The organism is Streptomyces sp. MP131-18, assembly GCF_001984575.1.
Lineage (GTDB): Bacteria > Actinomycetota > Actinomycetes > Streptomycetales > Streptomycetaceae > Streptomyces > Streptomyces johnsoniae.
Map to the genome: position 1 here is coordinate 2,493,187 of NZ_LZNS01000001.1, position 111,412 is coordinate 2,604,598.

The window sequence follows — 111,412 nt, forward strand, 5'->3', positions numbered from 1 at the left end:
GGCAGCCGCCGGGCGGGGCCGAACGCGTGGAGATGGATCAGCGCGTCGTGCCCCGCGGCGAGGATGAACGGCCGGTACGGGTCGCCGGGCGGCCCGATGTCGCGCGTGGGCCGCTCCTCGCTCAGCCAGGCGCGGGCCGCGGCCGGGGCCGTCCGCACGTCCAGCAGGAAGTCCCGGTGGCCCGCCAGCCGCCCCGCCCGTTCGAGGATCTCCTCGGAGCTGCCCGCGCGCGGCGGGCCCTCGGGCGTGGTCTGCCACTCCCCGCTGCCGTCCGGCTCGGTCCAGCTGCCGCGGCCGAAGGTCGTGCCCACCGCGAGGTAGGACGCGCCGAGCAGGTCCCGCAGGTAGGCCCCCTGCGTGACGGGGTAGTGCACGGGGTCGTACGTCTCGTACGCCGTGTGCCCGTTGTGCGCCGACAGCAGTACCTTGTCTCCCGTCTGCCGGTGCCACCAGGCGGTGTTGACCGCCATCAGCTCGTCCCGGTAGCGCATGGCCGCCGGCTGTTCCGCCGGATCGTTCAGGCGGAACGCGAGCAGTGTCGCGGTCTGCGCCAGCACCCGCGCGTGCTGCGCCGCCCAGGCGTGCGCGGCGCCGCCGGGCGCCGGGTCGAGGGCCGCGACCCGGTCGGCGGCCTGCCGGGCGAGCCCCGCGATCCGCTGGCGTTCCGCGTCGGGCAGAGCCTGGAAGTCGGCCGCGGCGGCGTGTTCGCGCAACTCCAGGTAGCAGGCGTCCAGTTCGGGCCGCAGGCCCGGCGCGTACCGGTCGGCCCAGCCGGTGACGCCGTCGAAGATCGTGTCGGCGATGCGCGGGAACGCCAGGTCGTTGCCCATGAACCGCAGCGAGGCGCCGCGGTGGCGGGCGTTGTGCGCGCGCATCCACGCGATCAGGTTCAGGTACTCCTCGACGTGCCACGGCCAGGCACCGTTGCCGAACTCCTCGTCCAGGATCGTGCGCAGGTCGCCGGAGCCGTTCCTGACGTAGGAGTCGATCCGGAGCCCGGCGCCCCAGCTCACCTCCAGGGCGAAGGTGCGGAAGCCTTTCTCGGCCACCAGATAGCGGAAGACGCGGTGCTTGAGCGTGTACAGCTCGTGGGCCCCGTGCACGACCTCGCCGAGGCCGACGACCGGCACCTCGCCGATCGCCGCCCCGAGCGGCGCCAGGTCGTCGTGGGGGCCGTGCGGCTCGGTGGTGCGCAGCGGCCTGGCGGCGCGGGCCAGCGCGGCGACGGCGTCGCCGCGCCGCTCACCGGGGCGGGCCGCGGCGGCGGGCCCGGCCGCCGCGGCGAGCCCCGCGGCGGTGACGGGCAGCGCGCCGAGCAGCGCACGGCGGGAAACGGGTGGCATGTGGTGATCCCTCCCCTGGAACGAGACAGCGGCCCGGTGCCGGTGTCTGTCCGCTCAAGGCTCCGCCGGAACGCGGGGGCGGCGATATCCCGCCATCCCCCGTTCCGTTCCTGGGGCGGCCCCCACCCCGGCCGCCGGCCCTCGGCCCTCGGCCGCCTCAGCCGAACGTGCCGTCGGGCGGCGGCGGGGACGGTACGGCGGTGGCGTCCGTCACGACGGGCGCGCCCGCGGTGAAATCGGCCAGTTCGCGGCCGGCGAGCAGCCGGGCGGGCGCCGGGTCGCGGGCGCAGCGGCCGGCCAGTTCAACGGTGGGCAGCGGGCCGTCGGCGGCGCAGACGATGCCGTTGCCGAAGCGGCGGCCGCGGAGCACGGGCGGCTCGGCGGCCAGGCAGACCTCGGCGAAGCGGCCGACGGCGGTGGCCACCTGGGCGCGCAGGTGGGCCAGCGGCGGGCCGTCGGTGACGTTGGCCGCGTACCAGCCGCCGGGGCGCAGGACGCGGCGCACCTCGTCGAGGAACTCGGCGCTGGTGCAGTGCGCGGGGGTGCGCGCGTCGGCGAACACGTCCGTGATGACGAGGTCGGCCCAGCCGTCCGGCAGCCGCCCGAGCAGGTCCCTGGCGTCGGCCGGGCGGACGCGGATGCGGGCGCCGTCGGGCAGCGGGAGCTCGCGGCGGACGAAGGCGGTGAGGCCGCTGTCGGGCTCGGCCACCTGCTGGACGGAACGGGGGCGGGTGACGGCGATGTAGCGGGCCACGGTCAGGGCGCCGCCGCCGAGGTGCAGGACGGCGAGCGGGCGGCCGGGCGGCGCGGCGAGGTCGGCGACGTGGCCGAGTCTGCGCTGGTATTCGAAGCGGAGGCGCGTGGGGTCGGCGAGATCCACGTGGGACTGCGGGGCGCCGTCGATCAGCAGCTCCCAGCTGCCGGTCCGGTCGGGATCGGGCATCAGCCGGGCCAGGCCGCCGCCCACCGCTTCGGTCAGGGCCTTGCCGGCGTCACCGCGCCGCAGTCGTCTTTTCGCCACATCATCCAGTGTGACCTTCCGCGGCAGGTCACGTGGACCGGTCCACCACTCGGAGCATCGACACCGCCTCGTTCAGCGCGGCGCGCAGCCGCTCCGGCTCGGTGGCCTTGATGACGGCGCCCTCCGGTGGGACGAGCCAGCCGCTGCCGGTGACCGGCGGCTGTGCGCCGCAGCGGCTCCCGCCGTAGGTCTGGGTGCAGGCGCTGCCGGGCAGGTCCCAGCGCTCGGCGGTGCCGGGCGGCACGATGAACCCCAGGGTGTCGCACTCCCTGTCGTGCAGCACGGGGCCCACGCCGTGCCGCAGGCGCAGGATGTCGACGGCTTCCAGTCCTTCCCTGGCCGGCACGGTGACCAGATCGCAGGGCTCCGTTTCGCCGGTGTCCGCCATGGGGGCCTCCTCCACGCTGTCGGATGTGTTGTTCAACGCGCGACCATCGTCAACGGCTACGGCCCGGTTCCGCCGCAATGGGTGGCAGTTCATGGCAGATCACAGGGGCAATGCACCTTTTGCCCGCAAACGCATGGTAGTTGGAACGCCACAGCCGGTACCGTCCGCCCATGGCGACGTCACCCCCCGCCCCCCGCTCCGGCGGCCCCAATTCCGTCTTCCGCACGCTGCGGGGCACCCAGTCGCAAGGGGAGTTCGCCGCGGCGGTGCGGCGGGCCGCGCGGGAGATCGGCGAACGGGTCTCCTGCGACGCGCGGTACATCGGCCGCGTCGAGGCAGGCGAGATTCGTTGCCCTAACTACGCGTACGAGCGGGTATTCCTTCATATGTTCCCGGGGCGTTCCCTCACGGAGTTGGGATTCGAGCCCCGGCAGGTCGTCCGCCGGCGCGCTCCGCGGTCCGGCGCCGACACGTCTCCGCCGACCGCGCACCCCCCGACCCCTCCCCCCCTTCCGAACCGCTCGGCGGCGGAGAGCACAGACATCGACAACACGGAGGAGGGCGACGTGCTGCGTCGCGTGTTCATGACCGGCGGACCCGCCGCCGTTGCGTCCCTGACTGCCCTGGGCGCGTCCCCGGCCGCCGCCGAGTCCCGCGGGGCGCCCGGCGCCGGGCGCCCGGGCGCGGCGGACGCCGCGGCCGTGCGGCAGACGGTCCGCGACATCCGCCTGCTCGACGACCGGCACGGCGCGGAACGCCTGTACCGGCCGGCCGGGGAGGCGCTGCGGTCCGCCCACGAGCTGCTCGACAGGGGCGCAGGGCGCCAGTCGGTCGACGAGGAACTGCACGCGGGCGCGGGCGAGCTGGCGATCTCCGTCGGCTGGCTCGCCCACGACTCCGGGCGGCTGTCCGACGCCAGGTCCTACTACGCCGAGGCGCTGGCGACCGCGCGCGTGCACGGGAACGATGCGCTGGAGGCGCACGCCTTCTGCAACACCGCCTCCCTCGCCGGGGCCACCGGGCGCCCCCGGGAGGCCGTGCGCGCCGCCCAGGCCGGCCAGCACGCGGCGCGGCAGCTCGGGTCCGACCGGCTGCTGTCCCTGCTGTCGCTGCGCGAGGCCGGCGGCTGGGCGCGGCTGGCCGACCGCGGCGGCACGGAGGCGTCGCTCGCGCGGGCGCTCGCGCGGCACGAGCGCGGCCCGGCCCCCGCGGACCCGGAGTGGATGACGTTCTACGGCGAGGCGGAGTTCGCCTGCCTGGAGGCCAAGTGCTGGGCGGCGCTCGGAGACTGGGCGCGCGCCGGCGACTGCGGCAGGCGCGCGGTGAGCGCCGCGCTCCAGGACCCGCACTTCGCCCGGAACCTCGCGCTCTACTCGGCGCAGTTGGCCGGTTACCTGGCGGAAGGCGGCGAGCCGGAGGAGGCAGCGGCCTTCGGCCACAGATCGCTCGACCTGCTGACCGACGTGCGTTCCACGCGGATCAACCGGTCACTGGCGCGGACCGCGGACCGGCTGGCGCCCGCACGCGGGGACAGTACGGTCGCCACGTTCCTCGACCGCGTCGCCTAACCGACGGGGTCCAGGTGAGCGGTATCGTTCCAGCGCTCGACCGCGGGGCTGCCGTAGGCCAGGCCGAGGACGCAGACCGCCGCGGCGTCCAGCCGCAGGCGGGCCGCGAAGGAGACGTCCTGGCCGAGCCAACGGGCGGCCACCGCACGCAGGATGTGCCCGTGCGCGAAGAGGACGACGTCGCGACCGCCGCCGAGCGCGGCACGGGCCCCCGCCACCACCTCGTCGGCGCGAGCCGACAGTTGGACCAGGCTTTCGCCGCCGACCACGCCGTCGCGCCAGATGACCCAGTCGCCGCCGTGACGCCCCGCGATCTGCTCGGTGGTCAGGCCCTCCGCCTGTCCGTAGTCCCACTCCTGCAGCACGTCCCAGCCGGTGGCGCGCTCGCCGAAGCCGGCCAACTCGCACGTCTCCCGCGCCCGGGACAGCGGGCTGGTGCGGACCTCGGCGTCCGGCAACCCCTCCCACGGCGCCTGCCGCAGCCGCTCACCGAGGGCCGCGGCCTGCGCTCTGCCTTCGTCGAGAAGCGGCACATCCGTGCGCCCGGTGTGACGCCCGGTGACCGACCAGGCAGTCCGTCCGTGCCGGATCAGCAGGATGCGCGCAGCCATGAAGGTCCCTTCTTCCGTCCCATGCGTCACTCATCATCCCTGACGCAACCGAATGGGGCTCCCCGGGCGTCTGTTCTCCTGCACTTCGCCGTACGGTGGAACGACCACTTGCCGGCTCCCAGCCGATGACGACGCGAATATGGAGTCTTGTCCGATGTCCAGAGACCGGCCACGCTGGTGGACCGAGCTGCTGCTGATCGTGGTCGTCTACGGGGCCTATTCGGGCGCCCGGCTCCTGGCGCGCGGCGACGTGGGCACGGCGGTGGACAACGGGCTGGCCATCCTGCGGCTCGAAAGCTCGCTGTGGCTGCACGCGGAGGACCCGCTCAACGAGCTGTTCACGCAGGAGAAGTGGCTCGGGGTGCCCTCGTCGTTCGCGTACGCCTCGCTGCACTACGTGGTGACGCCCGTGGTGCTGGTGTGGCTGTTCCGGCGGCGTCCGCTGCACTACCGGTTGATGCGCACCTGGCTGCTGACCTCGACCGTGCTCGGCCTGATCGGCTTCACGCTGATGCCGACGAGCCCGCCCCGGCTGCTGCCGGTCGACTACGGCTTCGTCGACAGCCTCGCGCAGTACGCCGACTACGGCTGGTGGACCGACGACGCGTCCGCGCCCAGCGGCATGGGCGACTTCACCAACCAGTACGCGGCGATGCCGAGCCTGCACGTCGGCTGGTCGATCTGGTGCGGGGTCGCGCTGTGGCACTACGGGTCGCGCACGCCGCTGATCCGCGCCCTGGCCGTGGGGTATCCGCTCATAACCATCATCGTCGTGATGGGCACGGGCAACCACTACTTCCTCGACGCGCTCGCCGGCGCCGCCGTCATGGTGGCCGGCCTGCTCGCGGCCCGTCCACTGCTGCGCCTCGCGGGGCGCATGAAGGAGCGGATGGGCGTGGGCGGTCCCGTACCGGGTACCGAGCACGACAGCATCACGCCGGACGAGGCGGCGCCGCGGCGCTTCCGCCCGCGGCAGCGCCGGGCCGTGGAGGACGACCCGGCGGGGCAGGCGGCCCGGCACAATGGAGCGGCGGCGCAGCACGAGCAGCTGGCACCGCCGTCGTGACGCGAACCGCCGACCAGGGAGGCTGATCACCCGATGGCTGATGCCGGCCAGGCACCCGAGCCGCCCCGCGGCGGGCCGCCGCGCCACCGCAGGCCGGCGGCGCTGTTCTTCGAGCCGCCCGCCGGTCAGCAGGAGCAGGAGCACTTCTTCGCGCTTGAGACCATCACCGACCCGCGGGAGCTGCTCGACCGCGCCACTGAGCTGGCGGTGGCGTTCCAGGCGGCGGCGGACCGTTCCATGGAATTCCAGGCGCTCGCGGCGGCGCAGCTGGCCGATCCGAAGCGCTTCGACGCACTGCCCGCCGCGGCGGTCGCCGAGCGGGCGGGATGGACCGAGGACTACGCGGTCAAGATGATCGAGTACGGCCGTGAGCTGCTGCGGGGCCCCTCCTAACCGATTTTTGCTCCCTCCCCGAAGGGTGCTAATGTCTACGACGTCAGCAGGCGCCGCTAGCTCAGTTGGTTAGAGCAGCTGACTCTTAATCAGCGGGTCCGGGGTTCGAGTCCCTGGCGGCGCACCGACAGGGGAAGCCCCCATCAGCCGGTTCCGGCGGGTGGGGGCTTCTTCATGATCCGCTGCCGATCCGCTCGCGGCGTGCGTCAGGTGTCTTTCCGGTCGTACTCTTCGCGCGCCCTGTCCACCTCGGCCATGTGGGCCTCGGCCCACTCCTTGAGGTGGCGGATCGTCTCCAGCAGGGACAGGCCCAGCGGCGTGAGCTCGTAGTCGACGCGGACGGGTACCGACGGGGTCACCGTGCGGGTCAGCAGCCCGTCCCGTTCGAGACTCCGCACGGTCTGGGTCAGCATCTTCTGGCTCACCCCGGCGATCCGCCCGGCAAGCTCGGAATAGCGCATCCGGCCTGCCACGCCCAGTGCCACGATCACCAGGCTCGCCCACTTGTTGCCGATCGTGTCGAGCAGCTGACGGCTGGGGCAGGAGGCGTCGAACGCGTCGAACCGGGCCGTCGGTGCGTCGTCAGTGGTCACGTCCATGGCTTACCTCCGGGTGCCTACACCACTTCAAAGTGCCTACTTCCCAAAGGAGAGTAAGTCACGGATGGTTGTGCAGACCATCCACCGAAAGGAAACTGACCATGACCCTCGCGCTCGTGTCCAGGCCCGACGCCGCCGCGCCCGCCCTCGAAGAGGTGACGCTGCCCCCGCTGGGGCCCGGCGACCTGCGGGTCCGCGTCACGGCGGCATCGGTCGACCCGGTCGACACCCTCTACGCCGGCGGACCGGCCCGGGCGATCTTCGGGCTCACCGGCACGGTCGGCCTCGGCTGGTCCCTCACCGGCGTCGTCACCGGGACCGGTGCCGAGGTCACCGGCTTCTCGGTCGGCGACCCGGTCGCGGCCGTGCTCCCCGACGTCACGGCCCCGGTCCGCGCGCACGCCGAGGAGACCGTCGTGCCAGCGTCGGCCGCCGTGCCGCTGCCGGACGGACTCGATCCGGTCGACGCGGCCTCCCTTCCGCTCAACGCCCTGACGGCAGCGAAGATGGTCGACCGGCTCGGCCCTGCGGACGGGCGGACTCTGCTGGTCACCGGCGCCGCCGGCGCCGTCGGCGGGTACGCCGTCGCGCTGGCTGCCCACGCCGGCTGGACCGTCACCGGACTGGCGCGCGCGTCCGACCGCGACTTCGTGCTGCGGGCCGGGGCCGTCGGGCTGCTCACGGAACTGCCGGGGCCGTCGTTCGACGCCGTCGTCGACGGCGCCGTCCTGCACGCGGCGGCCCTCGTCGCGATCCGCGACGGCGGCACGTTCGTCGGCGTGACCTCGGCGTCGCCCGCGACGTCCGAGCGGGGCATCGAGGTCGGCATCGTGAATGTGGCGCCCGACGGCACGAGGCTCGCCGAACTGCTCGACCTCGCCGTCTCCGGCGTCCTTCAGCTCCGGGTCGCAGGCCGGGTACCGCTGGCCGAGTCCGCAACGGCGTACGCCAGGGTCGCCGGCGGCGGACAGCGGGGGCGGTGGCTGCTGGTGCCGTGAGGGCTGCCGGGTGGGCAGGGGCTTCCCGGGCGCTCAGCGGGGCGCGTCCGCGTTCCGGCAGATGTCGGCGAAGTCGAGCGCCGCCCGTTCCCAGGCACCGTCCTCGGCGGCCGTGGCGTCCAGCAGCCCGGCCGCGGCCTCGCGGAACGGCGCGCTGGCGGAACGGCTGGCCGCCTCGTTGACCGCCCCCGCCAGCGCCGTGCGCTCCGGCGCGGTGGCCGGTCCCGCGCCGGTCATGCCGGCGGCGAAATCGGCGCACGCCCCGCGCTCCGGGTCCGCCGCGTCGTCGCCCAGGACAATCACCATGATCACGGCCACGGCGGCGACCAGGGCCACGACCCCGGCCAGGGCCCAGGCGGGCGGGCCAGGACGCGGGCGGCCCTCGCCCGCCTCGTGGGGCGGCTCGGCGGTCCTCATACCGATCATCGTCCCGGCCGGTGGCGGACGGAGGCCAGCGGCTTGATCGTTCCGTGACCGGCGGAACCGCCCACCGCGGGCCGGTGTGGCCGGCGCGGTCATCGTGGGCGCGAGGGCGCACGCGGGGCGCGGTCGCGTGCCCGGGTCACTCGCGGACGATCTTCACGTTCCAGCCGCCGGTGACGGTCCGTTCGCCGACCTCGACCCGTACGCCCGCGGTGGCGTCGTAGTAGCTCTCGCCGGTTTCGAGCGGCGCGTCGGCCAGCCGCGGGTGGACGGACGCGGCGTGGCAGGCGCTGGTGTCGGGGTGGCCGTCGAGCACCTGAACCGGCCCTTCGGCCGAGGCGACGTCGCTGCGCACCCGGTAGAGCAGTACGCCCCGCGTGCACGTGGTGGTGTCGTTGCCCACGGGGGCGCGCGCCTCGGCCACGAGCGCCTCCTGCGGTCCGGTGCGGACCACGGCGAGCCGGGTGTCCGATTCGGGGTTGCCCTTCTCCAGGGGCGCACCGAGGGGCTGGAGGGTGTGCAGCGTGGTGCCGGCCCCGCGCACGCAGTCGACGTGCCCCGGGCCGAGCCACCCGAGTTTCCACTTGTGCCAGCCGAAGAGTTCGGGGGCCAGGCCGAACTGGCTGCCCATGAGATCCCAGTCGCCGACGTGGGTGTCCCAGTCGCCGAAACCGTTCTCCGGCCGGTTGTAGAGGTCGGGCAGGTCGAAGACGTGCCCGGTCTCGTGGGCGAGGACATTGCGGTCCGGGCGGCGCTGCTCGAACACCGTGACGAGACGGCGGACCTCCGCGTCGCCGACGGTGACCGGCTTGTCGAAGTTGACGACCTTGGTGGCGTCCGGGTCCACGCCGGGCGCGTCCGGATCGGCGACCAGGTAGACGATGTCGTAGGCGGCGAGGTCGACGCGCCCGGAGACCACCTCGATCGCGTCCTCGATGTACGCGGAGCGCCCGGCGGGCGCCCAGTCGCGCTGTATGCCGTAGTCCGCCGAGGCGTCGGGCATCGGCAGCCAGTCGTCCACCACTTCGGTCTCCAGGTCCAGCTTCCCGTAGGAGGCGGTGCGGAAGTAGTCGCTGGTGGCCGGGAAGTAGTCCTCGGCGATGCGGTCGGGGCGCAGCCGCGGGGTGGCGTCGGGGAACGCGAGGAAGAGCATGACGGCCTTCAGCGTGCCCAGGGGGCGGGGGTAGGCGTCGTTCCAGGTGTCGACGCCCTCGGAGTGGTGGATGGCCGAACGCGGCAGGCTGCACGGCTCGTCGGCCATGGCCGCGGTGCCGGGACCCGCGGTCAGCGTCGTCCCCAGGAGGGCGGTCAGCGCGGCGAGCACGGCCGCGGGACGTCGGTGAGCACGGCGCACGACGACCTCCGATCGGGCCTTATGGGAACACCGCCACCACTCTGTTCAGATTTCCCATGTTTTGCCCTGTTTCGATAGCCCGCCCGGGTCACGGAGATACGATTACCCTGCGTGCACTTCAGTCGGGAACGATCCGGAGGGCACACCCGTCGAGCAGAAACGATCAGCTAGTCGAAAGCTTGTCGGAAGCACAGGTTTCGGGTTGCGAAACAGCCGCTGCGGGCACTGGCTCCATCCGCGCCCCAGCCTCTATGATCGCCACATTTCCAGCGCGGATACGCCAAGCGGGCAGCCGGGGAGCGCCCGACAGCACCATCGGGAGCGATCGGTGAACGGACCCCACACAGCACCGGGCCACGACCCCGGAAGGCCCCACGAAGCGAGCCCATCAGCCCTTACGGAAAGTGACATCCTGCGGGACTACCGGGCCGCTTTCCAGATCGCCCAGTTCCCCATGGCGCTGGTCGGCGCCGCCGGCCAGATCCTCGCCGCCAACGCCGCGTTGGGACTGCTGCTCGGCGTCGAGCCGGAGCGCCTGGCGGGCGTCCGCGCCGACGCCGTCGCCGGCCTCGGCCTCGACGGGCGCACCCGCGGCTCCTACCACGCGGTGCTGCGCGGCCACAGCGACCGCCTGCGCTGCACCCGGCGCCTGAAGCACGCCGACGGGCACAGCCTGTGGGCCGAGGTCACCGTCCTGCCCACGCCCACCGAGGACTCCGCCGCGCTGCTGACCGTGCTCGACATCAGCGAACGCCGCGATCTACAGGAGCGGCTGCGGCACATTCAGATGCACGACCCCGTCACCCTCCTGCCGAACCGTGCCCTTTTCTTCGAACGGCTGGCCACCGCCGTGTCCGACTCCGCGACCGGCCGGATCGGGCTGTGCTTCCTGGACCTCGACGGCTTCAAGGCCGTCAACGACACGCTCGGGTACCGCGTCGGGGACGAGCTGCTCGGCGCCGCCGCCCAGCGCCTCGCCGAATGCGCCACCGGCGCCGGCGGCCACCTGGTGGCGCGGCTCGGCGGCGACGAGTTCGCCGTCCTGGTCGAGGGGTCGAGCGGCACGAAGCAGCTGACGGACCTGGCCGAGACCATGCTCACCGCGCTCCAGCGCCCGTTCGACCTGGCCGGGCAGCGGCTCGCCGTCTCGGCCAGCATCGGCGTCGTCGAGCGGGAGTCGGCGACCACGACGGCCACGGGGCTGATGCAGGCCGCGAGCACCACGCTGTACTGGGCCAAGGCCGACGGCAAGGCCCGCTGGACGCTGTTCGACCCCGAGCGCAACGCGCACCGCATGACCCGCCAGTCGCTGTCCTCCACCCTGCGGCGGGGGGTGGACCGCGGCGAGTTCACCCTGGAGTACCAGCCGATCGTCGGGCTGGCCGACGACATCGTGCGCGGCGCGGAGGCGCTGGTGCGCTGGCGCCACCCGCAGTTCGGCACGCTCGGCCCCGACCGGTTCATCGGCCTCGCCGAGGAGAACGGGGCGATCGTGCCGCTCGGCCGCTGGGTGCTCGGCGAGGCGTGCCGCCAGGCCCGCCGCTGGCAGGTCGAGCACCAGGGCCCGCCGCTGTTCGTCAGCGTCAATGTGGCGGTCCGCCAGGTCTGGGACTCCGACCTGGTCAGCGATGTCGCGGAGGCGCTGCGCGTATCGGGCCTGCCGTCCGGGCTGCTCCAGCTGGAGCTGACCGAGTCCGCCGTCATGGGCTCCGCGGGCCGCCCCCTACAGGCTTTGCAGGCGCTGTCCGACATGGGCGTGCGCATCGCGATCGACGACTTCGGCACCGGCTACTCCAACCTGGCCTACCTCAGCCGCCTCCCGGTGCGCGCCCTGAAGCTGGACGGCATGTTCGTCCGCGGCTTCCGCACCGCCCGCCACCTCAACCCGGCCGACGAGACCATCGTCAGCTCCCTGGTCCAGCTCGCCCACAAGCTCGGCCTGACCGTCACCGCCGAGTGCGTCGAAGGGCCCGCCCAGGCCGAGCGGCTGCGCCGCATCGGCTGTGACACCGGCCAGGGCTGGCACTACGCGCGGCCCATGCCACCCGACCACCTCGCCACGCTGCTCGCGGGCCGCGACTGAGGCGGAGCACACCGCGGTCGGCGTGCCGCGGACCTGTACGGGGGGAGGCGGCGGAGGAATACTCCCGAGCCATGGCGATCATGGCTGAATTCATCCCCCTCGACCGCTTCCTGCGGCTCCTCGCCGACGAGTCCGTTCCCGTGGTGCACCGCGCCCTGTGGGCGCTGCTGTGGGAAAGCGACGTGCGGGTGCTCGATCTGCTCGCGCTCGACGTATCGGCGGAGCCCCGCATAAGACCCCCGGCCGACGGCGACCTCGGCGGGCTGGCCGCCGCGCTGCTGGGCCGGCTGGCCGGGGACCGCACCTCGGGGCCGCTGTTCGCGGTGGGCCCGAGGGCCCTTTCCTGGGACGAGGCGGTGCGCACGGCGCAGGCCGGCGGCGTGGCCATCCATGCCATCCGCACCAGCGGCAGGCAGCACCGCGGCCGGCGCTGACCCCGTCGGCCGGGGGCGCGGGGCCGGGTCCGCGCGCCGCGGGCCCCGGCCGGAGAGCCGGGGCCCGCGGGGTGTGCGCGGTGGTGCGCGGGTACGCAGGGGCGCGCAGGAACGAGCTACGCGGCGCGCGTGAAGAGGCTGCCGAGCGCCGGGCAGGCCGCGGTGCGGCCCAGCAGGCGCAGCCCCTCCCAGGCGGTCACCTGGTTGGCCGTCAGCACCGGCTTGCCCGCCGCGGCCTCCAGGTCGGGCAGCCAGGCCGCCGTGTGGAGCGCCGTGTCCGGCAGCAGCACCGCGTCCGCCGCCGGGTCGTCGCCCTCGCGCAGCAGCCGCAGCACCTCCTCCCGGCCCCACGTGCCCACCTCGGCGGCCGTGATGATGCCGCTGCCCCGCACGCCGACGACCTCGATGCCCGCGGCCTTCAGGAAGTCCGCGAACAGCGCCGCCACATCGTCCGGATAGGTCGCCGCGACGGCCACCCGTTCCACGCCGATGGCCTGCGCCGCTCGGGCGAAGGCGAACGACGTGCTGGACGCCGGCCGCCCGGCGTGCGCCGCCAGGCGGCGCACCTGCTCCGCAGCGCCGTCGGGTCCGAAGACGAAACTGGCGCTGGTGCAGGCCCACACCACGGCCTCGGCGCCGTGCGCGGCGATCTCGTCCAGCTTTGCCGTCAGCCGGTCGACCGAGCCCATCTCGAGCAGCGCGTCCACCCGGTGGGCGTCCGTGCCGATATCGGTGTGTACGAGCGGGAGCCGGACGTCCGCCCCCGCGTCGTTCAGCAGCGCCTCCATGCGGGGGAAGTCGTCCTCCGCGGAGAAGCCCGGGTAAAGGAAACCAACCGTCGCGGCCATACGGATCTCACACTTCCTCGTCGGGGAACACCGGCGGCGGCTCGGCGGCGAGCGCCACCTCTGGGCTGCCCGCGTCCGGTGCCATGGACGCGGGGCCGCGTCTGGCCACCGGGTCGAGCAGGGCCTGGTACGGGCCGACGGCCGCCTTGCCTATGGACCGTAGCGCGGACCACATGGTGACCTGGTTCGCCGAGACGACGGGCATCCGCAGTTCCGCCTCCAGCTGCGGGATGACGTCGTAGGTGGGCAGGTTGGTACAGCTGATGAACAGGGCGTCCGGTGCGTCCGCCACGGCGTCCCGCGCCATGTCGACCACGTCCCGGTACGGCACCCGCCAGATCTCCCTGGTCAGCCCCAGATAACTGCGTCCGCTGACCTCGACGCCCGCCTCGCGGAGATACTCCTCCAGCGAGTCGGTCACCGACCTGGTGTACGGCGTGACCACGGCGATCCGCCGCGCGCCCAGTTCGTCGAGCGCGGCGAGCAGTGCGCCCGACGTGGTCAGCGCCGGCAGCTCACCGGACTGCCGCATGGCGGCGCTCATGGCCCGTTCGCCGGCGACACCGCCGACGAAACTCCCCGAGGTGCAGGCGTAGGCCACCACCTCGGGACTGACCGCCGACAGGGCGCGGACCGCTTCGCGCAGTGTCTCGTGCTCGCTGACCAGCCGCGCCAGGTGGAGGCTGACCTCCACCGGGACGAACGGCGTCCGTGTCAGGTGCAACGAGACGTCATCGGGCACCCACCGCCAGAGCTCACGGTCGAGCGCGAAATCGAATGGTGCGACGACTCCGATGCCCCGCTGCGGGAGCGGGCCACCCAGAAAGGAGACATCCATGTCGAACCCCGCTTCATACGGGCCGGGAATACCGGGAAGAGACTTGAAAAAGCAGATGCCTTCGTTGACGAAGGTAGAGACGGGTTCCTACCGTGGTCAATCCTTGACTTCCAGCCAAACACCCCCTCGTTGCGGAGCGGTTTCCCTGCCATGTCCGAAGCCTGCGTTCTCGTCCTCGACGCCGACCCCCTGCCCCGCCTCGAACGGCTGACGGGCCGCGCCGTGGTACGGCACAGCGACGAGCAGTCGCTGGCCCGCCTGCTGCCCGACGCCGACGTGCTGCTCGTGTGGGACTTCACCTCGGACGCCGTGCGCGAGGCGTGGCCCGGGCCGGGTGCCCGGCCGCGCTGGGTTCACACTGCGAGCGCGGGGGTCGACCGGCTGCTGTGCCCCGAGCTGCTGGCGTCCGACACGGTGCTGACGAACGCCCGCGGGGTGTTCGACCGGCCGATCGCCGAGTACGTGGCGGGGCTCGTGCTGGCCATGGCCAAGGATTTCCGGCACAGCTGGAACGTCCAGCGCGAGCGCCGCTGGCAGCACCGCGAGACCGAAAAGGTGTTCGGCAGCAGGGCCGTCGTCGTCGGCTCGGGACCGATCGGGCGGCGCATCGGCACCACGTTGCAGGCACTCGGCGTGACGGTGGACCTGGTCGGGCGCACCGCCCGCGGGGCCGATGCGGACTTCGGCCGCGTCCACGCGGGCGGGGACCTGCCCGCGCTGCTGCCGACGGCGGACTGGGTGGTCTGCGCGGCTCCGCTGACCCCACAGACCGAAGGCATGTTCGACGCGGCGGCCTTCGCGCTCATGAAGCCCACGGCCCGGTTCCTGAACGTCGGGCGCGGCGGGCACGTCGTCGAGAACGACCTCGTCGCGGCGCTGCGCGCCGGGCGGCCCGCGGGGGCCGCGCTGGACGTGTTCGCCGCCGAGCCGCTGCCCGCGGACAGCCCGTTGTGGGATCTTCCGGAACTGATCGTGTCGCCGCACATGTCCGGCGACACTTATGGCTGGCGTGACGACCTTGCCGACCAGTTCCAGGACAACTTCGACCGCTGGCTTGCGGGTGAACCGCTGGCCAACGTCGTGGACAAGCGCCTTGGCTACGTGCCCGCGGAGGGCTGATGACCGATCTCTGCTCCCTGACCGCCGTCGAACTGACCGCCCGGTACGCGTCCGGGGACCTCTCCCCGGTGGCCGTGACGAAGGCCACGCTGGCGAGAGCCGAGGCCGTGCAGCCGGCCGTCAACGCCTTCGTGTTCACCGACGCGGAGGGCGCCCTGGCGCAGGCGGCGGCCGCCGAGGAACGCTGGGGGCGCGGCGCACCCGCGGGCCCCGTGGACGGCGTGCCCGTGACCGTCAAGGACATCCTGCTCCAGCGCGGCCACCCCACGCGGCGCGGCTCCGCCGCCCTGCCCGCGGGCGCGGGCCCGTGGGCGGAGGACGCGCCCGCGGTCGCGCGGCTGCGCGAGTCGGGTGCGGTGTTCCTCGGAAAGACCACCACGCCGGAATTCGGCTGGAAAGGAGTCACGGACGCGCCGCTCTCCGGCGCGACCGGCAATCCGTACGCGCCGGAGCGCACCGCCGGCGGTTCGAGCGGCGGGAGCGCCGCGGCGGTCGCGCTGGGCGCGGGACCACTGAGCCTGGGCACGGACGGCGGCGGGTCGGTCCGGATCCCGGCCTCGTTCTGCGGGATCTTCGCACTGAAGCCCACCTACGGCCGGGTGCCGCTGTACCCGGCGAGCGCGTTCGGCACGCTGGCCCACGTCGGCCCGATGACTTCGGATGCCGCGGACGCGGCGCTGCTGCTCGACGTCATCGCCCGGCCCGACCCGCGGGACTGGTCCCAACTGGCGCCACCCGCCCGCCCGTTCCGCCAGGCGCTGACGGCCGGCGAGGGCGGTCTCGCCGGGCTGCGCGTCGCCTGGTCGCCCACGCTCGGCGGGGTGGTCGTGGCGCCGGACGTGGCTGCCGCGGTGCGCGGGGCGGTGGAGCGCCTGGCCGGGCTCGGCGCCGAGGTGACGGAGACCGACCCGCCGCTGCCGCCGCTGCCCGAGGTGCTCGCCGCGTTCCACACCCTGTGGTTCAGCGGCGCGGCGCGGGTCACCCAGCACTTCGACGAGGCGCAGCGGGCGGCGATGGACCCGGGCCTGCGGGAGATCGTGGCGCAGGGCGCCGGGTACGGGGCACTGGACTACCTGGCGGCGGTCGACGTGCGGATGGCGATGGGCCGCCTGATGGGCACGTTCCACGAGGAGTACGACCTGCTGCTCACGCCGACCCTGCCGATCACGGCGTTCGGCGCCGGGACGGAGGTGCCCGAGGGCTCGGGGCTGGCGCGGTGGACGGAGTGGACGCCGTTCACCTACCCGTTCAACATGACCCAGCAGCCCGCGGCTTCCGTGCCCTGCGGGACCGGCGCGGACGGGCTGCCGGTCGGCCTCCAGCTCGTGGGCGCGCGGCATGCGGACGCGCTGGTGCTGCGCGCCGCGCACGCCCTGTACGCGGCCGGCGTGGCCGGGATCCCCGCGCCCGCGCTCGGGGCGCCCGCGACCGGGACGCCCGCGACCGTGGATCTCGCGACCGGGGCGCCCGGGCGCGGGCGCTGAGCGCGTCCCGGGTCCGGTCGGACCCCGGGCCCTACGCCCGGCGGAAGGAGAGGGTTTCGCCGAGGGCCCCGGCCCGCCACAGGTCCTGGCAGGCGTCGGCCATCCGGTCGAGACCGTCGACCACCGCGCCCCAGACGATGCCGGGGACCCAGCCCGCGTCGCCGTTGATGAGCAGGTTGTTCCGCTCGTAGAACAGCGCCAGGTCCACGACGGTCGTCCGGCCCTGGTGCTTGGCGTCGGTCTCGTAGCCGTAGGAGCTGGTGCCCAACTGGGTCTGGGTGAACGTGAAGTAGCACAGGTCGCCGGGGATCGGGGTGATCGTCGGGTTCTCCAGGGGGGGCTCCTGGGGCGCGAAGGGCGGGACCAGGGCGTAGATCTCGTTGCGCGCGTACTTCGCGTGGTACACGTCGCCGCCGAGCGGCAGCGCGTTCCACACGGCGTCGCAGGTGATCGGCGCCCGGTCGCTCAGCAGCCGGGCCGTACAGCTGACCTCGCGCTTGTCGAGCGAGACGGTGATGAACCGGTCGTCGGCGTTCGTCATGAGGTTCCCTCCAGTGGTGGGCGGGCCGGATGCCCACGATGCCACGCCGCCGGCCGGCGGCGGGTCGGCTCCTGGCGGTCCGCGGGCGGCGGGCCGAGCACCCGCGGGCCGAGCACCCGCGCGACGCAGTGCAGCGCCAGGCGTGCCTGGAGCTCGGCCTGGTCACGGACCGGAACGGCGCGCGGCGCGAACTCCGCCTCGAACTCCCGGCACCACTCCGTCACCAGATCGTCGAGCCCGAGGCGCGCCTTCGCGGCGCCGGGGCCCGGCGCGGCGCGCAGCGAACGGTCCAGCATCGCCGCGGCGCGCAGCGCGATGCGACGGGCGGCGATCAGCAGGGCGGCGGCGCTGCCGCGGGTGGCGGCGGGGCGGGTGCCGTCGGCGTACCGGAAGCCCGGCTTCAGCCAGGTCTCGACCACGCCGGGCGAAACGGCGACGAGTTCGCGGACGGCGGGCAGGAACGGGTCGTTCACGGCGCCGTTCCACTCGTCGGCAAGGGCCAGCAGACCGGCGACCTGGCCGATGCGCTGGAGCAGATTCTCGCCGGCCTCGGCGATGGCCTTCTCCGGGTCGGGGTAGGGCGCGGGGTCGGCGACGGCCTCGACCGCCCAGGCCGGTGCCTCCAGGATCACGGTGACCGTGCCGTACCGCGCCGGGTACAGCCACGTCGTGCCGGTGATCAGCCCCGAGGGGTCGCGCTCGCGCACGGTGTCCGGCTCGGGGAGCACCAGGACGCCGGGGCCCGACACATGCCAGTCGATCCCATCGAAAGGCCGCAGGTCGACGGGAATCGACAAGGCGGCGGAAACCTCCCGCACGGCGTCGACGAGACCGGGAACGGCGCGGGTGGCCTGGACGAATGCGCCGCCCATTTCACTTCCGTGCAGGGTGAATTGGAACTCCGGGCGCAGCTCATCCAGCAGCGCAAGCAGAATTTCCGATTCCGGCAGCGGACGGCGTTTTTCGCCGGGCGCGGGAAGGAATTCAGGCTGGCTTGCGAAAAGTGGCCGGTAGAAGCCGTGAAAGTATTCCCGGACACCCGGCAGGCCGTGCAGCCAATCCCCGTTGAGCCGGGATCCATCCGGGTCGAGACAGAGCAGGAAATGCCAGGAGCAGTCGGAGTCCTCAAGAAGTCCGCCCCCCGCGGCCGTCCCGATGGTACCGCCGGAGCCACCCAGGAGCAGCTCCGCGAGCCGCAGCGAAGTCGCCCCTCCCACAGGCTCGTTGGCATGGGCTCCGGCCACCAGGAGTACATTGCGCGCACCGTGGCCCACGGTGAGCAGAAGCAACGGGTCGCCCGCGCGGGAGCTGCCCAGGCGCCTTAATCGAATGGCCTTCGGATGGCGCCGCGCCATCCCGTGAGCGACATGAACCAGGTCATCGACCGATGGGTACCCCATGATGCTGTTCAACGACACCCTGAATCCAAGTCTCTGGGGCGGCGCGGCGCCGGACGTGGTTACGTACCGATGGAGTTGCTCTCCCCCGTCGTCTCCTTCTTGTCCAGCGGTCGTATCTCGATACGGGTCATGCCGCCCCCTTCCAATGGCCTGACGTCTTGCCAGTGTTCGCCCGGCGGGGCAGAGTGTCAAGGGTTGGACTCGCCAATTGGACGGGAACACATGGCTGTTGAAGCGTTATGGAAGCCGCGGATCAAGCCGGAGCATGCCGCTTATCGCACCACCGAAGGGAACATCCGTATCGGCAGTGTCATCTTCGGAATCGGTGCCGAGATCAAGGACCCCGCCGGATGGCTGTGGACGCTGGCATCGGGAGCGGACGGCACCCGCACGGAAGAGGCGCTCATCGGGCACGTGCTCGCGGGCCATCCCGAGCTTCCTGAGCTGACGGAGGACGAGGTCGGCGACGCGCTGCGGCAGCTGAACGAGGCGGGCTTCGTCGAGGATGCCGCCGCCGAACGGCCCGCCGCCCTGTCCGAACGGGAGGCCGAGCGCTACAGCCGCGGCGTGCCGCTGCTGCGCTGGATGGACCTCTCCCCGCGCCGCAACGCCTGGGAGGCGCAGGCGCGGCTGAAGGAGTCCGCCGTCCTGCTGATCGGCCTCGGCGGCGTCGGCGGCATGGCGGCGCAGGCCCTGGTGGCCTCGGGCGTCGGGCGCCTGCACTGCGTGGACTCCGACCGCGTCGAGCTGTCCAACCTCAACCGGCAGACTCTCTACCGCGAAGCGGACCTCGGCAGCGGCAAGGTCGCCGCCGGGGTGGCCCACTTGCAGGCGCTGAACTCCGATGTGCGGGTCACCGGCCAGGAGACCCGCGTCGGAACGCCCGGCGAGCTGGCGGCGCTGCTGTCCCGGCCGCCCGCCGGGGCGGGGGCGTGGGACGCGCTCCTGCTGTGCGCCGACCAGCCCTCGGACATCAGGCGCTGGACCAACCTGACCTGCCTGACCGCGAGGGTGCCGTGGGTGGACGGCGGCTATCGCGGACCGCTCATCACCGTCGGCGTGTACCGGCCGGGCCGGGGCGGCTGCTACGAATGCCTGCGGACCGCCGAATACGCCCGGCGGGACCTGCGGCTCGCCCCGGGACAGGACGAGTCGCGGGCCGCCCCGCGCATGGCATGGAACCCGGTGAACGCCGTGACGGCGGGCGTCGCGGGCAGCCTGATGGCCCACGCGGTGCTGACGCTGCTCACCGGCATCCCGCCGACCGAGCCCGGCTTCCGCTTCGGCGTCAACCTGATGGCACTCGACGACGCCACCTACACGCGTGACCCGGCCCGCCCCGACTGCCCTGCCTGCGGCACGGGCAGGTGAGGAGCCGAGCGTGGCCGTCGCGCCGGCCGCACCGGCAGGCGCCGCAGCCACGGGCAGCCTGCCGGGCGGAATCTCCCGGAACCTGCCGAACCCCAGCAGCCGGACGTGGCCGAGCCGGGGACGTCCGGCTTCGATCCGGGACACGACCGGGGCCGAGCAGCTGCCACCGTCACCGACGTGAGCCCGGGTCAGGCGGCGGGCGCAGCGGACCCAGCGGGCGCAGCGGCGAACCGCACCGTTCGCTGGGCCCACGCCCGCCGCGTCCGGCAGCGCCCGGCGGCGCCGGATCAGTCGGGCGCGCGCCCGGTCGCGCGGCCGGGCGAACAGCCGGACGCGCCGCAGCACCGCTGCAAGGCGGGCACCCACGCGGCCGGATGCGGCCGCGGTCCTGAAGAGTGAGCGCAGCATCGAGGTGCCCCCCGTCGGTCGTGCACAGCGGTCTCACCGGCTCGCCCGCTCCCCGGCGAGCGAGCCGATGACAACGACCCTACGCCGCGTCACTGACAAGGCACTCCCGGTAACGGGCCACCGTCTCCGCCAGCACCTCCTGCCCGTCGCGTGCCCACAGCCCGTCGTTGAAGATCTCCACCTCCACCGGCCCGCGGTACCCCGCCTCCGCCACGGCGTCCCGGAACCACCGCATGTCCACCGCGCCGTCCCCGATCTGCCCGCGCCCGTTCAGCACCCCGGCGGGCAACGGCGTGACCCAGTCGGCCAGTTGGAAGCTGTGGATACGCCCGCCCGCCCCGGCCCTGCGGATCTGCGCGGCGACGCGGTCGTCCCACCACAGGTGGTACGTGTCCACGACGATGCCGACCTGCTCGGCCGGGAAACGTTCCGCCAGGTCGAGGGCCTGCTCCAGCGTCGAGACGACGCACCGGTCGGCGGCGTACATCGGGTGCAGCGGCTCGATCGCCAGCCGCACGCCGCGCTCCGCCGCATAGGGGCCGAGCTCGGCCAGCGCGTCGGCGATGCGTTCCCGCGCGCCCGCCAGGTCGCGGCTGCCGGCCGGGAGGCCGCCGGAGACCAGCACCAGCGTGTCGGTGCCGAGCGCCGCCGCCTCGTCGACGGCGGCGCGGTTGTCGGCGAGCGCCGCCGCCCGTTCCGCCGGGTCGATGGCGGTGAGGAAACCGCCCCGGCACAGCGTGGTGACCGACAGCCCGGCGTCGGCCACGAGCGCGGCAGCCGCCGCGAGCCCGTACCGCGCGACCGGCTCGCGCCACAGCCCGACCCCCGGCACGCCAAGACCGACGAGGCCGTTGACCAGCTCGGGCAACGGCAGCTGCTTCGCGGTCATCTGGTTGATGGAGAACCCGGTGAGGTCGGTCACTGCGCCACCCCGTGCACCGCGAGCAGCCGCGCCATCCGCTCCCTGGCCAGCGCCGGGTCGGGGAACAGGCCGAGCCCGTCCGCCAGTTCGTACGCTCGCGCCAGATGCGGCAGCGAACGGGCCGACTGGAGCCCGCCCACCATCGTGAAGTGGTCCTGGTGCCCGGCCAGCCAGGCCAGCAGCACGACCCCCGTCTTGTAATACCGCGTCGGCGCCCGGAACAGGTGCCGCGACAGCTCCACCGTCGGGTCGAGGTGCGCCCGGAAGCCCGCGACGTCGCCGGTGTCCAGCGTCCGCACGGCCTCGGCGGCCAGCGGCCCGAGCGGGTCGAAGATGCCCAGCAGCGCGTGGCTGAAGCCCTGCTCGTCGCCCGCGATCAGCTCCGGGTAGTTGAAGTCGTCGCCCGTGTAGCAGCGCACGCCCGAGGGCAGCCGCCGCCGCAGCTTGATCTCGCGCTGGGCGTCGAGCAGCGACACCTTGACCCCGTCCACCTTGTCGGCGTGGGTCCCGATGATGTCGAGGAACGTGTCGGTCGCCGCGTCCAGGTCCTCGCTGCCCCAGTAGCCCGTCAGCGCCGGGTCGAACATCGGCCCGAGCCAGTGCAGGACGACCGGCTCGGCGGCCTGCCGCAGCAGGTGCCCGTACACCTCCGCGTAGTCCTCAGGGCCCCGGGCCGCCGCCGCCAGCGCCCGGGAGGCCATGAGGATCGCCTGCGCGCCGGTCTCCTCGACCACCGCGAGCTGCTCCTCGTACGCGGCGCGCACCGCGGCGGTGTCCGCCGGGCCGGTCAGCTGGTCGGTGCCGACGCCGCACGCGATGCGCCCGCCCGCCGCGCGCGCCTCCGCGCCGGAACGGCGGATCAGCTCCGCGGCCCCCGCCCAGTCGAGGCCCATGCCGCGCTGCGCGGTGTCCATCGCCTCCGCCACGCCCAGGCCGTGGGCCCAGAGGTGGCGGCGGAACGCCAGGGTGGTGTCCCAGTCCACGGCCGCCGGCCCTTCGGGCGTCGTGTCGGCGAACGGGTCGGCGACGACGTGCGCCGCCGAGAAGACGATGCGGGAGGTGAGCGGCGCGCCCCCCGGCGCGGGGCTCGCAGGCACGGCGCGCGGCCGGTACTCGCGCAACTGGCCGCCGGGTTCGGGCAGCCGGATCACTTCGGTCACGTTCTGGCCCTCCTCACGGGCTCGGTCATCACAGGCTCGGTCATCACAGGCTCGGTCATCACAGGCTCGGTCATCACAGGCTCAGCTCGGGAACGGTCAGGCGGCGGCCGTCCGCCGAGGACGCGAGCCCCAGCTCGGCGAGCTGCACGCCCCGCGCGCCCGCCAGCAGGTCCCAGGTGTACGGCTCGTCGAGCACCACGTGCCGGAGGAACAGCTCCCACTGTGCCTTGAAGCCGTTGTCGAACTCGCCGTTGTCCGGCACCTCCTGCCACTGCTCGCGGAACACCTCGGTGGCCGGCAGGTCCGGGTTCCACACCGGCTTCGGCGTGGCCGAACGGTGCTGCGCCCGGCAGTTGCGCAGACCGGCGACCGCGGAGCCCTCGGTGCCGTCCACCTGGAACTCCACCAGCTCGTCCCGGTTGACCCGCACCGACCAGGACGAGTTGATCTGCGCGATGATGCCGCCGGCCAGCTGGAAGATGCCGTACGCGGCGTCGTCCGCGGTGGCCTCGTAGGGCTTGCCCTGCTCGTTCCAGCGCTGCGGGATGTGCGTGGCGGCCAGCGCCTGCACGGTCTCCACGCGCCCGAACAGCTCGTGGAGCACGTACTCCCAGTGCGGGAACATGTCGACGACGATGCCGCCGCCCTCCTCGGACCTGTAGTTCCAGGAGGGGCGCTGGGCGGGCTGCCAGTCCCCCTCGAAGACCCAGTACCCGAATTCGCCGCGCACCGACAGGATGCGCCCGAAGAAGCCGCCGTCCACCAGCCGCTTGAGCTTCTGGAGCCCCGGCAGGAACAGCTTGTCCTGCACCACCCCGTGCTTGACGCCCGCGTCCGCGGCCTGCCGGGCCAGCGCCAGCGCGCCCTCCAGGGAGGTCGCGGTCGGCTTCTCCGTGTAGATGTGCTTGCCCGCCGCGATGGCCTGCTTGATGGCCGCCTCGCGGGTCAGGGTGATCTGCGAGTCGAAGTAGATGTCGATGCCGTCGTCGGCCAGCACCGCGTCGAGGTCCGTGGTGACCGCCGCCTCGGGGTCGAGGCCGTGCCGCCGCGCGATCTCGCGCAGCGCGTGCTCGCGGCGCCCGACCAGCACCGGCTCGGGCCAGATCACCGAGCCGTCGCCGAGGTCGACGCCGCCCTGTTCCCGGATGGCCAGGATCGAACGGACCAGGTGCTGGCGGTAACCCATGCGCCCGGTGACACCGTTCATGGCGATCCGGACGGTCTTCTTCGTCGTCATGCCCTTCCCTCCCAGAAAACACAGTAAGCGCTTTCTATCCGTGGAGAAGCTAACCTCTCCCCAGCGGCTAGGACAAGTGGGAGCAGAGCATGTCAGTCACGCTGGCGGACGTTGCCGCCCGCGCGGGGGTGTCCGCGGCAACGGTTTCCCGCGTTCTCAACGGCAACTATCCCGTGGCGGGAGCCACGAGGAACCGGGTGCTGCGCGCCGTCGAAGAGCTGGAGTACGTGGTCAACGGCCCGGCCAGCGCCCTGGCTGCCGCCACGTCCGACCTCGTCGGCGTGCTGGTCAACGACATCGCCGACCCGTTCTTCGGGATCATGGCCGGCGCGGTGCAGTCCGAGATCGGGCACGCCACGCGCAAGCTGGCCATCGTCTGCAATACCGGCGGCTCCCCGGAGCGCGAGCTGACCTACCTCACGCTCCTCCAGCGGCAACGGGCGGCGGCCGTCGTGCTCACCGGCGGGGCGGTGGAGGACCCGGCGCACGGGGAAGCGCTCGCCGCCCGGCTGCGGCGGCTGGACGCCGCGGGCAGCCAGGTCGTGCTGTGCGGCCGGCCGCCGCTCGGCGCGGCCACGGCCGGCCCGCACCCGCTGACCGTGACGTTCGACAATCGGGGCGGCGCCCGGCGCCTGACCGACCACCTGCTGACCCTCGGTCACCGCCGCCTCGGTTACCTCGCCGGCCCGGCCGCCAGGACGACCACCCGCCACCGTCTCGAAGGCCACCGCACCGCCATGGCGGCCGCGGGGCTGGCCGACGACGCGGAACGGCTGACGGCGCACGGCGCGTACGACCGCGCCTCCGGCTACGACGGCGCGCTGGAACTGCTGCGCCGCGACCCGGACCTGACGGCCATTCTGGCCGCCAACGACACGGTGGCCCTCGGCGTCTGCGCGGCGCTGCGCGACCGCGGCCTGCGCATCCCGCAGGACGTGTCCGTCACCGGGTTCGACGACCTGCCGTTCGCGGTGGACGCGATGCCCGCGCTCACCACGGTCCGCCTCCCGCTGCACGCCGCCGGCGCCCGCGCCGGGCGCCTCGCGCTCGGCCGCGAGGACGCGCCCCCCGGCGGCGTCGCCACGTTCCGCGGCGACCTGATGGTCCGCGACTCCACGGCACCACCCCGCCGCTGACCCGGGACGCCCCGGGAACCGTCGGAGTCCGGCCCGGGCGGGGGCCCGGGGCGGGACACGGATTTCCGACGAACGGCCGGGCCCGGCCCGGCCCGGCAACGGCCGGACGGCCAGGAACGACCAGGGCCGGACGCCCGGAAACCCCCGGGCACGGTCAGCGGGCAACGCGCCCCGACGAACGCCCCAGACCCGAGCCCGGAACGGCCAAGGCCACGCCCCGGCGAACGGCCCGGAACCCCCCGGGCACGGTCGGCGGGCAACGGACTCCGGCGGACGCCCCAGACCCGAGCCCGGAACGGCCAAGGCCACGCCCCGGCGAACGGCCCGGAACCCCCCGGGCGCGGCCGGCGGGCAACGAACCCCGGCGAACGGCCGGGGCGCCGCCCGCCGCGGGCTCGCGGGAACGATCCCGGCGGGGCGGTTGGACGGCGGACGGGCGGGGCCGGGCGGGGCGGTCGGCTCATGCCGTCGTTCGGAGGGTCTCCGTGCGGCTCAGGAATTTGTGGAAGAAGCTGGCCGGCTGCAGCGTGCCCGCCGGATCGGACGCGTAGTCCGGCACCTCGCCGTACTTGGTCCAGCCCGCGGACCGGTACAGGTGCTCCGCGGTGCTGCCCGTCTCGGTGTCGAGGAGCAGCAGCGTCACTCCCGCGGCCGTCGCCGCCCGCTCGGCCGTGGCCAGCAGCGCGGCGGCCGTGCCCCGGCCGCGCGCCCCGGGGTGCACCATCAGCTTCGCTATGTGGCCGCGATGCCGTCCGTTCTGCTCGGGGGCGAGGGCCAGGCTGACGGTGCCGACCAGCCGCCCGCCGGACCGCGCCGCCCACACCGTCAGGCCGCCGTCCGCGAGCGCGGGGGCGCGCGCCGCCCACCAGGCCGCCGCGTCCGCGCGGCCGAAGGGCCGCACGAAGCCGAGCGAGGCGCCGTCCGCGACCACGTCGGCCAGCAGGGCGGCGAGCTCCTCCGCGTGTGCCAGCAGCTCCTCGGGCGCGGACAGCCGGACGATCACGGTGCTCACGGCAGCACCACCACAACGGCGTACCGGACGGCCGCGGGTCCGGGGCAGTGGTAGCGCGAGGGGCCCCAGAGCCGGAACCGCACGCAGTCGCCCCGCCGCAGCCCGTGCGTCTCCTCCCCCACCGTGACCTCGACGGCGCCGTCGAGCACCCACACGTGGTGCTCGAGCCCGGGCACGGGCGGCGCGTCGTAGGCGATGGCGGCGCCGGGCCGCAGCTCGCCCTCGATCACCTCGGCGCGCAGCCCCGCGTGCGGCGGCGAGACCGAGCGCCGGACGAACCCGGCGGAGGCGTCGGCCCACACCTCCTGCCGGCCGGCGCGCACCAGGCCGGGCGGCTCCCGTTCGACCTCGCTGAGCAGGCGCGACATCGTGCGCTCGTAGACGGTGCACAGCTTGCCGAGCATGGCCGCGGTGGGGCTCAGCTCGGCCCGCTCCACGCGCGAGAGCGTCGAACGGCTCACCCCGCTGCGCTCCGCCAGCTCTTCGAGCGACCAGCCCCGCTCGCCGCGCAGCTCGCCGAGCCGCGCCGCCAGCCTGGCGTCGACCGACCCGTCCGGCGGACCGGCCGCCACCTCAGTGCTTCCCACATCCGGGAGCATATCCCAGACCAGAGACAGCGAGGATCGTCTAGGGTCCCGCCATGGCCACCCAGAAGGAACGCATGCTCGCCGGTGAGCTGTACATCGCCGACGACCCCGAAATCGCGGCCGACGCCCTGCGCGCCGTGCAGCTCTCCGAACGGTTCAACGCCACCGCGACCGCCGATCCCGAGACCAGGCGGGCGGCGCTGGCCGCGCTGCTCGGGGAGGTCGGCGAGGGCACCGAGGTGCGGCCCCCGTTCCACGTCGACTACGGGCACCACATCACGATCGGCCCGCGCACGTTCGTGAACTTCGGCGCCGTCTTCCTCGACGTCGCCCCCATCACCATCGGCGCGGACGTCCAGATCGGGCCGAACGTCCAGCTGCTCACCCCGACCCATCCGGTCGAACCGGAGCCGCGGCGCGAGAAGTGGGAGGCGGCGGCCCCCATCACCATCGGCGACAACGTGTGGCTCGGCGGCGGCGTCATCGTCTGCCCCGGGGTCACCATCGGCGAGAACACCGTGGTCGGCGCGGGTGCCGTCGTCACCAAGGATCTGCCGCCAGGCGTCGTCGCGGTCGGCAACCCCGCCCGCGTCACCCGGGGCGTCTAGCCGCGCACACACCGTGCGGCCGTCGGTCGCGGGGGGCCATCCCCGCGGCTACGGTGGTCGGGAGGGCCACTGAAGCCGGGAGGTGCACCACGTGACTTCCCTCCGCCGCGGCGGCAAGGGCGGCGCGTTCACCCTGCTGCTCGTCTACCTCGCGCTGCTCACGGCCCTCCAGATCTGGTCGGGGCACAACAACCTCACCGGCTGGTCCGCGTATTCGGTGCTCGCGCCGATGGCCGCGAGCGCCCTGCTCACCATGCGCGCCACTCTCGTGGTGGGCCTGCTGACCATCGTCTCCGTGATCATCGCCTACGGCGGCAGCATCCCGGGGCTCTCCAGCGGCACCCGGGGCGTCATCGTCTCCTCGGCCGCCTGCTCGACCGTGCTCGCCATGGTGATCTGCCGCATCCGGCTGAACCGGGAGGCCCGCGTCAGCCGGCTCACGATCGCCCGCGAACGGCTGACGCTGCTCCGCGTCGCCAGCCGCCACGTCGGCAGCACGCTCGACGTGCGCCGCACGGCGTGCGAGGTCACCGAGATCGCCGTACCCGGCTTCGCCGACCTGGTCACGGTGGACCTGTACGAGTCGGTGCTGCGCGGCGAGGAGCCCGCCGCCCCGGACGGCAACCCGCTGCGCCGCGTCGCGCAGCGCTCCGTCGCGGACGAGGAGTCGGCGGACGAGGGCGCGCGGGACGGCGCGAACGGACCGGACGGACCGGACGGACCGGACGGACCGGACGGACCGGACGGACAGCAGGAACAGCAGGAACAGCAGCAACAGCAGGAGGAACAGGAGAGGACCGACGAGAAGGAGGCGTACGAGGGCGGCACCCCGGCCTTGGGCCACCACCTGACCCAGGGCCCCGACGTGCGCGCCCGCATCCTGGACGACTCCGACGTCGGGACCTGGCTGGCGGCGAACCCGCGGTACGCCGCCCAGGCCACCGCGGGCACCAGCCGCTCCGGCATCGCGGTGCCGCTGCGCGCCCGCGGCACCACCCTCGGCGTGGCCGTCTTCGTCCGGCACCTGCGGGCCGACCCGTTCGACGCGGACGACCTGCTGCTCGCCGAGGAGATCGGCGCCCAGGCCGCCGTCTGCGTCGACAACGCCCGCCGGTACACCCACGAGCACCGGGCCTCGCTCACCCTCCAGCAGAGCCTGCTGCCGCGCCGGCTGCCCGAGGTCGCGGCCGTCGAGGTGGCCACCCGTTACCTGCCCGCGGACTCGAGCGCCGGGGTGGGCGGCGACTGGTTCGACGTCATCCAGCTGTCCGGCGCCCGGGTGGCGCTGGTCGTCGGCGACGTGGTGGGGCACGGCCTGTACGCCTCGGCGACGATGGGGCGGCTGCGTTCCGCGGTGCGCACCCTCGCCGACATCGACCTGGCGCCCGACGAGTTGCTCACCCACCTCGACGACGTCGTCATCCGGCTGCGTCTCGAGACCGAGGGCGGCGAGCAGGAGGGCGGGGCCCAGGAGAACCCGGCCGGCGCGGTCGGCGCCACCTGCCTGTACGCCGTGTACGACCCGGTCTCCCGTACCTGCTCGATGGCGCGCGCCGGCCACCCCGCGCCGGCGCTGGTCCGGCCGGACGGGCGCGTGGAGTTCATCGACGCGCCGCCGGGCCAGCCGCTGGGGCTCGGCGGGCTGCCGTTCGAGGCCCACGAAGTGCTGCTGCCGGAGGGCAGCTACCTCGCCCTCTACACCAACGGGCTGATCGCGCGCCACCACGACATGGAACGCGGGCAGGCGACGCTCCGGCAGGCACTCTCCCAGCCGGTGCACTCGCCCGAGGCGGCCTGCGACGCCGTCCTCAGGGCCATGCTCGACGGGGAGCCCACCGACGACATCGCCCTGCTCGTCGCCCGCACCCGCGCGCTGGACGCCGCGCACGTCGCGAGCTGGCACATCCCCGACGACCCGACCGCCGTCGCCCACGCCCGCGAGCTGGCCGAAGGCCAGCTGACCTCCTGGGGACTCGAGGAGGCCACGTTCACCATGGAACTCGTCGTCAGCGAGCTTGTCACCAACGCCATCAGGCACGCGGACGGACCCATCCAGCTGCGCCTCATCCGCGAGCCCGCGGCCCTGATCTGCGAAGTGTCGGACAACAGCAGCACCTCACCGCACCTGCGCCGGGCGCGGGTCTTCGACGAGAGCGGCCGGGGCCTGTTCATCGTCGCCCACCTGACCGCGCGCTGGGGCACCAGGCACGGCCGCGAGGGCAAGACGATCTGGGCCGAACTGTCGTCCTCGCCCTCGCCCGAAGGGCTGCTCGCCGCCGGCTGACGCCCCGGCCGGCCGCGGCGCGCCGCGTCGCGCTTCGCCTACGCTTCCGGCATGACCGAATCCGCCGCGCCGCTCGCCACCGGACCGCTGGGTATGCGGCTGCTCGCGTTCGACCGCCTGCCGGAGGACACCCGGTTCGACCGGGAGCCGGCCGGCTACGCACTCGTGGCGCTGTGGCACGCGGGGCTGCTGCTCCTGGTGCACGAACGCGACCGGGACTGCTGGGAGCTGCCGGGCGGCACGCTGGACCCGGGCGAGACGCCGCGCGAGGCCGCGGCACGGGAGCTGGCCGAGGAGTCGGGGCAGCACGTCGCGCCGGAGCGGCTGCACTTCGCGGGCTTCGCACGGACGTGGCTGCCGGACCGGCCGGTGCTGCGCGGCGCGCTGTTCCACGCCGAGGCGGACGAACGGGCCGTGTTCGAGCCGACGCCGGAGATAGCCGGCGTCCACTGGTGGAACCTGCGGGACCCGATGCCGCACGGCAGGCTCCAGACGGTCGACGCTTATCTGGCGGCGCTGGTCCGCCCCTGAACGGTACGGTTGCGCGCATGGGGTTCGATTTCCGCGAGCATCCCGACGGCTCCGTGCACATCACGCACCACGGCCGCCGGGCGACCACGCTGCGCGGCGCGCGTGCCCTGCAATTCCTCGCCGAGGTGAACGGGGACGATCCGCAGCGGGTGATGGCCCGGTGGACGGGCAACTACCGCCGCGGCAACGAGCGCACCGCCCGCAACCACCCGCGCAACCGCTGACGCCCGGCTGCCACCCGGGGGTCCCGCGGAGCAATACGCCTAGGCCCTGTCCGGCCGATCTTGCCGGGCCCGCGACGCCAGCTACGGCACCTCGCTGCGTTACCGAATCGCGCGAATACGGACAGGTATGAGCTGCGATCCGGCGCCTTGCGATGCACCGCATCTGACGCCGCGGGCTGATCCGACAAGATCGACAGGACAGGACCTAGTACCGCCGGACGCGGTTGGCGATGACGTTTCCTGCGACGAGGTACACCACGGCGGCGAGTCCGTAGCCGCACACCACGCGGGCCCATTCCTCGTCGAACGTGAACAGGTCGTGCGACCAGGCGGCCAGCCAGCGGGACGCGTCGTGCAGGAACTCCACCAGGCCGTTCTGCTCGTTGGCGTCCAGCAGGTACATGAGGACCCAGAGGCCGATGATGCACGCGGCGATGTCCGCGACCACGGCGATGATCGCAGCCGTCGGTCCAAGATTCACTTTTCTAGTGGACATGACACGTCGAGTTGCCCGCGCCCCGCCCGTCAAACGCCCGCGGACCGCGCGGGCTCCCCCGCGTAGGTGCGCCACAGCTCCGCGTACCGGCCGCCGGCCGCGAGGAGTTCGGCATGGGTGCCGTCCTCGGCGACCCGCCCGTGGTCGAGGACCACGACGCGGTCGGCGCGCGCGGCGGTCGTCAGCCGGTGGGCCACGACCAGCGTGGTCCGGCTGCCCGCGAGGCGGTCCGTCGCCCGGTTGACCAGCGCCTCCGTCGCCAGGTCGAGGGCCGCGGTCGCCTCGTCGAGCAGCAGTACGTCCGGCCGCACCAGCTCCGCGCGGGCCAGGGCTATCAACTGCCGCTGCCCCGCCGACAGATTCCGCCCGCGTTCGCCCACCTCGTAGTGGTAACCGCCCGCGAGCGCCGCGATCATGCCGTGCGCGCCGACCGCGCGCGCCGCTGCCTCCACCTCCGCATCGGTCGCGCCGGGGCGGCCGTAGGCGATGGCGTCCCGGACCGTGCCCTGGAACAGGTACGGCTCCTGCGGCACCACGCCGAGCCGGTGCCGGTACCCGGCCAGGTCCAGGTCCCGCAGGTCGGTGCCGTCCACCAGGACCGCGCCGCCCGTCGGGTCGTAGAACCGGGCCACGAGCTTGACCAGCGTCGACTTGCCCGCGCCCGTCTCGCCGACGAACGCCACCGTCTGCCCGGCCGGAATGGCCAGCCGGATGCCCGCGAGGGCCTCCTTGCCGTCCGCGTAGGCGAAGTGCACGTCGTCGAAACGGAGTTCGCCGCGGAGCGATGCCACGGGCAGCGGCCGCGCCGCCTCGGGCGTCGTGGTGGGCTCGCGCAGCAGCTCCTGGATGCGGCGCAGCGAGACCAGCGCCTGCTGGTAGCCGTCGAAGACCTGCGACAGCTGCTGCACCGGCGCGAAGAACAGCTCGATGTACAGCAGGTACGCCACCAGCGCGCCCGCGGAGAGCGTGCCGTCCGCCACGCGCCCCGCGCCGACGATCAGCACGCCCGCGGTGGCGAGCGTCGCCAGGAGCTGCACGAACGGGAAGTACACCGACATCAGCCACTGCCCGCGCACCCGTGCCTGCCGGTAGCCGTCCGAACGGGCGGTGAACCGTTCGTAGCCGTCGCGTTCGCGCCGGAACGCCTGCACCATCCGCAGCCCGGCCACCGACTCCTGAAGGTCGGCGTTGACACCGCTGACCCGTTCGCGCGCCAGCTCGTAGGCGCGCACGCTGTGCCGCCTGAAGACGACCGTGCCGATGGCGAGCGGCACCAGCGTGGCCAGCACCACCAGCGCCAGCTGACCGTCGAGGACGATCAGCACGCCCATGATCCCGAAGAACGTCAGCACCGCGACCAGGGCCTGCGTCAGTCCGGTCTGGAGGAACGTGGTCAGCGCGTCCACGTCCGTCGTCATCCGGGTCATCAGCCGGCCGGTCAGCTCCCGCTCGTAGTAGTCGAGGCCGAGCCGCTGGAGGTGGCTGAAGATCTTCACGCGCAGCGAGTACAGGGCGCGTTCGCCGGTGCGGCCGACGGCCCGGGTGGCGCCGAACTGCGCGGCCCACTGGGCGAGGACGACGACGAGCGCGAGCCCGGCCGCCGTCCACACCGCGCCGAGCGCCGCCCGCTGCACCCCCTCGTCGATGCCGTGCCGGATCAGCACCGGCAGCAGCAGCGAGGCCGCCGCGTCCGCGACGACGAGCAGCAGCGCGAGCACCAGCGGCCGGCCGAGACCGCCCAGCAGCCGGCGCAGCCCGTAGCTCGCCTCGGGGCGGGTGGCGCGCTCCTCGTCGATGTCCGGGGTCCCGTCCGCCGGCGGCAGCGCGGCGACCTGCGCGAGCAGTTCGGGCGTCGCGCCCTGCGCGTCCCGCGCGTTCGGCGCGTCCTGAAGTCCGGCCCGCGCGGGCCGCGCCCACGGGTCGGCCGCCGGTTCGGCTCCCGGCCCGGTCTCCGGCCCGGTCTCGTGAAGGCCCGCCGGGTCGCGTTCGACGCCGCCGAGCTCGCCCGGGTCGGCGAGCAGCCGCCGGTACAGGTCGCAGCGGGCCACCAGTTCCTCGTGCGTGCCGGTGTCCACCAGCCGCCCGCGGTCCAGCACGGCGATGCGGTCGGCGAGCTGGAGGGTGGACTGCCGGTGCGCGATCAGCAGCGTCGTCCGCCCGGACATGACCGAACGCAGCGCGTCGTGGATCTCGTGCTCGACGCGGGCGTCGACGGCCGAGGTGGCGTCGTCCAGGATCAGCAGTCTGGGGTCGGTGAGGATCGCGCGGGCCAGCGCGACGCGCTGCCGCTGGCCGCCGGAGAGCGTGAGGCCTTGTTCGCCGACGACCGTGTCGTAGCCCTCGGGCAGCGCGGAGATGAAGCCGTCGGCCTGCGCGGCGCGCGCGGCGGCCCTGATCTGCTCCTCGCCCGCCTCCGGGTGGCCGTAGGCCAGGTTGGCGCGGATGGTGTCGGAGAAGAGGAAGCTGTCCTCGGGCACCAGGCCGATGGCGGCGCGCAGCGACGCGTAGGTGAGGTCCCGGACGTCCTCGCCGCCGACCCGCACGGAGCCGCCGTCCGGGTCGTAGAACCGCGGCAGCAGCAGCGACACCGTCGACTTGCCGCTGCCGGACGGGCCCACCACGGCCAGGGTCTCGCCCGGTTCGATGCGCAGCGACAGGTTGTTCAGCACCGGCGGCCCCTCGCCGTAGCCGAAGCTGACGGCGTCGAACTCGACGGTCGCGGGCGCGTCGGCGGGCAGTTCGTGCGCGTTCTCCGCCTCGCGTATCTCCGGTTCTGTGTCGATCAGTTCGAGCACGCGCTCGACGCCGGCCCGCGCCTGCTGGCCCATGGTGAGGATGACCGTGAGCATCCGCACCGGCCCGACGAGCTGGGCCAGGTAGGTGGAGAACGCGACGAACGTACCCAGCGTGATCCGGCCCTCGGTCGCCATCCAGCCGCCGAGCGCCAGCATGGCGACCTGGCCGAGCGAGGGAACGGCCTGGAGGAGCGGGGTGTACCTGGCGGAGAGGCGGACGGTCCGCAGCCGCGCCGCGAACAGCTTCCGCCCCGCGGCGCGCAGCTTCCCGGTCTCCTGCTCCTCCTGCCCGAAGCCCTTGACGACCCGCACGCCCGTGATGGCGCCGTCGACGACGCCGGCCACCGTGCCCGCCTCGTTCTGCGCGACCCAGGTGGCGGGGAACAGCCGGGTGCGGCTGCGCCGCGCGACGAACCACAGCGCGGGCGCGACGGCCAGCGCGACCAGGGTCAGGGGCGGCGAGAGGGTCAGCATGACGACCAGGGAGACCGCGAAGAGCATCAGGTTCCCGATGGTCATCGGCATCATGAACAGCAGGCCCTGGATCAGCTGGAGGTCACTGGTGCCGCGGCCGACGACCTGTCCCGTGCTGAGCTGGTCCTGCCGCCGACCGTCCAGTCGGGTGATGCTGCGGAACATCTCGGTGCGCAGATCGTGCTGCACGTCGATGCCGAGCCGGCCGCCGTAGTAGCGGCGGACGTACGTCAGCGCGTAGACGACGACGGCCGAGGCGGCCAGCAGCCCGATCCACAGGGCGAGGCCGCCCTCCTCGCCGATCACGACATCGTCGATGACGACCTTGATGAGCAGCGGCATGAGCGCCATCACGCCCATGCCGACGAGCGAGGCGCCGACCGAGAGCAGGAGGTTGCGCCGGTACCGCCAGCAGTAGGCGGTCAGCCGCCGTATCCATCCACCGTCCCGTGCCGTCACCGCAGCGCCTCCCGTTTCCTGATGACCGCAGTGCTCAACACCTCGGGCCTGCGTTTTTCATCCCACCGCAACAATATGAAGAACTTTCCGGCCGTCCGCTAAATGATTTGGCGGTCCAGCGGCGGTGTGCATAGGCTCTGGCGCATGGCAGGAACGCTGTACATCGACGGACTGTGCGCCAACGCGCGGTCCGCCGACTGGAGCCCGCTCCACATCCGCCGCCCTCGCGTTCGGCGCCCGGCCCTGGTCCGCCAGGACTCGCCCGGCGTCTGAGCCTTCACGTCTCCAGAGCCTTTCGCGTCTCCTCACGGCTGCCAGGGCCGTCCGGGTCCCACCCGACCGGACAGGCCGACGGCACAGCGTTCCCGTTTTCCCCCAGATGACTGCCGCCCGGCCTGTCCTCATCCCCGAGGACGACGCCCGTGGCTTCCCGCCGCAAAACCCTCTCCCAGAATTTCCTGCACAGCACCGCCGTGCTGGGCCAGATCGTCCGCGCCGCCGAGCTGGGGCCGAGCGACCTGGTCGTCGAGCCCGGCGCGGGCGAGGGCACCCTCACCCGCGCGCTGGCGCGCGCCACGCGCCAGGTCATCGCCTATGAGCTGGACCCGGCCCTGGCGGCCCGGCTGCCCGAACGGCTGCGCACCGAGCGCAACGTCCGGGTGGTGCCGGGCGACTTCCTGCGCGCGCAGCCGCCGCGCACGCCGTTCGCCGTGGTCGGCAACATTCCGTACTCCCGCACCACGGACATCGTGCGGTGGTGCCTGACGGCCAGGGGCCTGACCTCGGCCACGCTGGTCACCCAGCTGGAGTTCGCCCGCAAACGCACCGGCGACTTCGGCACGTGGCCGCTGCTGACGGTGCAGAGCTGGCCCGAGCACGCCTGGCACCTGGGCCCGCGCATCCGGCGCCACCACTTCACGCCGGTACCGCGCACGGACTCCGCGGTGCTGCGCATCGTGCGCCGACCCGCCCCCCTCGTGCCCCGGCGCGACCTGCCCGCCTACCGTGCGCTGGTCGCCGAGGGCTTCACCGGGGTCGGCGGCTCCCTGCGCGCGACGCTGTCGCGGCACCACGACACGGCCCGGGTGCGGAACGCCCTGCGGGCCGCGGGGGTACCGAACGACGCGCCGGTGGGCCGCGTGACGCCGCGGCAGTGGCTGACCGTGTTCACGCGGCTGCACCGGGGGCGCGGCGGGTGAGGCGTGAGGTGCGGCATCCGTCGCCGCCGGCCCGGCGCGGCGGGGCACACGCTCAGGCGGCCGGCAGCTCGCTCACCGCGCAGCCGGTCACCACCTCGTCGAGCGAAAGGCCGAGCGCGCTCGCGAGGGCGGCCACCGTGAAGAACGCGGGGGTGGGCGCGCGTCCCGTCTCGATCTTGCGCAGCGTCTCGACGGAGATCCCGGCGCGGGCCGCGATCTCGCCCATGCTGTGCGCGCCGCGGGCCTGCCGCAGCAACGCGCCGAGCCGGCAGCCGCGTTCACGTTCCTCTGGGGTGAGTGGAGTACGGACCATGCCGTGATACTAATGCCGTGATACTAATACCGGTATAAGAATTGGCCGACCCCGGCCCGCCACGGCCGGGGCCGGCCGTCGGCCGACCTTTCGGAGGCGAGAGACCGTGGTGGAGATCAAGACGGACGCGGCGATGGACGCCATGCGGGAAGCGGGCCGCGTCGTCGCCCGCGCGCTGGCCGCCGCACGCGCGGCGGCGGCGCCCGGCGTGCGGCTGCGCGAGCTGGACGAGGCGGCCAGGGACGTCATCGAGAGCGCGGGCGCCACCGCCCCGTTCCTGCACTACCTGCCCTCGTTCGCGCCCGTGCCCTACCCCGGCGTGATCTGCACCTCGGTCAACGACGCCATCGTCCACGGCATCCCGGACGACTACCGGCTGCGCGCGGGCGACCTGCTCGGCATCGACTGCGGCGCCACCCTCGACGGCTGGACCGGCGACGCGGCCGAGACGTTCACCGTCGGCGCCGCGGGGCCCGAGGACGCCCGGCTCATCGCCGCGACCCGCGGCGCCCTGGAGGCCGGTATCGCCGCGGCCGTCGCGGGCGGGCGGCTGGGGGACATCTCGCACGCCATCGGCCGCGCCGGGCGCGCCGCGGGCTACGGCATCCCCGAGGGATTCGGCGGCCACGGCATCGGGCGCCGCATGCACGAGGACCCGCACGTGGCGAACGAGGGGCGGCCCGGCCGCGGCTTCCCCCTCCGGCACGGCCTGGTGCTCGCGCTGGAGCCGATGCTGACGGCGGGCGGCCACGACGGCTACTACTGCGCGGCCGACGGCTGGACCCTCCGCACCCAGGACGGCAGCCGCGCCGCCCACTTCGAGCACACGGTCGCCATCACCGACGCGGGACCGCGCATCCTCACCATGCTGTGAACGGGCCCCTCCCCCGGCAGGAGTACGCGCCGCCGCGCCACCGATGACTTTCCGCCCGCGGACGGGTCGACAGGAGTGGAACGGGTGACACGGCAGCACCCGCGAGCGGAAGGAACCCCGATGTTCAAGAACACCAAGGCGTTCAGCGGCTTCTCCGTCGACGACACCGACCGGGCCGCGCACTTCTACGGCGAGACGCTCGGCCTGGACCTCTCCCAGGAGAACGGCATGCTGATCCTGCACCTCGCGGGGGACCGGGACGTCCTGGTCTACCCCAAGCCCAACCACGAGCCCTCCACCTGCACCCTGCTCAATTTCCCGGTGGCGGACATCGAGGCCGCCGTCGACGAACTGGCCTCCCGCGGCGTGGAGTTCATCCACTACGAGGGCGCCGATGCCCGGGGTGTCCACCGGGGCAACGGCGGCCCGCCCATCGCCTGGTTCCGCGACCCGGCGGGCAACTTCCTCTCCGTGCTCGTCACCGGCTGAGCGCGTCAGCCGGCGTCCGGCACCCGCAGGGCCAGCAGCGCGATGTCGTCCGAGCCGCCGGGCGGCATGCGTTCGAGGAGCTGCGCGCAGAAGTCGTCCGGCGGGCGGCCGGCCAGGGCAATGGCGTGCCGGCGCAGCCGGTTCATGCCGGTGTCCAGGTCGCTGCCCGCCATCTCCACCAGGCCGTCGGTGAACAACAGCACGGTCGACCCGGGCGGCAGCGGCTCCACGGCGTCCACGCGTTCCACCCGCACCTCGGCCCGCGCGCCGAGCAGCAGGTCCTGGCCCTGTTCGAGGTACTGTGCCCGGCCCTCGTCCGTGACCAGCAGCGGCGGCGGGTGGCCCGCGCTGACCCAGCGCATCTGCCAGCGCGCCCCCGGCCCGCCCACGTCCCCGACCGTCTCGATCCTGGCCAGCAGCAGCGTGGCCATCTGCACGTCCGTGATGTCCGACATCGCGTCGTCGAGGCGGCCGACGATCAGGCTCGGCGGCTCGGCGCGGTCCCAGGCCAGCACCCGCAGCATGTTCCGCAGCTGCGCCATGCCCGCCGCGGCCGTCAGGTCGTGGCCGACGACATCCCCGACGGCGAGCGCGGTGGCGCCGTCCGGCAGCACCAGCGCGTCGTACCAGTCCCCGCCGACCTGCGAGCCGCGCGGCGCCGGCTGGTAGCGGGCGGCCAGCCGCAGCGGGGCGATGTCCGGCAGCGCGGGCAGCAGGTGCTGCTGCATCATCGCCGCGACGTCCCGCTGCCGCTCGAAGAGGCGCGCGTTGTCGATGGCCAGGCCGGCCCGCCGCCCGATATCCCGGATCAGCGGCAGCTCGTCCGGACGGAACGGGCGTTCCGGATCGGTGCGGGCGATGGTCAGCGCGCCCACGACCTGCCGGGGCGTGCTCAGCGGCACCACGGCCGCGGACGTGGCACCCAGCAGATGCAGGAACTTGTGCACGACGGCCCGCGGGCTCTCGGGCGGCGCCTCGATCTCCTCGCGCGTCATCAGCAGCGACTCGTTCCTGCGCAGCACGCGCGACAGCACGGCGCTGGCGGAGTCGGGGATGAGGCTGGTGTCGTCCCGGCCGCTCTCCGCCTCGTCCTCGCGCCCCTGCGGGCCCACGACGGCGACCCGCCGCACCCCCTCCTCGCCCTCGCGCAGGTCCACGGTCACCCAGTCCCCCAGCCGCGGGACGACGAGTCGCCCGAGCCGGTTCAGCGCCTCCTCGGCCTCCAGCGTCTGCGTCAGCACGTCCGTGATCTCCTGCACCAGGGTCAGCCGCTCCGCCAGGTCCTCCATGGCCGCCAGGTGGGCGGCCTGGTGGTTGCGCTTCTCGCGCTGCTCGTCGTTCTCGCCGAACAGCGTCAGCACCTGGCTGGTCCCGCCGTCCCTGACGACCGGCGCGCCGGACCAGCTGACCGGCAGCAGGCTGCCGTCCCCGCGCAGGAAGCTGTCGGTCGTCACCAGGACCATCCGGGTCTCCTCCAGCACGGCCACCAGCGGGCACTCCTCGCGCGGGGCGAGCGTTCCGTCCTGCCTGCGGTGCAGCAGCTCGTGGAAATCCTTACCGACCACCGTCCGGCCCGGGAGGCCGATCAGCTGCAACGCGTGCGGGTTGACGGCCGTGATCAGCCCATCCCGGTCGGTGAGGATCACCCCGGCTTCGAGGCTGTCGAACGCGGCCAACAGGTCCTCGGGTTCCACCGGCACGGAATCGGCCATGGATGTCGCCGCCTTCTCTCGGCCCGCTGGTAGCCCTGCTGCTCCCTTTCCATTCACCGGCAGCCGCGGGGACTCCGCAACCGCCGGGCGGCTGCGTGCACGGTCAGGAACGCCGCTCCCGCAGGCGCCGCCGGTGCGCGGCGACGCGGGAACGGGAGGCGCAGGGCGCCGAGCAGTAGCGGCGGGCGGGCCCGGGGCCGGTACCGAGGTAGAGCACGCGGCAGCCGTCCGCGGCGCACTCGCCCCAGGGCACGCGGCCGTACTCGGTGAGGATCTGCGCGAGCGCGAGGGCGCTCGCGGCGAGGAACCACTCTCCCCAGCTCGCGTCGTCCCCGCGGTCGACGTGCAGGTGCCAGCCGTGGCCGTCGTGGGCGCTGAGCCGCGGCCTGGCGCCGCACTCGGCGAGCAGCGCGTTCAGGGCGTGCGCGGCGCGATCGGCGTCGCGCTCGGTCAGCACGCCCGCGATGCGGGCCGCGGCGGCCCGCTCCAGTTGGCCGCCGCGGCCGTGCTGGCCGCGCTCTCCCGTCGGCCCGCGGCGTGCGAGCCGATGCCTGTCGGTCGCCACTGACCGCCACCGGGCCGCCGCTGTCAGTGCGGCGTGCCACCATGCGACGACATGGACGCCTCCCGCAGCCACGGCCCCGACCGCCTGAGCGCCCTCCTCGGCCCGCCCGCCGCCGCACCCGTCCCCGTCGACTGGCCGGCCGTGGAGTCCTGGCTCCGGCTGCGCCTGCCCGCCGACTACAAGGCCCTGGCCGCCGCCTACGGTCCGCTCGACATCGGCGACTGCCTGTGGCTGCACACCCCGTGCGTGCAGGCCGGGCACTTCGACTGGGGCACGTGGCTGCGCACCACCCACCGCCACTGCCGGATCTCCTCCCGCGACGCCCCGCCGAACGAGCCGCCGCCGTTCCACCCCGCGCCCGGCGGCCTGCTCGCGTTCGGGATGACCAGGTCGAGCAGCCACCTGTTCTGGGACACCGCCGCCTGCGCCGACCCGGACCGCTGGCCGGTGGTCCTCTTCCACCAGGACGCCGTCTACCGGGGGATCAACCCGTGGCGGAGCTACGGCACCCCGCTGCTCGACTTCCTGGACGGCGTCCTGGCCACCGGCATGCCGCTGCCCGGCGGCGGCACGCTCGGGCCGCTGCCCCCGACCGCGCGGCGCACCGCGTTCCTGCCGGGGGCCGTGCCCTGGGTGCCCCCGGCGCCGGGCGCCGAGCCGGTCCCGGCCGCGCGCAGGCGGGCCGCGCTCCGCGAGGGCAGCGGGCTGGACGCGCTGCGGCTGCTCACCCCACCGCCCCGCGTCCCCCGCCTCGGCCCCGGGGACTGGCCCGCGCTGTTCGACCGCCTCGGCACGCGGCTGCCGGCCGACTACCTGGCGCTGATGTCCCGGTACGGCGCCGGCTGCTGGATGGGCTGGCTGCGCTTCCTCACCCCGCTGCGGACGGGCGAGGACGGCTTCGTCCGGCACGTGGCGCAGACGCTCAACGGGTACCGCACCCTGCGCGAGCACGACCCCCAGGGGCACCGGCTGCCGCTGTGGCCGGCGGCGGGCGGCTTCCTGCCGTTCGCCAACTCCATCGACGGCGACCAGTTCGGCTGGCTGACCGAGGGCGATCCGGACGGCTGGCCGCTCACCGTGTGGCCCCGGCACGCCGACCAGGGGCCCCCGCTCCCCGGCACGCTGACCGAGGTGCTGCTCGCGTGGCTGCGCGGCACCCTCTCCGCGGAGGGGCTGCCGGGCCTCGACCGGGACGACGACCCACTGGAGTACGCCACCTTCGAGCCCTGGACGGACGCCAGCTACTGGTGACGCCCCCCGGGGCGGCTCACCCCTTCACCGATCCCGTCGCCATGCCCTTGGTCAGGAACGGTTCGAGGAACAGGAAGAGAACGACCATCGGCACCATCGAGATCAGGCCGACGGCCATCAGGCCGGACCAGTCGACGCTGAACTCGCCGATGAAGGAGGCGATGCCGACGGTGACGGTCCAGCCGTCGGGGTTGCCCATGAGCGTGCGGGCGAAGAGGAAGTCACCCCAGGTGAGGATCGACGCGTAGGTGAACGTCGCGGCGATCCCGGGCTTGAGCAGGGGCACGATCACGCGCCACAGCGCGCCCGCCCTTCCGCATCCATCGATCATCGCGGCCTGTTCGATCTCGACCGGGACGGCATCGACGAAGCCCTTCATCAGCCAGGTGGTGAACGGAACGGTGGCCGCGGTGTTGACCAGGGTGACCGACCACAGGTTGTTGACCATGCCGAAGTTGGCGAAGAGCACGAAGGTCGGAATGATCAGCAGCGTGCCCGGCAGCATCCGGCTGAACAGCAGGGTGAAGCCCATCGCCTGCTGGCCCTTGGAGCGGAAGCGGGAAAGGCTGTAGCCGCCCAGCGTACTGACCACCGTGGAGATGACAGCGGCGCCCACGGTGGTGAGCGCGGAGTTCCGCATCCACTCGAGGACGGGCACGTCGCGGAGCACGGAGGTGTAGGCGCTGAACGAGGTGGCGTCGGCAGGCGGGACCAGTGGCGGATCGGAGACCAGCAGCCGCTCGGAAGGGACGACCGAGGTCATGATCATCCAGTAGATGGGGAACATCAGCACGGACGTGACCGCGATCGCCAGGGCGAGCAGCGACCACCGGCGTGTGCGGGAGAGTGTGGTGGACATGGGTGCTCCTGTGGTGACGGGCCGGTTCAGCCGAACTCGCGGCGCACGGACCGGCCCGCGGCCTTCAGCAGGGCCCCGCAGATCGCCATGGTCACGATGCCGAGCGCGGCGGCGGTGCCCATCTCGAAGAACTGGAAGGCCTCGTTGTAGATCCGGATGGCGAGAGTCTGGGTGGCGTCGTTGGGGCCCCCGCCGGTGAGCGGGAAGATGAAGTCGAACTCGCGGAACACGCCGATGCCGGTGATCACGATGGCGAGTGAGGCGGCCGTACGGACCGCGGGCCAGGTGACGTGGGTGAACTGCCGCAGTGGCGACGCACCGTCCACCCGCGCGGCTTCGTACAGCTCCTTGGGCACCGACTGGAGCTGGGCCAGCAGGACCAGGACGAAGAACGGGTAGTACTTCCAGATCGTCGGCAGGATCACGGCGAACATGGCGGTGTCGGAGTCGACGAGCCAGGCGACGTTGCCGTCGATCACGCCGACCGTACGCAGCAGGTAGTTCACGACGCCGTAGGAGGCATCGAACATCCAGGCGAACGCCGCGCTCACCACCACGCCGGGCACCGCCCACGGCAGCAGGACCAGGGGACGGATGATCCGCCGGCCGGGGAAGGCCTTGTTGAGCAGGACGGCGAGGCCCAGGCCGAGCGCGAAGGCGGGGATCACGACGCCGAGGGTGTAGACGATCGACCGCACGATGTCGCTGACCAGGCCGGGGTCGGTGAGGACGTCGCCGTAGTTGTCGAGCGTGAGCGGGTTCTGCTCCAGGTTGAGCAGGTCGGAGATCTGGCCGCCGCGGAGGCTGAGGTCGATCGCCACGTAAAGCGGGTAGGCCATCAGCAGACCCACGATGGCGAGGGTGGGCGAGAGCGTCAGGTACGCGAAAACGCTGCGGCGCCGGTGCTCGCGCCGCAGCGCGGGCGAGCGTTCGGGCGCGGCCGGCGGCCTGGGGGTGGCGGGCCCGGCGACACCTCTGCGCGGGGTGTGCTGCGGTTCGGTGGTCATCAGGACTCCATGGCCTGCTCGAGCTCGTCCTGCAGATGGGCGGCGATCGAGGCGGTCGACTCGTCGGTGGTGATCAGGGACGTGGCAGCGGCCGACACGATGTCGCTGACGCGGCCGAACCGCTCCCGGTGGGCCTGATTGCCCGGGAAGATCGACACGGCTTCGTCAGCGAGCTGCTGGAAGAGTTCGAGCTGCGGGGTCTCGGCGACGGCCCGGGCGGTGATCGAGCCCGCCCGTGGTGCGGGGTTGGCGGTCAGCTCGGTGTAGCGGCGCTGCCACTCGGGGGTGCCGGCCAGCGCGATGAAGTCCCACACCGCCTCTGCCTTGCGCGGGTCGATGCCGGCCGGCATGTGGATGCTGTTCGAGACGCCGCCGGGGACCTGCGGGAACGGTGCCCGCGCGGCCTTGAGGCCGGGGCGGACCGCGTCGGTCGCGCTGCCCAGCTCGTTCAGGAAGAACGGGCCGTCCAGGAGCATGGCGATCTTTCCGGTGAGGAACAGCTCGTTGCGCTGCTGGGACTGGATGCCTTGCGGCGCTTGGGCGAGGGCACGGCGGTAGAGGTCGAGGCCCGCGATCGCCGCGTCGCTGTCGGCGGTGAACGCACCGTCGTCGGTGGACAGCGCGGCCCCGCTGCCGACGACGAAGGCAGCAAGCTCGGTGAAGTTGTCGGGGTTGGGGGCCGTCGTGGCGCCGAAGCCGTAGATCCCGTCGCCGGTGATCGCTTCGGCTGCCGCGATCATCTCCTCCGCGGTGGCCGGGACCCCGGCTCCGACGGATTCGAGCAACTGCTGGTTGTAGTAGAGGTTGTAGCCGTAGCCGAGCAGCAGGACGCCGTAGTTCTCGCCGTCCAGCGCCATCACCTCCTGCAACGGCGTCCAGGTGCGCGGGATGTCGGTGGACCGCAGGCGGTCCTCCAGCGACTCGAGCCAGCCGCGGCCGGCGAACTCGGCGGCGTTGCGCGCCGGCAGGTGCACGATCTCGGGGCGGTCGTTGGCGGCGAACCTGATCGTGAGCTGGTCGACGTAGCTGTCGAACGGCAGCGAGTAGAAGTCCACCTGCACATCGGGGTGGGTCCGTTCGAACTCGGTGATCAGCTCCCGCCACCACAGCGCGAAGGTTCCCTCGGCAGCCTGCCAGGAGGGGAACTCCAGCACGGTCTTCCCGCCGGCCGTTCCTCCGCCCGAGTGGCAGCCGGAGAGGGCCGCACCCGTGGCGGCCGCCAGCCCCAGCGAGAGCATTCTCCGCCGGGAAGGGCCTGAGGGCCGGGCCGGCACCTGGCCGCCGCGCAGCGCCGACATCAGCCGGCACCGCCCGACGTGCGGGGTGAGTCGGCGGCCGGACCGGCATGCTGTGGGTACACGGCGGGGCCGGTGTAGCCCAGTGCCGTGCTGACCTCGTCGGCCGTCTCGATCACGCGTCCGGCCAGCTCCCCCTCGCGGTTGTCGAGGTCGATGGCCGACAGCGAGCCGGAGATCGAGATGGCCGCGACGACCTCCCCGGCGGCGTCACGGATCGGCGCTGCCACGCAGGCGCGGCCCAGAGCGAGCTCCTCGACCTCCGTGGCGTACCCGCGTCCGACGACCAGTTCGACCTGCTCATCCAGCTCCTCGTGGGTGCCGGCGGTCCGGCCGGTGAACTTCGGCAGCTGGGGAAGCATCGCGCGCCGCTGGCCGGCGGTGGTGCCGACCAGCAGGCACTTGCCCATGCCGGTGGCGTGCAGGGCGTTGCGCTGCCCGGCCAGGGTCATCGACTTCGGCGCGAGCGCCCCCTCGTAATTGGCCAGGTAGAAGACGGTGCCGCGGTGCAGGACGGACACGTTGACGCCGAGGCCGAGCAGCGCAGCGGCCTCCTGGGCATGCCGCCGGGAGGCGCGGTAGACCGGATGCTGGTTGAGCGCAGAGCCGGCCAGGGTGATCAGTCCGGTGCCGAGCCGGTAGAGGCCGGAGTCGGCGTCGCGCTCCACGTATTCGAGGGCTTCGAGCGTCGCCAGCATGCGGGAGGTCGTGGACTGGCCGAGCCCCGCGCGGGAGGAGACGTCGGCGACCCGGAGCGGCCGCCCGTCGTGGAACGCCGCGAGGACGGCGGCCGCGCGTTCGACGCTCTGGTTCGTGCTCGTGCCCTGCTCAGCACCCATTGCCAGCTCTCCAACATCCGAAACGCTTGCCTTACGCGATGGATACTGCATTAGGCTATCCGCTCAGCGCAAGAGATCAGCCGAAGAATGGATGCATGCATGCAGATCGCCTCCGTCGAGACGTTCGTACTCAAGGTCTTCCATCACGAGGCCTACCTCGGCGCCCTGCCGGACGGCAGCGAGGTGCCGCCGGGCTATCAAGTGCGCGCGCCCTGGCGCAGCCTGTATTCGCGCCGGTTCGAGACTTTGCTGGTCAAGGTGACCGCCGAAGACGGCACCGCGGGCTGGGGCGAGGCGCTGGCGCCGGTCGCCCCCGAGGTGCCCGCCGACATCGTCGACCTGCTGCTCGCTCCCGTCCTGCTGGGGCAGGACGCGCTCGCGCCGCGGCCCGCCTGGGCGATGCTGCGGGACCTGATGCGTGAACGCGGGCATCTCGTCGGCCACCAGGCCGACGCGCTGGCGGCCGTGGACATCGCGCTGTGGGACCTGGCCGGCCGGTTGCGCGGTGCACCCGTCGCCACCCTGCTCGGCGGGGCGTTCCGGGACCGGCTGCCGACGTACGTGTCCGGGCTGCCCCGTGCCACCGACGAACAGCGGGCCCAGCTCGCCGCCGACTGGGCGGGCCGGGGCGCCGGCGCCGTCAAACTGCATCTGGGGCACGGGGTGGCGGCCGATCTGGCCACGGTGGACGCCGTCCGGGCCGCCGCGCCCGCGCTGCGGGTCGCCGTGGACGCGCACTGGGCCTACGGCCTGGCCGAGGCCCGACGGCTCGCCGCCGGCCTGGCCGACCGCGGCGGCTGGTTCCTCGAAGCGCCGCTGGCCCCCGAGGACGAGGAGGGCCACCGCAGGCTCGGCGAGCGGACGGCGCTGCCCATCGCGGTGGGCGAGACCCTGCGCAACCGGTACGAGTTCGCCCGCTGGCTGCGTGGTCACGCGCTGGAGATCGCCCAGCCGGACGTGGCCCGTACCGGCATTACCGAGGCAATGGCGATCGCCGAGCTGTGCGCGGCGTCACACGTTCCGGTGGCGCCGCACCACTCCGTCGGGCTCGGAGTCTCCCTCGCCGCGGGCCTGCACGTGGGGGCGGCCGTCGAGGACCTGTTGGTATTCGAGTACCAGCCGACCTCGACCGAGGTCGGCCAGCGCATTCTGCGCACCCCGCTTGAGGTCCGCCCCGACCACTTCCCTCTCCCCGCCGGGCCCGGACTCGGCATCGACATCGACGAGCAGGTCGTCCGCGACCTCGCCGGAAAGGACTGATTCCCTCATGCCCCTGGTCCACGGGCTCGCCCCGATCCTGGCTACCCCCTTCGCGTCGGACGGCTCCCTCGACCTCCCCTCGCTGCGCCGCGTGGTGGAGTTCAACCTCATGAGCGGCGTCGACGGGCTGGCCGTCTCCGGTATGGCGAGCGAGACCTTCGCGCTCACCGCCGAGGAACGTGCCCGCGTACTGCGCGAAGTCGTCGCCGTCACGGCGGGTGCGGTCCCGGTGGTGGCCGGGGTCAACGCGACCTCCACGGTCACCGCCGTGGAACAGGCCCGAGCCGCGGCCGCGGACGGCGCTACCGCGCTCATGGTGCTGCCGCCGTACATGGTCAAGCCCACCCCCGCACAGGTCCTCGACTTCTACGCGGACGTCGCGGCCGCTACGGACTGCGAGGTGATGGTCCAGGACGCCCCCGGAGTCACCGGCGTGACCATGGCTCCCGCGACGCTGGCCGAGCTGGGCAAGCTGCCGGGCGTCACCTCGGTCAAGGTCGAGGCCCCGCCGACACCGGCCAAGGTGACCGCGGTGGCCGACACATCCGCCGGGGAGGACTTCGCGATACTGGGCGGCCTGAACGCCCAGTTCTGCCTCGACGAATACGCCCGCGGCGCCATCGGCACCATGCCCGCCTGCGAGTTCCCCGATCTGCTGCGCCCGGTGCTCGACGACTGGGCCGCCGGACGCCGCGCGAAGGCCCGGGAGGGCTTCGCCCGACTGCTGCCCCTGGTACTGCACGGACTCCAGCAGGGCTGGGCCTGGGCGGTACACAAGGAGGTGCTCCTCGCCCGGAAGCTCATCGCCGACGCCACCGTCCGCACCCCCGCTCGCCCGCTCGACGCCCCGACCCGAGCCGCCCTGCACGAGGTACTCGCGCCCCTGGGCATCGCGGCCGGTTGACAGCCGTCCGTACCCGTCCGCACGCGTCGTTCGCAGTGAGCCCCCGCAGATCACAGCTCGGCGACTCCCGCCCCGGAATCCCCCCATCCGGGCGATACTGGCCGTATGCCGACGACCGCCGCCCCGTCCCGATCCGAACTGATCAGCCACCTCGTCAACACCCGGATCGCCGGCGAGGTCGCCACTCCCCGCGAGAACAATCTGGCGCACTACCGCGAGCTGGCGAACGGGAATCGGTACTTCTGGCTCGGCCTGGAGTTCGGCGACCGGTGGGCGGACGAGCAGGACGTGCTGGCCGTGATGGCGGAGCGCTGCGGCGTCGACGGGGACCCCGAGCACCGGCAGGGGCAGGACACCATCGACCCCGAGCTGACGGTCGACGGCCTCGACCGCGCCGCCACCCTGCTGCGGAAGGCCGCGGCCGGCTCCCGGCGGGTCCTGGTGGCCACCGGCCACCCCGGCGGGCTGCTCGACGTGCACTCCCGGACGGCCGCCGCGCTGACCGCCGCGGGCTGCGAGCTGGTCCGCGTCCCCATCGGTCTGACCGCCGACGAGGGCGTCGTCACCCAGCTCGCCGACGTCGCCGTGTGGGAGCGCGGCGCCACCCTGTGGCACACCCACTCGCCGCAGCCCATGGCCGAGATACTCGACGCCCTCTCCCAGGAGGGCCAGGCCCTGCCGGACCTCGTCATCGCCGACCACGGCTGGGCCGGCTGCGCCGCCCAGTACGGCATCGACACCATCGGCTACGCCGACTGCAACGACCCGGCACTCTTCCTCGGCGAGGCCGAGGGCACGCTCTCGGTCTGCGTGCCGCTGGACGACCACGTCACCAACGCCCGCTACTACGAGCCCATGACCGCCTACCTGCTGGACGTCGCCGGGCTGGCGCCCGGATGAGGGCGGCCTGGCGCCCCAGGGCGCTGGACCCGCTCCTCCCCCGGGCCATCCCGCTCCCGCGGCCCGCGGCGGGCGACGTCCTGCTGTGCGTGCCGGGCGCGGCGGGCGTCTACCGCCGGAAGCGGCCCGACCCCGAGTCGTTCGACGCCAGTTGGTGCGCCGCCGACCGGCACGAGCTGCACGCGGATCTCACCGGGCCCGACCGCGCCGCCGCCCTCGACGCGCTGCTCACCGCCTGGGAGGAGCACCTCGTGCCCTGGCCGCCGGGAGCGGACGCGGAGGCGGTGTTCACCTGGCCGAGCCGCGATGCCGCGCTGGTCCCGGTGCTCCGCGGGCACGGCCTGACGCCGCAGCGCGTCGCCGCGGTCCGCCCGGCCGGGCGGACCGTTCCCTGGCCGCGGCGGGCGCCGGAGGCGTGCGTCCGCCCGCTGGGCCCGGCCGATCTCGACGCCGCCGCCGCGCTGTGGCTGGCGGAGCTGCACTGGGAGGCGCAGTTCGGCTCCTGCGTGATCCGCCCCTCCACGGCGCGCAATGTCGGACGGCAGCTGGCCGGGGCCCTCGGCTGGGTGGCCGAGGCCGGTGGCCGGGTGGTCGGCCTCCTCGCGGTCGAGGACCCGCGCCGCACCGCCTGGGCGGCCCGCCTGGCGAGGGCCAGGCATCCGGGCTACCTCACGTCGCTGATGGTCACTCCCGCGTACCGCGGCTCCGGCATCGGCACCGCGCTGGTACGCACCGCCCACGCGGCGCTCGAAGAGGCCGGCTGCACCGTGACGATGCTGCACTACGCCGCGCTCAACCCGCTGTCCGGGCCGTTCTGGCACCGCTGCGGCTACCGCCCGCTGTGGACCACCTGGACCGGTCCCGCCCACCGCGGCCACGTCAACGGGGCACGCGCATCAGCCCCTCCTGGATGACCGACACCGCCAGCCGCCCGTCCCTGGTGAACATGCGCCCGCGCGCGAGCCCCCGCCCGGCCTGGGAGGTCGGGGAGTCCGTGTCGTACAGCAGCCACTCGTCCGAGCGGAACGGCCGGTGGAACCACATCGCGTGGTCCAGGCTCGCCCCGACCGTGTCACCCGTCATCCAGCCGCCCCGCCCGTGCGCGAGCAGCACGGAGTCCAGCAGGGTCATGTCCGAGACGTAGGTGCCAAGGCACAGGTGGACCACCGGGTTGTCCTGCTTGCCGGTCAGCTCGCCGTTGAGCCGGAACCACACCTGCGCCCGCGGCTCGCGCGGGCTGCCCGCGGTGCCGAACGGCGGCTCGTTCACGTACCGCAGGTCGATGGCCTGCCTGGCCTGGAGCAGAAGTTCGACCACGCTCGGGTCCCAGAACAGGTCGGCGTAGCGCGGCAGCAGCTCCTCCGCCGTCGGCAGGGTCTCCGGATCGGGCGCGGGCGGCATCGGCTCCTGATGCTCAAGACCCTCCTCCGGCTTGGCGAACGACGCCGAAAGGGTGAAGATCGGCTGCCCGTGCTGAACGGCCACCACCCGGCGGGTGGCGAAGGACCGGCCGTCGCGGGTGCGGTCCACCGTGTACACGATGCGCGCACCCGAGTCGCCCGGCCGCAGGAAGTAGGAGTGCAGCGAGTGCGGCAGCCGGTCCTCCGGCACGGTCCGGCAGGCCGCGACCAGCGCCTGCGCGGCAACCTGGCCGCCGAAGACCCGGGGGATGACGGAGGCGTGGCTCTGGCCGCGGAAGATGTCCTGCTCGATCGGCTCCAGATCGAGCAGATCGAGCAGGTACTGGAGAGTAGCGTGCATGTGCTGATTGTCCACGCCCGTCGGACGCGCCGGATACCTGCACCGGCCCAAAGGGGCGTCGCACACAACACGAGGGTCCGCATCCTGAATCAGGATACGGACCCTCGTCACCAGTAGCGGGGACAGGATTTGAACCTGCGACCTCTGGGTTATGAGCCCAGCGAGCTACCGAGCTGCTCCACCCCGCGTCGTTGTGTGCCTTTACTCTAACCCCCTGAGTACGGGGCGTGCAAATCAAGCCCCGGCGACACAGTCGGGACAGCGCCCGTAGTACGTGACGGCGACCTCGGAGACCGCGAAGCCGAAGCGCTCACCCTCGGGCAGCGCCGCCATCGGGTCCTGCGTCAGCTGGACGTCGCGCATCATGCCGCAGCCGGCGCAGACCAGGTGCTGGTGCGGGTGGTGGGCATTGGGGTCGTACCGCTTGGCCCGGCCGTCCGTGGTCACCTCGACGATCTCGCCGAGAGCGACGAGCTCACCCAGGGTGTTGTAGACAGAGGCGCGGGAGATCTCCGGCAGCCGCCGGGCCGCCTTGGCGTGCACCTCGTCGGCCGTGTAGTGAACGTGCTCACCGTCCAGCACCTCGGCGATGACTCGCCGCTGCGCGGTGAGCCGCCAGCCGCGGTCCCGGAGTCGCTGAAGCAGGTCACTCATGTCTGCCACCCTAGCGCGCGGCCCTCATATGAGCCGACTGTGTATGGATTCAGGAGTCGTCTTGACTTGGACATAGTCCAATATAGGATCGTGCACAGGCAACGGCCAAGGGCCCGAGCAGCACCAGAGACCTGAAGACAGCTGAAGGGCGTGACAGGTAAATGACCGACCAGATCACCACGGGACCGCTCACCACGGAGGCCGGTGCCCCGGTCGCGGACAATCAGAACAGCCAGTCCGCCGGCCCCGGCGGTCCCGGACTGATCCAGGACCAGCTGCTGATCGAGAAGCTGGCCCACTTCAACCGTGAGCGGATTCCCGAGCGCATCGTGCACGCGCGCGGCGCGGGCGCCTACGGCACGTTCACCGTGACCGCGGACCTGACGAAGTACACGCGGGCCAAGTTCCTCTCCGAGATCGGCAAGGAGACCGAGGTCTTCCTCCGCTTCTCCACCGTCGCGGGAAACCTGGGTGCGCCGGACGCGGTGCGGGACCCGCGTGGCTTCGCGCTCAAGTTCTACACCGAAGAGGGCAATTACGACCTGGTCGGCAACAACACCCCGGTCTTCTTCATCAAGGACGCGATCAAGTTCCCGGACTTCATCCACACCCAGAAGCGTGACCCGTACACGGGTTCGCAGGAGGCGGACAACGTCTGGGACTTCTGGGGCCTGTCGCCCGAGTCGACGCACCAGGTCACCTGGCTGTTCGGCGACCGCGGTATTCCGGCGTCCTACCGCCACATGAACGGGTACGGCTCGCACACGTTCCAGTGGAACAACGAGGCGGGCGAGGCGTTCTGGGTCAAGTACCACTTCAAGACGGACCAGGGCATCAAGAACCTGACCGCCCAGGAGGCCGCGGGCCTCGCCGGCCAGGACCCGGACAGCCACCAGCGTGACCTGCGCACCTCGATCGAGAACGGCGACTTCCCGACCTGGACCGTTCAGGTGCAGATCATGCCCGTCGCCGAAGCGGCCACCTACCGGTTCAACCCGTTCGACCTGACCAAGGTCTGGCCGCACGCGGACTACCCGCCGATCGAGATCGGCAAGCTGGAGCTCAACCGCAACCCGCAGAACATCTTTGCCGAGGTCGAGCAGTCGATCTTCTCCCCGCACCACTTCGTGCCGGGCATCGGCCCCTCGCCCGACAAGATGCTCCAGGGCCGCCTGTTCGCCTACGGCGACGCGCACCGCTACCGCGTCGGCATCAATGCCGACCACCTGCCGGTCAACCGGCCGCACGCCACCGAGGCGCGCTCCCACGGCCGCGACGGCTTCGCCTACGACGGCCGGCACGGCGGCGCGAAGAACTATGAGCCCAACAGCTTCGGCGGCCCGGTCCAGACCGACCGCCCGCTGTGGGAGCCGACCGCGGTCACCGGCTACACCGGCGACCACGAGGCGCCCTCGCACGCCGAGGACAACGACTTCGTGCAGGCCGGCGCCCTGTACCGGCTCATGTCGGACGACGAGAAGGACCGCCTGATCGAAAACCTGGCGGGCTTCATCTCCCAGGTCTCCCGTGACGACATCGCCGAGCGGGCGATCGAAAACTTCCGCAAGGCGGACGAGGACTACGGCAAGCGGCTCCAGGCCGCGGTCCAGGCCCTCCGCGGCTGATTTCCCGCAACGCCGCTTGCCGTACACCCCGGGGCGGCCGGAGCCTGTCGACAGGCTCCGGCCGCCCCGGACTTCATCCGACGCCGACCGCGCTGACGACCGGCGTCCAGCAGTTGATGATGTCGCGCACCGAGACGATGCCGACCGGCTCGCGCTCGTCGAGCACGACCAGGTGCCGGAAGCCGCCCTGCGCCATCGCGGAGGCGGCGTCGGCCAGGGTCCACTGCGGTGCCGCGTAGACGACGTCCGTCGTGGTGTGCGCACCGACGCGCTCCCGGTCCGGGTCCTGGCCTCGTCCGACGGACGTGAGAACGTCCCGTTCGGTGAGGATGCCGATGCCTGCGGTGTCGGGGTCGAGGACCACGGCCGCGCCCACCCGTCGGGCGGACATCAGCCGGGCCGCCTGCCTGAGCGTGTGATCGGGGCCGATGGTGAGGACGATGGTGCTCATCGCGTCACGGACCAGCATGGGATGAGCCACCTCCTGCCAGGGTCGAGGGAAGGGGAGGGGAGGGGGCGCTTGAGACAGGTTTCACAAAGTCACAAGCGAAGGAATTCTCATGTTCACATGCCCTCTTCCGCTCAACAAGGGTCAGGACGGGGCGAAAGCCGCCGATTCCGTGAAGACCACGATCAGGCGTGAAGGCTACGTGCCCAGGTAGCCGAGCAGCCGCTCGTGCAGCAGGCCGTTGCTCGCCGCCGCGTTCCCGCCGTGCGGCCCGTCCGCCCCGTCGAGACCGGTGAACCTGCCCCCCGCCTCCTGCACGATGATCGCCGGCGCCGCCATGTCCCACAGCGACAGCTCCGGCTCGGCGCACACGTCGACCGCGCCCTCGGCCACCATCATGTAGGACCAGAAGTCGCCGTACGCGCGCGTGCGCCAGCAGTCCCGCGACAGGTCGAGCAGCCCGCCGAGCCGTCCCCGCTCCTCCCAGCCGCCGAGCGAGGAGTACGAGAACGAGGCGTCCTCGATCCGCGCCACCCGCGACACCGAGATCCGCGTCGCCGACGTCAGGCTGCGCCCCGCGTACGCCCCGCCGCCCAGCGCCGCCCACCAGCGCCGGTTCAGCGCGGGCGCGGACACCACCCCGACCACCGGCCGGTCGCCGCCTTCCCCGCGCTCCATCAGCGCGATGAGCGTCGCCCAGACCGGAACGCCGCGCACGTAGTTCTTGGTGCCGTCGATCGGGTCGACGACCCAGCGCCGCGGCCCCTGCCCCTCGCCGCCGAACTCCTCGCCCAGCACCGCGTCCCGCGGCCGGGCCCGCCCGAGCACCGACCGGATCAGCTCCTCCGCGGCCCGATCCGCCTCCGTCACCGGTGTCAGGTCCGGCTTGGTCTCCACTTTCAGGTCGAGCGCCCGGAAGCGGTCCATCGTCGCGGCATCGGCGGAGTCGGCGAGCACGTGCGCCAGGCGCAGGTCGTCGTGGTAATCGGGCATGCCTCACAGTATCCGGCCGGTCGCCCCGCACCGGTGCGGGGCATCTTGACACCGCACCCGGGCGCGTCAATCCTGTCCGGCACCAGGACAGAGCCGCTCCTGGAAGCGAGGAGGCAACGGTGCCCACCGCGCGAGAATCCCTCCTGAACGCTGCCGCCCAGGCCGTCGAACGACGCCCCTGGCCCGTGGTCAGGATGATCGAGGTCGCAGCGGCGGCCGGGGTGTCCCGGCAGACGCTCTACAACGAGTTCGGCGACAAGGCGGGGCTCGGCTCCGCCCTGGCGGAGCACAGGACGGCCGTGTTCCTCGACGGGTTCCAGACGTTCCTGCGTGCCCGCCGCCACGACCCCGCCGCCCTGTCCGCCGCCACCGGCTGGATCGTCCGCGCGGCCCTGGCGGACCGCGTCGTGCACGCCGCCCTCACGGGCTGCCGCTGCGCCGGCCTGCCGCCGCACGCCCGCGCCCCCGGCCAGCTGGTCGGCGAGTTGTGCGCGTGCGCCGTGCGCACCCTCGGCGGGGGCGCGGACCTGGACACCGCCCGCGCCTGCGAGACGGCGGTCCGCCTCGCGATCTCCCACCTGGTCGCCCCGCCGGCCGCCGCGCCCGCCGCGGCCGGCGCCTGATCAGTCGCCCTCGCGCCGCTCGCGCGTGGCCAGCAGGCGCCGGAGCGAATACAGCCGCGCCGGCTCCGCGTGCCCCTCGGCCACCCAGGCGTCGAGGGCGCAGTCCCGCTCGTCGTGGCTGCACGCCCGCGGGCAGCCCGCGGTGCCCGGCTCCAGGTCGGGGAAGGCGTGGATGACGCGCGAGGGATCGATGTGATGCAGCCCGAACGACCGGACCCCCGGCGTGTCGATGACCCAGCCGGCCGTACCGGGCAGCGGCAGGGCCAGCGCCGAGACGGTGGTGTGCCGGCCGCGGCCGGTCACCGCGTTCACCTCGCCCGTCGCCCGCTGCCGCTCCGGCGGCACAAGCGCGTTCACCAGCGTCGTCTTGCCGACGCCGCTGTGCCCGACGAACGCCGTGGTCCGGCCGGCCAGCAACTCCCGCACCCGGGCCACCGATTCCTCGTCGAACTCCTCACGGCTGGTCACCACATGCCGGGTGCCCAGCGGCGCGTAAGTATCGAGCAGCGGACCGGCCGGCGCCAGGTCGGACTTGGTCAGGATCAGCAGCGGGTCGAGCCCCGCGTCGAACGCGGCGACCAGACAGCGGTCGATCAGCCGCGGCCGCGGCTCGGGATCGGCGAGTGCGGTGACGATGGCGAGCTGGTCGGCGTTCGCCACCACCACCCGTTCGAACGGGTCGTCGTCGTCCGCGGTCCGCCGCAGCACCGACGTGCGCTCCGCCACCCGCACCACCCGGGCCAGCGTGTCCTTGTGGCCCGACAGGTCGCCGACCACCGCGACCCGGTCGCCGACGACCACGCTCTTGCGGCCCAGCTCACGCGCCTTCATCGCGGTGACCGTGCGGCCCGCGACGAGACAGGTGATCCGGCCCCGGTCGACGGTGAGGACGAAGCCCCCCTCCGCGTCCTCGTGGGCGGGCCGCCGATGGGTGCGCGGCCTGCTCCCCCGGCGGCTCGGCCGGACCCGGACGTCGTCCTCGTCGGTGTGCTTGCCGTACCGGCGCATCGCGGGCCGCGGTCCTCAGGCGCCCTCTCCGGCCAGCATGCGGTGCCACAGGTCGGGGAAGTCGGGCATGGTCTTGCCGGTGGTGGCGATGTTCTCGATCTCGACGTCCTTGACGACCAGGCCGAGTACGGCGCCCGCGGTCGCGAGCCGGTGGTCCTCGTACGTGTGGAAGACACCGCCGTGCAGCGCGCGCGGCCGGATGCGCAGGCCGTCCTCGGTCTCCGTGACGTCGCCGCCCAGCGCGTTGATCTCCTTGGTGAGGGCCGCCAGGCGGTCGGTCTCGTGCAGCCGCAGGTGCGCGACGCCGCGCAGCACCGACTCGCCCTCGGCCAGCGCGGCGACGGCGGCGATGCCGGGCGTCAGCTCGCCCACCTCGCCCAGGTCCGCGTCGATGCCGCGTACCCGCCCGCTGCCGGAGAACGTCAGCCCGCGGTCGTCCAGCGTGCAGGTGCCGCCCATCTCCGTGAAGATGTGCCGCAGCGCGTCGCCCGGCTGGGTGGTGCGGACGGGCCAGTCGGGGATGGTGACCGTGCCGCCGGTGACGAGGGCGGCGGCCAGGAACGGCTGCGCGTTGGACAGGTCGGGCTCCACCACCAGGTCCCGGCCGAGCAGGGCGCCGGGCGTCACGCGCCACACGTTCGGCTCGCCGCCCGAGTCGGGGGCGTCGACCTGCACCCCGGCGCGGCGCAGCATGTCCACGGTCATGCGGATATGCGGCAGGGACGGCAGCGTCCTGCCGGTGTGCCGCACCTCGACGCCCTGGTTGAAGCGGGGCGCGGAGAGCAGCAGCGCGCTGATGAACTGCGAGGAGGTCGAGGCGTCCACCTCGACGGAGCCGCCGTCGAGCGAGCCGACGCCGTGCACGGTGAGCGGCATGCTGCCGCGCCCGCCGTCCTCGATGCGGGCGCCGAGGGAACGCAGCGCCTCGATCAGGCTGCGCAGCGGGCGCTCGTGCGAACGCGGGTCGCCGTCGAAGCGGACCTCGCCCTCGGCCAGCGCGGCCAGCGGCGGCAGGAAGCGCATGACCGTTCCGGCGTTGCCGACGTCGACGGTGGCCGGCGCCTGCGGCATGGCGGGGATGACGCGCCAGGACTCGCCGCGGCCCTCCGGGAGGCCGGAGACGGCGGAGCTGGAGGAGACGGTCTCCTCGATGCCGATGCCGAGGGAACGCAGCGCGTCCGCCATCAGCAGGGTGTCGCGGGACCGGAGCGGGCGGCGCAGCCACCCCGGGTCGGCGGCCAGCGCGGCGAGGATCAGGGCCCGGTTGGTGACCGACTTGGACCCGGGCACCGTGACCGTTGCGTCGACCGCGCGCGGAGCGGACGGCGCGGGCCAGAGATCGAGACTTTCGCTGTGGTCGGTCATGCTCTCACTCTAGTGCGCGGCATGGCCCGGACAGGTGTTTCAGAGGTCGAGCAGCCAGCGTCCGCCGCCGATCAGCGACGTGAGCGCCACGGCGTGGAAGAGGAGCAGCCACATCAGCGCGGGGACGCGCGTGAGCCGTGCGAGCTGGTCCGCGTCCGAGTCGCGCGCCGCCCCGCGCCGGCGCTTGGCCTGGAGCTCGAACACCGGACGCACGCCGCCGAGCAGCAGGAACCACACGACCACGTAGGCGAACGCCGCCTGCACGTCGGGCTCCGTGAGCCAGGAGACCAGCAGGAACGCGGCCCCGGTCAGCACGACGGTCAGCATGCCGTACGCGTTGCGCACCATGACCAGAAGCGCGAGCAGCAGGGCGGTGGCCCCCCACAGCAGGGCGGTGATGCGGCCCTCGGAGAGCAGCGCGGCGCCGCCGAGCCCCAGCAGCGAGGGGGCGGTATACCCGGCGGCCGCGGTGAGGATCATGCCGAAGCCGGTCGGCTTCCCCCGGGAGACCGTGAGGCCCGAGGTGTCGGAGTGCAGGCGTATGCCCTCCAGTCGGCGGCCGGTCACCAGGGCCATCAGGCCGTGGCCGCCCTCGTGCGCGATGGTGATGGTGTTGCGGGACAGCCGCCACACGCCGAACGGCGCGACCGCCGCCAGGGCGACGGCGGCCGTCGCGAGTATCAGCCACAGCTCGGGCCCGGGCTGCGTGCCGGTCACGCGGCCCCACAGTTCGTCGATGTCAGCGGTATCCATAGCGGGGCCGATCCTAGGCCGAGGACCTGACTACCGGGCGCCCCCGGGGGCCTCCAGGAGCGGGGGCAGCGAGGGCAGGGCAGGAGAGCCCTCCTCGTCGAACGGCCGGGGCGGCGTCAACGTGCCCGGCCCCGGGGCGCAGTCGTCCGCCGGGCCCACCGCCTCCGGCAGGGCCTCGGCCACTCCGGGGGCGCACAAGGCCACGTCCGCGCCGGGGATTGCGTCGAGCGCCGGCTCCGGCAAGGGCACCGGCCGCTCCTCGGGCGCCGGTCCCGGAACACGCGCGCGGGTCCGTTCCGGCGCGTGAGACGGCGCGTCCGTCGGGTCCGCACGCCGATCCCGCTCCTCCTGCGCCGGCTCCCGGTCACGGTCGGGCGCCTCCGCGCGATCCCCGGCCGCCCCCTGTCCGTCCCGCGCCTCCTCGTCCCTGGCGTGGCTGTGACCGCGGTCCTGGCCGCCGGACAACTGCCCGGTCAGCGGCGCCGATCCGGTGGCGGTGACCGCGGCGAGCGCCACGGTCGCGGTGACCGTCACCTTGCTCAGCAGCCCGCCCGCACCGGTCAGCCCGCCCGCACCGGTCAGCCCGCCCGCGCCCGCGAGGCCGCCCGCGCCCGCCACCCCGGCGGCCTTCCCGGCCAGCTCGGCCGTTCCTGCGACGCCGGGCACGGCGAACCAGCCCGCGAGAACGAGCGGAAGCACCCCGCGCAGCGTCTCGTTGAGGTCGGCCAGCTCCCGGTAGGCGGAGCGGCAGCGCTCGCAGTCATCCAGATGCCGCCGCAGCCCGAGGTACCCACGGCGCAGGTACGGGCGGCGGGCATAGGGGCCCAGCCGGCTCGCGTACCGCCGGCACTCCTCCTGCCCGGTGAGGGACTCGCTCACGTGCGCCTGGAGGTAGGCCGCCCGCAGCCCCTCCCGGGCGCGGTGCGCGAGCACCGCCGTGGCGTTGGCCGTCAGGCCGAGGCGCCGCGCGACGCGGCGGACCGGCTCCCCGTCCACCGTCGTCCGCCACAGCACCTCCTGCCAGCGCTCCGGCAGGGTCAGGAACGCCCGCACCACCATCGACCGGTCGGCCCGCGCGATCGTGCCCGCCTCGCACTGCGACTCGCCCGGCGGACCGGCCGCGACCGCGCCCGGTTCCGGCACGGGCAGTTCCAGCGCGCCGTCCGCGCCCCACTGCGCCGCCGCGCGCCGCACTATGGTCAGCAGGTAGGCGCGCACCGCCGTGCGCGGCCCGCCCCCGGTGCGCACCGCGCGCAGCGTCCGCGCGAACACCTCCGCCGTCAGGTCCTCCGCCGTGTGCGCGTCGCGGCAGCAGAGCCGCGCGTAGCGCCGTACCGCCGGCTCGTGCCGCCGGTACAGCTCCGCGAATCCCGCGTCGTCACCGGCGCGGACGCGCACCAGCAGGGCGCTGTCGGACTCGGCCGGCGCGCCGTCATCCATCGCCATGCGCCCTCCCGTTGCTCGTGTGTTGATCAAAATCGCCAACGACGCCCGGCGGCCGAAGAAACGGTTCGGTCAAGGCGCCGCTTCGCCCGCCACTCTTGGAGCACCATTCACTCCAATGCCACACATCCCCCCAACTCACCCCTCGTTGGCGGTTTGTGATGCCACTCAACCAACAGATGATGTACGACCCGACGGCGACCACGCACCTGTTCCTGCCGCCGGATCTGCTCGTCGGCCCCACCGCCGACGCGCCTCCCGCCGACGACCAGGGCCCACGGCAGCACGCGGCACGGCGCCACCGCAGGGAACGCCGGCGTGTCACCTGGCAGAGCGACACGGTCCGTTCGTGGTGGATGAGGTGCGCGAGCCTGATGCTCGCCGCCGCGGCCGCCGTCCTGGTCGCGATGCTCAGCGTCCTCGGCGGCCTCGTCTCCTACGAGCCGCTGCGGGACGCCGCTTCCCCCGGCGTCCCGCAGCAACTGATCGGCTGGTGGCCCCTGCTGATCTTCGGGCCCTGGCTGGTGGCCTCCCTGTCGATCCTGCGCGCGGCGCTGTACCAGCGGCACGCCCTGCACTCGTGGGCGGTCGTCGTCTTCTTCTCCGGTCTGGCCATCGCCCTGTGCATGTCGCAGGTGCCCAGGACCCCGACGAACCTGGCCGTGGCCGGCCTTCCGCCGCTCTCCGCACTGCTGGCGTTCCACCAGATCGTGCGCCAGGTGACGCTGATCAACCCGCCCCGGCACGCGCTCCCGCGACGGCACCCCGCACGCCGCCGCGGCTGAACCGCGCGGTCAGCCCCGACCGGCGGCCTCGACGGCCTGCTCGATGCGGGCGACCAACTCCTCCGCGTCCACCGAACCGTCCCGCGCCGCGAGCGCCCCGGCCAGCTCGGCCACGGCGGCGCGCAGCGCGACCACCTCGCCGTGCGTCCGGCTGAGCAGCGCCCACGCATCCCGGTCGGCGCCCTCCGCCCTGAACTGCCAGGTGTGATGCGGGCTTGCCGCGTCGTCCCACATCTGCCGCGCGTCGCGCGAGTCCATCCGGTCGTCCTTGTAGAGCGCCACCTGGCGGGCCGCAGCCTTCGCCACCTTCTCGATGTCGGCGTCGCTCAGCGGCATGTCGTCCTCCTCGGGGTCCCAGTCGGCGGGGTGCCGCAGTCGTTCGGCAACGCGCTTGCGCACGTCGCTCATGGATATGCCGGGCCCGCGGGGGTCGATCTTGCCCGGCTGCCATTCCAGATGGCCGATCACCGAGGTCGTGCCCTGCTTGCCCCAGCCGTGCGCCCGGCAGATGGCCGCCGAGGCACGCACGATGGCATCGACCTGCGCGGGCGGCCACGGGTCCTTGTTGTCGCCCAGGTTGATGCATTCGAAGCCGTAGAAGTACCGATTGCCGTCGGTGTTCGCCTGGTTGTCGGGGGGAAGGGTCCGCTCCGCGATCACGGCGTCCAGCACATCCCCGTCGCCGCTTCCCGCATGGTTGGCCCGGCCGTGCCCGACGAGATGGACCACGCCGTCCTTGGCGATGACGCCGTGGCACAGCGGCCCAGGCAGCGTGGAGTGGCCGTCGTAGCACAGGTCCACGCTGGAGTCGGTGCCGGTGGTGACGGTGTGGTGGATCATCACTCCGTGCACGGGGCCCCAGGACCCGACGTGATTCCGGTTGTGCGTGCGCCAGGACCGGTGTTCCTCGATCCTGACGCCCTCCCCCTTGAGAGCGCTCACCAGCTTGGCGGCGGAAAGTGGAGAAGCCATACCTGTCCCCTTCCCCGGTTCCGGCGCCTCATGGCCCCTGCCGCCCCAACTCCACCCGTTTCAGGCACAGAACGCACACCCCCGCACCACCGGCGCACGCCGCCCGGGCATCACCGGCACCGCGAACGGCTCCGCTGCCCCCCGGCGCGGGGCTCCGCGCACGATCAAGGCCCGGCCCGCGTTTCCGCGGACCGGGCCTTGAGCATCTGGGGTGAGTGACGGGACTTGAACCCGCGGCCACCTGGACCACAACCAGGTGCTCTACCAACTGAGCTACACCCACCATGACCGACTGTCCGGGGCGCCACCAGAGCTTCCCGTACCAGCCGGAATATGAGTGTACAGGGTCGTCGGCAGTGGCCGCGCCAGGGTTCTCACTGCACCACGTGCTGCGCCGCGATGCGCTTGGCCTCGTCGCTGTCGGGGCCCGGCTGCGGTACGAAGACCGCCTGCCGGTAGTAGCGCAGCTCGGCGATGGACTCCCTGATATCCGCGAGCGCGCGGTGGTTGCCGCTCTTCTCCGGGCTGTTGAAATAGGCCCGCGGGTACCAGCGGCGGGCCAGCTCCTTCACGGAGGAGACGTCGATCACACGGTAGTGCAGGTGCGACTCCAGGCGTGGCATGTCCCGGGCAAGGAAGCCGCGGTCGGTGCCGATCGAATTGCCGCACAGCGGGGTCTTCCCGGCCTCGGGGGCGTGCGCCCTGATGTAGTCGAGAACGCGCTCCTCCGCCTCCGCCAGCGTGGTGCCCGCGGCCAGCTCGTCCAGCAGGCCGGAAGCGGTGTGCATGGCACGCACCACTTCCGGCATCGACTCCAGGGCCGCGGCCGGCGGCCGGATCACCACGTCCACACCGTCTCCGAGCACATTCAGCTCGGAGTCGGTCACCAGCGCGGCCACCTCGACGAGCGCGTCGTCGGCCAGCGAAAGACCGGTCATCTCGCAGTCGATCCACACCATGCGATCGTTCATGCGAACAACCTTACGTCGCTCAGCGCGACTGTCCCGCACCGGTGCTCACGGAGCGGGACGCCCCCGCTGGCCGGGCAGCCTGGGCGAGAAGCCGTCGCCGACCGGCTTGCCGCGCTCCGGCGCGTCCTGCTGCCGCGCACGGTAGGCGGCCCGGTACGCGGCGGGCGAGGCACCCAGCTGGCGCCGGAAGTGGCCGCGCAGCGCCACGGGGGAACGGAAACCGCAGCGGCCCGCCACCTCGTCCACCGAGTAGTCGGACACTTCGAGCAGCCGTTGCGCCTGGAGGACACGCTGCGTGATCAGCCACTGGAGCGGGGCACTGCCGGTCAGCGCGCGGAAGCGGCGGTCGAACGTGCGCCTGCTCATGTAGGCACGCGCGGCCAGCGTCTCCACGTCGAACTGTTCGTGCAAGTGCTCCAGCGCCCACGCGACGACCTCGGCAAGCGGGTCGGCGCCGATGTCCTCGGGTAAAGAACGGTCGAGGTGCCGGTGGGCCCCCACCTCCGCCCCGTTCCCCCGGCGCGGGGGCAGCACCAGGCGGCGGGCCAGCGCGGCGGCGGCCTCGGGGCCGTGGTCCTGCCGGACGATATGCAGGCACAGGTCGATGCCGGCGGCGGTGCCCGCGGAGGTGAGGATGTCACCGTCGTCGACGAACAGTTCCCTGGGGTCCACGTGGACCGAGGGGTACCGCTTGGCGAGTGTCGGCGCGTACATCCAGTGGGTGGTCGCCGGCCGCCCGTCCAGCAGCCCGGCCGCGCCCAGGGCGAACGCCCCGGTGCACAGGCCGACGATGCGTGCGCCCTCGCCGTGCGCGCGGCGCAGCGCGGCCAGCGCGGCGGTCGGCGGCGGGCCGGTGATGGACCGCCAGGCGGGGACGATGACGGTGCCCGCCCTGGCCACGGCGCCGAGCCCGTAGGGGGCTCTGAGCTCCAGGCCGCCCGTGGTCCGCAGCGGCCCTTCCTCACCCGCGCAGGCGAGGAGCCGGTAGCGCGGGACCCCCGCATCCTGACGGTCGACGCCGAAGACGGACAGCGGGATGGAGCTCTCGAACATGGGACTGCCGCTGAACAGCAGCACCGCGACGACTTCGCGGCGGCGTCGGGCAGCGAGCTTTACAGCGGGCTCGGGGCCGTGCGTTGGGTCCTGGCTCATGCTCCTCAGTTCCCTCGGTCGTCGCGTCCTCTCGGTCCTGCACGTTTCCCCCGACGTGATGCCAAGATCGAATCTACTGTGTCGGGTGAGGTCGGCGGGACAAGTTCATCACTCGGCGCTATATCGACATGACAACGTGGCGCGAAGCATTCGATCAGGAAGCGTTACACGTAGGAGCAGTTGGGGGAAGTGCGCCTCACCTCGCCGCTCGGCACGGGGGGTCTGGAGCGCCGGGAGGCGCCTCTCCCTCCCGGTATACAGGAGATGTTGGCGGGGCGTGTGAGCAACGTGGTTCTGGAGTGGCGAAGTTGGCCGAAAATGAGACCCGCCGGCGGGGCCCCTCCAGCGCACGCCGGGCGTACGCCGGGGGCGTTCACCACATGGCCGTGCTGTAATTGCCTCGGTACGGAACGCGAGCAGCCGCTGCTCTCGGCCACGGGTCCACTCGTCAAGAACGGAACGCGCGAGGTCACGCTGGCCGGTCACACAGCGGAGGCGGCCGTGTCAGCGGGTGTCCGAAAGCATTGCGCCCCCGCTCCCGGTTAGGGCATGCTGCACGGTCACGGCGCCAGGGGCCGGTTTCATGGGTTGTACACACCGGCCCTGGGAACTAGCTACCTGACGCCGTACCCTGGAGGTGGAACCAGTGGAAGCACAGAGAATCTCCCCCGCTTCTTCGCGCGCCACCCCCATCACCGACACACTCACGAGGTTTCCTCACTGACCCACCGCTGAGGCTCCGATGGCTGGATACGAGTTCCCCGAACCAGCGGATCGCAGGCAAGTCGCCGATCCCTCGCCCACGCCCGACCTGATGGAGGACACCGGGGCTTCGCACGACCCGGCCTTCCAGCACGGCGTGGTTGTGGGTTTCGACGGCTCGACATCGAGTGAGCGTGCCCTGGCGTACGCTTCCGGCATGTCCCGGCGGTCCGGTTCCGGACTGATCATCGTGCACGTGGCCAACCGCCTGCCGACCACCGTGTGGGCCGGCTGCGAGCCGCCGGCGCTGGTCGACGTTCCCGATCACCGCACCGAGGTGCTCGGTCTGGAGCTGGCCTGTGCCGAGCACCTGACGGACGTGCCCTGGGTCCTTCTCGAACGTGGCGGCGACATCTGCCACGAGCTGGAGGAGGTCGGCCGGGAGTACGAGGCCGACGCCATCGTCGTCGGCACCACGCACGGACTGCTGGGCCGCCTCTTCGGCTCGGTGTCCGGGCGTCTCGCCCGCCGCGCCCAGCGTCCGGTGGTCGTCATCCCCTGATCCGGGGGACGGTACCGGCGCCGCCGACCGGCCCCCGGGCGCGCTCGACGCGCCCGGGGCCGCCCCGGGGCGCTCCGGGCCCCCCGGTCGCTCCCGCTCGCCCCTGGGCCCGCAGACGGCCGTGTGTGGCGTCCTCGCGTGCGGCGGGGCGGGTGCTCACCGACCATTCACCAAATTCGTCGCCCGGGAGTGGTGGATTGTGCGCTTGTGATGGGCATAAAGGGGACACCGACCGTTGCTTGGGCCGCCGACGGGAGGTGACGGACCCGACGGCGGCTTCTCCCCGCCGGCGTAATGGGCGACGCCGGCGCATATGGCGGCCCCCGGGGCGCGTTTGGTGGCACGCACCCCCGGGGGCCGCCGTGCGCCCGGACGCGCCCCAAAGCGCGCCGGGCGCACACCGATCCGCGCCGAGGCACCCCGAGACACCCCGAGTCCGCCGTTCCGCGCCGAAACCGGCGTTTCCGCGCCTATTCCACGGTGACGGACTTGGCGAGATTCCGCGGCTTGTCGATGTCCCGGCCCAGCGCCAGGGCCGTGTGGTACGCCAGCAGCTGGAGCGGAATGCCCATCAGCACCGGGTCCAGCTCCGGCTCGTTCCGCGGCACCACGATCGTGCTGTCCGCCTTCGGCTGCTCCTCGTGCGCGACCGCCAGGATGCGCCCGCTGCGCGCCTTGATCTCTTCCAGGGTCGCCCGGTTCTTCTCCAGCAGCTCGTCCGCCGGCATGATCGCCACCGTCGGCACGGCGGGCTCGACCAGGGCCAGCGGGCCGTGCTTCAGCTCCGAGGCGGGGTACGCCTCCGCATGAATGTAGGAGACCTCCTTCAGCTTCAGCGAGGCTTCCTTCGCCACCGGGAAGCCGCGCACCCGGCCGACGAACATCATGCTCCTGGATTCCGCCAGCTCGGCCGCGAGCTTCGCGATCCTGTCCTCCTCCCGCAGGATCTCCCCGATCTGCTCCGGCAGCCTGCGCAGCCCTTCGATGATCCGCTTGCCGTCCGCCACCGACAGGTCCCTGATGCGGCCCAGGTGCAGCGCGAGCAGCGCGAAGGCCACGGCCGTATTGGTGAAGCACTTGGTGGACACGACGCAGACCTCGGGCCCGGCGTGCACGTAGACCCCGCCGTCCGTCTCCCGCGCGATGGCGGAGCCGACCACGTTGACCACGCCGAGCACCATGGCGCCCTTGCGCTTCAGCTCCTGCACCGCGGCCAGGGTGTCGTACGTCTCGCCGGACTGGCTCGTCGCGATGTACAGGGTGTCCGGGTCCACGACGGCGTTGCGGTAGCGGAACTCGCTGGCCGGCTCGGCATCCGCGGGGATGCGGGCCAGCTCCTCGATCATCTGGGCGCCGATCAGGCCCGCGTGGTAGGCCGAGCCGCAGCCCAGGATCTTGACCCGCCGCACCCCGCGCGCCGCCCTGGCGTCCAGGTTGAGACCGCCGAGCCGCACCGTGGCGAACCGGTCGTCGATCCGCCCGCGCAGCACGCGGTCCACGGCCTCCGGCTGCTCGGCGATCTCCTTGTGCATGTAGGTGTCGTGGCCGCCCATGTCGTAGCTCTCGGCCTCCCACTCCACGGTGGTCGGCGCGGCGGCGGTGCGGCTGCCGTCGGTGGTGTAGGTGCGGTAGTCGTCGGCCTTGATCGTGGCCAGTTCGCCGTCGTCCAGCGTGATCACCTGCCGGGTGTGGCTGATCAGCGCGGCCACGTCGGAGGCGACGAACATCTCCTTCTCGCCGATGCCGAGCACCACGGGGGAGCCGTTGCGGGCCACGACGATGCGGTCGGGGAAGTCGGCGTGCAGCACGGCGATGCCGTAGGTGCCCTCGATGTACCGCAGGGCCTCGCGGACCTTGTCCTCCAGCTTCTCGGCCCCGGCGCGGGCGATGAGGTGGGCCAGCACCTCGGTGTCGGTCTCCGAGGCCAGCTCGATGCCCTCGGCGGCCAGCTTGGCGCGCAGATCGGCGGAGTTGTCGATGATGCCGTTGTGCACGACGGCGATGCGGCCCGCGGCGTCGAGGTGGGGGTGGGCGTTGGCGTCGTTGGGGGCGCCGTGGGTCGCCCACCGGGTGTGGGCGATGCCGCTGGTGCCCGAGAACCGGGCGGGGACCTTGCCCTCCAGATCACGAACGCGGCCGGCGTTCTTGACCGTCTTCAGGCCGCCGCCGCGCCCGCCGTTCTGGATGGCGATGCCCGCGGAGTCATACCCGCGGTACTCCAGCCGCTGGAGGCCCTCCAGCAGGAGGGGCGCAACATCCCGTTTGCCGATATATCCGACGATCCCACACATAGACGTTCCTCCTGCTGGTCGTTCGCTTGCTGTCCGCCCGTCCGCGCCGGCGCTCAGCCGTACACGATCCGCCGCAGCTGCCGCTGGGACAGCTCGGGGGGCGCCACCGCGCGGTGCGGCAGCTCGTCCGCGATCCGCTGGAAGATGGCGGTGTTGGTCAGGCCCCGGGATTGCAGCTCCCGGTGGCGGCGGCGGACGAACTCCTCGGCGGTCTCGTCGAAATACGCCAGCACATCGAGGACCACCCGGGCCGCCTCGCCACGCGCGAGAGGGGTGCTGCGCACCAGGTGGTCCACGAGGTCGTCGTGGGGCGTACGGCGTCCGAGCACCCCTCGATACTGCGTAGCCGGGATGCTTTTCGCAACAATCCTGCCCGATTTCGGGCACGGGCGTGTCGCCCGGCGGCCCTGGCGGCTCCGGCGGAGCCGCTACAAACGGTCGATCATGGCCTTCTTCGCCGTGGCGAACTCCTCGTCCGTCAGCACGCCGCTCCGGTGCAGCTCGCCCAGCTCCCGCAGCCGCCGCAGCACGGTATCCGGATCGGCCCCGCCGCCGGCCGCCCCGCCCTCCGCGGGCTTGTCCAGCACACCCGCGGCCGCCGGCGGCTCCACGGCGGCCGACGGGTGCGGCAGCCGCGCCGTCACGGCGGCGGCGAGCAGCGCCGACTCGGCGATCTCACGGGCCGGGCGCCAGCCCCAAAGGACCACGCAGTTGGGGTCGTGCGACGGCTTGCCCGGCCCTGGCCCCTGGCGGGGCAGCAGCCGCAGATAGCCGCTCTCCAGCCGCGGGGGCGACCACTTCACGGCGGCCACCTCGCCCAGCCGGACGGAACGGAAGCCGGTGGCCTTCTTGCTCTCCTCGGCCGCCCAGTTCCAGGAGATCCGGACCTCCTCGCCGTCGAACACCATCTCGCCGTCCGAGCCGTGCAGCGTCAGCGGAACGGAGGGGCCGGGCAGCAGGTAGCGGTCCGTGGCCGTGTCGGGCACCTGCTCGATGGTCAGCGCGTCCCGCACCGCGTCCGCCAGGTAGTCGGCGATCCCGGCCCGGTCCCGGTCGACTTCGAGCCGGTAGGGGTCCGCCGCGTCGGGCAGCCACCCACCGGTGGCCTGCGTCAGCGGGTCGGCGCCGCCGCGCAGCCGGAGCCGGAGCTTGCCCGACTTCTTCCCGGTCTCGTGGGACACGCCGGCCACGGCTTCGAGGGGCACCGCGATCTCCCCGAGGGCGGTGCGCAGCGCGTGGACGCCACGGCCGTGGCCGGGGACGATGCGCAGCGTGTCGCCGTCGAAGGTCCACGTGCCGGTGGGCTGGGTGATCTCTGCCATCGGGGCCATGGCCCCGATTGTCGCAAACGGCTCGCGCGGCTTTTCGGCACCCCAACGCTCGTGCGGCGCCGATCCGTTCCGCGGCGCCCGCACGCCCGTGTCACCCGGCCGCCGCCAGGTCGGACAGGCCCAGTTCCCTGCTGATCAGCATGCGCTGGACCTCGCTGGTGCCCTCCCCGATCTCCAGGATCTTCGCGTCACGCCACATACGGGCCACCGGGTACTCGTTCATGAATCCGTAGCCGCCGTGGATCTGCGTGGCCTCGCGGGCATTCGTCACGGCCACGTCGGAGGAGTGCAGCTTGGCGATGGCCGCCTCCTTCTTGAACGGCTCGCCCGCCAGCAGCCGGGAGGCCGCGTCGCGCCACGCGACGCGGGCGGTGTGGGCGCGGGCGGCCATGTCGGCCAGCTTGAACTGGATGGCCTGGTTCGCGCCGATCGGGCGGCCGAAGGCGGTGCGCGTGCGCGCGTAGGCGACGGACTCGTCCACGCAGCCCTGCGCGAGGCCGGTGGCCAGGGCCGAGATCGCGATGCGGCCCTCGTCGAGGATGCGCAGGAACTGGGCGTAGCCGCGGCCCTCCTCGCCCAGCAGGCTGTCCGCGGGGACACGGACACCGGCGAAGTGCAGCTCGCGGGTGTCCGACGCGTTCCAGCCGACCTTGGAGTACGCGGGCGCGACCGTCAGCCCCGGCGTGCCCGCGGGGACGATGAAGCTGGAGATCAGCGGGGCGCCGTCCGGTTTGCGGCCGGTGACGGCGGTGACGGTGACGAGGCCGGTGATGTCGGTGCCGGAGTTGGTGATGAAGCTCTTGGTGCCGTTGATCACCCACTCCTCGCCGTCCCGCACCGCGGTGGTGCGGGTGCCGCCCGCGTCCGAGCCGAAGTCGGGCTCGGTGAGGCCGAACGCGCCCAGGATCTCGCCGCGGCACAGGCGCGGCAGCCAGCGGCGCTTCTGCTCCTCGGTGCCGAAACGGTGGATCGGCATGGCGCCCAGCGACACGCCGGCCTCCAGCGTGATGGCCACGGAGGAATCCACCCGGGCCAGCTCCTCAAGGGCCAGGCACAGCGCGAGATAGTCGCCGCCCATGCCGCCGTACTCCTCGGGGAACGGCAGGCCGAAAAGCCCCATCCGGCCCATCTCGCGGACGATGTCGTAGGGGAACGCGTGGCGCTCGTAGAAATCCCCGATCTTGGGGGCCACCACGTCGTGCGCGAACGCCTCGACGGTACGGCGCAGTTCCTCGTGCTCGGGGCTCAGGCGGTGGTCCAGGGTCATGGGCTCGGCCTCCTCGGCTGCGTGTCGACGGGGTCCTCGTGGGACAGTGCGCGCACGGTGCGGGACGGGCTCGGGCGGCCGAGGTGATCGGCCAGCCACCGGCTGGTGGCGACGAGCCCGTCGAGGTCGACGCCGGTCTCGATGCCCAGCCCGTTCAGCATCCACAGCAGGTCCTCGGTCGCCAGGTTGCCCGTCGCGCTGCGGGCGAACGGGCAGCCGCCGAGCCCGCCGGCCGAGGCGTCGACGGTGGTGACGCCGTGCCGCAGCGCGGTGAGGGTGTTCGCCAGGGCCTGCCCGTAGGTGTCGTGGAAGTGGACGGCGAGCCGGTCGGTGGGGATGCCCGCCTCGTTCAGGGCGGTCAGCAGCTCGGTCACCTGGTTCGGCGTGGCGACGCCGATCGTGTCGCCGAGGCTCAGCCGCGCGCAGCCCAGGTCGATGAGGCGGCGGGCGACACTCACGGTCCGCTCCGGCGGCACCGCGCCCTCCCAGGGGTCGCCGAAGCACATCGACAGGTAGCCGCGGACCGGCACCTCGGCGTCGGTGGCCCGCGCCACGACGGGGGTGAACATGGCCAGCGACTCGTCGACCGTGCGACCCAGGTTGGCGCGTGCGAACGACTCGGTGACGCTGGCGAAGACGGCGACCTCGCGCACGCCGAGGGCCAGGGCCCGGTCCAGGCCGCGCTCGTTCGGCACCAGCACGGGCAGCCGCACGTCGAGGTCGCGCAGCAGCGGGAACAGCTCCTCGGCGTCGGCGAGCTGCGGAACGAGGTCGGGCCGCACGAAGCTGGTGGCCTCGATGGTGGTCAGCCCGGCGGCGGCCAGCCGGTGCACGAACTCGGCCTTCACCGTGGCGGGCACGACCGTCTTCTCGTTCTGAAGGCCGTCCCGCGGCCCCACCTCGTGGATGGTGACGCGGGCGGGCAGGCCGGTGTCTGCGGTCATCGCGGCTCCTTCGGGCTGACCTGGGCCAGGACCTGGTCGATGGCGACCGTGCTGCCGGCCGTCACCTTCAGCTCGGTGACCGTGCCGTCGTGCGGGGCGGAGATGACGTGCTCCATCTTCATCGCCTCCACGACCAGCAGGCCCTGCCCGGCCCGCACCACGTCGCCGACGGCCGCCTTCACGACCGTGACCGTGCCGGGCATGGGGGCGGTGAGCGTGTCGGCGCCGGCCGCGGCGCCCGCGCCCGCGGCGGCGACGGGGTCGTATCCGGCGATGTGCCAGGCGTCGCCGTCGCGGCCGAGCCAGTGCCCGCCGGGCACGGCGGCGTGCGCGAACGTATGGGTGGCGCCGGCGTGTTCGAGGCGCACGAACGCCTCCCCGCGCCCCCGTTCCTCCCCGGTCAGCAGGCGGGCCGGCCGCGGCTCCTCGTCACCGCAGGCGACCTCGCCCGGCCGTACCCGCACCGTCACCGGCTCGCGCCCGGCGGCCCGCAGCCGGTGCACCGTCCAGGCCGGCTCGCCGCCCAGACGCCAGCCCGAGGGCACGTCGAACGGGTCGACCCAGCCGCCCGCGTCCGGCACCGGACGCAGACCCGCCTGCCGCAGCAGCGCCGCCGCCACGTACACCTCGGCGGGCACGGAGCGCGGGAGCAGCCCGGCCGCCGCCGCGTCCACCAGGCCGGTGTCGAAGTCCCCCGACTCGACCGCGGGATGGCCCAGCAGGCGGCGCAGGAAGCCGGTGTTGGTGTCGACCCCGAGCACCGTGGTGCGCGCCAGCGCCGCGCGCAGCCGGCGCAGCGCCGTGGCGCGGTCCGGGCCGTGCGCGACGACCTTGGCGAGCATCGGGTCGTAGGCGGTGCCCACCTCGGTGCCCACGGCAAGACCCGAGTCCACGCGCACGCCCTCGCCGACGGGCTCGCGCAGCAGCAGGATTTCGCCCGCGGAGGGCAGGAACGCGACCCCGCCGTCCGCCGTCTCCTGGGCCGTCTCGGCGCAGATCCTGGCCTCGACGGCATGTCCGGCCGCGGCCGGGACGCTGCCCGGGCCGAACGGCAGCGGCTCGCCCGCGGCCACCCGCAGCTGCCACTCCACGAGGTCGAGCCCGGTGATCAGCTCGGTGACCGGATGCTCGACCTGGAGCCTGGTGTTCATCTCCATGAACCAGAACGAGGAACGGTCCCCGCCCGGCACGATGAACTCCACGGTGCCCGCCCCGCGGTAGCCGCAGGCCCGCGCCGCGCGCACCGCGGCCTCGCCCATCGCCGCGCGGGTCGCCGGGTCGAGCAGCGGGCTCGGGGCCTCCTCGACGATCTTCTGGTGGCGGCGCTGGAGCGAGCATTCGCGTTCGCCGAGGTGCACGACCGTTCCGTGGCCGTCGGCGAGCACCTGGATCTCGATGTGCCGCGGCCGGTCGATCCACCGCTCGGCGAGCAGCGTGTCGTCGCCGAATGCCGCCCGGGCCTCCCGGCGGGCCGCGGCGATCTCCTCGTCCAGGCGCGCGAGGTCGCGCACCAGGCGCATGCCCTTGCCGCCACCCCCCGCCGAGGGCTTGAGCAGAACGGGCCCGCCCATGGCGCGCGCCGCGGCGGCCAGCCCGTCCCCGTGCGCCCCCGGTACGACGGGCACGCCGGCGGCGCCCACCGTCTCCTTGGCGCGGATCTTGTCGCCCATCGTCTCGATCGCCTCGGCGGGCGGCCCGATGAACGTCAGCCCCGCGCCGGTGACCGCGCGCGCGAACGCCGCGTTCTCGGCGAGGAACCCGTATCCGGGGTGCACCGCCTCGGCGCCCGCCCGTTCGGCGGCATCGAACAGCGCCGGGGCCGACAGGTAGCTCCGCGCCGCCTGCGCGGGCCCGATCCGCACCGCGCGGTCGGCCTCGGTGACGTGCCTGGCCCCGGCGTCGGCGTCGCTGTAGACGGCGACGGAGGTGATGCCGAGGCGCCGCAGCGTGCGGATCACACGGACGGCGATCTCACCGCGGTTGGCGACGAGTACGGAGTCGAACATCGGCGGCGAACCCCCTCACGATTGGTCGCATCTCACATCCGGAAGACGCCGTAGGACGTCTCGGCCAGCGGCGCGTTGGCGCAGGCGGTCAGGGCCAGGCCGAGGACCGTGCGGGTCTGGAGCGGGTCGATCACGCCGTCGTCCCACAGCCGCGCGGTCGCGTAATAGGCGTTCCCCTGCGTCTCGTACCGCTCGCGGATCGGCGCCTTGAACGCCTCCTCCGCGTCCGCGCCCCACTCCTCGCCCTCGCGCAGCCGCTCCCGCCTGACGGTCGCGAGCACGGCGGCGGCCTGCTCGCCGCCCATGACGGAGATCTTCGCGTTCGGCCACATCCACAGGAAACGCGGCGAGTAGGCCCGCCCGCACATCGAGTAGTTCCCCGCGCCGTAGGAGCCGCCGATGACCACCGTCAGCTTCGGCACGCGGGCGCAGGCGACGGCCGTCACCATCTTCGCGCCGTGTTTGGCGATGCCGCCCGCCTCGTAGGCGCGGCCGACCATGAAGCCCGAGATGTTCTGGAGGAACAGCAGCGGGATGCCGCGCTGGTCGCACAGCTCGACGAAGTGGGCGCCCTTCTGGGCCGACTCGGAGAAGAGGATGCCGTTGTTGGCGACGATGCCCACCGGGTGGCCGTGCACCCGGGCGAAGCCGGTGACGAGCGTGGTGCCGAACTCCGCCTTGAACTCCTGGAAGCGCGAGCCGTCCACGATCCGCGCGATCACCTCGCGCACGTCGTACGCCGTCCGCGAGTCCACCGGCACCACGCCGTACAGCCCGGCCGGGTCCGCCGCCGGCTCCTCGGCCGGCGCCACGCTCCAGGGCAGCGGGCCGCGGGCCGGGAGCGTCGCCACGACCGACCTGACGATGCGCAGCGCGTGCGCGTCGTCCTCGGCGAGGTGATCGGTGACGCCCGACACCCGGGCGTGCACCTCGCCGCCGCCCAGCTCCTCCGCCGTCACGACCTCGCCGGTGGCGGCCTTCACCAGCGGCGGGCCGCCGAGGAAGATCGTGCCCTGGCCGCGCACGATGACGGCCTCGTCGCTCATCGCGGGCACGTACGCGCCGCCGGCCGTGCAGGAGCCGAGCACGGCGGCGATCTGCGGAATGCCGGCCGCCGACATGCGCGCCTGGTTGTAGAAGATGCGCCCGAAGTGCTCGCGGTCGGGGAAGACCTCGTCCTGCATCGGCAGGAACGCGCCGCCCGAGTCGACCAGGTACAGGCACGGCAGGCGGTTCTCCAGGGCCACCTCCTGCGCGCGCAGATGCTTCTTGACGGTCATCGGGTAGTAGGTGCCGCCCTTGACCGTCGCGTCGTTCGCCACGACCACCGCCTCCCGGCCGCTCACACGGCCGATGCCCGCGATCACTCCGGCGGCCGGCGCCTCCCCGCCGTACATGCCGTCCGCGGCGAGCGGCGCCAGCTCCAGGAAGGGCGAACCGGGGTCGAGCAGGGTGTCGACGCGGTCGCGGGGCAGCAGCTTGCCGCGGGCCGTGTGCCGGGCGCGGGCGCGCTCGCCCCCGCCCAGGCGGGCGGCGGCCAGCTTCTCCCGCAGCCGGGCCGTCAGCTCGCGGTGCCCCGCCTCGTTGGCCCGGTAGGTGTCGGATGCCGGATCGGCCGTGCTGCTCAGCGTCGGTGCCTGCCGCATGCCAGACAGGTTAACGGTCGCTAACAGCCGTGTCTACAATGGGGTCTCATGACCACGCACGCCACGCCCCGCCGGGAGCAGATCCTGCGCGAAGCCTCACGGCTCTTCGCGGAACGCGGCTTCCACGGCGTGGGCGTCGACGAGATAGGCGCCGCCGTCGGCATCAGCGGTCCGGCCCTCTACCGCCACTTCGCCGGCAAGGACGCGATGCTGACCGAGCTGCTCGTCGGCATCAGCAGCCGCCTGCGGGACGGCGGCCACCGCAGGGTCGCCGAGGCCGAGGCGGCCGGGCTGCCGCCCACCGCCGCGCTCGACTCGCTCATCGCGGGCCACATCGACTTCGCCCTGGACGACCGGGCGCTGATCACGCTCCACGACCGCGAGCTCGACCGCCTGCCAGACGCCGACCGCAAGCGCGTCAGGCAGCTGCAACGGCAGTACGTCGAGCTGTGGGTGGACGTGATCCGCCGCGTGCACCCGCGGCTGGCCGAGCCACCGGCCCGCGCCTGCGTCCACGCCGTCTTCGGCCTGCTCAACTCCACCCCCCGCCTCTCCCGCCCCAGCGCGCTCCCCGACCGCGACGAGACGGCCGCCCTCCTCCACCGGCTGGCCCGCGGCGCCTTCGCGGCGGCGGTGGCGGGGGCGGGGACGCCCCACGCGCCGGCCTGATCTTCGGCCGGCCCGCGGGCCGGCCGAAGATCAGGCCGTCAGCTCCTGCCGGAGCGCGTCACGCAGCCGGGCGGCCCGCTCCGCGACCTCCGGCGGGCCGAGCTCCATCGCCCGCGTGCACCACGTCCCGCCGCCCGCGAGGTCCCCGCGCCGCGAGGCGAGCAGCGCGAGCCGCAGCGCCGCGCGGCCGTGCCCCGCCTCCGCGGCACGCGTCCACCACAGCGCCGCCTCCGGCTCGCTGCCCTCCCGGGCCAGCAGCAGCCCGAGATTGAACGCGCCGTTCGGGCTGCCCGCCTCCGCCGCCGCGCGGTACCAGCGCGCCGCGGTCACGATGTCGCCGGCCGCCGCCGCCACCATCCCGAGCCGCACCTGCGCACGCCGGTGGCCCTGCTCGGCCGCCCTGGCCAGCCACGGCTCCGCCGCCTCGGCCCGGCCGCCGCGCTCAAGCAGCACCGCGAGCCGGAACGCGCCCTCGACGCTGCCGCCCTCCGCGGCCTGCCGCAGCCGCGGCTCCGCCTTCCGCTGCTCGCCCTCGCGCAGCAGCTCGACGGCGAGCTGGAGCGCGGCCTCGGCGTGCCCGGCCGCCGCGGCCTGCTCGTACCAGCGCCTGGCCTGTGCCGTCTCGTCCCGGCCCGCGTGCAGGATGCCGAGATTGAACGCGGCGTCGACGCTGCCCGCCTCGGCCGCCTTGGAGAACCACGGCTCGGCCCCCGCCGCGTCGCCCCGCTGCAGCAGCAGCACGGCGAGCGCGTTGGACGCCTCCCGGTGCCCGGCGTACGCCGCGCGGCGGTACCACTGCTCGGCCTGCGCCGTGCGGCCCTGCGCGGAGCACAGCAGCGCGAGGTTGAACGCGCCGTTGATGTCGCCCGCCTCGAGCGCCGCGGCGTACCACCGCTGCGCCTCCTGCCGCTCGCCGCGCTCCGCGTGCAGCGCGCCCAGCGCGTTGGCCGCCGGGCCGTCGCCCTCGCGCGCCGCGCGCCGCCACCAGCCCTCGGCGCCCGCCGCGTCACCCGCGTCCCGCAGCAGGAAACCGAGCGCGCTCGCGGCCCGCACCTCGCCGGCCTCGGCCGCCGCCAGGTACCAGCGGCCCGCCTCCTCCGCCTCGCCCCGCGCCTCGAGCAGCGCGCCGAGGCGCAGCGCGGCACGCCGGTGGCCACGGGCCGCCGATTGCCGGAACCAGGGCTCGGCCGTCTCGTCCCCGCGCTCCGCCAGCAGGCACGCGTACCGGTACGCCGCCTCGCGGTGGCCGCTCTCGGCCGCCGTGCGGAACCACTGCCCGGCCTCGGGAGCGCCACGGTGGTCGAGCAGGTCCCCCAGCGCGTAGGCGCCGGAGGCGTGCCCGCACTCCGCGGCCTGCCTCAGCCAGTACTCGGCGGCCGTCTCGTCGCCGCGCTCGCGGTGATGGCGGCCCAGGGCGTGCGCCGCCGGCGCCGAGCCCGCGACGGCGGCAATGCGCCACCACTCGGCGGCCTCGTGGCCGCGGCCCGACTGGTGCAGCAGCACCCCCAGATTGTTGGCCGCGGACCGCTCCCCGTCCGAGGCCGCCGCGCGCAGCGGCGCCTCGGCGCGGTCCAGGTCGCCAAGGCGCAGCAGCCGCGCGCCCTCGTGCGCGGCCGCACGGCTCCCCTCGAACCTCGCACTGTCCCCCATAAGGTCCATAGTCGCACCACCTGAAACCTGCGTACACCTGGTATACCGCAGCCAGTGAAGTCACTTCAGCGGTTTGTCGACTTCCCGATATGGATACACCCAAACACGTCGAGCCGCAGGGAGTTGTCCAAGATTCGACACGCAGTATGACGCGAAAACAGTCATGGCAGGTCAGCGCCCGGCGGCAGCAAACGCCGAACGTCTGCTCAAGGTTGACGCCGGCTCCGGCGCGGAGACGCCGTCAGGACGGCCGCGGGGGACGGGAACAGACGAAAGGGCCCGCGGTCACAAGGACACGCGGACCCTTCGCCTCAGGCGGCCTGCGGCGGCTCGACGGCGCTAGGCGTCGGCGCCTTCACCGCCCCCGTCACCCTCGTTGTTGCCCTCTTCCGCAGGGGGCGTCTCCTCCTGCTCGTTGCGTGCGCTCTCCAGCTCGGACAGCCGGGCGAGCGCCTCCTCCAGACGCCCCTGGGCTGCGCCGTACGCCTCCCAGTCGCCCTCGGCGAGCGCGTCCTGGCCCTCCTGCCACGCGTCCTCGGCCTCGGCGATCGCCTCCTGGAGGGTGGCGTCCTCCGTCGGTGGCTCCTCGCCCTCGTCCGGTGGCGGTGGCTCCTCCTCGCCGGGGTCTTCACCCTCCTCGGTGACACCGAACACGACGTCCAGGGCTCTGTCGAGGGATTCCTCGAAGACGATCTCCTCGCCGTACGCGACCAGCACCCGTTGCAGCAGCGGGTAATTCTGCCCGGCGCCGCGGACGTACACCGGCTCGACGTACAGCAGGCCGCCTTCGAGTGGCACGGTCAGCAGGTTGCCGTACTCGACCTCGGAGTCACCACGTCTCAGCAGGTTGATGCTCTCGGCGATCTCCGGATCGGAGTTGAATCTGCTCTGGACCTGTTGTGGACCCCAGACCGTCGTCGTCGACGGCAGGGTCAGCACTCTCATGGTGCCGTAGTCCTCGGATCTGGCATCCGCCTCGACCGCCATATAGGCGGCGAGCGTGTCTCTGTTGAGCGGGGTGAACGACGTGGTCAGCGAGAAGACCTGCTCGTCCTGGTCCGGCATCTTCATGCTGAGGTAGTACGGCGGCACGGACTGGCCCTGGTGGGTCGGGTCGTCCGGCACCTCCCAGCGCTCCGAACCACTGTAGAACTGCGCCGGGTTGTCCACGTGGTACCGCTGGAGCAGGTCACGCTGCACGTTGAACAGGTCCTGCGGGTAGCGCAGGTGGTCCATCAGCTCGTCACTGATGGCGTCCCGGTCCTGCACCACGTCGGGGAACGCCTTGCGCCAGGTCTGGAGCACCGGGTCCTGCTCGTCCCACTCGTAGAGGGACACCTCGCCGCTGTAGGCGTCGACCGTGGCCTTCACCGAGTTGCGGATGTAGTTGACCTGGTTCTCCTGGGCGATGACCTCGCCCTGGTTCTCCGTGAGGGAGGTCTCCGTGGCGTCGCCCAGCGTCGTCCGCGCCGAATACGGATAGCCGCTGGTCGTGGTGTAGGCATCCACGATCCACTGAATCCTGCCGTCCACGACCGCCGGATACGGGTCGCCGTCGATCGTCAGCCACGGGGCCACCGCCTCGACGCGCTCCTTGGGCGTGCGGTTGTACAGAATCTGCGAACCCTGCCCGATGGCACCGGAGTACAGGATCTGCGGCTCGCCCATCGTCAGCGCGTACGCGGCGCGGTTGAACCAGTTGCCCAGCGAGACGCCCGCGTCGCCCGAGTAGCTGTACTCGACCTCGCCGTCCTCGCCTGCGTAGTCGATCTCCTGCTGCGGGCCGCCGACGATGGAGTACTGGGTGGTGTACTCACCGAAGTAGATCCGTGGCTCGTAGTCCGGCAGCTCGCCCCGCGGCGGCAGGTCCTGCTCGGTGAACGACGGCTGGCCGTTGTCCTGGACCTCGGTGCCGCTCGCGGCGACCATGCCGAAGCCGTGCGTGTAGCGGAAGTGCTCGTTGATCCAGTTCCGCTCGGGAATCTGGTTCACGTTCATCTCGCGGAGGCCGACCACGGTGTCCTGGTCGCCGTTCTCCGTCGGGTAGCGGTCGACGTCCAGCGTGGCCGGGAACTGGTAGTAGCCGCGGACCTGCTGGATCTGCTGGAACGCCGGGGAGACGACGCTCGGGTCGAGCAGCCGGATGCTGGCCGTGGTGTTCACCGCGTTGCGCAGCGTCTCCGGCTCGGCCTCGCTCGTGCCCGAATAGTCCTCGATCTGGGCATCGGCAATGTCATACGCGTCCTTGGTGGACTGCATATGCTTGTCGATGTACTCGGTCTCCTTGGCCTGCTCGTTCGGCCGGACCTGGAACTGCTGCACCAGCGCCGGGTAGACCCCGCCGATCAGCACCGCGGACAGCACCATGAGGCCGAGTCCGATCACCGGCAGCTGCCAGCCGCGCCGCCACAGGGTGGCGAAGAACAGCAGCGCACAGATGGCGGCGATGATCGTCAGGATCGTCTTCGCGGGCAGGTACGCGTTCGCGTCGACGTAGCGCAGGCCCGTCCAGCCCTCCGCGTTCCTGAGGTCGCCGCTCTTGAGCGCGAGTCCGTACCGGTCCAGCCAGTACGCCACCGCCTTCAGCGCCACGAAGATGCCGAGCAGCACCGACAGGTGGCCGGTGGCCGCCGGGGTGATCCGGCTGCCGGGCGTGGTCAGCCGCACCCCGCCGTACAGATAGTGCGTCAGCGCGGCCGCCAGCGTGGAGAGCACCACGACCGCGAAGCCGAAGCCCAGCAGGAAACGGTAGAACGGATAGTCGAACGCGAAGAACGACACGTCCATGCCGAACTGCGGGTCGGCCGTCCCGAACGACGTGCCGTTGACCCACTGGAGCCAGGTGCGCCACTGGCTGGAGGCCGAACCGCCCGCGATCAGACCGATCACCACCGCGACCGCGAGGAGCACCCAGCGCTTGTACGGCGCGATGCTCATGCGGTAGCGGTCCAGGTTCTGCTGCTCCATCGACATCGCGCTCAGCGGCGGGCGCAGCCGGTGGGCCAGCCAGATGTTGAACCCGACGGCGAGCGCCATCAACACGCCGAAGACCGCGAACATGGTCACCCGGGTGAGCAACTGGGTGCGGTAGACGCTCGTGTAGTCCACCGAGCGGAACCACAGCCAGTCGGTCCAGAACCCGGCGAACATGGCGAAGAGGATGGCCAGTCCGGCCAGGATCGCCGCCGTGATCAGCAGCGACTTGGCACCTCTCGACGGGCGGCCTACGTTGAACCGCGGTCCGCCGGGACCTCTGGGGCCTCTCGGCCCGTTCGGACCATTGGGGCCACGTCCCGAGCCCCGGTCCGGCATCTGGAAAGCCAACGTGCGCACCTCAACGATTCGCAGGGTCTTCGGCCAGGCCGACCTAGGGAGCGGCCCACTGCACTAACTTACTCAAGCTTTACTCGGTTCCCGTTTTCGGGGTGCGAGACGGCACGATATGCCCATGGACAACACTCCTCCCGACGTACCTGAGACTCCGTCCGCCGCGACCGCACTGACAAGGGCCGTGCTCGAAATCGACGAATACGCCGCCGGACTGGGCTGGGACCGGCCCGCCCAGCTGTTCGCCCTGGTGGACACGGACCGGCTGCGGACCGAGGAGCCCGGACTCGCCGAGCAGCTGGAGCTCGGCGGCAGCGGCAGCAGCGGCCTGACCCCGGTCGAGCAGGACGAGTTGCCCGCGGGCGCGCCGCTCGACGAATTCCTCGCGACGATCGCCTGGCCGGACGCGGTCGCCGGCTGTGCGATGACCGTGGAACGGCTGATGCTCCCGCCCGCCGCCGAGGCGACGCTGCCGGACGGGGTGCCAGGACCCGAGCTGACGCGGTGGGTCGCGGAGCACCCGGAACGCCAGGAGGTGCGGATGACGGTGGCCGTACTGCGGGACGGGCGGCGCGAGTCGGCGGTGCGGCTGCGCGAGAAGGACACGGCCACGGAGGTGCTCACCGGGCCCGACCTCGTGCCCGGCCTCGCCGACGCGCTGGCCGCGACGTTCGAGGAGTGAGGCGGGCGGCCAGCGGCGCGGGGCCCGGCTGCCGCCGCGGTCCCGCGCCGGCCCGGCGGCCTGAGCCCCGTCAGCCGGCCGGACACCGGTTCAGATCCTCGGTGGTCCCTTCGCGTATATCGGTCAGGGCGGCGAGGGCGTCGTCGAGCGTGCCGACCTCGACGAGGGTCAGCCCGTCCGGCACGTCCTGGGCGGCCACCTCGCAGTTGTCCTCGGGCGTCAAAAAGAACTCGGCGCCCGCGCCCCTCGCGGCGATCGTCTTCATCGAGACCCCGCCGATCGGCCCGACCCGGCCGTCCTCGTCGATGGTGCCTGTCCCGGCCACGAAGGCGCCGCCGGTCAGGTCGCCGGGGCTCAGCCGGTCGATCAGCCCGAGCGCGAACATCAGGCCCGCGCTCGGCCCGCCGACATCCGCCAGCTCGATGTCTATCTCGAACGGGAAGGTGTGGCTCGTGCCCGCCTGGATGCCCACGATGGCACGCCCGTCGTCCGGCGCCTCATCGGTGGTGATGGTGACGTCCGTGGTCTCGTCCGGCAGTTCGCCACCGGACTCCTGCGCGGCCTCCACCGCGTCGGCGGGCACGATGGTGAAGACGACGTCCTCGCCCGCACGGTGCTCGGTCACCAGCTCCGCCACCTGCTCCGGCTCGGTCACCTCCGTGCCGTCCACCGCCACGATCGCGTCGCCCGCATGCAGCTCCCCCTGGGCCGGGCTGTCCTCGACGACCGCGCCGACGATCGTCTGCGAGCCGACCTCGAAACCCAGCTCCTCGAGGGCGGCGACCTTGGCGGTCTCCTGCGAGGCCGTGAACTCCTCCGCGTTCTGCTCCTCGACCTGATCGGCCGACACGTCCTCCGGATACAGCGTCTCGTAGGGCACCACCGCGGCATCGTCGGAGAGCCAGCTGCCCACGGCCTCCAGCAGATTCATCCGGTAGTCCACGCCGGTGACGCGCACCGTCGTCATGTTCAGATGGCCGGCCGCCTCGAAGGTCTCCTCGCCCTCGATATGGAGAACGGGCTCACCGTCGTGCTCGCCCAGCGTGTTGACCGTCGGCCCGGGGGACATCTCCGCGTAGGGCACCTTGATGAGCACTCCGGCGCAGAGAAGCCCTATGAGCAGCAGGGTCGACGTCAGCAGCGTCGCGGTGCGGCGTGGCATGTCTTGACACTACGTGACGGCACTGTCAGCCGTCTGCCGGGGCCCGCTCCATGGCGGCCCGGAAAGCTTCGTACCCGCGCACCCCGGCGGCGTCGCACACGCCGCCCGCACCCGTGCTGCGGCGCGTGGCCCACGCGCTCCACAGCCCCGCCACCACGGCCCCGGCGACGGGAATCAGCAGCCATACGAGGACCGCCATGACCTACCTCCCACCTCGGCGACGTATCACCAACGTTCCGATGTGGGAACGGGTTACGCAACCGGAGTAGTGCCCGCCGAACGGTAACGAACCGGACTCGTTCGGCGGGCCCCCGAGGGGGCGTTCACGCGCGGACGCCCACCCACTCCTGGGTGCCGTCGGCGAAGGTCTGATGCTTCCAGATGGGGACCTGGCGCTTCAGGTCGTCGATCAGCCGGCGGGCCGCCGCGAACGCCTCGCCGCGGTGGTCGCAGGCGACCGCGACGACCACCGCGGGCTCGCCGATGGCCAGTTCGCCGACGCGGTGCACGGCCGCGAGTGCCCGCACGGGGAAGTCCGCGGTCACGCCCTCGGCGACCCGCCGCAGCTCGTCCGCTGCGGAAGGATGGGCCGAATAGCCCAATGAGGTGACGGCCACCCCCTCCGCGTGCCCGTCGTGGTCGCGCACCGTGCCGACGAACAGTGCGGTCCCGCCCGCGGAACGGTCCCCCACCGCGCCGTACACCTCGTCCACCGACAGCGGGGCGTCCCTGATGTCAAGCAGCCGGATGGGGTCCTTCTCCGTCATCGCACTCATACGCTCATCCTCACATCAGCGGCGCCTGGCCCGGCGCGCGCGTCGGACCAGCGCCGCGGTGCCGACCAGCGCCACGGTCGCGCCGGCCGCGCCGAGCGTCGTCGCCGCGTCCTTGCGGCCCAGCCTGCGACCGGCCACGGTGTGTCGGCCCGCCACCTCGTCCAGCAGCTCGGCCAGCACCTCCTCGTTGCTCCAGCCCGGCCGCCAGCCCGCCTCGTACAGCTTGCTGCCGCTGACCACCCACGGGTGCATCGTGTAGGCGAGGTCGCCGGCGGGAGACGGCGTCAGGCCGAGGCGGTGCAGCCGGGCCGCGGCGCCCAGGGCCACCGGGGGCGGCAGCTCCATGCGCCTGATGCCGGTCAGCTCCTCGACCTCCTCCTGCTCCAGCCAGCCGTCGCAGCCGACCGCAAGCTCGCCCTCCACCTGCTCGCGTGCCGCGAACTCCAGGGCGCTGACCAGGTCCTCGACATGGCAGAACTGCCAGCGGGGCCGCGAGCCCGCGACGACCAGGAGCCGCGGGGACTCGAAGTAGCGGGTGAGCGCGGTGTCCGTGCCGCCGACGAGGATGGCCGGGCGCAGCACCGTGACGTTCAGCCCGGGGTGGGCGCGCGGGGCGCGCTGGGCCAGCCGCTCGATCTCCAGCAGGTCGCCGACGCACGTCGCGTCCGCGGTGGCGCGCAGTTCCGCGTCCTCGGCCAGGGGCACGTCGTTGTCCGGGAGCGCGCCGTACACCATGGCGGAGGTGCACAGCACCACCCGGCGCACCCCGGCCGCCGCGGCGGCGGTCAGGACGGTCTGGGCACCGCGCACATTGAACGCCGTGCGGGCCGCCGGGTCGGCCTCCAGGTCGAGGTCGAGCGCGAGGTGCACGACGACGTCGACGGGGTCGGCGTCCTCGTTCGCCCGCTCCCGCACGTCACCGGCGTCCGCGTCGCGGGCGGCGCCCGAGGTGCGCAGCAGGTCGGCGATGGCCGGGTCCCTGATGTCGAGGGTGTGCCACTCCGCGCCCTTGGCCTCGCCGACGCGCTCGTCGAGGGCGAGGACCCGCTTGACGTCATCTGCGGCCAGCAACCGCTCGGTGAGCAGTGCGCCGACCCCTGTGGCAGCGCCCGTGACCGCGACGGTCAACGGGGCGGCGGGGCCGTTTCGCGCTGCGCGAACGGCTGACTCCGGGGAACTCACAGGACCTCTCCAGCGGTTGTTTCGGTACGACGTGCGCAGGCCCATCCTGCCTGAGAGGTGTCTAGGCTGGGGGCACAGACCAGCGAATCACAGGCACGTTGGTTCCGTTCGACGACACAGACCCGAGGATTCCCGTGAGTAACAATCCATTCGGATTCGGCCTCCCCGAGGAGCCGGAGGACGGCGAATCCGGCGAGAAGAAGGGCGGCGGCGGGCCGGGACCGGCCGACAATCCGCTGGCTGCCATGTTCGGCTTCGGTGGCGGCGGCCCCGGCGGGATGAATCCGCAGGATCTGGGCGCCGCGTTCCAGCAGCTGGGGCAGATGCTGTCGTACGAGGGCGGCCCGGTGAACTGGGAGCTGGCCCGCAGCATGGCGAGACAGTCGGTCGCGCAGGGCGCGCCGGACGGCTCGCGCGACGCGAGCGTGGGCGAGCGCGACCGCGCGCAGGTCGAGGAGGCCGTGCGGCTGGCCGATCTGTGGCTGGACGGCGTGACCTCGCTGCCCTCGGGCTCGGGCTCGGCGGTGGCCTGGAGCCGTGCCGAGTGGGTCGAGGCGACGCTGCCGGTGTGGCGTGAGCTGGTCGACCCGGTGGCCGAGCGCGTGGGTGCCGCGATGGGCAATGTGCTGCCGCAGGAGATGCAGGCCATGGCGGGCCCGCTGCTCGGCATGATGCGCTCGATGGGCGGTGCCATGTTCGGCACCCAGATCGGGCAGGCCGTGGGCGTGCTGGCCGGTGAGGTCGTGGGCTCGACCGACGTCGGGCTGCCGCTCGGCCCGGCGGGCAAGGCGGCCCTCCTCCCGCAGAACGTCACGGCGTTCGGCGAGGGCCTCGGCGTGCCGCAGGAGGAGGTCAGGCTGTACCTGGCGCTGCGGGAGGCCGCCCACCAGCGGCTGTTCGCGCACGTGCCGTGGCTGCGTTCGCACTTGTTCGGCGCGGTCGACGGCTATGCGCGGGGCATCCAGGTGGACACCGCGAAGCTGGAGGACATGGTCGGCCAGCTGGACCCGACGCGCCCCGAGGAATTGCAGGAGAAGCTCCAGCAGGGCCTGTTCCAGCCGGAGGACACGCCGCAGCAGAAGGCGGCGCTCGCCCGCCTGGAGACGGCGCTGGCCCTCGTGGAGGGCTGGGTGGACGCGGTCGTGCACGCCGCGGCGCAGCCGCACCTGCCGTCGGCCGGCGCGCTGCGGGAGACGCTGCGGCGGCGGCGGGCCTCCGGCGGGCCCGCGGAGCAGACGTTCGCCACGCTGATCGGCCTGGAGCTGCGCCCGCGGCGGCTGCGGGACGCGGCGCGGCTGTGGGCCTCGCTGACCGATGCCCGCGGGGCGCAGGCGCGGGACGCGCTGTGGTCGCACCCCGACATGCTGCCGACGGCCGAGGACCTGGACGACCCGGACGGCTTCGTGCACCGCGACCAGCCGGACTTCTCCGAGCTCGACCGCATGCTCGGGGACGCGGCGGGCGGCTCGGACGCCCCCGGTGCGGGCGGCTCCGGGCCGCGGCTGGACAAGGACGGGCCGCGAGGACAGGACGACGGACCCGGCGGGGACGAAGCGGCGGGCGGGCCGGACGAGAAGGGCGAAGGCGACCGTTGAGTCTGCACGGCGACGCGGTCCGCGTGCTGCGCGAGTGGGCCGCGCCCGACGCGGCGCAGGACGGGCTGCGGGAGGTTTACGCGGCGCACCTCGCGGCCCATCCCGACGGCATGTGGAAGGCGTGCCGGGCCGGGCACGTCACGGCGTCGGCGCTGGTCGTGGACCCGGTGCGGGAGCGGGCGCTCCTGACGCTGCACGGAAAGCTGGGCATGTGGCTCCAGACCGGCGGGCACTGCGAGCCCGCGGACGCGACGCTGGCCGGGGCGGCGCTGCGCGAGGCCACCGAGGAGTCCGGCATCGAAGGGCTCCGGCTGCTGCCCGCCCCGGCCGGGCTCGACCGGCACCACACGCCCTGCGCGGTGCACCTGGACGTGCAGTACGCGGCGGTGGCGCCGCCCGGTGCCCGTGCGGTGATGAGCGAGGAGTCGCGCGACCTGCGCTGGTTCCCGTTCGACGAGGTGGCCGACGTCGCGGACATGTCCGTCGTGCGGCTGCTCGACCGCACGCGCGCGCTGCTGTGACGCCTGGACCGCCCGCGCCGCGGCGGGGACGGCGGCCCCGCCACGTTCACGTCATCGGGCGCCCCAGGCGCCTCCCTGGTTGAGCCCGGGCCCCGCCCCCTGGCGGAACGGGAGCGGCTCGCCATGGGACGTCTGCTGGGGCGGCAGCATCTCGCTGGGCTGGACCACGACGTGGCCGTCGCCCATGAAGCTCAGCTCCCAGCCCTCCCCGGTGCTGCCCCGCCGCCGCCAGATCGGCCGGCTGCTGGTCTGCGCCTGCATCTGCACGCGGAGCGAGGTGGACCAGGCCACCACGGCGTCGGCATCGGCACTGCAGTAGCGCTCGGGCGTGACCCGCATGGCCAGCGGCCGTCCCGAGGTGGTGATGGCCACCTTCCCCTGCCCGCTGATGACCAGGTTGTACGCGCCGACGCCGGGGATGCCGTACTGGCTCTCCACGGATACGACGTCCCAGTGCAGGTGCGCGTCGAGCGCCAGAACGTAGGAACTGTCCACGGTCAGGCCCTCGTGGTCGACCTCCAGGATGTGGACGTGCTGCGCCAGGTTGGCGAGCCAGACGGAGCCCTGGCCGTAGCAGCGCATCAGCGGCAGAGACTCGCCGGCGTACTGCTGGCGGCTTTGCCGGCCGGGCGGCTGGTACTCGCCGTCGAACTCGACCATGCCCTCGAAGGCGACCATGCTCCCGGCCCTGGCCACCACGTCGTCGCCCTGCCCGAGGCCGATGCGCAGCATGTGCGCCCCCTGGAGGGCGAACTTGTCCTCGGACTGGGTCACGGTGTGATGAAAAATCGGGCTTTGCATCGCGGCACTCCCCCGTCAGTTCTGCGGCTGCGCGTTGAGCCGGTCGGTACTGTCCTCGTTGGGCTGCACGATGACGAACCCCTGGCCGGAGAAGGCCAGCTGGAACGCCTCTCCGCTGCCGCGGCCGACGAGGGAACTGGCCTTGAAGCTGCGCTTGCCCTTGACCTCGAGGCCGGTGGACCAGGCCACCAGCGCGTCGGGGTCGACGCAGGTCTCGCCGGACTGACCGCAGTCCACGACGACCGGTATGCCGCGGCTGGTGACGGCGACCCAGCCGGTGCCGGAGATCCCCAGGTTGAACAGGCCCTGACCGGCGAACTTGGCGACGCCCTTGACCCGTTGGACGCCCCATTCGAGCTGCGCGTCGAAGGCGAGCACATTCGTGGCGTTCACCGAGAGGCTGTCGTTCTGAAGGGGGAGGCAGACGATGTCGGCGCCGTAGTCGGCGAGGTAGAGCAAACCGTCGCCCTGGCACTTCATCAGCGGCACGCTCTCGCCGGAGAGCCGTCCGGCAACAGCCTGGCGCATGGCCGTCGGATTGGACTCGTACTGGATGAAGCCCTCGTAGGCGACCATCGAACCGATCCTGGCGAACAGGTCGTTGCCGGACTGCATGGCGACCCTGGCCATGGTGGGGCCGTGGTTCTCCATGCGCGCGGCGGGCGGGGCGGGGGCGAAGCCCGCAACCATCCGTTGATCCATCACGGGCTCCCGTCAGATCTCGTAGGGCTGGACGATGGCGAAGTTTCCCGGGGCGCCGCGGAACTGGAGCTGCGTCGTCTCGCCGGAGTGCCCCGGGAACGCCTGCCTGCGCAGCCGCACCTGATTGGCGACGAGCACCTGCGCCCCGGCCGACCAGGCGATCACCGCATTGGCGTCGGCGAACGTCATCGGCGTGACCGGCAGGACCAGCGGCTCGCCGTGGGTCTTGACCACCAGGGTGCCGTGGCCCTGGAACTGGAGGGCGAACAGCGAACCGCCGGGCAGCCCGTGGCCGTCGATACGGCGCACCTCGTACTCCAGCGACTCGTCGAAGGCGAGAACGTGCTGCGAGGCGACGCAGATCGCGTCGCCCTGGAGCTCCACCGGGTGCAGGCGGGTGGCCTCCTCGGCGAGGTAGACCTGCCCGCTGCCGGTGCACCGCATCATCGAGGGGAAGCCCTGCCCGGTGGCCCAGGTGGTCGCGCGGCGCTTGAGTCCGCCGCCCTTGAAGCCGAAGTCGACGTCCCCCTGGTACAGCACCATGCTGCCCTGGAGCGCCATGAACGGCTGGCCGTCGACGCCGAGGTCGGCGCGCATGAGCTGCGGATTCTGCTGGCTCCAGCGGCGGCGCTCGGTCGCCCCGCGGTACTGCTCGAGCACGGCGAGCATGCCGCCGGGCACCGGCGCGGCCCCGGGAACGGGCTGGACCCCGGGAACGGGCAGCGGCGCGCCGGGCACCGGCTGCGGCGCACCGGGCACGTGCTGCGCGCCGGGCACCGGCTGCGGGGGCGTCTGCTGGTACGGCTGCGGCGGCGCGCCGTAAGGGGCGGCCGGCGGCGCGCCGGGCGGCGCGGCGTAGCCGCCGGGCGGCGGCACGGGCGGAGCCCCGAAGCCGCCGGGCGGCGGGGGCGGGGCCGCGGCCGGGCCCGGCGGGGGCGCGTACCCGCCGCCGGGCGGCGGCGCGAAGGCGCCGGGCACCGGGATGGGTTGCGTGGGCGCGGGGGCAGGGGGCATCGGGGCGGGCGCGGGCGCGGGAGCCGCCGGTGCGGGGGCAGGCGCGGGCGCGGGCGGCGGGGCGGCGGCCTGGGGCGGCGGCGCGAACCCGGGGACCGGCGCGGGCCCGCCGCCCGGCGGCGCGAACCCGGGCGCCGCGGCGGGCGCCGCGGGCGGCGGCTCCTCTTCGGCGACCTCGCCGCCGAAGTGCCTCAGCAGGGCGTCGAGGCCGCCGTCGAAGCCCTGGCCGACCGCGGCGAAGCGCCAGCCGTCCTTGCGGTAGAAGTCGCCGAGCATGACGGCACGTTCGGTGCTGAACTCGGAGTGGTCGAAGGAATAGCGCGCGACTTCCTCGCCGCCGGCGACGATGCGCAGGTAGCCGGAGGTGATCCCGGACATCGTGCCCTCGCCGTCGATGGTCGCGGTGAAGGCGAGCCGGTCGATCGACGCCGGCACCCGGTCGAGGGTGACGCGGAACGAGTCCGTGTCCCCGGCCTGGGCGCCGAGCTGCTGCAGCGCCTCCTCGGGAGACTTCGGCTGGTTGAAGAAGATGAAGTAACGGTCGTCCGACAGCCGTTCGTCCGCGTCAAGGCCGAAGCAGCTGATGTCGAAGACCATTCCGGGCCCCGTGATCTGCACGCCCACGTACAGGTCGGTGCCCAGTGTGAGGTCACTGAGCCTGGCCTTCCGGCCGCGCTGGAAGTGGGTCACCATACGTAACGACCGTCCCCCGTCCGATAAGACAAACATTCGGCGGGGCCAGACTAGCTCCTACTGCGGACAGTCACCGCAGGCCGGTCAGTCCCTGCGGAGCCATGGCACGTACGGCAGCCGCTCGGCCGCCACGACGCCCTCCAGGAAACCGCGGGCGCGCTCGGTGCGCGGGTAGCCGTCGAGCAGCGCCCAGAAGCGCGGGCCGTGGCCGGGAACGAGCAGGTGGGCCAGCTCGTGGAGCAGCACGTAGTCGATGACGTACTCCGGCATGCCCTGGAGGCGGTGCGAGAGGCGGATGCTACCCAGGGCCGGCGTGCAGGAGCCCCAGCGGGCGTTCTGATTCGTCACCCAGCGCACGCTGTCCGGCCGCGCGCGCCCCTGGAGGTAGCGCTCGGACAGCTCGGCGGCCCGGTGCGCGAGTGCGTCGTCGCCGATGAGGCGCCGTTCCTCCTGGGCGGCGAGCTTGTCCAGCATCACGGAGACCCAGCGCCGCTCCTCGTCCGCGGTCATCCGCGCCGGGATCAGCACGATCGTGCGGTCGCCCTCGCGGTAGGCGGAGACGGTGCGCCTGCGGCGGGCGCTGCGCCGCACCTCGACATGCTCACGGTGGCTTCCGTCCAGCACCGCCCGGCCCGCCGGGTGACTGCGCTGCGGCGGGCCGGCGCTGTTCAGCGGGTCGGCGGGCACACCTCGACGTTACCCGTTGTGAGCCTGATATGTCCCGCCCGCCTGCCACCGGATGCCCTGGCCCGGCCGCCAACACCCCACCCTTCCGCCCTATTTATAGGATTATCTCTGCTTCCTGTGGAAAACATCACACGCGTCTGCTCTGTCCCGCGCATCATGGGGGCATGCATCCCATGATCAAGCCCTCGCTGCGCCGCGGATGGCGGGACAAGCACACCGTCCGTTACGGCGTCACCCCCGCCCACTCCGTCCTCTTCGGCCCGCTGGACACGGCTACGGAGAGCTTCCTGACCCTGCTCGACGGCACCCGCTCGCTCGCCGCGCTCCGCGACGCCGCGGCCGCCCTCGGCCTGCGCCGGGGTGCGGCCGACCGGCTGGCCGCACAGCTCGCCGCCGCCGGGGTGCTGGACGACGCCTCGGCGGATCGCGAGGCGGCGGCGCAGGTCACCGACCAGCTCCGCCCCGACCTGGCCTCGCTCTCCCTGCTGCACCCCGAGCCGGGCGGCGGACTGCGGCGGCTGGTCGGCCGCCGGAAGGCCCGGGTCCAGGTGCGGGGCGCGGGGCGGGTCGGGGCGACGCTCGCGGCCTCCCTCGCGCAGGCCGGCGTCGGCGAGGTCGCGGTGGTCGACGGCGGCCGGGTCGAGCCCGCGGACACGGCACCCGGCGGGCTGCGCCCCGAGCACACCGGGCGGCGCAGGGCCGAGGCCGCGGCCGGTGTGGTCGGAGCCGCCACGCCCTGGCGCGGCGGTGGCGTTGGCGGTGTCGGTGGCGGGGCGACGGAGCCGGACGGCAGCCTGCTGGTGATCTTCACGCCGCGCGACGGGGTCGCCGCCTACGCCCCTGACCCGGCGGCGGCCGAGGAGGTACTCGCCGCGGGCACCCCGCACCTGTACGCCGGGGTGGTGGAGGCGACCGGGTTCGTCGGACCGCTGGTGCTGCCGGGGGCGACGGGGTGCGCCGGCTGCCTGCTGCGCGCCCGGGCCGTCCGCGAGCCCTGCTGGCCGCTGCTGGTCGCCCAGTGGCGGAACGCGCGGCGGACCGGCGTGCCCGCCTGCGACGGCGCGCTGGCCACCGCCGTCGCAGGGCTGGCCGCGTGCACGGCCCTGGGCTTCCTCGACGGGACGGCACCGCAGGCGCCCGGCACGGTCACGGAGGTGGTGCTGCCCCACCTGTCGGTGACGAGCCGTACCGTCGAGCCCCACGAGGAATGTCCCTGCGGTGCCGCCCGCGTCCCCCGAGCGCCGTAGGACGGGTCCACAATGAACGGGTAGGGACAGCTGGAGCCGTGCATCTCGTCACACCTCGGTGCACCAGGTGACTCGGGGGCGCATTTCTGGGAGTTGGAGGGGACGACATGTCTGATCTACCCCGCAAGGCGGTGACCAGGACCGCGAAGCTCGCCACACTGCCGCTCGGATTCGCCGGCCGGGCGACCTGGAGCCTGGGCAAGCGCATCGGCGGGCGCTCCGCCGAGCTGGTGGGCAGCGAGCTGCAACAGCGCACCGCACAGCAGCTGTTCTCCGTCCTGGGCGAGCTGAAGGGCGGGGCGATGAAGTTCGGCCAGGCCCTGTCGGTCTTCGAGTCGGCGCTGCCGGAGAGCGTCGCCGGCCCCTACCGCACCGCCCTGACCAAGCTCCAGGACGCGGCGCCGCCGCTGCCCGCCGGGTCGGTGCGGGCCGCGCTGGCGGAGCGGCTCGGCGAGGACTGGCGCGAGCTGTTCGAGGAGTTCGACGAGAAGCCGGCGGCGGCGGCATCGATCGGGCAGGTGCACCGCGCGGTGTGGCACGACGGCCGGGAGGTCGCCGTGAAGATCCAGTACCCGGGGGCGGGGGAGGCGCTGCTGTCCGACCTGACGCAGCTCGGCAGGTTCGCCAGAATTCTGGGCCCCTTCATACCGGGCATGGACGTCAAGCCGCTCATAGAGGAGCTGCGGGACCGGGTCGTGGAGGAGCTGGACTACGCCCTGGAAGCGGAGGCCCAGCGCGCCTACGCGGCTGAGTTCCGCGACGATCCGGACGTGCTGGTGCCGGACGTGGTGTGCCAGCGGGACGAAGTGCTGATCACCGAGTGGCTGGCGGGGATACCGCTGTCGCGGGTGATCGGCGAGGGCGCACAGGAGGAGCGGGACCGGGCGGGACAGCTGCTCGCCAGGTTCCTGTTCTCCGGCACCGCCAGGACCGGACTGCTGCACGCCGACGCCCACCCGGGGAACTTCCGGCTGGTGCCCGAGGAGGGCCGGCCGGTCTCCGCCTGGCGCCTGGGCGTGATGGACTTCGGCGCGGTCAACAGGCTGCCCGAGGGCCTGCCGCCTGCCATCGGTCCCGCGCTGCGCATGACGCTCGACGGCCGGGCGGACGAGGTGTACGCCCAGCTGGTCACCGAGGGGTTCGTCAAGCCCGACATCGAGCTCGACCCGCAGGACGTGCTCGACTACCTGCTGCCGATCATCGAGCCGGCCCGGGTCGAGGAGTTCACGTTCAGCCGGGAGTGGCTGCGCGAGCAGGCGGGGCGCATAGCCGATCCGCGGTCCGCCGCACACCAGTTGGGCCGCCAGCTCAACCTGCCGCCCTCCTACCTGCTGATCCACCGCGTCACACTCAGCACCATCGGGGTGCTGTGCCAGCTCGGGGCGCACGTGCGGATGCGCGAGGAGCTGGCTGCGGGGCTGCCGGGATTCGACGAGGCGCGGGAGGAGGACACCCGCGAGCCCGCCTGAAGCGGGCAGGTGCCCCGGGCCGGGGCCCGGGGCACCTGAGGTGAGGTGCGCACGACTGTCCGGAAGCTCTCCGGCGCCGTACTACTGCATGACCGCCTGTGCCAGCGCGCGGCGGGCGCGCTGCGAGGCACGCTCCGCGCGGCGGTGCAGCCGGCGGGACTTGCGCTCCATCCGGTGCGCCCTGGAAAGGCGCCCGGCCGCGCGTTGAGATTCGGCCTCGTAGATGCGTTCCGCCATATGGGAGCGCGCCATGGCTTCTGGGATGAGGTGCAACTGCCTGGTCCTGTTCTGTTCCTGGCAGGGCCGTCGGGCCGCCGCCAGATCATTCGTCGTCACTGTCAAGCCGGGGTTTCTCTCCGGGCCGTGCTGCGCCGGCCGTCCGATGGTGCCGGGGATGCTCATGCCGTGACCGGGTTCTTGCGGGGACGGCCGCGCGGCCGCTTCCGGGGCACCACGACGCCCGAGACGAACAGCTCGCCGCCCCAGACGCCCCAGGGCTCACGGCGGTCCTTGGCGCCGGCGAGGCACGCATCGCGGAGCGGGCAGGCACCGCAGAGGGACTTGGCGTACTCCACGTCCTCGGGGGTCTCGGCGAAGAAGACCTCGGGGTCGTAGGAGCGACAGGGCACGCCGTCGTCGAGTCGCTCGATCGCCTCGTCGAGCTCGTTCAGCGTGTACAGCGGGGTCACAGAAGTCTCCGGGTCGGGTGGTGAGTTCAGGTCGGGTCGGGCGTACGGCGCGAGTGGCACTGTCTTGTCCTCGTGTCGTTCGGTTATCGGTCTGCACCGGCTGGTGGCCGGGAGCGCGGAAAACAAAAGGGCCGCGGATCCCGGTGTGGGTTCCGCGGCCCTGGAAGGTGCCGACCTGATCTCGCCGATCAGGCTGGATCACTCCAGGGATTGAGCCCGCGGAGGGCCCACATCGTGTGAAGCTGGGTCTTCTGGTGTCCAAAGATCTGGTGTCCGGCGCCCGCGACATTCACAGTCGTGGCGTAGGCATCGGTAGCCACAGGCGCCAGGATCGGTCGCTCGCCTGCTGCCGCCCGCAGGGCGACGGCTGCCGAGTGTGCGACCACGACACCGGACATACCGGTGCCGGACAGGCGAGAACCGCCGGGCACGCAGAGACGGACGACCTCGCGGCCGGTCGCTTTGGTGAAGGTCTTGCTAACCACGGGGATCGCCTCCTCTACGGCGTCTCGGTGGGAAAGGAGCTCCTGTCCCATACGGTCACTTCAGTACAGCATGGCTTCGGGGGAAGCGGAACCCTCCTCCAGTGCCACGTGGAGCACGCTATGCGGATGCCTCGCGCGGGCGCAAACTATTTTTCGGGGGTTTCCTCAGAAGTTTCCACGGGAGGCGCCTGCACCGGCTCACCGGCGCACAGCGCCAGCACATCGGCGCCGAATTGCCGCAGCTTGTGGGCCCCCACCCCGGAGATCCTGGACAGCTCGGCCTCGCTGCCCGGCACGTCCTCCGCGATGGCCATGAGGGTCACGTCGGTGAAGACGGCATACGCCGGCCGCCCCAGATCCCGCGCCCGCTCCAGCCGCCAGTCCCGCAGCCGCTCGTACAGCTGCTCGTCCATCGTGGAGGGGCAGTCCTCGCAGCGCCGCAGCTTCACCTCGGCCGCCTCCGTCAGCGTCCGCTCGCACACCCGGCACTTGACCGGGCCCCGCGGCTTGCGGGCCCGGCCCCCGCCGCCCCGCTCCACGCCGCCTCGCCCGCCGCCACGCCCCTGGTCCGCGGCCGAGCCGGGCCGCAGCCCGTCCAGGAACCGGCTGGGCCGCCGCCCCGCGCGGCCCCCGGGCGAACGCGCCAGCGCCCACGACAGCGACAGGTGCAGCCGCGCCCGCGTCACCCCGACATACAGCAGCCGCCGCTCCTCCTCGACCTGCTCGGGCGTCTTGGCGTAGGTGATCGGCAGCATCCCGTCGGTGAGGCCGACCAGGAACACCGCGTCCCACTCCAGGCCCTTGGCCGTGTGCAGCGAGGCCAGCGTCACCCCCTCCACGGTCGGGGCGTGCTGCGCCGCGGCCCGCTCGTCCACCTCCGCGACGAAGTCGGCCAGCGTCGCGTCCTCCCGCGCCCGCGCGAAGTCCTCCGCGAGCCGCACCAGCGAACGCAGCGACTCCCACCGGTCGCGCACCGCGCCCGAGCCGGCCGGCGGCTCCGGCGTCCACCCCGTCCCGGCGAGGACCGCGCCGACCTGCCCGGCCAGGCCGTCGGCGTCGGCGACCGCGCTGTCGTTGCCACCGGCCCGCGCGGCGCCGCGCAGGGCCAGGCCCGCCTGCCTGACCTCGGGCCGCTCGAAGAACCGCTCGGCGCCCCGGAGCTGGTAGGGCACCCCGGCGTCGGCCAGGGCCTGCTCGTAGATCTCCGACTGTGAGTTGGCCCGGTAGAGCACGGCGATCTCGCTCGCGGTGAGACCGGCCCCGCCCTCCGCGACGGGCGTCAGCAGCTCCCTGATCCGCCGGGCCGCCGCCTCCGCCTCCGCCGGCTCGTCCGCGTGCTCGGAGAACACCGGCTCAGGACCCGTGGGCCGCTGCGAGATCAGCTCCAGGCGGTGCTCGGCGGCCCGGCCCTTCGCCTGGCTCAGCAGCCCGTTGGCCAGGTGCACCACCTGCGGCGTGGACCGGTAGTCCCGCACCAGCTTCACCAGCGTGGCGTGGGGATGCCTGGTGCGGAAGTCCAGCAGGTGGTCGGGGGTGGCGCCGGTGAACGAATAGATCGTCTGGCTCGCGTCGCCGACGACGCACAGACTGTCCCGCTCCCCGAGCCACAGGGTCAGCAGCCGCTGCTGGAGCGGGCTGACGTCCTGGTACTCGTCGACCGTGAAGTGGTGGTACTGACCGCGCACCACCTCGGCGATGTCCGGCCGGTCGCTGAGGATGCCGACGGTCAGCAGCAGCACGTCCTCGAAATCGATCGTGCCGCGGTCCCGCTTCAGCTGCTCGTACGTCGCGTACACCCGCGCGATCTCCGCCGGGTCGCGCGGCGCCTCGCGCCCGCTCTTGGCCATCGCGGCGGGATAGTCCTCCGGGGTGGTCTGCGTCACCTTCGCCCACTCGATCTCGCTGGTGACGTCCCGCAGCTCCAGCCGCTCAAGACGCAGCCTGCCGCGCGACGCGGCCTCCGCGACCAGCGAGAATTTGCGCTCCAGCAGGCGCGGCGGCTCCCCGCCCACCGCCTTGGGCCAGAAGTACTGCAACTGCCGCAGCGCCGCCGAGTGGAACGTGCGCGTCTGCACGCCGCCCGCGCCGAGCTGCCGCAGCCGCCCGCGCATCTCCCCCGCCGCCCGCTGCGTGAACGTGACCGCGAGCACCGTGGCCGGCTGGAAGATCCCGGCGCGCACCCCGTACGCGATGCGGTGGGTGATCGCCCGCGTCTTGCCCGTCCCCGCCCCGGCCAGCACGCAGACCGGGCCTTGGAGCGTCGTCGCCACGGCGCGCTGCTCGGGATCGAGGCCCTCGAGCACGGCATCGGCCGACGAGGGCACGTGAGGGAACGAGGTGGCCTGCGTTGCTGATGTCACCCCGCCATGCTGCCAGGTCCCGCGGGAAGCGTGGGGCGAGTTGTCCACAGGGTGGGGGGATTACTCATACCGCGCCGTGTGTTGTGCTTGCGTGAGTCCCCGCCGGAGCGGGCGGGGACCGACGACACGAAGGAGCGCGAGACGATGCCGGGGACCGTGACGATGTACAGCACCTCCTGGTGCGGCTACTGCCGCCGGCTCAAGAGCCAGCTGGACCGCGAGGGCATCGCGTACACCGAGATCAACATTGAGGAGGAGCCGTCCGCCGTCGCCATCGTCGAGAAGGCGAACGACGGCAACCAAACGGTGCCCACGGTCGTGGTGGAGCCGGACAGCGGCGCCGGCCAGGTCACCATGACCAACCCCTCGCTCGCGGACGTCAAGAAGGCCCTGGCCGCCTGACGCACCCGGCCCGGCGACCCGCCGGGTGACGCGCCCGGCCGACCGTTCGCCCGGCTACCAGGGCGCCGTCACCAGCGGCTTTCCGTACCACTGTTCGATCAGCCGGGAGGCGATGGAGACACTCGAAGGGGGCAGCACCTCGCCGGACTCCATCGCCGCCCGCAGGTCGTCCCGGGAGAACCAGCGGGCCTCCTCGATCTCCTCGCCGTCGGCCCGCACGTCGAAGGACGTGGCACGCGCCACGAAACCCAGCATCAGGCTGGAGGGGAACGGCCACGGCTGGCTCGCCACGTACTCCACCTGCCCGACCGCGATACCGGCCTCCTCCGCGACCTCCCGCACCACGGCCTGCTCTATCGACTCCCCCGGCTCGACGAAGCCCGCGAGCGTGGAGAAGCGGCCCTTCGGCCAGTGCATCTGCCGCCCGAGCAGCGCCCGGTCGTCCTCGTCGAGCACCAGCATGATGACCGCGGGGTCCGTCCTGGGGTAGTGCTCGGCGCCGCAGGCCTGGCAGCGCCGCACGTGCCCCGCCGCCGCGATCACGGTCCGCGCGCCGCAGCGCGAACAGAAGCGGTGGAGCCGCTGCCAGTTCTCCAGGGCGACCGCGTGGACCAGCAGCTCGTTGTCACGCTCGGAGAGCAGCGCGGCCGCTTCCCGCAGTCCTGCGGGCCTGGCCGCGTCGTCCATGCGGCCGGGCAGCGCGTCCTTCTGGAGCGCGAAGTAGCGCACCCCTTCGGCGTCGGAGCCGAGGAAGTAGCGGTGGGCCTCGGTCAGCGGCGCGTCGAACGACGGCATCAGCACCAGCTCGGTCCGCCCGTCAGCACGCTCCTCGACCAGCGCCTGGCCGCCGGATACGACGAACACCCGCGTCGACGGATGGCTCCACGCCGCCCCCAGCCACGCCTCGTCGAGTCGGTGGTGGGCACCGCGGTCGATGCCGCCGGTACCGGTGAGGGTGATCGGCTGGACAGCGTTGTCCGGGGTGGTGCTCATGCCCAAAAGCCTAATCCGTCGCCGACCGCCCCGGAGGCCCCGGGTGGGCCGCCGGGTCCGGCGGGCGCCCGGCGGGCGCCCCCACGCCCCCGGCGCCGGGCCCTACCCGGGGTCGTTCGGCTCCCAGGAGTCCTCGCCCGTCAGCAGCCGCTCAAGACCGCGGCGGCCGGGCAGCACGGTCGGCCGCACCAGCTCGCCGCTGCGCACGTACAGGAACGCGGCGGACACCGCGGACAGCGGCAACCCGTGGCGCTCGGCCCACGCGACCCGGTAGATCGCCAGCTGGAGCGGGTCCGCGTCCTGCCGCCTGGCCGTCTTCCAGTCGATGATGTCGAAGCCACCGCTGTCCGTGCGGTACACGGCGTCGATCCGGCCGCGGATCACGCGCCCGGCCAGCTCCAGCTGGAACGGGGCCTCGATCCGATAGGGCCGGCGGGCGGCGTACGGGGTACGGGCGAAGGCCTCCTTCAGCGCGGCCAGGTCCCGTTCGTCCCGGATCTCCGCCACCTCGTCCGGGTCGCCGCCCGGCAGCTCGTCCGGCCCGAGCATCGGCAGGGCCAGCTCCTCGAACCGGGCCTCGACCCAGGCGTGGAACCGCGTCCCGCGCCGGGCCGCGGGCTGCGGCGGGCGCGGCATCGGACGCGCGAGGTCGCGGGCGAACCCCTCCGGGTCGGCGGCCAGGCGCTGCACCTGCGACGCGGACAGCGACGCGGGCAGGGGCACGTCCCGCACCGCGGCCCTGGCCTGCCGCAGCTCCTCCGCGAGCACCGTCAGGTCCCGGTCCCAGGACGCCACGGCGCGCTGCTCCTCCGGGGTGAGCCCGTCCTCCCCCGCCTCGTCTTCCGCGCGCGGCGCGGGCAGCCGCGGCCCCTCGCGCTCCCCCTCGCGCTCCCCCTCGCGCTCCCCCTCGCGCCCGGCCGCGCGCAGCCGCGCCAGCACGGCGTCCGCCGCGGCCCTGCGCCGGGCGAACGCGGCCGGGTCCAGCGGCAGCGGCCACGCCCGCTCGGCCGCGTCGGCGGCGAGCGCCGGGTTTTCCTCGTCCTCGCCCGGCGGGTCGGCCCACGCCTCGACCTCGCCGTGCGCCGGGTCGGCCTCGCAGTGCTCCCGCAGGGCGTCGAGGAACGGGGAGGGCCCCCGCCGCCGTTTCTGGCTCGGGCCCCACCAGTGTCCTGAGCCGAGCAGCAGGGACCGCGGGCGGGTGAAGGCGACGTAGCCGAGGCGCAGCTCCTCAAGACCGAGGTGCTCGGCGACCGCCGCCCCGTACTCCTTGTAGGCCGCCGCCGTCCACTCCTCGATCGCGGGCAGCGTTCCCGCGTCGCCGCGCAGCGGGTGCGGCAGCGCCCTGGCATGCCGGAGCCACGAGTCGCGCGAGGACTTGGCGGGGAAGGCGTCGGCGCACAGCCCTGGCACGGCGACCACGTCCCACTCCAGGCCCTTGGCCTTGTGCGCGGTCAGCACCTTCACCGTGTCGCCGCTGCCGGGGAGCGAGCCGTCGAGGCCGCGGTCGTACTGGTCGGCGGCGCGCAGGAACGCGAGGAACGCCGGGAGCGTGGCCTCGCCGTCCACGGCGGTGCCCGCACGGCCCGCCGCGAAACCGGCGGCCAGGTCGAGGAACGCGCCCAGCGTCTCGCGGCGCCTGGCGGCCAGGGCCTGCGGCGAGGCGGACAGCTCCACTTCGAGGCCGGTGGCGGCCAGCACCCGGTGCAGCACGTCCATGAGCGGGTCGGCCAGGGAACGGCGCAGCTCGCGGATCTCGGCGGCCAGGTGCGCGAACCGGACCCGGGCGGCGGCGGAGAACGGCAGCCCGTCCTGCGGCTCGGCCGCACCGCCGCCCTGGTCCACGAACGTGTCCAGGGCGTCGGCGAGCGAGGTCCGTTCGGCCGGGTCGGTGCCCTCCACGGCCGCGGCGAGCCGCCCGTCCGGGTCCTGGTCCCCCCCGCGCCGTACCAGCAGCCGGGCGCGGCGGCCGAGCAGCGCCAGGTCGCGCGGCCCGATCCGCCACCGGGGGCCGGTGAGCAGCCGCACCAGGGCGGCGTTCGCCGTGGGGTCGGCCAGCACGTGCAGCACGGCGACGAGGTCGGCGACCTCGGGCAGGTGCAGCAGCCCGGAGAGCCCGACCACCTCGACCGGCACCTCGCGGGCCACCAGCGCGCGCTGGATCTCGCCGAAGTCGGCCGCGGTGCGGCACAGCACGGCGATCTCGCCCGGCGGCGTGCCGGTGCGCACCTGGTGGGCGACGGAGTCGGCCAGCCACGCCAGCTCCTCGGCGTGGCCGGGCAGCAGGGCGCAGCGCACCAGCCCGGCCGCCGCCGCGCCGTCCGGGGGCCGCAACGGAACGACGGCGGGGTGGCGGGCGCGCAGCGGCTGGGCCAGCCGGTTGGCCAGGGCGAGCAGCCGCCCGCCGCTGCGCCGGTTCTCGCCGAGGCTGTCGTGGCGCGCGGGGCGGCCGTCGCGGTGGGGGAAGTGCTCGGGGAAGTCGTCCAGGTTGGCGACCGACGCGCCGCGCCAGCCGTAGATGGCCTGGCAGGGGTCGCCGACCGCGGTGACGGCGTGCCCCGTGCCGCCGCCGAACAGGCCCGCCAGCAGGACGCGTTGCGCGACGGAGGTGTCCTGGTACTCGTCGAGGAGCACGACGGCGAACTCCTCGCGCACGATCCGCCCCACCTCGGGGACGTCCCGCGCGAGGGTGGCCGCCAGGGAGATCTGGTCGCCGAAGTCCAGCAGATCGCGGGCGCGTTTGCGGGCGCGGTACTCCTCGACCAGGCCGAGCAGCCGGCCGCGGCCCTCCGCGGCGCGCGGGATCTGCCGCAGGTCGGCGTTGCTCAGCCGGGCACCGGCCAGCTCGGCCAGCAGCCCCTGGTCGAACGCGCGGAGCGCCGCGGGCGTCACCAGGTGCTCGGACAGCTCGCCGTCCAGCGCGACGAGATCGGTGACGAGGGTGGTGAAGCTCGGGCTCGGCGGCTCGAAGTCGGCGGGCGCGGCGCGCAGCACCTCGGCGGCGAGCTGGAAGCGGCCGGCGTCCGCGAGGAGCCGGGAGGCGGGCTCGACGCCGAGGCGCAGCCCGTGCTCGCTCAGCAGCCGCCCGGCGAAGGCGTGGTAGGTGGAGATCTGCGGCTCGCCCGCCGCGCCGTCGCCCGTGCCGCCCGCCTCGGCGTCCCGGCCGGTCACGCCCGCGCGGACCAGGGCGGTGCGGACGCGCTCCGCCAGCTCGCCGGCCGCCTTGTTGGTGAACGTGAGGCCGAGGACCCGGCCCGGCTCGACCTGTCCTGTGGCGGTGAGCCAGACGACGCGGGCGGCCATCACGGTGGTCTTGCCGGAGCCGGCGCCCGCCACGATCGCCTGCGGCGCGGGCGGTGCGGTGATGCACGCCAGCTGCTCGTCGGTGAACGGAATCCCCAGCAGCTCCCTGAGCTGATCGGGACGGCTGAGTGGGGCGGGCACGGAGCCGAGCCTAACCGCCGCCTGCGACAGCGCCGGGCGCCGCGGCCGGGGTCAGTCGACGACGTGGCGCCCCTCGGGGCGCGCGCTGCATGCGCCGCGGAAGGTGCACGCGCCGCACTGGCGGCCGGTGTTGGGGGTGAAGCGCTCGTCGAGGACGCGGCCCGCCGCGGCGGCCAGCAGGTCGCCGACCCAGTCGCCGCCCGCGGTATCGGACGTGCGTGCCAGCGGTTCCTGGCGCTGCACGGCCGGCAGGGCGTCACCGCCGTCGCGGGCCGCGGCGCCCTGCCGCAGGTGCACCAGCTCGGCACCGGCCACGTCGGCGGCCGCCTCGCCCTCGCGCAGCGCGAGCTGGTAGACGGCGAGTTGCGGGTGGCGTTCGACCTCGGCGCGGGTGGGCCGGGTGCGCCCGGTCTTGAAGTCGACGACGTAGGCACGGCCCTGCGCGTCGTGCTCGACGCGGTCGAGCACCCCGCGGATGCGGACCCGGTGCTCCCCCGCGGCCAGCGTGACGTCGAAGTCCTGCTCGGTGGCGAGGGGCTCGCGGCCCGCGTCCCGTTGCAGTACGTGCCAGCGCAGGAAGCGTTCCAGCGCGGCGCGGGCCTCGGCCTGCTCCGTGCGGGACTGCCAGGGCGCCTCGAAGGCGAGCGAGTCCCAGACGGTTTCGAGCCGGGCCATCAGCACGGACAGGTCGGCCGGCGTGCTGCCGGAGGCGACTTCGTCGGCCAGGACGTGCAGGACGTTCCCGAAGCCCTGCGCGGTGGTCGCGGGGGCTTCGGCGTGCACCTCGCGGCCCAGGAACCACTGGAGGGAACAGGTGTTGACCAGCTGGTCGAGCGCGCTGCCGGAGAGCGCGACCGGCGCGTCCTGGTCGCGCAGCGGCGCGGCGGACCGCGTCTGCTCGCGCAGGCCCCACCAGCGTTCGGGGTGCGCGGCGGGCGCCAGGGCGTGCCCCTCGTCGTCGCGGAGCGCGGCGAGGTCCGCGAGCCGGTCGGCCGCGGCGCGGCGCAGGGCGGGCGAGGCGTCCGGGTCGACGGTGGTGGCGCGCAGTTCGGCGACGAGGGCCGCGAGGGAGAGCGGCCTGCGCGGCCGACCGCCGACGTCCTCGGGCTCGACGCCGAGTTCGCGCAGGAAACGGGAGGGCTGGTCGCCGTCGTCGGCGCCGCCGACCGCGGTCACCACCAGGCGGTCCCTGGCCCGGGTGGCGGCCACGTAGAACAGGCGGCGCTCCTCGGCGAGCAGCGCGCCGGGGCCGAGCGGCTCCGCGAGCCCGTCGCGCCCGATGCGGTCGGCCTCCAGCAGCGAACCGCGGCGCCGCAGGTCCGGCCACAGGCCCTCCTGAACGCCCGCCACGACGACGAGCGACCATTCAAGGCCCTTGGCGCGGTGCGCCGTCATCAGCCGCACCGCCTCCCGGCGCACGGGGCGTGCGGCAAGCGTGTCCGCGGCGATGTCGTGCGCTTCCAGCTCGGCCAGGAAGTTGAGCGCCCCCCGGCCGCCGGTACGCTCCTCGGCGCGCGCCGCCGCGTCGAACAGCGCGCAGACGGCGTCGAGATCACGGTCCGCGTTCCGCCCCGCGGCGCCGCCGCGCCGGGCGGCGCGCTCCAGGCGCTGCGGCCAGGGCGTACCGTCCCACAGCTGCCACAGCGCCTCCTCCGCGCTGCCGCCGCCGGACAGCAGTTCGCGGGTCTTGCGCAGCAGCAGGCCGAGCCGCTGCGCGCCACCGGCGTACGCCGGGTCGTGGGTGAGGAGCCGCTCCGGCTCGGCCAGCGCACGCGCCACCAGCTGCTCGGAGGAGGCGGGCGCGGCGATGCCCGCGTCGCGCTCCTCGTTGCGCAGCGCCCGGCCGAGGCGGCGCAGGTCGGCCGCGTCCAGGCCGCCCAGGGGCGAGGTCAGCAGCCGGGCCGCGGTCTCCGGGTCCTGCGGCGCCTCGGGCTCGGCGACGGCGCGCAGCGCCGTGAGCAGCGGGGCGACGGCCGGCTCCTGGCGCAGCGGCAGATCGGCGCCGTCGACTTCCAGTGGCACGCCCGCGGCGGTCAGCGCCCGGCGCACGCCGGGGAGGGACCGCGCGCCCGCGCGGACCAGCACGGCCATCTCGCCCCAGGGCAGGCCGTCCTCCAGATGGGCGCGGCGCAGCAGGTCGGCGATGTTGTCCAGTTCCGCACCCGGGGTCGGATAGACGAACGCCTCCACCCGGCCGCCCTCCCGGACGGCGGTCAGCGCGCGGTGGCGGCGCACCGCCTCGGCGGGCAGCCGCGTCAGCGGCATGCGCTGCGCGACGAGCCGGGTGGCCGCGAGCAGCGCGGCGCCGCTGCGCCGCCCGGTGGCGAGCACCGCCACGGGCGCGGGGGCGCCCCCGGCGGTGCGGAAGGCGTCGGGGAAGCCGAGGATGCCGCCCACGTCGGCGCCGCGGAACGCGTAGATCGACTGGTCGGGGTCGCCGAACACGGTCAGGTCGCGGCCGTCGCCCGCCAGGGCGCGCAGCAGGGCCGCCTGCGCCGGGTCGGTGTCCTGGTACTCGTCGACGAACACGGCGTCGTAACGGTCCCGCACCGCCGCCGCCGGCCCCGGCTCACGGGCCAGCTCCACCGCGCTGCGCACCAGTTCCGTGTAGTCGAGCACGCCCTGCGCCTGGGTCACGTCCAGGTACTCGGCGAGGAAGTGCGCGGCGGCCTCCCAGTCCCGGCGGCCGGTGCGGCGGGCGAAGCCGGCCAGCGTGCCGGGGTCGAGGCCGATTTCCCTGCTGCGGGCCAGCACGGCCCGCAGCTCGTCGGCGAAGCCGCGCGTCGTCAGACAGGCGCGCAGCTCCTCGGGCCAGTCCAGGCCGCGTCCCGACCGTTCCAGATCGCGGTGCCCGGCCAGTAGCTCCCGCAGGTACAGATCCTGCTCCGGCCCGGTCAGCAGGCGCACCGGCTCGGCGAACAGCGCGCGGTCCTGGTGCGCGCGCACGAACGCGTAGGCGAAGGAGTGGAACGTGGTCGCCTGCGGGGATGCTGTTCCCAGACGGGCCGTCAGGCGGTCCCGAAGCTCGGCCGCCGCCTTGCGGCTGAAGGTGAGGACGAGGATGCGCTCCGGGTCCGTGCCGCGCGCCACCCGGCGGGCCACGGCCGCCACGAGCGTGGTCGTCTTGCCGGTGCCCGGGCCGGCGAGCACGAGCAGCGGTCCGCCCGGGTGGTCAACCACGGCGCGCTGGCTTGCGTCCACAGCAACGGCGCGCGCGTCGGCGACCGGGGCGCGCACCAGTCGGTACGCTCCCGGGGCGGGTGGCGGCCGGTCAGTGGACGGGACGGAGAGACTCACGTGCATCGCGCATTCTCGGGGACGTTGGAGGAGACGGTACGCCAGTCGGCTCCCGGGGCGCACCGATTCCCGCCCGTCCCCCGGACGGGCGGCGCGCCGCCGCCCCGGCGGCAGGCCGGCGGAAGCCGGCGCCCGTGAGCCGCCGCGGTGGGCGGTCAGTCCGTGACGGGGCCCTCCCACCTGGCGCGCCGCAGATCGACGCGCGGCGGCTCGCCCTGCGCGGCGGCGTCGCGCAGCGGGGTGCCCTCGGCCCGGTAGTGCGCAAGCGCGCGGTGCTCGTGGCCCGGCAGCAGCCGGCCGTCGGCGCGGATCACGCGCCACCACGGCACCGCTCCGCCCCACAGGGCCATGACGCGGCCCACTTGGCGGGGGCCGCCCTCGCCGAGCTGCGCCGCGATGTCCCCGTAGGTCATGACACGCCCGGCGGGAATACGTTCGGTGGCGGCGAGGACGCGGTCGGCGTATTCCGGAATCCGGTGAGCAGGGGTGGAAGGAGAGCCGGCCATGGTGACCATCGTGCCGTATCTCACGGACGGCACTCCCGCGGCCGTCACTCGTGCCACTATCGTCCCAGCACGGGGGTGAGCTGGTTCGCAGTTCCAGCACGAGGAGAATCCCGGGGAAGCGACCAGTGATACGGGGCGAAGAAGAACGGGCACAGCGGCCGGGCGAACGGCCGGGTGAGCGGCACGAGGAGCCGGCGCCCGAGCCGCCGCTCGACGCGCTGCTGCGCGCCGACCCGACCCGTTCCGGCCAGCTGGAGGTCGACGAGCCGATCCTCGCGGCGCGCGTCCACCGGCCGGGGGACCTGCTGCGGGTCCTGCTGGGGCTGCTGGGCATCGGCCTCGTCCTCGCGCTCGCCACGTTCGCCATCGGCACCACCGAGGGCATCGAGCAGGACGTCGACAAGGGCGCGGAGCAGGCGCCCTCGCTGCTGATCAACTTCGCCGGTTTCGCGTCGAGCGTCGCCGTGCTCATCGTGCCCGTCGCGTTCGCGATCGAACGCCTGATGAAACGGGACGGCCTGCGCATCGCCGACGGCGTGCTGGCCGCGGTGCTCGCGCACGGCGTCACCCTCACGTTCAGCCTCTGGGTCGTGCGGGTCTCCCCCGAATCCGTGCAGAACGCGCTGACCAGGGACGCGCCCGGCGGCGGGCTGACGGAGCCGGTGCACGACTACCTCGCGCCGGTCATCGCCTACGCCACGGCCGTCGGGATGACGCACCGGCCCAAGTGGCGGCTGGCCATGTGGTCGGTGCTGGTGCTGGACGCCACCGCCGTGCTGGTGGCCGGCTACACCACACCGTTCTCCATCATCGTGACCGTCCTCATCGGCTGGACCATCGCCTACGGCACGCTGTACGCGGTGGGTTCGCCCAATGTGCGGCCCACCGGGCAGCAACTCCTCGCCGGCCTGCGGAACGTCGGCTTCCGGCCGATCAGCGCGCTGCGCGCGGAGGCCCCGGGCGAACGGGACGGGCAGGAGCGCGGCGAGCAGGCCGAGGCGACGCGGCGCTACCTCGTCACGCTGGAGTCCGGGCCCCCGCTGGACGTGACGGTGGTGGACCGGGCCCAGCAGGCGCAGGGCTTCTTCTACCGCATGTGGCGGCGGCTCGCGCTGCGCGGCATCACCCAGCGCCACAGCCTGCCCTCGCTGCGGCAGGCGCTGGAGCAGGAGGCGCTGCTGGCCTACGCGGCCATCGCCGCCGGGGCGAACGCGCCGAAGCTGATCGCGACCTCGGAGCTGGGGCCCGACGCGGTGATGCTCGTCTACGAGCACATCGGCGGCCGGGACCTGGACTCGCTGCCGGACGACGAGATCACCGACGAGCTGATGGAGCGCGCCTGGGGGCAGGTGACCGCGCTCCAGTCGCGGCGGATCGCGCACCGCAGGCTGGACGGCCGTTCGCTGCTGGTGGACCGGGAGGGCACGGTCTACCTGACGCACCTGCGCGGCGGCGAGATCGCGGCGGGCGACCTGCTGCTGCGCATGGACGTGGCCCAGCTGCTGATCACGTTCGGCCTGCGGGTCGGCGCGGAACGGGCGGTGGCCGCCGCGGTGGCCGTGCTCGGCCCGGACGCGGTGGCGGACAGCCTGCCGCTGCTCCAGCCGATCGCGCTCAGCCGCACCACGCGCGCCGCGCTGCGCCAGCTGGCCAGGGAGCGGGCGCAGCGGGAGCGGCAGGCGGTGCTCGACGCCACCCGCACCTACCGCGAGGCGCGCGGCGGCCTGCCGGACGACGCCGACCGCAAGGCGGTGAAGGCGGCCAAGCAGGCCGAGAAGCAGGTGATGGACGCGGCGCTGGAGAACGCGCGGGAGGAGGACCTGCTGTCGCTGATCCGCCAGCAGGTGCTGCTGATCCGGCCGCAGGCGCCGATAGAGCCGGCCCGCATCGAACGGATCAGGCCGCGCACCCTCATCAGCATCATCGCGGCGGTGTTCGCGGCCTACTTCCTGATCTCGCAGCTGATCAACCCGGAGTTCCAGCGGGTCTGGGAGAACGCCAACTGGGGCTGGGTGCTGGTCGCGGCGGGCTTCTCCGCACTGACGTACTTCGCCGCGGCGCTGAGCCTGCTCGGCTTCGTGCCGGAGAAGGTCTCCTACCGCAGAACCGTGCTGGCGCAGGTCGCGGGCTCGTTCGTGAAGCTGGTCGCGCCGGCCGCGATCGGCGGCGCCGCGCTGAACGCCCGCTTCCTGCAACGGCAGGGCCTGCGGCCGGGCCACGCGGTCGCGAGCGTCGGCGCCGCGCAGCTGTTCGGGCTCGCCAGCCACGTCGTGCTGCTGCTGGCGTTCGGCTACCTGACCGGCACCGAGCACGCGCCGCCGCTCTCGCCGTCCCGCACGGTGATCGCCGGGCTGCTGACGGTCGCGGTCGCCATCCTGGTCGTCACGGCCGTGCCGCGGCTGCGCAAGACCATCTCGGAGCGGGTCCGGAGCCTGTTCGCCGGGGTGCTGCCGCGGATGCTGGACGTGGTGCAGCGGCCGAAGAAGCTGCTCAGCGGCATCGGCGGGATGATGCTGATGTCGCTGGCGTTCGTGCTGTGCCTGGACGCGTCGCTGCGGGCGTTCGGCGAGGAGCTGAGCCTGCCCGTCATCGCCGTGGTGTATCTCGCGGGGAACGCGCTGGGCTCCGCGGCCCCGACACCGGGCGGCGTCGGCGCGATCGAGTTCACGCTGACGGGCCTGCTGGTGAGCGCGTTCAACGTACCGTCGGACGCGGCGCTCGGGGCGGTGCTGCTGTTCCGGCTGATGACCTTCTGGCTCCCGGTACTGCCGGGCTGGATGGCGTTCACACAACTGACCCGCAAGGAAGCGATCTAGATGTATTGACCCGGTCGTTCGCGGCGCGTGCCGGGATTTGCGCTTTCCGCAACAAACTTTGCCCAGCTTGCCGATACGGGCGCACCTTGGCGTCGGACCGGTGACCGCCGGTGACCGGAACCGACGGGACGAGAGGACTGAGCGCCATGGATGTCCAACGCTGGGACGACATGTACCGCAGCCGCGACCAGGTATTCAGCGGCAACCCCAACGGAGTGCTCGTCGCCGAGACCGACGACCTGCCGCCGGGGCGAGCGCTCGACGTCGGATGCGGCGAAGGCGCCGACGCGCGCTGGCTGGCCCGGCGTGGCTGGCAGGTCACCGCGGTCGACGTCTCCGAGGTCGCCCTGCAACGCGCCGCCGCCACGGCCACCGCCGGCATCGAGGAACGGGTGACGTGGATGCGGGCCGACCTCTCCGCCACGCCGCCCCCGGCGGGCGCCTTCGACCTGGTGTCCAGCCAGTACTTCCCGCTCCGCCGCCGGCCGGACCACGCGGCGCTGCGCGGCCTGCTGGCTGCGGTCGCCCCCGGCGGCACGCTGCTCTTCGCCACCCACTCCCTCGCGGACCTGGCCCAGCACCAGGAGGAGGGCTTCGACCCAGCCGACTACTACCAGCCGGACGACATCGCCCCACTCCTCGGCCCCGCCTGGCAGGTCCTGATCAACGAGAGCCGCCCCCGCACCGCCCAGACCCCCGCCGGCACACACCACACCCGCGACACCGTCCTGCGAGCACGACGCCTGCCGTGAACGCCGGGCGCGCTCGCGCCTACGAGCCGGAAGAGGCGATCTGCCTTGCTCCTGCGGGCTCGGCGGCCGTAGTGTCCCGCACATGCAGGAGTACAGCATCGGCCGGGCGGCCCGGCTGCTCGGCGTGAGCGCCGACACCGTACGCCGGTGGGCGGACGCCGGGCGGCTGCCCACGCGGCGGGACGAGGCCGGCAAGCGGCAGATCGGCGGCGCCGACCTCGCGGCGTTCGCCGTGGCGCTCGCCGCCGGGGCGGCGCCGGGCACGGGCGAGCAGGGCGAGCCGTACACCAGCGCCCGCAACGCCTTCCCCGGCATCATCACGGCCGTGCGGCTCGGCGACGTCGCCGCGCAGGTGGAGATCCAGGCCGGCCCGCACCGCCTGGTGTCGCTGCTGACCCGGGAGGCCGTGGAGGAACTCGGCCTCGCCGTCGGCATGGAGGCCGTGGCGCGGGTGAAGGCCACCAGCGTCCACGTCGACCTGGCATGACCGGCCGCGGCGCCCGGTCGGGCCGCCCACCGCTCGTCCTGGTCCTGCCTGCCGCGGGAGGCGTCGCGTTCCTCGCCGTTCCGCTGCTCGGGATCGTCGCCGACGCGCCCTGGTCGGACCTGGGCGCGCGGCTCACCTCGCCCGCGGTCACCGAGGCGCTGCGGCTGTCGCTGACGGTCTCGGGGTGGGCCCTGCTGGTCTCGCTCGTCCTCGGCGTGCCGCTGGCCTGGCTGCTGGCGCGCACCGACTTCCGCGGCCGGACGCTCGTGCGCAGCCTGGTGATCCTGCCCATGGTGCTGCCGCCCACCGTCGCGGGCGTGGCCCTCTTCCAGGGGTTCGGCCGCCGCGGCCTGCTCGGCGGGCCCCTCGAATCGGTGGGCATCACGTGGCCGTTCACCACCGCGGGCGCGGTCGTCGCGGCCGTCTTCGTGTCGATGCCCTTCCTCGTCGTCAGCCTGGAGGGCGCGCTGACCGGCCTCGACCCGCACTTCGAGGAGGCCGCCGCCACGATGGGCGCCGGGCCGCTGCGCACCCTGCACCTGGTCACGCTGCCGATGGTGGGGCCGGCCCTGGCCGCGGGCGCCGCGCTGACCTGGGCGCGGGCGCTCGGCGAGTTCGGCGCGACCATCACGTTCGCGGGCAACCTGCCCGGGGTCACCCAGACGCTGCCGCTGAAGGTCTACCTGCTGCTCCAGGAGGACCCGGCGGGCGCCACCACCGTGTCACTGCTGCTGCTCGCCATCGCCGCCGCGGTGCTGATCGCGCTGCGCGGCCGGTGGCTCAGGCCGGGGCACACGTCACCCGGATGACCCCGCCGGGGGTGCGGCGCTCCGCCGGACGGGCCCACGATGAGCCTGTCGGAGCGACCGATGGGAGCCCCCGCACATGACCCGAGCCAGGCGCCGGTCCGCCCGCACGGCGGCCCCCACCGCGTCCCGTTCCCGCGCCCTGGCCGCCGCGCTGCTCGCCGCGGCCCTGGTCGCCACCGGCTGCGCGGCCACGCCGGGGGGTGCCGGGGAGACCGCGCGGCGCACGGCTGCCGCGGCGGTGAGCGACGCGCGGGACACGGACGACCTGCCGGACGCGCTCACCGGGCAGGCCCTCGACTGGGCGGCCTGCGCCGAGCCGGAACCGGCCCAGGGCGACGACCAGATGTCCCCCAGCCCGCTACCGGACGGCGCCGAGTGGGAGTGCGCCACGATGACCGCGCCGCTCGACTACGCCGATCCGGAAGGCGAGACCCTCGGCATCGCCCTGATCCGGGCCAGGACGCAGGCCCGCGACGACGACCGCGTCGGCTCGCTGATCTTCAACTTCGGCGGTCCCGGCGGCTCCGGCGTCGTCACGCTCCCCGCGTTCGGGCAGGACTACGCGGACCTGCACAAGCGGTTCGACCTCGTCAGCTTCGACCCGCGCGGGGTCGGCGAGTCCGAGGGCGTGTCCTGCCTCGACTCCGCAGGGCTCGACGCCTACTTCGCGGCCGACCCGGTGCCCGACGACGCGGGCCAGCGGCGGCAGCTGAACGAACGGCTCAAGGAGTTCGCCGACGGCTGCGAGGAGGCGGCGGGCGACCTGCTCCCGCACCTCACCACCACGGCGACCGCGCGCGACCTCGACCTGATGCGGCACGTGCTCGGCGACGACAGGCTGTACTACTTCGGCATCTCCTACGGCACCGAACTGGGCGGCGTCTACGCGCACCTCTTCCCGCGGCGCGTGGGCCGCGCCGTCTTCGACGCCGTCGTCGACCCGTCGGGCACCACGAGGGACGGCGCCACCGGCCAGACCGAGGGCTTCCAACTGGCCCTCGGCAACTACCTGGACCACTGCACCGAGGGCGAGGACTGCCCGCTGGGCGAGGACCGCGACGAGGCGGAGGACCGCCTGGCCCGCCTCCTCGACCGGCTGGCGGAACGCCCGCTGCGCACCCAGGACCCCGACGGGCGCCGGCTGACCCAGTCGCTGGCCTGGGGCGGGGTCGCCCAGGCGCTGTACTCGGAAGACTTCTGGCCGTACCTCAGCCAGGGCCTCGACGACGCCCTGGACCGGGAGCACCCGGACGGCACCGTGCTGCTCGCCCTCGGCGACTCGATGAACGGCCGCAACCCGGACGGCACGTACAGCACGCTCCAGTCCTCGCTCACCGCGATCAGCTGCGCCGACTCCAGCGAACGGTATTCCGTGCGAGATGTGCGAGAGGTGCTCGGCGAATTCGAGGACGCCTCGGAGATCTTCGGCCCGCCGATGGCCTGGGGCCTGCTGACCTGCGCGCACTGGCCCGTCGACGGCCGGCGGAAGCACCCGGACGTGGCAGCCGAGGGCGCGGGGCCGATCCTCCTCGTCGGCACCACCGGCGACCCGGCCACGCCGTACGAGGGAACGCGCAACATGAAGGAGGCGCTCGGCGACGGCGTGGGGGTGGAGCTGACCTACGAGGGCGAGGGGCACGGCGCCTACAACAGCGGGAACGAGTGCGTCCGTTCGGCCGTCGACGGCTATCTGCTGCGGGGCGATGTGCCCGATGATGGGACGACGTGCGGCGGAGATCGTTCGGGGTAGGTACACCGCATGTCCGAAAGCCACCTGTGGACCGAGGTCGACGACTACTTCTCGGGCCTGCTCATCCCGGCAGACCCCGCGCTGGAGGCCGCCCTCGCGGCGAGTGACTCCGCCGGCCTGCCGGCCATCAACGTGACGCCGGGCCAGGGCAAGCTGCTGCACCTGCTGGCCCGCATCCACGGCGCCCGCACCATTCTGGAGATCGGCACCCTCGGCGGCTACAGCGCCATCTGGCTGGCCCGCGCGCTGCCGCCCGGCGGGCGGCTGATCACGCTGGAGGCCGAGCAGCTGCACGCGGAGGTCGCCCGGGTGAACGTCGCACGCGCCGGGCTCGCCGACGTCGTGGACATCCGGGTCGGCCGCGCCCTCGACACGCTGCCCGCGCTGACCGCGGAGGGCCCGTTCGACCTGATCTTCGTGGACGCCGACAAGCCGAGCAACCCGGACTATCTGGCCTGGGCGGTGGAGCTGTCCCGTCCCGGCAGCGTGCTCGTCTTCGACAATGTGGTGCGCGCCGGGAACGTCGTCCACGCGGACAGCGCCGACCCGAGCGTCCGCGGCACCCGGCGCTTCACCGAGCTGCTCGCCGCGGACCCCCGGCTGACCGCCACCGCGATCCAGACCGTCGGCAGCAAGGGCTACGACGGGTTCACCCTCGCGCTGGTCGACCCCTGAGCCGGGTCCTCCGCGGAGGGCGGGACGGCGCCCGGCACGTCGAGGGCCGCGCCGTACAGGCGCGTGACGCGGAGCCTGATGACCACGCGCCGTTCGGCCACGAGCTGGGCGAGGAACGCGGCCTCCGCGTCCCGGCCCTCCGGCGCGGGCAGGACGCCGAGCAGTTCGCGGCCGACGGCGTCGCCCGGTGAGGTGGTGGCCTCGGAGACCTCCGCCCCGCCCTCGGCGACGGCGAAGGACCAGACGTCGGGGCCGCGCACGTGGAGCGCGGCGCGCGGATCGCGGCGCAGCTGCCTGGCCTTGACGCGGTCCGCCGTGCTGGCGAAGCGGAGCGTGCGCGTGGCGGGGTCCCAGGCATAGGCGACGGTGGTGAGGTGCGGGTGACCGTCGCGCGAGACGCTCGCCAGCACGCCGAACCGCTGCCCGGCCAGCAGCCCCGACAGGGCCGCGTCGGCGAGCGGGCGGGGCGGCGGCCCGGCCGCGGGCTTTCCGGCGGACGGCCTTTCGGCGGACGGCGTTCCTGCGGACGGCGTTCCCGTCGCGGCGGTGCGGGGAGTGGCGGTGCGGGGAGTGGCGTTCATGGGCGTGCCTTTCCTTGCTGTGCGGGGAAGGGGCCGGCCGGTGCTCAGGCGGCGGGGCGGCGGGGCAGGACGGTCAGGGCCACGACGAAGGCGGCGGCGATGAGGCCCGCGCCGACGGTGAAGGCCAGCCGGTAGCCGCCGGTCAGCGCCTCGGCCCGGCCGTCGCCCGCGGCGAGCAGGCTCTCGGTCCGGGAGGCGGCCAGCGTCG

Annotated in this window: 102 protein-coding genes, 3 tRNA genes and 1 pseudogene (1 of these 106 cut by a window edge); 41 read left to right on the top strand and 65 right to left on the bottom strand. The window is 73.5% G+C overall.

The annotated features are described in order from the left end of the window. The 3 genes from STBA_RS10860 to STBA_RS10870 form a co-directional block, all read right to left on the bottom strand. Window positions 1-1,343, bottom strand: a 1,343-nt coding sequence (locus STBA_RS10860) for an erythromycin esterase family protein (protein WP_077059054.1), incomplete at its 3' end; no start/stop codon positions are given. Between the two features lie 157 nt (window positions 1,344-1,500). Next, complete coding sequence (locus tag STBA_RS10865) at window positions 1,501-2,364, bottom strand: fused MFS/spermidine synthase (RefSeq protein ID WP_077059055.1); 864 nt, start codon at window positions 2,362-2,364, stop codon at window positions 1,501-1,503. 28 nt (window positions 2,365-2,392) lie between these two features. Then, window positions 2,393-2,752, bottom strand: coding sequence for a hypothetical protein (locus STBA_RS10870; protein ID WP_077059056.1), 360 nt, complete (start codon window positions 2,750-2,752; stop codon window positions 2,393-2,395). A gap of 170 nt (window positions 2,753-2,922) precedes the next feature. Here STBA_RS10870 and STBA_RS10875 point away from each other — a divergent pair, with 170 nt between their 5' ends. Further along, window positions 2,923-4,320: a hypothetical protein gene (locus STBA_RS10875; RefSeq protein WP_077059057.1), complete on the top strand. Its 1,398-nt coding sequence runs from the start codon at window positions 2,923-2,925 to the stop codon at window positions 4,318-4,320. On the opposite strand, the gene STBA_RS10880 is transcribed toward STBA_RS10875, so the two are convergent. Continuing rightward, the gene (locus STBA_RS10880) at window positions 4,317-4,931 is read right to left on the bottom strand and encodes a histidine phosphatase family protein (RefSeq protein ID WP_077059058.1); all 615 of its coding nucleotides are present in this window, start codon (window positions 4,929-4,931) and stop codon (window positions 4,317-4,319) included. The genes STBA_RS10875 and STBA_RS10880 overlap by 4 nt on opposite strands. 154 nt (window positions 4,932-5,085) lie before the next feature. Here STBA_RS10880 and STBA_RS10885 point away from each other — a divergent pair, with 154 nt between their 5' ends. From STBA_RS10885 to STBA_RS10895, 3 genes are all read left to right on the top strand, one after another. Continuing rightward, window positions 5,086-5,997 carry a phosphatase PAP2 family protein gene (locus STBA_RS10885; protein WP_079251846.1) on the top strand — a complete coding sequence of 304 codons (912 nt, stop codon included), beginning with the start codon at window positions 5,086-5,088 and terminating at the stop codon, window positions 5,995-5,997. A 33-nt stretch (window positions 5,998-6,030) separates the two neighbouring features. After that, window positions 6,031-6,390 (top strand): hypothetical protein, encoded by a 360-nt coding sequence (locus STBA_RS10890; protein ID WP_077059059.1) that lies wholly within the window; start codon window positions 6,031-6,033, stop codon window positions 6,388-6,390. A gap of 50 nt (window positions 6,391-6,440) precedes the next feature. Continuing rightward, a tRNA-Lys gene (locus STBA_RS10895) sits at window positions 6,441-6,514 on the top strand. Window positions 6,515-6,596: 82 nt separating this feature from the next. On the opposite strand, the gene STBA_RS10900 is transcribed toward STBA_RS10895, so the two are convergent. After that, window positions 6,597-6,989 carry a helix-turn-helix domain-containing protein gene (locus STBA_RS10900; protein ID WP_077059060.1) on the bottom strand — a complete coding sequence of 131 codons (393 nt, stop codon included), beginning with the start codon at window positions 6,987-6,989 and terminating at the stop codon, window positions 6,597-6,599. A gap of 101 nt (window positions 6,990-7,090) precedes the next feature. On the opposite strand from STBA_RS10900, the gene STBA_RS10905 reads away from it, so the two are divergent. Beyond that, entirely contained in the window at window positions 7,091-7,987 is an 897-nt protein-coding gene (locus STBA_RS10905; RefSeq protein ID WP_077059061.1) for a zinc-binding dehydrogenase, read from the top strand. Between the two features lie 33 nt (window positions 7,988-8,020). Here STBA_RS10905 and STBA_RS10910 read toward each other — a convergent pair whose 3' ends face one another. After that, window positions 8,021-8,404 (bottom strand): hypothetical protein, encoded by a 384-nt coding sequence (locus tag STBA_RS10910; protein WP_077059062.1) that lies wholly within the window; start codon window positions 8,402-8,404, stop codon window positions 8,021-8,023. A 145-nt stretch (window positions 8,405-8,549) separates the two neighbouring features. Next, on the bottom strand, window positions 8,550-9,764 hold the full coding sequence (locus STBA_RS10915) for a M6 family metalloprotease domain-containing protein (protein ID WP_077059063.1): 1,215 nt from the start codon (window positions 9,762-9,764) through the stop codon (window positions 8,550-8,552). A 409-nt stretch (window positions 9,765-10,173) separates the two neighbouring features. Here STBA_RS10915 and STBA_RS10920 point away from each other — a divergent pair, with 409 nt between their 5' ends. Then, window positions 10,174-11,847, top strand: coding sequence for an EAL domain-containing protein (locus STBA_RS10920; protein ID WP_077063245.1), 1,674 nt, complete (start codon window positions 10,174-10,176; stop codon window positions 11,845-11,847). 80 nt (window positions 11,848-11,927) lie between these two features. Further along, on the top strand, window positions 11,928-12,281 hold the full coding sequence (locus STBA_RS10925) for a hypothetical protein (RefSeq protein WP_143659469.1): 354 nt from the start codon (window positions 11,928-11,930) through the stop codon (window positions 12,279-12,281). A gap of 116 nt (window positions 12,282-12,397) precedes the next feature. Here STBA_RS10925 and STBA_RS10930 read toward each other — a convergent pair whose 3' ends face one another. Beyond that, a complete protein-coding gene (locus STBA_RS10930) occupies window positions 12,398-13,129 on the bottom strand; it encodes an aspartate/glutamate racemase family protein (RefSeq protein ID WP_077059065.1) in 732 nt (243 codons plus the stop codon). Window positions 13,130-13,136: 7 nt separating this feature from the next. Continuing rightward, window positions 13,137-13,967: an aspartate/glutamate racemase family protein gene (locus STBA_RS10935; RefSeq protein WP_077059066.1), complete on the bottom strand. Its 831-nt coding sequence runs from the start codon at window positions 13,965-13,967 to the stop codon at window positions 13,137-13,139. 150 nt (window positions 13,968-14,117) lie between these two features. On the opposite strand from STBA_RS10935, the gene STBA_RS10940 reads away from it, so the two are divergent. Together STBA_RS10940 and STBA_RS10945 are read left to right on the top strand one after the other, a co-directional pair. Then, entirely contained in the window at window positions 14,118-15,086 is a 969-nt protein-coding gene (locus tag STBA_RS10940; RefSeq protein WP_077059067.1) for a D-2-hydroxyacid dehydrogenase, read from the top strand. Next, the gene (locus STBA_RS10945) at window positions 15,086-16,570 is read left to right on the top strand and encodes an amidase (protein ID WP_079251848.1); all 1,485 of its coding nucleotides are present in this window, start codon (window positions 15,086-15,088) and stop codon (window positions 16,568-16,570) included. Before STBA_RS10940 ends, STBA_RS10945 begins: the two co-directional genes overlap by 1 nt. Window positions 16,571-16,601: 31 nt before the next feature. Here the strand turns inward: STBA_RS10945 and STBA_RS10950 are convergent, their stop codons facing one another. Together STBA_RS10950 and STBA_RS10955 are read right to left on the bottom strand one after the other, a co-directional pair. Next, window positions 16,602-17,111, bottom strand: a complete 510-nt coding sequence (locus STBA_RS10950; protein ID WP_077059068.1) for a DUF3830 family protein — start codon at window positions 17,109-17,111, stop codon at window positions 16,602-16,604. Next, a complete protein-coding gene (locus STBA_RS10955) occupies window positions 17,108-18,529 on the bottom strand; it encodes a M14 family zinc carboxypeptidase (RefSeq protein ID WP_253194642.1) in 1,422 nt (473 codons plus the stop codon). Before STBA_RS10955 ends, STBA_RS10950 begins: the two co-directional genes overlap by 4 nt. Window positions 18,530-18,733: 204 nt before the next feature. Here STBA_RS10955 and STBA_RS10960 point away from each other — a divergent pair, with 204 nt between their 5' ends. Next, the gene (locus STBA_RS10960; RefSeq protein WP_253194644.1) at window positions 18,734-19,882 is read left to right on the top strand and encodes a ThiF family adenylyltransferase; all 1,149 of its coding nucleotides are present in this window, start codon (window positions 18,734-18,736) and stop codon (window positions 19,880-19,882) included. 487 nt (window positions 19,883-20,369) lie between these two features. Here STBA_RS10960 and STBA_RS10965 read toward each other — a convergent pair whose 3' ends face one another. The 3 genes from STBA_RS10965 to STBA_RS10975 all read right to left on the bottom strand — a co-directional run bounded on the left by STBA_RS10965 (window position 20,370) and on the right by STBA_RS10975 (window position 23,609). After that, on the bottom strand, window positions 20,370-21,212 hold the full coding sequence (locus STBA_RS10965; RefSeq protein WP_253194646.1) for a sugar phosphate isomerase/epimerase family protein: 843 nt from the start codon (window positions 21,210-21,212) through the stop codon (window positions 20,370-20,372). Then, window positions 21,209-22,363 carry a dihydrodipicolinate synthase family protein gene (locus tag STBA_RS10970; RefSeq protein ID WP_077063247.1) on the bottom strand — a complete coding sequence of 385 codons (1,155 nt, stop codon included), beginning with the start codon at window positions 22,361-22,363 and terminating at the stop codon, window positions 21,209-21,211. Before STBA_RS10970 ends, STBA_RS10965 begins: the two co-directional genes overlap by 4 nt. A gap of 82 nt (window positions 22,364-22,445) precedes the next feature. Further along, window positions 22,446-23,609, bottom strand: coding sequence for a Gfo/Idh/MocA family oxidoreductase (locus STBA_RS10975; protein ID WP_077059070.1), 1,164 nt, complete (start codon window positions 23,607-23,609; stop codon window positions 22,446-22,448). Window positions 23,610-23,698: 89 nt separating this feature from the next. On the opposite strand from STBA_RS10975, the gene STBA_RS10980 reads away from it, so the two are divergent. Further along, window positions 23,699-24,745, top strand: a complete 1,047-nt coding sequence (locus tag STBA_RS10980; protein ID WP_077059071.1) for a LacI family DNA-binding transcriptional regulator — start codon at window positions 23,699-23,701, stop codon at window positions 24,743-24,745. 460 nt (window positions 24,746-25,205) lie between these two features. Here the strand turns inward: STBA_RS10980 and STBA_RS10985 are convergent, their stop codons facing one another. Together STBA_RS10985 and STBA_RS10990 are read right to left on the bottom strand one after the other, a co-directional pair. Beyond that, window positions 25,206-25,757, bottom strand: coding sequence for a GNAT family N-acetyltransferase (locus STBA_RS10985; protein WP_077059072.1), 552 nt, complete (start codon window positions 25,755-25,757; stop codon window positions 25,206-25,208). Continuing rightward, window positions 25,754-26,356, bottom strand: a complete 603-nt coding sequence (locus STBA_RS10990; protein ID WP_077059073.1) for an XRE family transcriptional regulator — start codon at window positions 26,354-26,356, stop codon at window positions 25,754-25,756. Before STBA_RS10990 ends, STBA_RS10985 begins: the two co-directional genes overlap by 4 nt. Window positions 26,357-26,397: 41 nt before the next feature. On the opposite strand from STBA_RS10990, the gene STBA_RS10995 reads away from it, so the two are divergent. From STBA_RS10995 to STBA_RS11010, 4 genes are all read left to right on the top strand, one after another. Next, window positions 26,398-26,952, top strand: coding sequence for a sugar O-acetyltransferase (locus STBA_RS10995; RefSeq protein WP_077059074.1), 555 nt, complete (start codon window positions 26,398-26,400; stop codon window positions 26,950-26,952). Window positions 26,953-27,043: 91 nt separating this feature from the next. Then, window positions 27,044-29,236 carry a SpoIIE family protein phosphatase gene (locus tag STBA_RS11000; protein ID WP_253194648.1) on the top strand — a complete coding sequence of 731 codons (2,193 nt, stop codon included), beginning with the start codon at window positions 27,044-27,046 and terminating at the stop codon, window positions 29,234-29,236. Window positions 29,237-29,287: 51 nt separating this feature from the next. After that, the gene (locus STBA_RS11005; RefSeq protein WP_077059075.1) at window positions 29,288-29,767 is read left to right on the top strand and encodes an NUDIX domain-containing protein; all 480 of its coding nucleotides are present in this window, start codon (window positions 29,288-29,290) and stop codon (window positions 29,765-29,767) included. A gap of 17 nt (window positions 29,768-29,784) precedes the next feature. Continuing rightward, on the top strand, window positions 29,785-29,991 hold the full coding sequence (locus STBA_RS11010) for a hypothetical protein (protein WP_077059076.1): 207 nt from the start codon (window positions 29,785-29,787) through the stop codon (window positions 29,989-29,991). Window positions 29,992-30,196: 205 nt separating this feature from the next. Here the strand turns inward: STBA_RS11010 and STBA_RS11015 are convergent, their stop codons facing one another. Both STBA_RS11015 and STBA_RS11020 read right to left on the bottom strand, forming a co-directional pair. Further along, a complete protein-coding gene (locus STBA_RS11015) occupies window positions 30,197-30,487 on the bottom strand; it encodes a hypothetical protein (protein ID WP_077059077.1) in 291 nt (96 codons plus the stop codon). Window positions 30,488-30,516: 29 nt separating this feature from the next. Continuing rightward, window positions 30,517-34,215 (bottom strand): ABC transporter ATP-binding protein, encoded by a 3,699-nt coding sequence (locus tag STBA_RS11020; protein ID WP_077059078.1) that lies wholly within the window; start codon window positions 34,213-34,215, stop codon window positions 30,517-30,519. A 144-nt stretch (window positions 34,216-34,359) separates the two neighbouring features. On the opposite strand from STBA_RS11020, the gene STBA_RS39260 reads away from it, so the two are divergent. Beyond that, window positions 34,360-34,488: a hypothetical protein gene (locus STBA_RS39260; protein WP_290443784.1), complete on the top strand. Its 129-nt coding sequence runs from the start codon at window positions 34,360-34,362 to the stop codon at window positions 34,486-34,488. Between the two features lie 149 nt (window positions 34,489-34,637). Next, window positions 34,638-35,414 carry an ErmE/ErmH/ErmO/ErmR family 23S rRNA (adenine(2058)-N(6))-methyltransferase gene (gene erm / locus STBA_RS11025; RefSeq protein WP_077059079.1) on the top strand — a complete coding sequence of 259 codons (777 nt, stop codon included), beginning with the start codon at window positions 34,638-34,640 and terminating at the stop codon, window positions 35,412-35,414. Window positions 35,415-35,466: 52 nt separating this feature from the next. On the opposite strand, the gene STBA_RS11030 is transcribed toward erm, so the two are convergent. Further along, window positions 35,467-35,727 (bottom strand): helix-turn-helix transcriptional regulator, encoded by a 261-nt coding sequence (locus STBA_RS11030; protein ID WP_077059080.1) that lies wholly within the window; start codon window positions 35,725-35,727, stop codon window positions 35,467-35,469. A gap of 106 nt (window positions 35,728-35,833) precedes the next feature. Between STBA_RS11030 and map the strand changes: the two genes are divergently transcribed. Both map and STBA_RS11040 read left to right on the top strand, forming a co-directional pair. Continuing rightward, window positions 35,834-36,601 carry a type I methionyl aminopeptidase gene (gene map, locus STBA_RS11035; protein ID WP_077059081.1) on the top strand — a complete coding sequence of 256 codons (768 nt, stop codon included), beginning with the start codon at window positions 35,834-35,836 and terminating at the stop codon, window positions 36,599-36,601. Between the two features lie 120 nt (window positions 36,602-36,721). Then, window positions 36,722-37,090 carry a VOC family protein gene (locus tag STBA_RS11040; protein WP_077059082.1) on the top strand — a complete coding sequence of 123 codons (369 nt, stop codon included), beginning with the start codon at window positions 36,722-36,724 and terminating at the stop codon, window positions 37,088-37,090. A gap of 5 nt (window positions 37,091-37,095) precedes the next feature. On the opposite strand, the gene STBA_RS11045 is transcribed toward STBA_RS11040, so the two are convergent. Next, on the bottom strand, window positions 37,096-38,802 hold the full coding sequence (locus STBA_RS11045; RefSeq protein WP_077059083.1) for a SpoIIE family protein phosphatase: 1,707 nt from the start codon (window positions 38,800-38,802) through the stop codon (window positions 37,096-37,098). Between the two features lie 103 nt (window positions 38,803-38,905). Next, complete coding sequence (locus STBA_RS11050) at window positions 38,906-39,367, bottom strand: CGNR zinc finger domain-containing protein (RefSeq protein WP_253194650.1); 462 nt, start codon at window positions 39,365-39,367, stop codon at window positions 38,906-38,908. Window positions 39,368-39,418: 51 nt separating this feature from the next. Here STBA_RS11050 and STBA_RS11055 point away from each other — a divergent pair, with 51 nt between their 5' ends. Further along, complete coding sequence (locus STBA_RS11055; protein ID WP_077059084.1) at window positions 39,419-40,618, top strand: SMI1/KNR4 family protein; 1,200 nt, start codon at window positions 39,419-39,421, stop codon at window positions 40,616-40,618. 16 nt (window positions 40,619-40,634) lie between these two features. Here the strand turns inward: STBA_RS11055 and STBA_RS11060 are convergent, their stop codons facing one another. From STBA_RS11060 to STBA_RS11075, 4 genes are read right to left on the bottom strand one after another with little or no spacing between them, the layout of a single operon-like run. Continuing rightward, window positions 40,635-41,477, bottom strand: a complete 843-nt coding sequence (locus STBA_RS11060) for a carbohydrate ABC transporter permease (protein ID WP_077059085.1) — start codon at window positions 41,475-41,477, stop codon at window positions 40,635-40,637. 26 nt (window positions 41,478-41,503) lie between these two features. Further along, window positions 41,504-42,484, bottom strand: a complete 981-nt coding sequence (locus STBA_RS11065; protein ID WP_077059086.1) for a sugar ABC transporter permease — start codon at window positions 42,482-42,484, stop codon at window positions 41,504-41,506. Further along, window positions 42,484-43,722 (bottom strand): extracellular solute-binding protein, encoded by a 1,239-nt coding sequence (locus STBA_RS11070; RefSeq protein ID WP_077059087.1) that lies wholly within the window; start codon window positions 43,720-43,722, stop codon window positions 42,484-42,486. The genes STBA_RS11065 and STBA_RS11070 overlap by 1 nt, the downstream gene beginning before the upstream one ends. A 59-nt stretch (window positions 43,723-43,781) precedes the next feature. After that, complete coding sequence (locus tag STBA_RS11075) at window positions 43,782-44,618, bottom strand: IclR family transcriptional regulator (protein WP_077059088.1); 837 nt, start codon at window positions 44,616-44,618, stop codon at window positions 43,782-43,784. 99 nt (window positions 44,619-44,717) lie between these two features. Between STBA_RS11075 and STBA_RS11080 the strand changes: the two genes are divergently transcribed. The 4 genes from STBA_RS11080 (at window position 44,718) to STBA_RS11095 (ending at window position 48,596) form a co-directional block, all read left to right on the top strand. Continuing rightward, window positions 44,718-45,878 carry a mandelate racemase/muconate lactonizing enzyme family protein gene (locus STBA_RS11080; protein ID WP_077059089.1) on the top strand — a complete coding sequence of 387 codons (1,161 nt, stop codon included), beginning with the start codon at window positions 44,718-44,720 and terminating at the stop codon, window positions 45,876-45,878. 7 nt (window positions 45,879-45,885) lie between these two features. Continuing rightward, window positions 45,886-46,782 carry a dihydrodipicolinate synthase family protein gene (locus STBA_RS11085; RefSeq protein ID WP_077059090.1) on the top strand — a complete coding sequence of 299 codons (897 nt, stop codon included), beginning with the start codon at window positions 45,886-45,888 and terminating at the stop codon, window positions 46,780-46,782. Between the two features lie 105 nt (window positions 46,783-46,887). Then, a complete protein-coding gene (locus tag STBA_RS11090; protein WP_077059091.1) occupies window positions 46,888-47,682 on the top strand; it encodes a phosphatase in 795 nt (264 codons plus the stop codon). Further along, complete coding sequence (locus STBA_RS11095) at window positions 47,679-48,596, top strand: GNAT family N-acetyltransferase (RefSeq protein WP_077059092.1); 918 nt, start codon at window positions 47,679-47,681, stop codon at window positions 48,594-48,596. Before STBA_RS11090 ends, STBA_RS11095 begins: the two co-directional genes overlap by 4 nt. Here STBA_RS11095 and STBA_RS11100 read toward each other — a convergent pair. The 3 genes from STBA_RS11100 to STBA_RS11110 form a co-directional block, all read right to left on the bottom strand. Next, window positions 48,562-49,443, bottom strand: coding sequence for an acyl-CoA thioesterase II (locus STBA_RS11100; protein WP_077063250.1), 882 nt, complete (start codon window positions 49,441-49,443; stop codon window positions 48,562-48,564). The two genes, STBA_RS11095 and STBA_RS11100, sit on opposite strands and share 35 nt — an antisense overlap. Before the next feature lie 114 nt (window positions 49,444-49,557). Next, window positions 49,558-49,631, bottom strand: a tRNA-Met gene (locus tag STBA_RS11105). Window positions 49,632-49,677: 46 nt separating this feature from the next. After that, window positions 49,678-50,097, bottom strand: a complete 420-nt coding sequence (locus STBA_RS11110) for a Fur family transcriptional regulator (protein ID WP_077059093.1) — start codon at window positions 50,095-50,097, stop codon at window positions 49,678-49,680. Between the two features lie 161 nt (window positions 50,098-50,258). Here STBA_RS11110 and STBA_RS11115 point away from each other — a divergent pair, with 161 nt between their 5' ends. Next, the gene (locus STBA_RS11115; RefSeq protein ID WP_077059094.1) at window positions 50,259-51,722 is read left to right on the top strand and encodes a catalase; all 1,464 of its coding nucleotides are present in this window, start codon (window positions 50,259-50,261) and stop codon (window positions 51,720-51,722) included. Window positions 51,723-51,795: 73 nt separating this feature from the next. Here the strand turns inward: STBA_RS11115 and STBA_RS11120 are convergent, their stop codons facing one another. Beyond that, window positions 51,796-52,191: a CBS domain-containing protein gene (locus STBA_RS11120; protein ID WP_077059095.1), complete on the bottom strand. Its 396-nt coding sequence runs from the start codon at window positions 52,189-52,191 to the stop codon at window positions 51,796-51,798. Between the two features lie 177 nt (window positions 52,192-52,368). Next, complete coding sequence (gene hisN, locus STBA_RS11125; RefSeq protein ID WP_077059096.1) at window positions 52,369-53,163, bottom strand: histidinol-phosphatase; 795 nt, start codon at window positions 53,161-53,163, stop codon at window positions 52,369-52,371. A gap of 119 nt (window positions 53,164-53,282) precedes the next feature. On the opposite strand from hisN, the gene STBA_RS11130 reads away from it, so the two are divergent. Then, window positions 53,283-53,786 carry a TetR/AcrR family transcriptional regulator gene (locus tag STBA_RS11130; RefSeq protein ID WP_077059097.1) on the top strand — a complete coding sequence of 168 codons (504 nt, stop codon included), beginning with the start codon at window positions 53,283-53,285 and terminating at the stop codon, window positions 53,784-53,786. Here the strand turns inward: STBA_RS11130 and rsgA are convergent, their stop codons facing one another. The 4 genes from rsgA to STBA_RS11150 are packed head-to-tail and all read right to left on the bottom strand — an operon-like array spanning window position 53,787 to window position 58,358. Then, on the bottom strand, window positions 53,787-54,794 hold the full coding sequence (gene rsgA, locus STBA_RS11135; protein WP_077059098.1) for a ribosome small subunit-dependent GTPase A: 1,008 nt from the start codon (window positions 54,792-54,794) through the stop codon (window positions 53,787-53,789). A 15-nt stretch (window positions 54,795-54,809) separates the two neighbouring features. Continuing rightward, entirely contained in the window at window positions 54,810-56,159 is a 1,350-nt protein-coding gene (gene aroA, locus STBA_RS11140) for a 3-phosphoshikimate 1-carboxyvinyltransferase (RefSeq protein ID WP_077059099.1), read from the bottom strand. Between the two features lie 39 nt (window positions 56,160-56,198). Further along, window positions 56,199-56,912 (bottom strand): M50 family metallopeptidase, encoded by a 714-nt coding sequence (locus tag STBA_RS11145; RefSeq protein WP_077059100.1) that lies wholly within the window; start codon window positions 56,910-56,912, stop codon window positions 56,199-56,201. A 30-nt stretch (window positions 56,913-56,942) separates the two neighbouring features. After that, the gene (locus tag STBA_RS11150; protein ID WP_077059101.1) at window positions 56,943-58,358 is read right to left on the bottom strand and encodes a sigma-70 family RNA polymerase sigma factor; all 1,416 of its coding nucleotides are present in this window, start codon (window positions 58,356-58,358) and stop codon (window positions 56,943-56,945) included. A gap of 158 nt (window positions 58,359-58,516) precedes the next feature. Between STBA_RS11150 and STBA_RS11155 the strand changes: the two genes are divergently transcribed. Beyond that, on the top strand, window positions 58,517-59,140 hold the full coding sequence (locus STBA_RS11155) for a DUF2637 domain-containing protein (protein ID WP_079251851.1): 624 nt from the start codon (window positions 58,517-58,519) through the stop codon (window positions 59,138-59,140). 9 nt (window positions 59,141-59,149) lie between these two features. Here STBA_RS11155 and STBA_RS11160 read toward each other — a convergent pair whose 3' ends face one another. From STBA_RS11160 to STBA_RS11175, 4 genes are all read right to left on the bottom strand, one after another. Next, window positions 59,150-60,112, bottom strand: a complete 963-nt coding sequence (locus STBA_RS11160; protein ID WP_107485024.1) for an N-acetylmuramoyl-L-alanine amidase — start codon at window positions 60,110-60,112, stop codon at window positions 59,150-59,152. A 207-nt stretch (window positions 60,113-60,319) separates the two neighbouring features. Beyond that, window positions 60,320-60,395 (bottom strand) — tRNA-His (locus tag STBA_RS11165). A gap of 91 nt (window positions 60,396-60,486) precedes the next feature. Then, on the bottom strand, window positions 60,487-61,083 hold the full coding sequence (gene orn / locus STBA_RS11170) for an oligoribonuclease (RefSeq protein ID WP_077059103.1): 597 nt from the start codon (window positions 61,081-61,083) through the stop codon (window positions 60,487-60,489). Window positions 61,084-61,128: 45 nt separating this feature from the next. Beyond that, window positions 61,129-62,235 carry a helix-turn-helix domain-containing protein gene (locus STBA_RS11175; protein ID WP_077059104.1) on the bottom strand — a complete coding sequence of 369 codons (1,107 nt, stop codon included), beginning with the start codon at window positions 62,233-62,235 and terminating at the stop codon, window positions 61,129-61,131. Window positions 62,236-62,977: 742 nt separating this feature from the next. Between STBA_RS11175 and STBA_RS11180 the strand changes: the two genes are divergently transcribed. Continuing rightward, window positions 62,978-63,499, top strand: a complete 522-nt coding sequence (locus STBA_RS11180; protein WP_077059105.1) for a universal stress protein — start codon at window positions 62,978-62,980, stop codon at window positions 63,497-63,499. A gap of 470 nt (window positions 63,500-63,969) precedes the next feature. Here the strand turns inward: STBA_RS11180 and glmS are convergent, their stop codons facing one another. From glmS to STBA_RS11215, 7 genes are all read right to left on the bottom strand, one after another. Continuing rightward, complete coding sequence (gene glmS / locus STBA_RS11185) at window positions 63,970-65,790, bottom strand: glutamine--fructose-6-phosphate transaminase (isomerizing) (RefSeq protein WP_077059106.1); 1,821 nt, start codon at window positions 65,788-65,790, stop codon at window positions 63,970-63,972. A 53-nt stretch (window positions 65,791-65,843) separates the two neighbouring features. Further along, window positions 65,844-66,119 (bottom strand): hypothetical protein, encoded by a 276-nt coding sequence (locus STBA_RS11190; protein ID WP_077059107.1) that lies wholly within the window; start codon window positions 66,117-66,119, stop codon window positions 65,844-65,846. Between the two features lie 99 nt (window positions 66,120-66,218). Beyond that, entirely contained in the window at window positions 66,219-67,112 is an 894-nt protein-coding gene (locus STBA_RS11195; RefSeq protein WP_077063251.1) for a DUF4429 domain-containing protein, read from the bottom strand. A gap of 100 nt (window positions 67,113-67,212) precedes the next feature. Continuing rightward, entirely contained in the window at window positions 67,213-68,388 is a 1,176-nt protein-coding gene (locus STBA_RS11200) for an acyl-CoA dehydrogenase family protein (RefSeq protein WP_077059108.1), read from the bottom strand. Next, on the bottom strand, window positions 68,385-69,332 hold the full coding sequence (locus STBA_RS11205; protein WP_077059109.1) for a hydroxymethylglutaryl-CoA lyase: 948 nt from the start codon (window positions 69,330-69,332) through the stop codon (window positions 68,385-68,387). The genes STBA_RS11200 and STBA_RS11205 overlap by 4 nt, the downstream gene beginning before the upstream one ends. Then, entirely contained in the window at window positions 69,329-71,338 is a 2,010-nt protein-coding gene (locus tag STBA_RS11210; RefSeq protein ID WP_077059110.1) for a biotin carboxylase N-terminal domain-containing protein, read from the bottom strand. Before STBA_RS11210 ends, STBA_RS11205 begins: the two co-directional genes overlap by 4 nt. Before the next feature lie 32 nt (window positions 71,339-71,370). Next, a complete protein-coding gene (locus STBA_RS11215) occupies window positions 71,371-72,984 on the bottom strand; it encodes a carboxyl transferase domain-containing protein (RefSeq protein WP_077059111.1) in 1,614 nt (537 codons plus the stop codon). A gap of 48 nt (window positions 72,985-73,032) precedes the next feature. Here STBA_RS11215 and STBA_RS11220 point away from each other — a divergent pair, with 48 nt between their 5' ends. Then, window positions 73,033-73,653 carry a TetR/AcrR family transcriptional regulator gene (locus STBA_RS11220; protein WP_077059112.1) on the top strand — a complete coding sequence of 207 codons (621 nt, stop codon included), beginning with the start codon at window positions 73,033-73,035 and terminating at the stop codon, window positions 73,651-73,653. A gap of 30 nt (window positions 73,654-73,683) precedes the next feature. On the opposite strand, the gene STBA_RS11225 is transcribed toward STBA_RS11220, so the two are convergent. Beyond that, window positions 73,684-75,303 carry a tetratricopeptide repeat protein gene (locus tag STBA_RS11225; RefSeq protein ID WP_077059113.1) on the bottom strand — a complete coding sequence of 540 codons (1,620 nt, stop codon included), beginning with the start codon at window positions 75,301-75,303 and terminating at the stop codon, window positions 73,684-73,686. A gap of 339 nt (window positions 75,304-75,642) precedes the next feature. Continuing rightward, on the bottom strand, window positions 75,643-78,615 hold the full coding sequence (locus STBA_RS11230; protein ID WP_171987876.1) for a UPF0182 family protein: 2,973 nt from the start codon (window positions 78,613-78,615) through the stop codon (window positions 75,643-75,645). A 136-nt stretch (window positions 78,616-78,751) separates the two neighbouring features. Between STBA_RS11230 and STBA_RS11235 the strand changes: the two genes are divergently transcribed. After that, window positions 78,752-79,312 carry a PPA1309 family protein gene (locus STBA_RS11235; RefSeq protein WP_077059114.1) on the top strand — a complete coding sequence of 187 codons (561 nt, stop codon included), beginning with the start codon at window positions 78,752-78,754 and terminating at the stop codon, window positions 79,310-79,312. Between the two features lie 70 nt (window positions 79,313-79,382). Here the strand turns inward: STBA_RS11235 and STBA_RS11240 are convergent, their stop codons facing one another. The 4 genes from STBA_RS11240 to STBA_RS11250 form a co-directional block, all read right to left on the bottom strand. After that, window positions 79,383-80,474: a PDZ domain-containing protein gene (locus tag STBA_RS11240; RefSeq protein WP_077059115.1), complete on the bottom strand. Its 1,092-nt coding sequence runs from the start codon at window positions 80,472-80,474 to the stop codon at window positions 79,383-79,385. A gap of 25 nt (window positions 80,475-80,499) precedes the next feature. Further along, complete coding sequence (locus STBA_RS37725) at window positions 80,500-80,673, bottom strand: hypothetical protein (RefSeq protein ID WP_171987683.1); 174 nt, start codon at window positions 80,671-80,673, stop codon at window positions 80,500-80,502. Window positions 80,674-80,797: 124 nt separating this feature from the next. Further along, window positions 80,798-81,250, bottom strand: a complete 453-nt coding sequence (locus STBA_RS11245; protein WP_077059116.1) for a molybdenum cofactor biosynthesis protein MoaE — start codon at window positions 81,248-81,250, stop codon at window positions 80,798-80,800. Window positions 81,251-81,265: 15 nt separating this feature from the next. Next, window positions 81,266-82,432: an NAD-dependent epimerase/dehydratase family protein gene (locus STBA_RS11250; protein WP_077059117.1), complete on the bottom strand. Its 1,167-nt coding sequence runs from the start codon at window positions 82,430-82,432 to the stop codon at window positions 81,266-81,268. 134 nt (window positions 82,433-82,566) lie between these two features. On the opposite strand from STBA_RS11250, the gene STBA_RS11255 reads away from it, so the two are divergent. Then, on the top strand, window positions 82,567-84,027 hold the full coding sequence (locus STBA_RS11255; RefSeq protein ID WP_077059118.1) for a zinc-dependent metalloprotease: 1,461 nt from the start codon (window positions 82,567-82,569) through the stop codon (window positions 84,025-84,027). Further along, on the top strand, window positions 84,024-84,548 hold the full coding sequence (locus tag STBA_RS11260; protein ID WP_077059119.1) for an NUDIX hydrolase: 525 nt from the start codon (window positions 84,024-84,026) through the stop codon (window positions 84,546-84,548). Before STBA_RS11255 ends, STBA_RS11260 begins: the two co-directional genes overlap by 4 nt. A gap of 51 nt (window positions 84,549-84,599) precedes the next feature. Here STBA_RS11260 and STBA_RS11265 read toward each other — a convergent pair whose 3' ends face one another. The 4 genes from STBA_RS11265 to STBA_RS11280 form a co-directional block, all read right to left on the bottom strand. Next, complete coding sequence (locus STBA_RS11265; RefSeq protein WP_077059120.1) at window positions 84,600-85,349, bottom strand: AIM24 family protein; 750 nt, start codon at window positions 85,347-85,349, stop codon at window positions 84,600-84,602. Window positions 85,350-85,364: 15 nt separating this feature from the next. Then, the gene (locus STBA_RS11270; protein ID WP_077059121.1) at window positions 85,365-86,051 is read right to left on the bottom strand and encodes an AIM24 family protein; all 687 of its coding nucleotides are present in this window, start codon (window positions 86,049-86,051) and stop codon (window positions 85,365-85,367) included. Window positions 86,052-86,063: 12 nt separating this feature from the next. Beyond that, window positions 86,064-87,758: a TerD family protein gene (locus STBA_RS11275; protein WP_077059122.1), complete on the bottom strand. Its 1,695-nt coding sequence runs from the start codon at window positions 87,756-87,758 to the stop codon at window positions 86,064-86,066. An 84-nt stretch (window positions 87,759-87,842) separates the two neighbouring features. Further along, window positions 87,843-88,445 carry a M48 family metallopeptidase gene (locus STBA_RS11280; protein WP_077059123.1) on the bottom strand — a complete coding sequence of 201 codons (603 nt, stop codon included), beginning with the start codon at window positions 88,443-88,445 and terminating at the stop codon, window positions 87,843-87,845. Between the two features lie 164 nt (window positions 88,446-88,609). Here STBA_RS11280 and STBA_RS11285 point away from each other — a divergent pair, with 164 nt between their 5' ends. Together STBA_RS11285 and STBA_RS11290 are read left to right on the top strand one after the other, a co-directional pair. Next, a complete protein-coding gene (locus tag STBA_RS11285; RefSeq protein ID WP_077059124.1) occupies window positions 88,610-89,692 on the top strand; it encodes a ThiF family adenylyltransferase in 1,083 nt (360 codons plus the stop codon). A 107-nt stretch (window positions 89,693-89,799) separates the two neighbouring features. After that, window positions 89,800-91,161: an AarF/ABC1/UbiB kinase family protein gene (locus tag STBA_RS11290; RefSeq protein ID WP_077059125.1), complete on the top strand. Its 1,362-nt coding sequence runs from the start codon at window positions 89,800-89,802 to the stop codon at window positions 91,159-91,161. Window positions 91,162-91,242: 81 nt separating this feature from the next. On the opposite strand, the gene STBA_RS11295 is transcribed toward STBA_RS11290, so the two are convergent. From STBA_RS11295 to STBA_RS11310, 4 genes are all read right to left on the bottom strand, one after another. Then, a complete protein-coding gene (locus tag STBA_RS11295) occupies window positions 91,243-91,563 on the bottom strand; it encodes a hypothetical protein (RefSeq protein ID WP_077059126.1) in 321 nt (106 codons plus the stop codon). After that, window positions 91,560-91,910: a WhiB family transcriptional regulator gene (locus tag STBA_RS11300; protein WP_077059127.1), complete on the bottom strand. Its 351-nt coding sequence runs from the start codon at window positions 91,908-91,910 to the stop codon at window positions 91,560-91,562. Before STBA_RS11300 ends, STBA_RS11295 begins: the two co-directional genes overlap by 4 nt. A gap of 128 nt (window positions 91,911-92,038) precedes the next feature. Continuing rightward, the gene (locus tag STBA_RS11305; RefSeq protein WP_253194654.1) at window positions 92,039-92,335 is read right to left on the bottom strand and encodes a hypothetical protein; all 297 of its coding nucleotides are present in this window, start codon (window positions 92,333-92,335) and stop codon (window positions 92,039-92,041) included. Between the two features lie 146 nt (window positions 92,336-92,481). Continuing rightward, window positions 92,482-94,695, bottom strand: a complete 2,214-nt coding sequence (locus tag STBA_RS11310; protein ID WP_290443788.1) for an ATP-dependent DNA helicase UvrD2 — start codon at window positions 94,693-94,695, stop codon at window positions 92,482-92,484. Window positions 94,696-94,839: 144 nt separating this feature from the next. On the opposite strand from STBA_RS11310, the gene STBA_RS11315 reads away from it, so the two are divergent. Beyond that, window positions 94,840-95,097 carry a mycoredoxin gene (locus tag STBA_RS11315; protein ID WP_077059130.1) on the top strand — a complete coding sequence of 86 codons (258 nt, stop codon included), beginning with the start codon at window positions 94,840-94,842 and terminating at the stop codon, window positions 95,095-95,097. A 54-nt stretch (window positions 95,098-95,151) separates the two neighbouring features. Here STBA_RS11315 and nudC read toward each other — a convergent pair whose 3' ends face one another. From nudC to STBA_RS11335, 4 genes are all read right to left on the bottom strand, one after another. After that, window positions 95,152-96,090, bottom strand: coding sequence for an NAD(+) diphosphatase (gene nudC / locus STBA_RS11320; protein ID WP_077059131.1), 939 nt, complete (start codon window positions 96,088-96,090; stop codon window positions 95,152-95,154). 102 nt (window positions 96,091-96,192) lie between these two features. Then, on the bottom strand, window positions 96,193-99,531 hold the full coding sequence (locus tag STBA_RS11325; protein WP_077059132.1) for an ATP-dependent DNA helicase: 3,339 nt from the start codon (window positions 99,529-99,531) through the stop codon (window positions 96,193-96,195). 51 nt (window positions 99,532-99,582) lie between these two features. Beyond that, window positions 99,583-102,834: an ATP-dependent DNA helicase gene (locus tag STBA_RS11330; protein ID WP_079251852.1), complete on the bottom strand. Its 3,252-nt coding sequence runs from the start codon at window positions 102,832-102,834 to the stop codon at window positions 99,583-99,585. Between the two features lie 149 nt (window positions 102,835-102,983). Beyond that, the gene (locus STBA_RS11335; RefSeq protein ID WP_107485025.1) at window positions 102,984-103,343 is read right to left on the bottom strand and encodes an MGMT family protein; all 360 of its coding nucleotides are present in this window, start codon (window positions 103,341-103,343) and stop codon (window positions 102,984-102,986) included. Window positions 103,344-103,459: 116 nt separating this feature from the next. Here STBA_RS11335 and STBA_RS11340 point away from each other — a divergent pair, with 116 nt between their 5' ends. The 6 genes and pseudogenes from STBA_RS11340 to STBA_RS11365 all read left to right on the top strand — a co-directional run bounded on the left by STBA_RS11340 (window position 103,460) and on the right by STBA_RS11365 (window position 110,623). Next, window positions 103,460-106,150 (top strand): lysylphosphatidylglycerol synthase transmembrane domain-containing protein, encoded by a 2,691-nt coding sequence (locus STBA_RS11340; protein ID WP_077059134.1) that lies wholly within the window; start codon window positions 103,460-103,462, stop codon window positions 106,148-106,150. Window positions 106,151-106,296: 146 nt separating this feature from the next. After that, complete coding sequence (locus STBA_RS11345) at window positions 106,297-106,902, top strand: class I SAM-dependent methyltransferase (RefSeq protein ID WP_077059135.1); 606 nt, start codon at window positions 106,297-106,299, stop codon at window positions 106,900-106,902. Between the two features lie 82 nt (window positions 106,903-106,984). After that, window positions 106,985-107,389 (top strand): TOBE domain-containing protein, encoded by a 405-nt coding sequence (locus tag STBA_RS11350; protein ID WP_077059136.1) that lies wholly within the window; start codon window positions 106,985-106,987, stop codon window positions 107,387-107,389. Further along, window positions 107,386-108,168, top strand: a pseudogene (locus STBA_RS11355) (ABC transporter permease); the annotation flags it as partial. The gene STBA_RS11350 and the pseudogene STBA_RS11355, both read left to right, overlap by 4 nt. A gap of 106 nt (window positions 108,169-108,274) precedes the next feature. Next, window positions 108,275-109,948, top strand: coding sequence for an alpha/beta hydrolase (locus tag STBA_RS11360; RefSeq protein ID WP_077059138.1), 1,674 nt, complete (start codon window positions 108,275-108,277; stop codon window positions 109,946-109,948). A gap of 9 nt (window positions 109,949-109,957) precedes the next feature. Then, window positions 109,958-110,623, top strand: coding sequence for an O-methyltransferase (locus STBA_RS11365; protein WP_077059139.1), 666 nt, complete (start codon window positions 109,958-109,960; stop codon window positions 110,621-110,623). Here the strand turns inward: STBA_RS11365 and STBA_RS11370 are convergent. Together STBA_RS11370 and STBA_RS11375 are read right to left on the bottom strand one after the other, a co-directional pair. Continuing rightward, window positions 110,587-111,066 (bottom strand): TIGR03618 family F420-dependent PPOX class oxidoreductase, encoded by a 480-nt coding sequence (locus tag STBA_RS11370; RefSeq protein ID WP_077063254.1) that lies wholly within the window; start codon window positions 111,064-111,066, stop codon window positions 110,587-110,589. The genes STBA_RS11365 and STBA_RS11370 overlap by 37 nt on opposite strands. 182 nt (window positions 111,067-111,248) lie before the next feature. Then, window positions 111,249-111,412, bottom strand: the 3' end of a protein-coding gene (locus STBA_RS11375) for an MFS transporter (RefSeq protein ID WP_107485207.1). 1,186 nt of this gene lie beyond the right edge of the window; the window shows 164 of its 1,350 coding nt (coding positions 1,187-1,350); its start codon lies off the right edge, out of view; its stop codon occupies window positions 111,249-111,251.

What these genes read in the sequence shown, in the direction of transcription:
- STBA_RS10870 (WP_077059056.1), bottom strand. Translation starts at nt 2,752, where the DNA reads ATGGCGGACACCGGCGAAACGGAGCCCTGCGATCTGGTCACCGTGCCG.
- STBA_RS10875 (WP_077059057.1), top strand. Translation starts at nt 2,923, where the DNA reads ATGGCGACGTCACCCCCCGCCCCCCGCTCCGGCGGCCCCAATTCCGTC.
- STBA_RS10880 (WP_077059058.1), bottom strand. Translation starts at nt 4,931, where the DNA reads ATGGCTGCGCGCATCCTGCTGATCCGGCACGGACGGACTGCCTGGTCG.
- STBA_RS10885 (WP_079251846.1), top strand. Translation starts at nt 5,086, where the DNA reads ATGTCCAGAGACCGGCCACGCTGGTGGACCGAGCTGCTGCTGATCGTG.
- STBA_RS10890 (WP_077059059.1), top strand. Translation starts at nt 6,031, where the DNA reads ATGGCTGATGCCGGCCAGGCACCCGAGCCGCCCCGCGGCGGGCCGCCG.
- STBA_RS10900 (WP_077059060.1), bottom strand. Translation starts at nt 6,989, where the DNA reads ATGGACGTGACCACTGACGACGCACCGACGGCCCGGTTCGACGCGTTC.
- STBA_RS10905 (WP_077059061.1), top strand. Translation starts at nt 7,091, where the DNA reads ATGACCCTCGCGCTCGTGTCCAGGCCCGACGCCGCCGCGCCCGCCCTC.
- STBA_RS10910 (WP_077059062.1), bottom strand. Translation starts at nt 8,404, where the DNA reads ATGAGGACCGCCGAGCCGCCCCACGAGGCGGGCGAGGGCCGCCCGCGT.
- STBA_RS10925 (WP_143659469.1), top strand. Translation starts at nt 11,928, where the DNA reads ATGGCTGAATTCATCCCCCTCGACCGCTTCCTGCGGCTCCTCGCCGAC.
- STBA_RS10930 (WP_077059065.1), bottom strand. Translation starts at nt 13,129, where the DNA reads ATGGCCGCGACGGTTGGTTTCCTTTACCCGGGCTTCTCCGCGGAGGAC.
- STBA_RS10935 (WP_077059066.1), bottom strand. Translation starts at nt 13,967, where the DNA reads ATGGATGTCTCCTTTCTGGGTGGCCCGCTCCCGCAGCGGGGCATCGGA.
- STBA_RS10940 (WP_077059067.1), top strand. Translation starts at nt 14,118, where the DNA reads ATGTCCGAAGCCTGCGTTCTCGTCCTCGACGCCGACCCCCTGCCCCGC.
- STBA_RS10945 (WP_079251848.1), top strand. Translation starts at nt 15,086, where the DNA reads ATGACCGATCTCTGCTCCCTGACCGCCGTCGAACTGACCGCCCGGTAC.
- STBA_RS10950 (WP_077059068.1), bottom strand. Translation starts at nt 17,111, where the DNA reads ATGACGAACGCCGACGACCGGTTCATCACCGTCTCGCTCGACAAGCGC.
- STBA_RS10960 (WP_253194644.1), top strand. Translation starts at nt 18,734, where the DNA reads ATGGCTGTTGAAGCGTTATGGAAGCCGCGGATCAAGCCGGAGCATGCC.
- STBA_RS10975 (WP_077059070.1), bottom strand. Translation starts at nt 23,609, where the DNA reads ATGACGACGAAGAAGACCGTCCGGATCGCCATGAACGGTGTCACCGGG.
- STBA_RS10980 (WP_077059071.1), top strand. Translation starts at nt 23,699, where the DNA reads ATGTCAGTCACGCTGGCGGACGTTGCCGCCCGCGCGGGGGTGTCCGCG.
- STBA_RS10990 (WP_077059073.1), bottom strand. Translation starts at nt 26,356, where the DNA reads ATGCTCCCGGATGTGGGAAGCACTGAGGTGGCGGCCGGTCCGCCGGAC.
- STBA_RS10995 (WP_077059074.1), top strand. Translation starts at nt 26,398, where the DNA reads ATGGCCACCCAGAAGGAACGCATGCTCGCCGGTGAGCTGTACATCGCC.
- STBA_RS11005 (WP_077059075.1), top strand. Translation starts at nt 29,288, where the DNA reads ATGACCGAATCCGCCGCGCCGCTCGCCACCGGACCGCTGGGTATGCGG.
- STBA_RS11010 (WP_077059076.1), top strand. Translation starts at nt 29,785, where the DNA reads ATGGGGTTCGATTTCCGCGAGCATCCCGACGGCTCCGTGCACATCACG.
- STBA_RS11015 (WP_077059077.1), bottom strand. Translation starts at nt 30,487, where the DNA reads ATGTCCACTAGAAAAGTGAATCTTGGACCGACGGCTGCGATCATCGCC.
- STBA_RS39260 (WP_290443784.1), top strand. Translation starts at nt 34,360, where the DNA reads ATGGCAGGAACGCTGTACATCGACGGACTGTGCGCCAACGCGCGGTCC.
- STBA_RS11030 (WP_077059080.1), bottom strand. Translation starts at nt 35,727, where the DNA reads ATGGTCCGTACTCCACTCACCCCAGAGGAACGTGAACGCGGCTGCCGG.
- STBA_RS11040 (WP_077059082.1), top strand. Translation starts at nt 36,722, where the DNA reads ATGTTCAAGAACACCAAGGCGTTCAGCGGCTTCTCCGTCGACGACACC.
- STBA_RS11045 (WP_077059083.1), bottom strand. Translation starts at nt 38,802, where the DNA reads ATGGCCGATTCCGTGCCGGTGGAACCCGAGGACCTGTTGGCCGCGTTC.
- STBA_RS11055 (WP_077059084.1), top strand. Translation starts at nt 39,419, where the DNA reads ATGGACGCCTCCCGCAGCCACGGCCCCGACCGCCTGAGCGCCCTCCTC.
- STBA_RS11060 (WP_077059085.1), bottom strand. Translation starts at nt 41,477, where the DNA reads ATGTCCACCACACTCTCCCGCACACGCCGGTGGTCGCTGCTCGCCCTG.
- STBA_RS11065 (WP_077059086.1), bottom strand. Translation starts at nt 42,484, where the DNA reads ATGACCACCGAACCGCAGCACACCCCGCGCAGAGGTGTCGCCGGGCCC.
- STBA_RS11070 (WP_077059087.1), bottom strand. Translation starts at nt 43,722, where the DNA reads ATGCTCTCGCTGGGGCTGGCGGCCGCCACGGGTGCGGCCCTCTCCGGC.
- STBA_RS11075 (WP_077059088.1), bottom strand. Translation starts at nt 44,618, where the DNA reads ATGGGTGCTGAGCAGGGCACGAGCACGAACCAGAGCGTCGAACGCGCG.
- STBA_RS11080 (WP_077059089.1), top strand. Translation starts at nt 44,718, where the DNA reads ATGCAGATCGCCTCCGTCGAGACGTTCGTACTCAAGGTCTTCCATCAC.
- STBA_RS11085 (WP_077059090.1), top strand. Translation starts at nt 45,886, where the DNA reads ATGCCCCTGGTCCACGGGCTCGCCCCGATCCTGGCTACCCCCTTCGCG.
- STBA_RS11090 (WP_077059091.1), top strand. Translation starts at nt 46,888, where the DNA reads ATGCCGACGACCGCCGCCCCGTCCCGATCCGAACTGATCAGCCACCTC.
- STBA_RS11095 (WP_077059092.1), top strand. Translation starts at nt 47,679, where the DNA reads ATGAGGGCGGCCTGGCGCCCCAGGGCGCTGGACCCGCTCCTCCCCCGG.
- STBA_RS11100 (WP_077063250.1), bottom strand. Translation starts at nt 49,443, where the DNA reads ATGCACGCTACTCTCCAGTACCTGCTCGATCTGCTCGATCTGGAGCCG.
- STBA_RS11110 (WP_077059093.1), bottom strand. Translation starts at nt 50,097, where the DNA reads ATGAGTGACCTGCTTCAGCGACTCCGGGACCGCGGCTGGCGGCTCACC.
- STBA_RS11115 (WP_077059094.1), top strand. Translation starts at nt 50,259, where the DNA reads ATGACCGACCAGATCACCACGGGACCGCTCACCACGGAGGCCGGTGCC.
- STBA_RS11120 (WP_077059095.1), bottom strand. Translation starts at nt 52,191, where the DNA reads ATGCTGGTCCGTGACGCGATGAGCACCATCGTCCTCACCATCGGCCCC.
- hisN (WP_077059096.1), bottom strand. Translation starts at nt 53,163, where the DNA reads ATGCCCGATTACCACGACGACCTGCGCCTGGCGCACGTGCTCGCCGAC.
- rsgA (WP_077059098.1), bottom strand. Translation starts at nt 54,794, where the DNA reads ATGCGCCGGTACGGCAAGCACACCGACGAGGACGACGTCCGGGTCCGG.
- aroA (WP_077059099.1), bottom strand. Translation starts at nt 56,159, where the DNA reads ATGACCGACCACAGCGAAAGTCTCGATCTCTGGCCCGCGCCGTCCGCT.
- STBA_RS11145 (WP_077059100.1), bottom strand. Translation starts at nt 56,912, where the DNA reads ATGGATACCGCTGACATCGACGAACTGTGGGGCCGCGTGACCGGCACG.
- STBA_RS11150 (WP_077059101.1), bottom strand. Translation starts at nt 58,358, where the DNA reads ATGGCGATGGATGACGGCGCGCCGGCCGAGTCCGACAGCGCCCTGCTG.
- STBA_RS11155 (WP_079251851.1), top strand. Translation starts at nt 58,517, where the DNA reads ATGCCACTCAACCAACAGATGATGTACGACCCGACGGCGACCACGCAC.
- STBA_RS11160 (WP_107485024.1), bottom strand. Translation starts at nt 60,112, where the DNA reads ATGGCTTCTCCACTTTCCGCCGCCAAGCTGGTGAGCGCTCTCAAGGGG.
- orn (WP_077059103.1), bottom strand. Translation starts at nt 61,083, where the DNA reads ATGAACGATCGCATGGTGTGGATCGACTGCGAGATGACCGGTCTTTCG.
- STBA_RS11175 (WP_077059104.1), bottom strand. Translation starts at nt 62,235, where the DNA reads ATGAGCCAGGACCCAACGCACGGCCCCGAGCCCGCTGTAAAGCTCGCT.
- STBA_RS11180 (WP_077059105.1), top strand. Translation starts at nt 62,978, where the DNA reads ATGGCTGGATACGAGTTCCCCGAACCAGCGGATCGCAGGCAAGTCGCC.
- glmS (WP_077059106.1), bottom strand. Translation starts at nt 65,790, where the DNA reads ATGTGTGGGATCGTCGGATATATCGGCAAACGGGATGTTGCGCCCCTC.
- STBA_RS11195 (WP_077063251.1), bottom strand. Translation starts at nt 67,112, where the DNA reads ATGGCAGAGATCACCCAGCCCACCGGCACGTGGACCTTCGACGGCGAC.
- STBA_RS11200 (WP_077059108.1), bottom strand. Translation starts at nt 68,388, where the DNA reads ATGACCCTGGACCACCGCCTGAGCCCCGAGCACGAGGAACTGCGCCGT.
- STBA_RS11205 (WP_077059109.1), bottom strand. Translation starts at nt 69,332, where the DNA reads ATGACCGCAGACACCGGCCTGCCCGCCCGCGTCACCATCCACGAGGTG.
- STBA_RS11210 (WP_077059110.1), bottom strand. Translation starts at nt 71,338, where the DNA reads ATGTTCGACTCCGTACTCGTCGCCAACCGCGGTGAGATCGCCGTCCGT.
- STBA_RS11215 (WP_077059111.1), bottom strand. Translation starts at nt 72,984, where the DNA reads ATGCGGCAGGCACCGACGCTGAGCAGCACGGCCGATCCGGCATCCGAC.
- STBA_RS11220 (WP_077059112.1), top strand. Translation starts at nt 73,033, where the DNA reads ATGACCACGCACGCCACGCCCCGCCGGGAGCAGATCCTGCGCGAAGCC.
- STBA_RS11225 (WP_077059113.1), bottom strand. Translation starts at nt 75,303, where the DNA reads ATGGGGGACAGTGCGAGGTTCGAGGGGAGCCGTGCGGCCGCGCACGAG.
- STBA_RS11230 (WP_171987876.1), bottom strand. Translation starts at nt 78,615, where the DNA reads ATGCCGGACCGGGGCTCGGGACGTGGCCCCAATGGTCCGAACGGGCCG.
- STBA_RS11235 (WP_077059114.1), top strand. Translation starts at nt 78,752, where the DNA reads ATGGACAACACTCCTCCCGACGTACCTGAGACTCCGTCCGCCGCGACC.
- STBA_RS11240 (WP_077059115.1), bottom strand. Translation starts at nt 80,474, where the DNA reads ATGCCACGCCGCACCGCGACGCTGCTGACGTCGACCCTGCTGCTCATA.
- STBA_RS37725 (WP_171987683.1), bottom strand. Translation starts at nt 80,673, where the DNA reads ATGGCGGTCCTCGTATGGCTGCTGATTCCCGTCGCCGGGGCCGTGGTG.
- STBA_RS11245 (WP_077059116.1), bottom strand. Translation starts at nt 81,250, where the DNA reads ATGAGTGCGATGACGGAGAAGGACCCCATCCGGCTGCTTGACATCAGG.
- STBA_RS11265 (WP_077059120.1), bottom strand. Translation starts at nt 85,349, where the DNA reads ATGCAAAGCCCGATTTTTCATCACACCGTGACCCAGTCCGAGGACAAG.
- STBA_RS11270 (WP_077059121.1), bottom strand. Translation starts at nt 86,051, where the DNA reads ATGGATCAACGGATGGTTGCGGGCTTCGCCCCCGCCCCGCCCGCCGCG.
- STBA_RS11275 (WP_077059122.1), bottom strand. Translation starts at nt 87,758, where the DNA reads ATGGTGACCCACTTCCAGCGCGGCCGGAAGGCCAGGCTCAGTGACCTC.
- STBA_RS11285 (WP_077059124.1), top strand. Translation starts at nt 88,610, where the DNA reads ATGCATCCCATGATCAAGCCCTCGCTGCGCCGCGGATGGCGGGACAAG.
- STBA_RS11290 (WP_077059125.1), top strand. Translation starts at nt 89,800, where the DNA reads ATGTCTGATCTACCCCGCAAGGCGGTGACCAGGACCGCGAAGCTCGCC.
- STBA_RS11295 (WP_077059126.1), bottom strand. Translation starts at nt 91,563, where the DNA reads ATGAGCATCCCCGGCACCATCGGACGGCCGGCGCAGCACGGCCCGGAG.
- STBA_RS11315 (WP_077059130.1), top strand. Translation starts at nt 94,840, where the DNA reads ATGCCGGGGACCGTGACGATGTACAGCACCTCCTGGTGCGGCTACTGC.
- nudC (WP_077059131.1), bottom strand. Translation starts at nt 96,090, where the DNA reads ATGAGCACCACCCCGGACAACGCTGTCCAGCCGATCACCCTCACCGGT.
- STBA_RS11330 (WP_079251852.1), bottom strand. Translation starts at nt 102,834, where the DNA reads ATGCACGTGAGTCTCTCCGTCCCGTCCACTGACCGGCCGCCACCCGCC.
- STBA_RS11335 (WP_107485025.1), bottom strand. Translation starts at nt 103,343, where the DNA reads ATGGTCACCATGGCCGGCTCTCCTTCCACCCCTGCTCACCGGATTCCG.
- STBA_RS11345 (WP_077059135.1), top strand. Translation starts at nt 106,297, where the DNA reads ATGGATGTCCAACGCTGGGACGACATGTACCGCAGCCGCGACCAGGTA.
- STBA_RS11350 (WP_077059136.1), top strand. Translation starts at nt 106,985, where the DNA reads ATGCAGGAGTACAGCATCGGCCGGGCGGCCCGGCTGCTCGGCGTGAGC.
- STBA_RS11360 (WP_077059138.1), top strand. Translation starts at nt 108,275, where the DNA reads ATGACCCGAGCCAGGCGCCGGTCCGCCCGCACGGCGGCCCCCACCGCG.
- STBA_RS11365 (WP_077059139.1), top strand. Translation starts at nt 109,958, where the DNA reads ATGTCCGAAAGCCACCTGTGGACCGAGGTCGACGACTACTTCTCGGGC.